The sequence below is a fragment of the Nocardiopsis halophila DSM 44494 genome (genome assembly GCF_000341245.1).
Taxonomy (GTDB): domain Bacteria; phylum Actinomycetota; class Actinomycetes; order Streptosporangiales; family Streptosporangiaceae; genus Nocardiopsis_A; species Nocardiopsis_A halophila.
This window is the reverse complement of sequence record NZ_ANAD01000081.1, coordinates 1-110,186: the sequence shown is the minus strand read 5'-3', so window position 1 is coordinate 110,186 and position 110,186 is coordinate 1. Positions and strand designations below refer to the sequence as shown.

105 protein-coding genes, 1 tRNA gene, 6 pseudogenes and 1 riboswitch are annotated in these 110,186 nt (G+C 72.5%); of the genes and pseudogenes, 48 read left to right on the top strand and 64 right to left on the bottom strand.

The annotated features are described in order from the left end of the window. Window positions 1-305: pseudogene (locus D450_RS0110980) on the bottom strand (ROK family protein); the annotation flags it as partial. An 86-nt stretch (window positions 306-391) separates the two neighbouring features. Next, on the bottom strand, window positions 392-1,189 hold the full coding sequence (locus D450_RS0110975; protein ID WP_017538714.1) for a hypothetical protein: 798 nt from the start codon (window positions 1,187-1,189) through the stop codon (window positions 392-394). A gap of 136 nt (window positions 1,190-1,325) precedes the next feature. On the opposite strand from D450_RS0110975, the gene D450_RS0110970 reads away from it, so the two are divergent. Continuing rightward, window positions 1,326-2,948: an MDR family MFS transporter gene (locus D450_RS0110970; RefSeq protein WP_017538713.1), complete on the top strand. Its 1,623-nt coding sequence runs from the start codon at window positions 1,326-1,328 to the stop codon at window positions 2,946-2,948. A 37-nt stretch (window positions 2,949-2,985) separates the two neighbouring features. Here the strand turns inward: D450_RS0110970 and D450_RS0110965 are convergent, their stop codons facing one another. Continuing rightward, on the bottom strand, window positions 2,986-4,269 hold the full coding sequence (locus D450_RS0110965) for a KamA family radical SAM protein (RefSeq protein ID WP_017538712.1): 1,284 nt from the start codon (window positions 4,267-4,269) through the stop codon (window positions 2,986-2,988). Between the two features lie 432 nt (window positions 4,270-4,701). On the opposite strand from D450_RS0110965, the gene plsX reads away from it, so the two are divergent. Genes plsX through argS form a run of 3 tightly spaced genes read left to right on the top strand, consistent with a single transcriptional unit; the run spans window position 4,702 to window position 8,869 of the window. After that, complete coding sequence (plsX, locus tag D450_RS0110960; protein ID WP_017538711.1) at window positions 4,702-5,805, top strand: phosphate acyltransferase PlsX; 1,104 nt, start codon at window positions 4,702-4,704, stop codon at window positions 5,803-5,805. Between the two features lie 25 nt (window positions 5,806-5,830). Beyond that, window positions 5,831-7,123: a hypothetical protein gene (locus tag D450_RS0110955; protein WP_017538710.1), complete on the top strand. Its 1,293-nt coding sequence runs from the start codon at window positions 5,831-5,833 to the stop codon at window positions 7,121-7,123. A gap of 9 nt (window positions 7,124-7,132) precedes the next feature. Further along, window positions 7,133-8,869: an arginine--tRNA ligase gene (gene argS, locus D450_RS0110950; RefSeq protein ID WP_017538709.1), complete on the top strand. Its 1,737-nt coding sequence runs from the start codon at window positions 7,133-7,135 to the stop codon at window positions 8,867-8,869. Between the two features lie 37 nt (window positions 8,870-8,906). Here argS and D450_RS31775 read toward each other — a convergent pair whose 3' ends face one another. Then, window positions 8,907-9,728 (bottom strand): hypothetical protein, encoded by an 822-nt coding sequence (locus tag D450_RS31775; protein ID WP_026128479.1) that lies wholly within the window; start codon window positions 9,726-9,728, stop codon window positions 8,907-8,909. A gap of 501 nt (window positions 9,729-10,229) precedes the next feature. On the opposite strand from D450_RS31775, the gene D450_RS0110940 reads away from it, so the two are divergent. Further along, complete coding sequence (locus D450_RS0110940) at window positions 10,230-10,862, top strand: YceI family protein (RefSeq protein ID WP_017538708.1); 633 nt, start codon at window positions 10,230-10,232, stop codon at window positions 10,860-10,862. 56 nt (window positions 10,863-10,918) lie between these two features. Here the strand turns inward: D450_RS0110940 and D450_RS0110935 are convergent, their stop codons facing one another. Further along, window positions 10,919-11,839: a ribokinase gene (locus D450_RS0110935; protein WP_083932602.1), complete on the bottom strand. Its 921-nt coding sequence runs from the start codon at window positions 11,837-11,839 to the stop codon at window positions 10,919-10,921. 24 nt (window positions 11,840-11,863) lie between these two features. Further along, window positions 11,864-12,652 (bottom strand): exodeoxyribonuclease III, encoded by a 789-nt coding sequence (locus D450_RS0110930; protein WP_193374739.1) that lies wholly within the window; start codon window positions 12,650-12,652, stop codon window positions 11,864-11,866. Between the two features lie 230 nt (window positions 12,653-12,882). On the opposite strand from D450_RS0110930, the gene D450_RS0110925 reads away from it, so the two are divergent. The 4 genes from D450_RS0110925 to D450_RS0110910 all read left to right on the top strand — a co-directional run bounded on the left by D450_RS0110925 (window position 12,883) and on the right by D450_RS0110910 (window position 18,277). Then, window positions 12,883-13,611: a response regulator transcription factor gene (locus D450_RS0110925; protein WP_017538705.1), complete on the top strand. Its 729-nt coding sequence runs from the start codon at window positions 12,883-12,885 to the stop codon at window positions 13,609-13,611. Further along, window positions 13,612-15,015 (top strand): sensor histidine kinase, encoded by a 1,404-nt coding sequence (locus D450_RS0110920; protein ID WP_017538704.1) that lies wholly within the window; start codon window positions 13,612-13,614, stop codon window positions 15,013-15,015. 77 nt (window positions 15,016-15,092) lie between these two features. Next, on the top strand, window positions 15,093-17,033 hold the full coding sequence (locus D450_RS0110915) for an acyl-CoA dehydrogenase family protein (RefSeq protein WP_017538703.1): 1,941 nt from the start codon (window positions 15,093-15,095) through the stop codon (window positions 17,031-17,033). A gap of 29 nt (window positions 17,034-17,062) precedes the next feature. Then, window positions 17,063-18,277, top strand: coding sequence for a winged helix-turn-helix domain-containing protein (locus tag D450_RS0110910; RefSeq protein WP_017538702.1), 1,215 nt, complete (start codon window positions 17,063-17,065; stop codon window positions 18,275-18,277). Here D450_RS0110910 and D450_RS0110905 read toward each other — a convergent pair. Continuing rightward, a complete protein-coding gene (locus D450_RS0110905) occupies window positions 18,261-19,403 on the bottom strand; it encodes an acetyl-CoA C-acetyltransferase (RefSeq protein ID WP_017538701.1) in 1,143 nt (380 codons plus the stop codon). The genes D450_RS0110910 and D450_RS0110905 overlap by 17 nt on opposite strands. Before the next feature lie 106 nt (window positions 19,404-19,509). Next, entirely contained in the window at window positions 19,510-21,564 is a 2,055-nt protein-coding gene (locus D450_RS0110900) for an MFS transporter (RefSeq protein WP_017538700.1), read from the bottom strand. Between the two features lie 157 nt (window positions 21,565-21,721). Here D450_RS0110900 and D450_RS0110895 point away from each other — a divergent pair, with 157 nt between their 5' ends. Next, window positions 21,722-22,864 carry an acyl-CoA dehydrogenase family protein gene (locus D450_RS0110895; RefSeq protein ID WP_017538699.1) on the top strand — a complete coding sequence of 381 codons (1,143 nt, stop codon included), beginning with the start codon at window positions 21,722-21,724 and terminating at the stop codon, window positions 22,862-22,864. A gap of 69 nt (window positions 22,865-22,933) precedes the next feature. Next, entirely contained in the window at window positions 22,934-23,101 is a 168-nt protein-coding gene (locus D450_RS33980) for a hypothetical protein (protein WP_017538698.1), read from the top strand. Between the two features lie 10 nt (window positions 23,102-23,111). On the opposite strand, the gene D450_RS0110885 is transcribed toward D450_RS33980, so the two are convergent. The 3 genes from D450_RS0110885 to pdxH all read right to left on the bottom strand — a co-directional run bounded on the left by D450_RS0110885 (window position 23,112) and on the right by pdxH (window position 27,066). Further along, window positions 23,112-25,376: an ATP-binding SpoIIE family protein phosphatase gene (locus D450_RS0110885; RefSeq protein ID WP_017538697.1), complete on the bottom strand. Its 2,265-nt coding sequence runs from the start codon at window positions 25,374-25,376 to the stop codon at window positions 23,112-23,114. A gap of 160 nt (window positions 25,377-25,536) precedes the next feature. After that, window positions 25,537-26,244, bottom strand: a complete 708-nt coding sequence (locus D450_RS0110880) for a metal-dependent transcriptional regulator (protein WP_017538696.1) — start codon at window positions 26,242-26,244, stop codon at window positions 25,537-25,539. A 159-nt stretch (window positions 26,245-26,403) separates the two neighbouring features. After that, window positions 26,404-27,066: a pyridoxamine 5'-phosphate oxidase gene (gene pdxH / locus D450_RS0110875; RefSeq protein ID WP_026128477.1), complete on the bottom strand. Its 663-nt coding sequence runs from the start codon at window positions 27,064-27,066 to the stop codon at window positions 26,404-26,406. Window positions 27,067-27,114: 48 nt separating this feature from the next. On the opposite strand from pdxH, the gene D450_RS0110870 reads away from it, so the two are divergent. The 3 genes from D450_RS0110870 (at window position 27,115) to D450_RS0110860 (ending at window position 30,549) form a co-directional block, all read left to right on the top strand. After that, the gene (locus tag D450_RS0110870; RefSeq protein WP_017538694.1) at window positions 27,115-28,230 is read left to right on the top strand and encodes a citrate synthase 2; all 1,116 of its coding nucleotides are present in this window, start codon (window positions 27,115-27,117) and stop codon (window positions 28,228-28,230) included. Between the two features lie 98 nt (window positions 28,231-28,328). Next, window positions 28,329-29,459 (top strand): phosphoserine transaminase, encoded by a 1,131-nt coding sequence (serC, locus tag D450_RS0110865; protein ID WP_017538693.1) that lies wholly within the window; start codon window positions 28,329-28,331, stop codon window positions 29,457-29,459. Window positions 29,460-29,553: 94 nt separating this feature from the next. After that, window positions 29,554-30,549: a glycerophosphodiester phosphodiesterase family protein gene (locus D450_RS0110860; protein WP_017538692.1), complete on the top strand. Its 996-nt coding sequence runs from the start codon at window positions 29,554-29,556 to the stop codon at window positions 30,547-30,549. Between the two features lie 9 nt (window positions 30,550-30,558). On the opposite strand, the gene D450_RS0110855 is transcribed toward D450_RS0110860, so the two are convergent. Further along, on the bottom strand, window positions 30,559-31,626 hold the full coding sequence (locus D450_RS0110855; RefSeq protein ID WP_017538691.1) for an esterase-like activity of phytase family protein: 1,068 nt from the start codon (window positions 31,624-31,626) through the stop codon (window positions 30,559-30,561). 117 nt (window positions 31,627-31,743) lie between these two features. On the opposite strand from D450_RS0110855, the gene D450_RS0110850 reads away from it, so the two are divergent. After that, window positions 31,744-32,475 (top strand): 3-keto-5-aminohexanoate cleavage protein, encoded by a 732-nt coding sequence (locus D450_RS0110850; RefSeq protein WP_017538690.1) that lies wholly within the window; start codon window positions 31,744-31,746, stop codon window positions 32,473-32,475. Window positions 32,476-32,559: 84 nt separating this feature from the next. Here D450_RS0110850 and thpR read toward each other — a convergent pair whose 3' ends face one another. The 4 genes from thpR to D450_RS0110825 all read right to left on the bottom strand — a co-directional run bounded on the left by thpR (window position 32,560) and on the right by D450_RS0110825 (window position 36,431). Further along, on the bottom strand, window positions 32,560-33,123 hold the full coding sequence (gene thpR / locus D450_RS0110840; RefSeq protein ID WP_017538688.1) for an RNA 2',3'-cyclic phosphodiesterase: 564 nt from the start codon (window positions 33,121-33,123) through the stop codon (window positions 32,560-32,562). Then, window positions 33,102-34,394 carry an MFS transporter gene (locus tag D450_RS0110835; RefSeq protein WP_017538687.1) on the bottom strand — a complete coding sequence of 431 codons (1,293 nt, stop codon included), beginning with the start codon at window positions 34,392-34,394 and terminating at the stop codon, window positions 33,102-33,104. The genes thpR and D450_RS0110835 overlap by 22 nt, the downstream gene beginning before the upstream one ends. Window positions 34,395-34,414: 20 nt before the next feature. Further along, window positions 34,415-34,867, bottom strand: coding sequence for a MarR family winged helix-turn-helix transcriptional regulator (locus D450_RS0110830; protein ID WP_017538686.1), 453 nt, complete (start codon window positions 34,865-34,867; stop codon window positions 34,415-34,417). 97 nt (window positions 34,868-34,964) lie between these two features. Continuing rightward, the gene (locus D450_RS0110825) at window positions 34,965-36,431 is read right to left on the bottom strand and encodes an NCS2 family permease (protein WP_017538685.1); all 1,467 of its coding nucleotides are present in this window, start codon (window positions 36,429-36,431) and stop codon (window positions 34,965-34,967) included. A 270-nt stretch (window positions 36,432-36,701) separates the two neighbouring features. On the opposite strand from D450_RS0110825, the gene D450_RS0110820 reads away from it, so the two are divergent. Both D450_RS0110820 and D450_RS0110815 read left to right on the top strand, forming a co-directional pair. Further along, complete coding sequence (locus tag D450_RS0110820) at window positions 36,702-36,962, top strand: DUF2530 domain-containing protein (RefSeq protein ID WP_017538684.1); 261 nt, start codon at window positions 36,702-36,704, stop codon at window positions 36,960-36,962. Continuing rightward, on the top strand, window positions 36,946-38,442 hold the full coding sequence (locus tag D450_RS0110815) for a DUF7059 domain-containing protein (protein WP_017538683.1): 1,497 nt from the start codon (window positions 36,946-36,948) through the stop codon (window positions 38,440-38,442). Before D450_RS0110820 ends, D450_RS0110815 begins: the two co-directional genes overlap by 17 nt. An 8-nt stretch (window positions 38,443-38,450) precedes the next feature. Here the strand turns inward: D450_RS0110815 and D450_RS0110810 are convergent, their stop codons facing one another. The 4 genes from D450_RS0110810 to D450_RS33015 all read right to left on the bottom strand — a co-directional run bounded on the left by D450_RS0110810 (window position 38,451) and on the right by D450_RS33015 (window position 44,302). Then, a complete protein-coding gene (locus D450_RS0110810; protein WP_017538682.1) occupies window positions 38,451-41,588 on the bottom strand; it encodes a sacsin N-terminal ATP-binding-like domain-containing protein in 3,138 nt (1,045 codons plus the stop codon). Window positions 41,589-41,676: 88 nt separating this feature from the next. Further along, the gene (locus tag D450_RS0110805; protein WP_193789658.1) at window positions 41,677-42,495 is read right to left on the bottom strand and encodes a DUF3027 domain-containing protein; all 819 of its coding nucleotides are present in this window, start codon (window positions 42,493-42,495) and stop codon (window positions 41,677-41,679) included. Between the two features lie 136 nt (window positions 42,496-42,631). Continuing rightward, window positions 42,632-43,015 (bottom strand): cold-shock protein, encoded by a 384-nt coding sequence (locus tag D450_RS0110800; protein WP_017538680.1) that lies wholly within the window; start codon window positions 43,013-43,015, stop codon window positions 42,632-42,634. Between the two features lie 423 nt (window positions 43,016-43,438). Then, a complete protein-coding gene (locus tag D450_RS33015; RefSeq protein WP_152520824.1) occupies window positions 43,439-44,302 on the bottom strand; it encodes a hypothetical protein in 864 nt (287 codons plus the stop codon). A 186-nt stretch (window positions 44,303-44,488) separates the two neighbouring features. On the opposite strand from D450_RS33015, the gene D450_RS0110790 reads away from it, so the two are divergent. The 4 genes from D450_RS0110790 (at window position 44,489) to D450_RS0110775 (ending at window position 46,369) form a co-directional block, all read left to right on the top strand. Then, complete coding sequence (locus tag D450_RS0110790) at window positions 44,489-44,812, top strand: hypothetical protein (protein WP_017538678.1); 324 nt, start codon at window positions 44,489-44,491, stop codon at window positions 44,810-44,812. A gap of 118 nt (window positions 44,813-44,930) precedes the next feature. Then, window positions 44,931-45,311 (top strand): CD225/dispanin family protein, encoded by a 381-nt coding sequence (locus D450_RS0110785; RefSeq protein ID WP_017538677.1) that lies wholly within the window; start codon window positions 44,931-44,933, stop codon window positions 45,309-45,311. 96 nt (window positions 45,312-45,407) lie between these two features. Beyond that, window positions 45,408-45,884 (top strand): hypothetical protein, encoded by a 477-nt coding sequence (locus tag D450_RS0110780; protein WP_017538676.1) that lies wholly within the window; start codon window positions 45,408-45,410, stop codon window positions 45,882-45,884. 47 nt (window positions 45,885-45,931) lie between these two features. Further along, entirely contained in the window at window positions 45,932-46,369 is a 438-nt protein-coding gene (locus D450_RS0110775) for a hypothetical protein (RefSeq protein ID WP_017538675.1), read from the top strand. A 27-nt stretch (window positions 46,370-46,396) separates the two neighbouring features. Here the strand turns inward: D450_RS0110775 and D450_RS0110770 are convergent, their stop codons facing one another. Continuing rightward, a complete protein-coding gene (locus tag D450_RS0110770) occupies window positions 46,397-46,633 on the bottom strand; it encodes a hypothetical protein (protein ID WP_017538674.1) in 237 nt (78 codons plus the stop codon). Between the two features lie 136 nt (window positions 46,634-46,769). Between D450_RS0110770 and D450_RS0110765 the strand changes: the two genes are divergently transcribed. Continuing rightward, window positions 46,770-47,726, top strand: coding sequence for a R2-like ligand-binding oxidase (locus D450_RS0110765; RefSeq protein WP_017538673.1), 957 nt, complete (start codon window positions 46,770-46,772; stop codon window positions 47,724-47,726). Window positions 47,727-47,751: 25 nt separating this feature from the next. Here the strand turns inward: D450_RS0110765 and D450_RS0110760 are convergent, their stop codons facing one another. Both D450_RS0110760 and D450_RS33975 read right to left on the bottom strand, forming a co-directional pair. Further along, window positions 47,752-48,342 carry a phospholipid scramblase-related protein gene (locus tag D450_RS0110760; protein ID WP_017538672.1) on the bottom strand — a complete coding sequence of 197 codons (591 nt, stop codon included), beginning with the start codon at window positions 48,340-48,342 and terminating at the stop codon, window positions 47,752-47,754. Between the two features lie 44 nt (window positions 48,343-48,386). Beyond that, window positions 48,387-48,548: a hypothetical protein gene (locus D450_RS33975; protein WP_017538671.1), complete on the bottom strand. Its 162-nt coding sequence runs from the start codon at window positions 48,546-48,548 to the stop codon at window positions 48,387-48,389. On the opposite strand from D450_RS33975, the pseudogene D450_RS32410 reads away from it, so the two are divergent. Further along, window positions 48,545-48,793: pseudogene (locus D450_RS32410) on the top strand (dihydrofolate reductase family protein); the annotation flags it as partial. The gene D450_RS33975 and the pseudogene D450_RS32410 sit on opposite strands and share 4 nt — an antisense overlap. 15 nt (window positions 48,794-48,808) lie before the next feature. Here D450_RS32410 and D450_RS0110745 read toward each other — a convergent pair. The 5 genes from D450_RS0110745 to thrC all read right to left on the bottom strand — a co-directional run bounded on the left by D450_RS0110745 (window position 48,809) and on the right by thrC (window position 53,873). Beyond that, entirely contained in the window at window positions 48,809-49,510 is a 702-nt protein-coding gene (locus D450_RS0110745) for a maleylpyruvate isomerase family mycothiol-dependent enzyme (RefSeq protein ID WP_017538669.1), read from the bottom strand. 13 nt (window positions 49,511-49,523) lie between these two features. After that, window positions 49,524-50,117: a septum formation family protein gene (locus D450_RS0110740; protein ID WP_017538668.1), complete on the bottom strand. Its 594-nt coding sequence runs from the start codon at window positions 50,115-50,117 to the stop codon at window positions 49,524-49,526. A gap of 218 nt (window positions 50,118-50,335) precedes the next feature. Next, complete coding sequence (groL, locus tag D450_RS0110735) at window positions 50,336-51,967, bottom strand: chaperonin GroEL (protein WP_017538667.1); 1,632 nt, start codon at window positions 51,965-51,967, stop codon at window positions 50,336-50,338. 296 nt (window positions 51,968-52,263) lie between these two features. Beyond that, window positions 52,264-52,539, bottom strand: coding sequence for a MoaD/ThiS family protein (locus D450_RS0110730; RefSeq protein WP_017538666.1), 276 nt, complete (start codon window positions 52,537-52,539; stop codon window positions 52,264-52,266). Window positions 52,540-52,601: 62 nt separating this feature from the next. Further along, the gene (gene thrC / locus D450_RS0110725) at window positions 52,602-53,873 is read right to left on the bottom strand and encodes a threonine synthase (protein WP_017538665.1); all 1,272 of its coding nucleotides are present in this window, start codon (window positions 53,871-53,873) and stop codon (window positions 52,602-52,604) included. A gap of 13 nt (window positions 53,874-53,886) precedes the next feature. Beyond that, window positions 53,887-54,029, bottom strand: a riboswitch (SAM riboswitch). A 225-nt stretch (window positions 54,030-54,254) separates the two neighbouring features. On the opposite strand from thrC, the gene D450_RS0110720 reads away from it, so the two are divergent. Then, window positions 54,255-55,691 (top strand): alpha,alpha-trehalose-phosphate synthase (UDP-forming), encoded by a 1,437-nt coding sequence (locus D450_RS0110720; protein WP_017538664.1) that lies wholly within the window; start codon window positions 54,255-54,257, stop codon window positions 55,689-55,691. Here D450_RS0110720 and D450_RS0110715 read toward each other — a convergent pair. Together D450_RS0110715 and D450_RS0110710 are read right to left on the bottom strand one after the other, a co-directional pair. Next, window positions 55,663-56,241: a GrpB family protein gene (locus tag D450_RS0110715; RefSeq protein ID WP_017538663.1), complete on the bottom strand. Its 579-nt coding sequence runs from the start codon at window positions 56,239-56,241 to the stop codon at window positions 55,663-55,665. The genes D450_RS0110720 and D450_RS0110715 overlap by 29 nt on opposite strands. Before the next feature lie 74 nt (window positions 56,242-56,315). After that, window positions 56,316-57,494 (bottom strand): S8 family serine peptidase, encoded by a 1,179-nt coding sequence (locus D450_RS0110710; RefSeq protein WP_017538662.1) that lies wholly within the window; start codon window positions 57,492-57,494, stop codon window positions 56,316-56,318. Window positions 57,495-57,729: 235 nt separating this feature from the next. Between D450_RS0110710 and D450_RS0110705 the strand changes: the two genes are divergently transcribed. Beyond that, the gene (locus tag D450_RS0110705; RefSeq protein WP_017538661.1) at window positions 57,730-58,026 is read left to right on the top strand and encodes a DUF3263 domain-containing protein; all 297 of its coding nucleotides are present in this window, start codon (window positions 57,730-57,732) and stop codon (window positions 58,024-58,026) included. Then, the gene (gene otsB / locus D450_RS0110700; protein ID WP_017538660.1) at window positions 58,023-58,835 is read left to right on the top strand and encodes a trehalose-phosphatase; all 813 of its coding nucleotides are present in this window, start codon (window positions 58,023-58,025) and stop codon (window positions 58,833-58,835) included. The genes D450_RS0110705 and otsB overlap by 4 nt, the downstream gene beginning before the upstream one ends. Before the next feature lie 7 nt (window positions 58,836-58,842). Here otsB and D450_RS0110695 read toward each other — a convergent pair whose 3' ends face one another. Further along, window positions 58,843-59,289: a DUF3592 domain-containing protein gene (locus D450_RS0110695; RefSeq protein ID WP_017538659.1), complete on the bottom strand. Its 447-nt coding sequence runs from the start codon at window positions 59,287-59,289 to the stop codon at window positions 58,843-58,845. Between the two features lie 4 nt (window positions 59,290-59,293). Then, entirely contained in the window at window positions 59,294-60,316 is a 1,023-nt protein-coding gene (locus D450_RS0110690; protein ID WP_017538658.1) for a serine hydrolase domain-containing protein, read from the bottom strand. Window positions 60,317-60,460: 144 nt separating this feature from the next. Here D450_RS0110690 and D450_RS0110685 point away from each other — a divergent pair, with 144 nt between their 5' ends. After that, window positions 60,461-61,792 (top strand): tetratricopeptide repeat protein, encoded by a 1,332-nt coding sequence (locus tag D450_RS0110685; protein ID WP_017538657.1) that lies wholly within the window; start codon window positions 60,461-60,463, stop codon window positions 61,790-61,792. A 59-nt stretch (window positions 61,793-61,851) separates the two neighbouring features. Here the strand turns inward: D450_RS0110685 and D450_RS29970 are convergent, their stop codons facing one another. Further along, complete coding sequence (locus D450_RS29970; RefSeq protein WP_152520823.1) at window positions 61,852-62,370, bottom strand: hypothetical protein; 519 nt, start codon at window positions 62,368-62,370, stop codon at window positions 61,852-61,854. Continuing rightward, window positions 62,367-62,786, bottom strand: a complete 420-nt coding sequence (locus tag D450_RS0110675; protein ID WP_017538655.1) for a hypothetical protein — start codon at window positions 62,784-62,786, stop codon at window positions 62,367-62,369. Before D450_RS0110675 ends, D450_RS29970 begins: the two co-directional genes overlap by 4 nt. A gap of 113 nt (window positions 62,787-62,899) precedes the next feature. Between D450_RS0110675 and D450_RS0110670 the strand changes: the two genes are divergently transcribed. Genes D450_RS0110670 through D450_RS29965 form a run of 3 tightly spaced genes read left to right on the top strand, consistent with a single transcriptional unit; the run spans window position 62,900 to window position 68,317 of the window. Beyond that, entirely contained in the window at window positions 62,900-66,853 is a 3,954-nt protein-coding gene (locus tag D450_RS0110670) for a type VII secretion protein EccC (protein WP_017538654.1), read from the top strand. Between the two features lie 28 nt (window positions 66,854-66,881). After that, the gene (locus D450_RS0110665; RefSeq protein ID WP_026128476.1) at window positions 66,882-67,271 is read left to right on the top strand and encodes a hypothetical protein; all 390 of its coding nucleotides are present in this window, start codon (window positions 66,882-66,884) and stop codon (window positions 67,269-67,271) included. Beyond that, entirely contained in the window at window positions 67,268-68,317 is a 1,050-nt protein-coding gene (locus tag D450_RS29965) for a DUF6177 family protein (RefSeq protein WP_051063570.1), read from the top strand. The genes D450_RS0110665 and D450_RS29965 overlap by 4 nt, the downstream gene beginning before the upstream one ends. Before the next feature lie 26 nt (window positions 68,318-68,343). Here the strand turns inward: D450_RS29965 and D450_RS32405 are convergent, their stop codons facing one another. From D450_RS32405 to D450_RS0110640, 3 genes are read right to left on the bottom strand one after another with little or no spacing between them, the layout of a single operon-like run. After that, window positions 68,344-69,228 (bottom strand): immunity 49 family protein, encoded by an 885-nt coding sequence (locus D450_RS32405; RefSeq protein WP_161631144.1) that lies wholly within the window; start codon window positions 69,226-69,228, stop codon window positions 68,344-68,346. 23 nt (window positions 69,229-69,251) lie between these two features. Next, the gene (locus D450_RS33325; protein ID WP_152520822.1) at window positions 69,252-72,161 is read right to left on the bottom strand and encodes a hypothetical protein; all 2,910 of its coding nucleotides are present in this window, start codon (window positions 72,159-72,161) and stop codon (window positions 69,252-69,254) included. A 17-nt stretch (window positions 72,162-72,178) separates the two neighbouring features. Further along, on the bottom strand, window positions 72,179-72,526 hold the full coding sequence (locus D450_RS0110640; protein WP_017538650.1) for a DUF6507 family protein: 348 nt from the start codon (window positions 72,524-72,526) through the stop codon (window positions 72,179-72,181). 567 nt (window positions 72,527-73,093) lie between these two features. Between D450_RS0110640 and D450_RS0110630 the strand changes: the two genes are divergently transcribed. The 5 genes and pseudogenes from D450_RS0110630 (at window position 73,094) to D450_RS0110605 (ending at window position 77,197) form a co-directional block, all read left to right on the top strand. Beyond that, window positions 73,094-73,423, top strand: a complete 330-nt coding sequence (locus tag D450_RS0110630; protein ID WP_017538648.1) for a WXG100 family type VII secretion target — start codon at window positions 73,094-73,096, stop codon at window positions 73,421-73,423. Between the two features lie 58 nt (window positions 73,424-73,481). Next, the gene (locus tag D450_RS0110625) at window positions 73,482-73,787 is read left to right on the top strand and encodes a pore-forming ESAT-6 family protein (protein WP_017538647.1); all 306 of its coding nucleotides are present in this window, start codon (window positions 73,482-73,484) and stop codon (window positions 73,785-73,787) included. Window positions 73,788-73,925: 138 nt separating this feature from the next. Further along, window positions 73,926-74,897 carry a TNT domain-containing protein gene (locus D450_RS0110620; protein ID WP_017538646.1) on the top strand — a complete coding sequence of 324 codons (972 nt, stop codon included), beginning with the start codon at window positions 73,926-73,928 and terminating at the stop codon, window positions 74,895-74,897. 48 nt (window positions 74,898-74,945) lie between these two features. Then, window positions 74,946-76,248: pseudogene (locus tag D450_RS29960) on the top strand (EsaB/YukD family protein). 25 nt (window positions 76,249-76,273) lie between these two features. Beyond that, window positions 76,274-77,197 carry a MinD/ParA family ATP-binding protein gene (locus D450_RS0110605; protein WP_017538643.1) on the top strand — a complete coding sequence of 308 codons (924 nt, stop codon included), beginning with the start codon at window positions 76,274-76,276 and terminating at the stop codon, window positions 77,195-77,197. Window positions 77,198-77,881: 684 nt separating this feature from the next. On the opposite strand, the gene D450_RS0110600 is transcribed toward D450_RS0110605, so the two are convergent. Together D450_RS0110600 and D450_RS0110595 are read right to left on the bottom strand one after the other, a co-directional pair. Then, window positions 77,882-79,453 (bottom strand): TROVE domain-containing protein, encoded by a 1,572-nt coding sequence (locus tag D450_RS0110600; RefSeq protein ID WP_017538642.1) that lies wholly within the window; start codon window positions 79,451-79,453, stop codon window positions 77,882-77,884. Window positions 79,454-79,563: 110 nt separating this feature from the next. Next, window positions 79,564-79,634, bottom strand: a tRNA-Leu gene (locus D450_RS0110595). 610 nt (window positions 79,635-80,244) lie between these two features. Here D450_RS0110595 and D450_RS0110590 point away from each other — a divergent pair. Next, the gene (locus tag D450_RS0110590; protein WP_017538641.1) at window positions 80,245-80,634 is read left to right on the top strand and encodes a hypothetical protein; all 390 of its coding nucleotides are present in this window, start codon (window positions 80,245-80,247) and stop codon (window positions 80,632-80,634) included. Window positions 80,635-80,646: 12 nt separating this feature from the next. Here D450_RS0110590 and D450_RS0110585 read toward each other — a convergent pair whose 3' ends face one another. Together D450_RS0110585 and D450_RS0110580 are read right to left on the bottom strand one after the other, a co-directional pair. Beyond that, window positions 80,647-81,165, bottom strand: a complete 519-nt coding sequence (locus tag D450_RS0110585; protein WP_017538640.1) for a GNAT family N-acetyltransferase — start codon at window positions 81,163-81,165, stop codon at window positions 80,647-80,649. A gap of 65 nt (window positions 81,166-81,230) precedes the next feature. Beyond that, on the bottom strand, window positions 81,231-81,698 hold the full coding sequence (locus tag D450_RS0110580) for a MarR family winged helix-turn-helix transcriptional regulator (RefSeq protein WP_017538639.1): 468 nt from the start codon (window positions 81,696-81,698) through the stop codon (window positions 81,231-81,233). Window positions 81,699-81,889: 191 nt separating this feature from the next. On the opposite strand from D450_RS0110580, the gene D450_RS0110575 reads away from it, so the two are divergent. Then, window positions 81,890-83,092 (top strand): MFS transporter, encoded by a 1,203-nt coding sequence (locus tag D450_RS0110575; RefSeq protein WP_017538638.1) that lies wholly within the window; start codon window positions 81,890-81,892, stop codon window positions 83,090-83,092. Here D450_RS0110575 and D450_RS29955 read toward each other — a convergent pair. The 3 genes from D450_RS29955 to D450_RS29950 all read right to left on the bottom strand — a co-directional run bounded on the left by D450_RS29955 (window position 83,043) and on the right by D450_RS29950 (window position 85,158). Continuing rightward, window positions 83,043-83,972, bottom strand: coding sequence for a glycerophosphodiester phosphodiesterase family protein (locus D450_RS29955; RefSeq protein ID WP_017538637.1), 930 nt, complete (start codon window positions 83,970-83,972; stop codon window positions 83,043-83,045). The genes D450_RS0110575 and D450_RS29955 overlap by 50 nt on opposite strands. 323 nt (window positions 83,973-84,295) lie before the next feature. Further along, on the bottom strand, window positions 84,296-84,568 hold the full coding sequence (locus tag D450_RS0110565; protein ID WP_017538636.1) for a hypothetical protein: 273 nt from the start codon (window positions 84,566-84,568) through the stop codon (window positions 84,296-84,298). After that, the gene (locus D450_RS29950; protein ID WP_152520821.1) at window positions 84,565-85,158 is read right to left on the bottom strand and encodes a hypothetical protein; all 594 of its coding nucleotides are present in this window, start codon (window positions 85,156-85,158) and stop codon (window positions 84,565-84,567) included. The genes D450_RS0110565 and D450_RS29950 overlap by 4 nt, the downstream gene beginning before the upstream one ends. Window positions 85,159-85,299: 141 nt before the next feature. On the opposite strand from D450_RS29950, the gene D450_RS0110555 reads away from it, so the two are divergent. The 5 genes from D450_RS0110555 to D450_RS0110540 all read left to right on the top strand — a co-directional run bounded on the left by D450_RS0110555 (window position 85,300) and on the right by D450_RS0110540 (window position 88,482). Next, a complete protein-coding gene (locus tag D450_RS0110555; protein ID WP_083932597.1) occupies window positions 85,300-86,163 on the top strand; it encodes a helix-turn-helix domain-containing protein in 864 nt (287 codons plus the stop codon). 10 nt (window positions 86,164-86,173) lie between these two features. After that, window positions 86,174-86,365, top strand: coding sequence for a DUF397 domain-containing protein (locus tag D450_RS32395; RefSeq protein WP_083932596.1), 192 nt, complete (start codon window positions 86,174-86,176; stop codon window positions 86,363-86,365). A gap of 65 nt (window positions 86,366-86,430) precedes the next feature. After that, entirely contained in the window at window positions 86,431-86,634 is a 204-nt protein-coding gene (locus D450_RS0110550) for a DUF397 domain-containing protein (protein ID WP_017538633.1), read from the top strand. Window positions 86,635-86,889: 255 nt separating this feature from the next. Then, a complete protein-coding gene (locus D450_RS0110545) occupies window positions 86,890-87,807 on the top strand; it encodes a hypothetical protein (RefSeq protein WP_017538632.1) in 918 nt (305 codons plus the stop codon). A 261-nt stretch (window positions 87,808-88,068) separates the two neighbouring features. Beyond that, entirely contained in the window at window positions 88,069-88,482 is a 414-nt protein-coding gene (locus tag D450_RS0110540) for a hypothetical protein (RefSeq protein ID WP_017538631.1), read from the top strand. A 19-nt stretch (window positions 88,483-88,501) separates the two neighbouring features. Here D450_RS0110540 and D450_RS0110535 read toward each other — a convergent pair whose 3' ends face one another. The 3 genes from D450_RS0110535 to D450_RS0110525 all read right to left on the bottom strand — a co-directional run bounded on the left by D450_RS0110535 (window position 88,502) and on the right by D450_RS0110525 (window position 92,517). Beyond that, window positions 88,502-90,091, bottom strand: coding sequence for an RDD family protein (locus tag D450_RS0110535; RefSeq protein WP_017538630.1), 1,590 nt, complete (start codon window positions 90,089-90,091; stop codon window positions 88,502-88,504). Between the two features lie 9 nt (window positions 90,092-90,100). Continuing rightward, the gene (locus D450_RS0110530; protein WP_017538629.1) at window positions 90,101-91,081 is read right to left on the bottom strand and encodes an ATP-binding protein; all 981 of its coding nucleotides are present in this window, start codon (window positions 91,079-91,081) and stop codon (window positions 90,101-90,103) included. A 428-nt stretch (window positions 91,082-91,509) separates the two neighbouring features. After that, the gene (locus tag D450_RS0110525; RefSeq protein WP_017538628.1) at window positions 91,510-92,517 is read right to left on the bottom strand and encodes a phosphatidylinositol-specific phospholipase C; all 1,008 of its coding nucleotides are present in this window, start codon (window positions 92,515-92,517) and stop codon (window positions 91,510-91,512) included. Window positions 92,518-92,654: 137 nt separating this feature from the next. On the opposite strand from D450_RS0110525, the gene D450_RS0110520 reads away from it, so the two are divergent. The 4 genes from D450_RS0110520 to D450_RS0110510 all read left to right on the top strand — a co-directional run bounded on the left by D450_RS0110520 (window position 92,655) and on the right by D450_RS0110510 (window position 95,288). Then, window positions 92,655-93,314, top strand: a complete 660-nt coding sequence (locus D450_RS0110520; protein ID WP_017538627.1) for an RDD family protein — start codon at window positions 92,655-92,657, stop codon at window positions 93,312-93,314. Between the two features lie 212 nt (window positions 93,315-93,526). Then, window positions 93,527-93,799 (top strand): class I SAM-dependent methyltransferase, encoded by a 273-nt coding sequence (locus D450_RS35420; protein ID WP_338037967.1) that lies wholly within the window; start codon window positions 93,527-93,529, stop codon window positions 93,797-93,799. A 35-nt stretch (window positions 93,800-93,834) separates the two neighbouring features. After that, window positions 93,835-94,143, top strand: coding sequence for a hypothetical protein (locus tag D450_RS35415; protein ID WP_338037966.1), 309 nt, complete (start codon window positions 93,835-93,837; stop codon window positions 94,141-94,143). A gap of 185 nt (window positions 94,144-94,328) precedes the next feature. Beyond that, window positions 94,329-95,288 carry an AraC family transcriptional regulator gene (locus D450_RS0110510; RefSeq protein WP_017538626.1) on the top strand — a complete coding sequence of 320 codons (960 nt, stop codon included), beginning with the start codon at window positions 94,329-94,331 and terminating at the stop codon, window positions 95,286-95,288. Window positions 95,289-95,402: 114 nt separating this feature from the next. On the opposite strand, the gene D450_RS0110505 is transcribed toward D450_RS0110510, so the two are convergent. From D450_RS0110505 to D450_RS35735, 14 genes and pseudogenes are all read right to left on the bottom strand, one after another. Beyond that, window positions 95,403-96,251 carry an NAD(P)H-binding protein gene (locus D450_RS0110505; protein ID WP_017538625.1) on the bottom strand — a complete coding sequence of 283 codons (849 nt, stop codon included), beginning with the start codon at window positions 96,249-96,251 and terminating at the stop codon, window positions 95,403-95,405. 314 nt (window positions 96,252-96,565) lie between these two features. Then, the gene (locus D450_RS0110500) at window positions 96,566-97,120 is read right to left on the bottom strand and encodes a DUF3180 domain-containing protein (protein WP_017538624.1); all 555 of its coding nucleotides are present in this window, start codon (window positions 97,118-97,120) and stop codon (window positions 96,566-96,568) included. Window positions 97,121-97,122: 2 nt separating this feature from the next. Next, on the bottom strand, window positions 97,123-97,653 hold the full coding sequence (gene folK / locus D450_RS0110495; RefSeq protein WP_017538623.1) for a 2-amino-4-hydroxy-6-hydroxymethyldihydropteridine diphosphokinase: 531 nt from the start codon (window positions 97,651-97,653) through the stop codon (window positions 97,123-97,125). Continuing rightward, a complete protein-coding gene (gene folB, locus D450_RS0110490; RefSeq protein ID WP_017538622.1) occupies window positions 97,650-98,039 on the bottom strand; it encodes a dihydroneopterin aldolase in 390 nt (129 codons plus the stop codon). Before folB ends, folK begins: the two co-directional genes overlap by 4 nt. Further along, entirely contained in the window at window positions 98,036-98,494 is a 459-nt protein-coding gene (locus tag D450_RS34275; protein ID WP_017556224.1) for a nuclear transport factor 2 family protein, read from the bottom strand. Before D450_RS34275 ends, folB begins: the two co-directional genes overlap by 4 nt. A 6-nt stretch (window positions 98,495-98,500) precedes the next feature. After that, window positions 98,501-99,406 (bottom strand): annotated as a pseudogene (gene folP, locus D450_RS29940) (dihydropteroate synthase); the annotation flags it as partial. Window positions 99,407-99,430: 24 nt separating this feature from the next. Further along, entirely contained in the window at window positions 99,431-100,048 is a 618-nt protein-coding gene (gene folE / locus D450_RS0110480) for a GTP cyclohydrolase I FolE (protein WP_017538620.1), read from the bottom strand. Beyond that, window positions 100,045-102,123: an ATP-dependent zinc metalloprotease FtsH gene (gene ftsH / locus D450_RS0110475; protein ID WP_026128475.1), complete on the bottom strand. Its 2,079-nt coding sequence runs from the start codon at window positions 102,121-102,123 to the stop codon at window positions 100,045-100,047. Before ftsH ends, folE begins: the two co-directional genes overlap by 4 nt. Before the next feature lie 233 nt (window positions 102,124-102,356). Beyond that, window positions 102,357-102,911, bottom strand: a complete 555-nt coding sequence (gene hpt, locus D450_RS0110470) for a hypoxanthine phosphoribosyltransferase (protein WP_017538618.1) — start codon at window positions 102,909-102,911, stop codon at window positions 102,357-102,359. Window positions 102,912-102,975: 64 nt separating this feature from the next. Continuing rightward, window positions 102,976-103,944, bottom strand: a complete 969-nt coding sequence (tilS, locus tag D450_RS0110465) for a tRNA lysidine(34) synthetase TilS (protein WP_017538617.1) — start codon at window positions 103,942-103,944, stop codon at window positions 102,976-102,978. Beyond that, window positions 103,941-105,032: a zinc-dependent metalloprotease gene (locus D450_RS0110460; protein ID WP_017538616.1), complete on the bottom strand. Its 1,092-nt coding sequence runs from the start codon at window positions 105,030-105,032 to the stop codon at window positions 103,941-103,943. The genes tilS and D450_RS0110460 overlap by 4 nt, the downstream gene beginning before the upstream one ends. Before the next feature lie 167 nt (window positions 105,033-105,199). Continuing rightward, on the bottom strand, window positions 105,200-105,922 hold the full coding sequence (gene dacB / locus D450_RS34595; protein WP_241483115.1) for a D-alanyl-D-alanine carboxypeptidase/D-alanyl-D-alanine endopeptidase: 723 nt from the start codon (window positions 105,920-105,922) through the stop codon (window positions 105,200-105,202). A 30-nt stretch (window positions 105,923-105,952) separates the two neighbouring features. Continuing rightward, a pseudogene (locus D450_RS35740) lies at window positions 105,953-106,009 on the bottom strand (hypothetical protein); the annotation flags it as partial. A 182-nt stretch (window positions 106,010-106,191) separates the two neighbouring features. Then, a pseudogene (locus tag D450_RS35735) lies at window positions 106,192-106,323 on the bottom strand (D-alanyl-D-alanine carboxypeptidase); the annotation flags it as partial. Window positions 106,324-106,625: 302 nt separating this feature from the next. Here D450_RS35735 and D450_RS0110450 point away from each other — a divergent pair. Further along, the gene (locus D450_RS0110450) at window positions 106,626-107,156 is read left to right on the top strand and encodes an inorganic diphosphatase (RefSeq protein ID WP_017538615.1); all 531 of its coding nucleotides are present in this window, start codon (window positions 106,626-106,628) and stop codon (window positions 107,154-107,156) included. A gap of 176 nt (window positions 107,157-107,332) precedes the next feature. On the opposite strand, the gene D450_RS0110445 is transcribed toward D450_RS0110450, so the two are convergent. Together D450_RS0110445 and D450_RS0110440 are read right to left on the bottom strand one after the other, a co-directional pair. Further along, the gene (locus D450_RS0110445; RefSeq protein WP_017538614.1) at window positions 107,333-107,926 is read right to left on the bottom strand and encodes an RNA polymerase sigma factor; all 594 of its coding nucleotides are present in this window, start codon (window positions 107,924-107,926) and stop codon (window positions 107,333-107,335) included. A gap of 75 nt (window positions 107,927-108,001) precedes the next feature. Continuing rightward, window positions 108,002-108,691: a hypothetical protein gene (locus tag D450_RS0110440; RefSeq protein WP_241483114.1), complete on the bottom strand. Its 690-nt coding sequence runs from the start codon at window positions 108,689-108,691 to the stop codon at window positions 108,002-108,004. Between the two features lie 436 nt (window positions 108,692-109,127). Here D450_RS0110440 and D450_RS0110435 point away from each other — a divergent pair, with 436 nt between their 5' ends. After that, window positions 109,128-109,679, top strand: a complete 552-nt coding sequence (locus tag D450_RS0110435) for a hypothetical protein (protein WP_017538612.1) — start codon at window positions 109,128-109,130, stop codon at window positions 109,677-109,679. Here the strand turns inward: D450_RS0110435 and D450_RS29930 are convergent. After that, window positions 109,669-110,082: a hypothetical protein gene (locus tag D450_RS29930; RefSeq protein ID WP_017538611.1), complete on the bottom strand. Its 414-nt coding sequence runs from the start codon at window positions 110,080-110,082 to the stop codon at window positions 109,669-109,671. The genes D450_RS0110435 and D450_RS29930 overlap by 11 nt on opposite strands. Window positions 110,083-110,186 lie beyond the last annotated feature (104 nt).

The following is a 110,186-nucleotide window of genomic DNA, read 5'->3' as shown; positions in this document are numbered from 1 at the left end:
CGGCTCCCCCCGCCACGACAGGTGCGGCGCGAACAGCACCGAGGAGCGGTTCCGGTCGACGAACCCCGCCGCGCCNNCCCCCCGCCCGCCGTGACCGGGTACCGGCGGCGCAGCCGCTCGACCACCTCGGCGATGGTGTCCTCGACCACCTTGGGGCTCTTGCTGCGCTCCGGGGTCTCCCCGCGTTCGCGGGCCAGCACCCGCCCCGCCGGGTTGACCACACCCGCGGCGACCTTGGTCCCGCCGATGTCGACACCGATGACGAGCCCGCGCCGACGCCCCCTGCTCCTGCCGGTGAGTGCCATGACCTGCCACCCTACCGCCGCCGCCCGCACACGGCGGCCATCGGTCGTGATGTGCACTTGTCAGGACAACAAGCGCTCCAATCGGCTCAGGTCGGCCGCCGTGCCGGGGCGGGACGGCGCGGCCCCCGGGGCTCGGGGACCGCGGGCGCCTCGGGCAGGTCGTGCCGTCCCGCGATGAACTCCTGGACCCGGATCTTGGCGCGGATCGCCGGGCGGCGCAGGCGCCGGTCGCGCGCCACCGCCGCGGCGAGCTTGGCCGAGCCCTCCGGGTAGCGCCGGCGCGCCCACGGCGACCCCGGGACCGCCAGCCGCACCGCCGCCACCACCGACAGCCCGGGCACGAACACCCCCGTCAGCCCGGTCCAGATCTTGCCCTTGAGCAGGCTCACCACCGACCCGGCCAGGTTCACCGCGGCCAGCACCGGCAGCGCGTCGCCGGCCACCCCGGCGCCGCTCCAGCCGAACGGCCGCAGCCCCGTCAGCAGCAGCCCGGTCAGCCCCACCGCGACGAAGACCGCGTCCACCGAGGCCCGCCCCCGCTCGGTCCAGTACACGTCGCGCAGGTGCAGGATCAGCGCGAACTCGTCGAGCACCAGCACCGCCCCCAGCCCGAAACAGGCCGCCGCGGCGACGATCGGCGCGCCCGCCCGCTCCTGCACCACCAGCAGCCCCAGGCCGCCGAGCAGCATCAGCCCGACCCCGAACACCACGTGGTGCACGTGGACCCCGCCCGCCCGGACATTGCCCGGCCACCACCGCACGCCCGCGCGGATCATCCGGACGCTGGCCCGGATCAGCAGGAACCCCGCCACGAACGCCACGAAGAAGGTGAACAGGGGCAGCCGCCCGGCGTCCACCACCGTCCCGTCGAACCAACCGGCCATGCGCCGACTCTCCCGATCTGCCGCGTCGCCGACCGATTATGCACGCCGCGGCGCCCGGCACGCCCGGTTCGGCGGAATCCGGCCGGGGAACACCGGGTCCGGCACATAGGATGACCGGGTCCGCAGGGAGGCGCGCATGCGATCGATCCGGGGGAACCCGTGGGCCATCCTCGCGGCCCTGTGCCTGGGGTTCTTCATGACCCTGCTGGACCTGACGATCGTCAACATCGCGATCCCGGACATGATCCGGCGCCTGGGGGCGGCCGCCGACGAGGTCCTGTGGGTCGTCAACGTCTACACGCTCGCCCTCGCGGTCCTGATCATCACGTCCGGGCGGCTGGGCGACCTGTTCGGCCAGCGCCGCCTCTTTCTGGTCGGGGTGGCCGCCTTCACCGGCGCCTCGGTGCTGTGCGGGCTGGCCCCGGGCGCCGGGTGGCTGATCGCGGCCCGCGCCCTGCAGGGGGTCGGGGCGGCGGTGATGATGCCGCAGACCATGGCGCTGCTGGTGCGGGTCTTCCCGCCGGAGCGGCGCGGCACCGCGATGGGGGTGTGGGGCGCCGTGGCGGGCCTGGCCACGGTCGCCGGGCCGACCCTCGGCGGGCTGCTGGTGACCGCCTTCGACTGGCGTTCCATCTTCTTCGTCAACATCCCCTTCGGCGCCCTGGCCCTGGTGCTGGGGGCCGTGCTCATCCCGCCCGACCCCCGGCCCGAGCACCGTCCGCGGTTCGACCCGGCCGGCGTGGCCCTGGCGACCGCCGCGCTGGGACTGCTCGCCTTCGCCCTGGTCGAGGGCGAGCGCTTTCGGTGGGGGACGGTCTACGGCCCGGTGAGCATCCCGCTGCTGTTCGCCCTGAGCGCGCTGCTGTTCGCCGCGCTGCTGGTGCAGCAGCGCGCCCGGCAGGGGCGCGACCCGCTGATCCCGTTCGGGCTGTTCGCCGACCGCAACTTCAGCCTGATGAGCCTGAGCGCGGCGCTGGTGTCGGTGGCGCTGATCGGCCACTCGCTGCTGTTCACCATCTACCTGCAGTCGGCGCTGGGGATGACCGCGCTCGCGGCCGGGCTGACGATGGCGCCGATGTCGGTGCTGTCCATGGTGGCCGCGCCCGTGGTGGGCCGCTGGGTGGACCGGCTCGGCGGGAAGTACCTGCTCATGGCCGGGTTCGCGGTGTTCGCCGGCGGGCTGGCGTGGCTGCTGCTGATCGCCCGCCCGGACTCGCCGTGGTGGGCGTTCGTGCTGCCGCTCGCCCTGATGGGGCTGGGGGTGGCGTCGGTGTTCGGGCCGATGAACTCGCTGGCGGTGTACCGGGTCGACCCGCGGATGGCCGGCGCCGCCTCCGGGGTGCTGAACACCGTCCGGCAGCTGGGCTCGGTGCTGGGCGGCGCCGTGGTGGGGGCGCTGATGCAGGCCTCGCTCGCGGAGAACACGGTGCGCGAGGCGCGGGAGGCGGCCCAGGACCTGCCGCCCGAGGCGCGGGGGCCGTTCGCCGAGGCGGTCGAGCCCGAGCACGGTGCCGGGGTGGAGCTGGGCGGGCCGGCCCCGTCGCAGCCCCCCGAGGGCCTGCCCGACGCGGTGGCCGGCCGCCTGTCCGAGCTGGCCGGGCAGGTCTTCTCCCAGGCCTTCACCGACACGTTCCGGGAGGTCGGCTGGGTGGCGGTGGCCGCGATGGCCGCGGGGCTGGCGGCCACCGCCTTCTCCCGCAACATGCACGGGCCCCGGTCCTCGCCCGTGCCGGCCGCGGGCCGGCGCACCGACGGCTAGGGCCCCGCCCGCGCGCGGCGGGCGGGGCGGGCGCGGGTCAGGCGCGGGCCTGGTCGACCAGCGCGGAGACGTCCTCGGGCGGGGCCTCCTCGTAGGGGAAGTGGGTCGCCCCCAGGGCGGGCTCCAGGTCGAAGAGCCAGGCCGCCTTCTCGTCGTACTTGGCGAAGAACGGCTTGCCCACCAGCTCGGGGTCGCGCGCCTGGATCAGGTGCAGCACGAACACCTTCTCCCCGGCGATCTCGGTGACGCCGTCCACGCACACCTTGCCCGGGGTGGCCGACATGGACGGGCCGCGCACGGTCCGCGCCAGGCCCGAGACGTTCTTGTAGGCGTTGCGGAAGATCTCGTAGGCCTCGGCCAGCGGGACCGCGAAGTAGTCCTGCGGGCCGGTGTCGCGCTCGACGAACATGTAATAGGGGACCATGTTCATCCGCAGCTGCATGCGCCACATGCGCTCCCACACGGCCGGGTCGTCGTTGATCGTGCGGATCAGCGGCGCCTGGGTGCGGATCACGGCCCCGGTGGCCTGGATGCGGCGCACCGCCTCGTGGACCAGCTCGGGCTCCAGCTCGTTGGGGTGGCTGAAGTGGGCCATGAAGGCCAGGTTCTTGCCCGACTCGGTGACCTTCTCGAACAGGCGCAGGGTGTCGTCGGCGTCCGGGTCGGTGACGAACCGCTGCGGCCAGTAGGCCAGCGCCTTGGTGCCGATCCGGATGGACTCGAGGGTCTCGACCTCCAGCAGCGGCTCGATGTACTTGGAGATCACCCCCTCGCCCATGATCATCGGGTCGCCGCCGGTGAACAGGACACTGGTGACCTGCGGGTTCTCCTTGAGGTAGCGGACCAGGTGGTCCACCTCGCCGGAGGCGAACTTCAGATCGGGCTCGCCCACGAACTGCGCCCACCGGAAGCAGTAGGTGCAGTAGGCGTGGCAGGTCTGCCCCTGCTTGGGGAAGAACAGCACCGTCTCGCGGTACTTGTGCTGCATGCCCTCCAACGGGTCCTGCCCGTCGACCTTGGGCACGTTGAGATCCATCTGGCCGGCCGGATGCGGGTTGAGCTTGGCCCGGATCTCGTTGGCCGCCTGGTTGATCTCCTTCCTCGGCGCGTCCTGGCGCAGAAGATCCGCCATCCGTGCGACGTCCTCGGCGGGCAGCATGTCCGCCTGGGGGAAGACGAGCCGGTAGATCGGATCGTCGGGGGCGGCGTCCCAGTCGATCAGCTCGTCGATGACGTAGCTGTTGACACGGAACGGCAGCACCGTGGCGACAGCGCGAACGGCGAGCCGCTCGTCCTCGCCGAGGCCGGCCCGCGCCGTCAACTCGTCCAGGTGCTTCGAGGTGTAGGCACGGAAGCGACGTCCCGCGGACGGGGACAGTGCCGCGTCTTGCGTCAAGCTCACGCGTCTCCCTTCAGGGTGCGGCAGGCGCGCCCCGCCGGCGGCAGGACAGGCCTGATCCGGGCGCCCCCGGCAGAGCGGGGGCGCCCGGCGAGATCACATACATGTGTGTTGTCGGGCCCGGAGTGGTCACCCTCCTGACCAGCCGACCGATATACCCGATCTTCGCTGATTCTTACCCACTTTCCGCAAATACCCTCCTGACCTCCGGTTCCTCCGGCCGCCCGGCACGCGCCCGCCGAGACGGCATAGCCTTGCCCGAGGAGCGGGCACACCCCCACCACGTGCGCGAAGACGTCGGCCCCGGGCGCGGCGGTCCACCGCCGGCCCCCGCGGAACAGTGAGGATCCACACGTGAACCAGACCCGGTCCGGAGCGGAGGGGACGGCCGCGGCGGCGCCGCGCGGCGGCCCGGTCATCGCCCTGGACGCCATGGGCGGCGACCACGGTCCCGCCGAGACGGTGGCCGGCGCGGTGGCCGCGGTGCGCGGGCACGGACTGCGGGTGGTGCTGGTGGGGCGGCTCTCCGAGCTCACCGCGCTGCTGGCCGAGCACGGTGCCACCGGCGAGGTCCCGGTGGTGCACGCCGAGGACACCCTGGCCATGAACGAGGGCGCCCTGGCCGGGTGGCGCCGCCCGCGCTCCAGCGTCGCGGTGGCCTGCAAGCTGATCCGCCAGGGGGACGCCTCGGCGCTGGTGTCGGCCGGGTCGACCGGGGGCGTGGTGGCCACCTCCACGGTCCGGCTGCGCACCCAGCCGGGGGTGCTGCGGGCGGCGCTGGCGGTGGTGCTGCCCACCCGCCCGCGCCCCACGGTGCTGCTGGACGCGGGCGCCAACGCCGACGCCAAGCCGGAGATGCTGGTGCAGTTCGCCCAGCTGGGCGCCGCCTACGCGCACACCGCCCACGGGGTGGCCGACCCCCGGGTGGGCATGCTGACGATCGGCGCCGAACCGGGCAAGGGCAACCGGCTGGCGCGCAAGACCTCCGAGCTGCTGGCGGCGACCGCCTCCGAGCCGCCCCGGCTGGACTACCGGGGCAACGTCGAGGGCCACGACCTGCTCGCCGGGCAGGTGGACGTGGTGGTCACCGACGGCTTCACCGGGAACGTGGCGCTGAAGACCGTGGAGGGGACCGTGCGGTTCGCCTTCGACGCCGTGCACGACGCCCTGACCTCGACCCGCCGCGCCCGCGCCGGGGCCCTGCTGCAGCGCAAGGCGCTGCGGGAGCTGCGCGAGAACCTGGACAGCGAGAGCACCGGCGGCGCGGTGCTGCTGGGGCTCAACGGCACGGTGGTCATCGCGCACGGCGCCAGCCGCGCCCGGGGCATCGAGCGCGCCTGCCTGCTCGCCGCCGACCTGGCCGCGGGCCGCATCGTCGACCAGATCCGCCGCCGCGTCTCCCCCTCGGGCCGGAGCGCGGGCTGGCTGCACCGCCTGGGCCACCCGGACGACCACTGAAGGACCGCCCCGTACCATCGGCCGCATGGCCGCCCCCCGCCTCCTCGCGCTCCTCACCGCGCTCGCCGTGACCGCCCTCGCGGTGCTCGGCGCGGTGCGCTCGCACTCCCCCTCCCCGCTGGAGCGGACCCCCGAGGAGGTCGCCGCCGACGCCGCGCCCCGGCTCGCGTTCCTGCGGTCCGCCCTGCGCGACGGCGCCGGAGCCGACATGCAGGCGCTCTTCCCCGAGGGGTACTTCTTCACCCACGCCCTCTACGGCCTCGCCCGGGCCGACACGGGCACCCTCGATGCGCGCCTGCGCGACGAGGCCCTGCGGGAGGCCCGGTGGGCGCTGGACCGGCTGGAGTCCCCCGAGGGGACCGCCGCCTTCCCCGCCGGCGCCGAACCCGCGTACGGCGTCTTCCACGCCGGATGGAGCACCTACCTGCGGGTGCGCATCGTCGAACTGGCCGGAGGCCCGGAGGCCGCCCCCGAGGAGGCCGGGCGCCTGGCCGAGGACACCGCCGAGCTCCGTTCCGCCTTCTCCGCCTCCCTCGACCGCGGCACCCCCTACCTGGAGGCCTATCCCGGGCAGGCCTGGCCGGTGGACAGCGTGGTCGCCGCGGCCGCCCTGGCCCGGGACGCCCGGGTGCGCGGAACCGACGGCCACGATTCCCTGCTGGCGGCCTGGAAGGAGGCCGCGGCCGCGCACACCGACCCCGCCACCGGCCTCATTCCGCACCGGGCCGACGCCGCCACCGGCGCACCGGCCGAAGGCGCCCGGGGCAGCTCACAGGCGCTCCTGCTCCGCTTCCTCCCCGACATCGACCCCGCGTGGGCGGCCCGCGACCGCGCGGCCTTCCAGGAGGCCTTCGCCTCCCCCGTCGCCCCGCTGCCCGGGGTGCGCGAGCACCCCCGCGGCGACGACTCCCCCGGCGACGTGGACTCCGGCCCCCTGGTCCTGGGGCTGTCGGCGTCGGCGAGCACGGTGGCCCTCGGCGACGCCGTGGTCTACGGCGACGCCGCCTCGGCCGCCGCCCTCACCGGCTTCGCCGAGGCGCTGGGACTGCCGGTCGCCGCCGGCGGGGAGCGCCGGTACCTCGGCGGCGCGCTCCCGGTCGGCGACGCGTTCCTCGTGTGGTCGCTCACGGCCCAGGGCACGCACCCGGACCCCCTCCCGCCGCCGGACGGCGCCTCGCCCTCCGCGCACGCGCCCCCGGCCTGGTGGCGGGCGCCCTGGTACGCCCTCGCCGGGCTCGTGACGGCCGCCGCGTGGTGGGTCGCCTGGATGGCGGCGCATCCGCGCAGGTCACGGAATCCAGGTGACGGCGGTCGGTAGGCTTGGCCCATGGCCGACCCGCAAGAGATCCTCGCGCGACGGGTCCAGTCCGCCCTCGGTGCCGCCTTCGGGCCCGAGTACGCCGACGCCGACCCCGTCATCCGCCCCTCCCAGTTCGCCGACTTCCAGGCCAACGCCGCGCTGGCGCTGGCCAAGCGACTGGGGCGAAAGCCGCGAGAGGTCGCGGCGCAGATCGTCGAGCACCTGGACTCCGACGACCTGTGCCGCGAGGTGGAGATCAGCGGCCCCGGCTTCGTGAACCTGACCCTGCGCGACGACTGGATCGCCGCCCAGGCCCGCGCCCTGCTCGACGACGCCCGGCTGGGCGTTCCGGTGCAGCGGCGGCAGAACATCCCGATCGACTACTCCGCGCCCAACGTCGCCAAGGAGATGCACGTCGGGCACCTGCGCACCACCGTGGTGGGGGACGCGCTGGCGCGCACCCTGGAGTTCCTCGGGCACAACGTCGTCCGGCAGAACCACGTCGGCGACTGGGGCACCCCCTTCGGGATGCTCATCGAGCACCTGCTCGACGTCGGCGAGGACTCGGCCGGGGCCGAGCTGCTCAAGAGCGACCCCAACGCCTTCTACCAGGCCGCCAAGGGCAAGTTCGACGGCTCGGAGGAGTTCGCCGAGCGCGCCCGCAAGCGGGTGGTGTCCCTGCAGGCCGGGGACGAGGGGACGCTGCAGATCTGGCGCGACCTCATCGAGCTGTCCAAGGCCTACTTCAACCGGGTCTACTCCACGCTGGAGGTCACCCTCACCGACGCCGACCTCGCCGGCGAGAGCATGTACAACGACATGCTCGAAGAGGTCTGCCAGGAGCTGGAGGACCAGGGCCTGGCGGTGATGAGCGACGGCGCCCTGTGCGTGTTCCTCGACGGCTACACCGGCCGCGAGGGCAGGCCGGTGCCGCTGATCATCCGCAAGAGCGACGGCGGCTACGGGTACGCCACCACCGACCTGGCCACCATCCGCTACCGCGCCCGGGAGCTCGAGGCCGACCGCGTGCTCTACGTCGTCGGCGCCCCGCAGAACCTGCACTTCCGGATGGTGTGGGAGACCGCCCGCAAGGCCGGGTGGGTGCCCGAGGGCACCGAGCCGGTCCATGTGCAGATCGGCAACGTCCTGGGGTCCGACGGCAAGATCCTGCGCACCCGCAGCGGCAAGCCGATCCGGCTGATGGAGCTGCTGGACGAGGCGGTCGAGCGCGCCTCCGCCGTGGTCGAGCAGAACCGCCCCGACCTGGACGCCGACACCCGCGCGCACATCGCGCGCGAGGTGGGCATCGGAGCGGTCAAGTACGCCGACCTGTCGGTCTCGCACGACACCGAGTACGTCTTCGACTTCGACCGGATGCTGGCGCTCACCGGCAACACCGGCCCCTATCTGCAGTACGCCCAGGCGCGGCTGCGCTCCATCTTCCGCAAGGGCGGGGTGGCGCCGGAGGAGGCCGCGTCGGGGGCCATCGCCATCGGCGAGAAGGCCGAGCGGGACCTGGCGCTGCGCCTGCTGGGCTTCGGCCCGACGGTGGCGCTGGTCGGCGACGAGCTGGAGCCGCACCGGCTGTGCGGGTACCTGTTCGACCTGGCCCAGGAGCTGACGACGTTCTACGAGCACTGCCCGGTGCTCACCGCCGACACCGAGGAGCGGCGCGCCTCCCGCCTCGCCCTGTGCGCGGCCGCGCTCCGGATCCTGGTGCAGGGCCTGGAGCTGCTGGGCGTCCGCGCCCCGGAGCAGATGTAGGCGCGGCCCCGGCCCGGGCGGCGGGCCGACACCACCGTCAGTGGAAATCCGTCATGTAGGGGCCGCCCGGTTCGGGGGACTCGGACGGCTCCGGGCCGGGGTCCGGCTCCTCCGGCCCCCCTGTGGGCCCGGGGCCGGTCGGCCGCGGGTCGGGGCTCTCCTGGCCGGGCGGGGTGGACGGCGGCTCCGGCTCCCGCGTGGGACGCTCCGGGCGCTGGTCCTCACGGCCGTCCTCGCGGCCGTCCCGTTCCCGGTCCCCCTCGCCGCCGCCGGAGGAACCGGGCCGCCCGGTGCCCGAGGTCGCGGGCGCGTCCCCGGGCTCGGCCCTCCCGGTGACACCGGACTCCGCATCGGCCGAGGCGTTCGGGCCCTCGCCGCGGCCGGATCCGGACGGCGTGCCGCTCCCGCCTCCGGTGGTCTCGGCGCCCGGCAGACCGGTGGGGGCCGGGGGAACGTCCACGCCGACCTCCTGCCGGGCCTTGGACAGCCCCGCCCCGACCGCGGCGAACGCGCCGACCGCCAGCACCCCGGCCACCGCGCCCGCCGCGATCTTCCGGTTGCGCGACCGGCGCCGCTCGATGCGGCGGCGCTCGGAGCGCGACAGCGGCGCTTCGGCGCCGTCCCCGGGGACCTCGACCACATCGACGGGTTCGACGACCTCGGTCGCCCCGGCGGCGAACCCGCCGGGCCGCTCTTCGGCAGGGACGCGGGGTGTGAAGACCGTCTCACGGTCGGAGGAGCGGCCGGACCTGGACGGCGCGCCGCCGAGGGGCACGGTGTAAGCGAAGCCGTCCCCGGCGGACGCCGTGCGCTCGTTGCGCTCTTCGTGCTCGGGTGGCCTGGTGGGGTCTGGGTCCATGGGGATCACGCGCTCCGGAACGGGGAGGGCCGGCGGCGCCGGCTCGGTAGGGCGCCGGTGGGGAGGGCGCGCCAGAAGGAACTGTAAAGAACCGCTCGCGCTCTGCGATACCCGCCCCATGTCGCCCACCCGCCCCCAGATCCCCCCAACCCCCGTGTCAAGGGACGTTCGGGAACGATGGCCGCCCACGCATGTGACGAAAGCGACGCCCCGGCCTCGTCCGCCAGCGGTGCCACTCCCCTCTCGCCCGGCGCCCCCTCGTCGTTGGGCTCGGGACGTAGGGCCCTTACCGGCGAACTCGGGGCCCATCTGAGATCGACACGGATCCGGCCCGTTAGGACGCCGACGTCCCAGCACTCAAGCCGCCGCCCGGGACCGGTTCCGGCCGTCGCGGTCGTGACCTGCTGATTCGCGGGCATCCTGACCAGTGTGCCGGTCGCCACCCGGCTACGGGGTTTAGCCTGGAAAGCGACAAAACAGTGTCAATAGGGGGAATCAGACATGGTGCACGATCACGGGGCCGGACCGCCGCCCGACGCGCGGCCGCCGCAGCCGGAGCCGGGGACCTGGTACGTCGACCCCGCGCACTCCTGCATCATCTTCGTCGCGCGCTACCTGGGCTTCGGCCGGGTGCAGGGCACCTTCGGCGACGCCTGGGGAACCGTCGACGTCGCCGAGGACCCGCTCGCCTCCAAGGTCGACGCCACGGTGCGCACCGACAGCCTCAGCACCGGCGTCCGGGCCCGCGACGCCCACCTGCGCTCCCCCGACCTGCTCGACACCGAGGCCTACCCGGAGATGCGCTTCACCTCCACCGCGCTGGAGGCCCGCGGGCGCGGCCGCAACGCCTTCCGGATGTACGGCGACCTGACGGTGCACGGCACCACACGGCCGCTGGAGCTGGACTGCCAGTGGGGCGGCGAGGCCCCCGACCTGCAGGACCCCGAGGGCGTGCACGCGCACTTCTTCGCCGCCAACGGCTCCATCGCGCTGTCGGACTTCGGCATCGCCGACGTCGGCCCGTCCCCGTGGGGCGCCCGCGTCATCGGCGACACCGTCGACATCGTCCTGGAGGTGCGGCTGCAGAGCGCCGACCCGACCGAATGGCTGCGCCAGATCGGCCACCTGCAGTAGGAACCACCGGGCCCCGGGACGGCCCGACGACCGTCCCGCGGACCCGGCCGCGTGCTCTACCCGGCCAGCAGGGCCTCGATCTCGGTGCGGTGGGGCATCGACGTGCTGGCGCCCTGGCGCTGCACCGACAGCGCCGCCGCCGCGGCCCCGAACTCCATGCTCTCCTCGGCGCCCCGCCCCTCGGCGCGGGCCACCGCGAAGGCGCCGCAGAAGGTGTCCCCGGCGGCGGTGGTGTCCACCGCCTCCACCGGCCGGGAGGGCACGTGCACCGGCTCGCCGCCGCGCTCGCCGTGCAGCGACCCGTCGCCGCCCAGCGTGACCACCGCCTCGGGCACCCGCCGCAGCAGCGCCTCCAGCGCCCGGTGCGGGTCCTGCTCGCCGGTGACCGCCGCCGCCTCGTGCTGGTTGGGCACCAGCAGGTCGACCAGGTCCAGCAGCTCGTCGGGCAGCTCCCGGGCCGGCGCCGGGGTGAGCACGGTGCGCACCCCGGCCTCGCGGGCGGCGCGGGCCGCGGCGACCACGCCCTCCGTCGGCAGCTCCAGCTGCAGCAGCAGCGCGTCGCACCCGGCGAGCATCCGCCGCTCGGCGCCGGTCAGGCCGGTCATCGCCCCGTTGGCGCCGGGGACCACGATGATGGAGTTGGCCCCGTCGCCCTCGACCACGATGTGCGCCACCCCGGAGGAGCCGGGAACGGTGCGCAGCTCGGAGGCGTCCACCCCCGAATCCACCAGGGCACTGCGCATCTGCGTGCCGAACGCGTCCTCGCCCACGGCGCCGAGGAAGGCCACGTCCCCTCCGGCCCGCGCCGCGGCGATCGCCTGGTTGCCGCCCTTGCCGCCGGGAACCTGGCGGAACTCGGTGCCCGCCACGGTCTCCCCGCTGGCCGGCCGCACCGGCACGTAGGCGACCAGGTCCATGTTGATGCTGCCGTAGACCGCGATGCGCGGGACGGCTCTGGATGCCGATGTCGATGTCACGGAGCCGACTCTACCCAGGTCCGGTCAGTCGACCTCGACGATGACCGGCGCATGGTCGGAGGCGCCCTTGCCCTTGCGCTCCTCCCGGTCGACCCGCGCCCCCGAGACCCGCTCGGCCAGCGCGGGCGAGGCGAGGACGAAGTCGATCCGCATCCCCTTCTTCTTGGGGAAGGACAGGCCCTGGTAGTCCCAGAAGGTGTAGACGCCGGGGCCGGGCGTGTAGGCGCGGGCCGTGTCGGTGAAGCCGGCCTGCTCCAGGGCCGCGAAGGCCGCACGCTCCTTGTCGGTGACGTGCGTCTTGCCCTCGAACTCGGCCATGTCCCACACGTCGTCGTCCTGCGGGGCGATGTTGAAGTCCCCGCACAGGGCGATCTGGGCCCGGGGGTCCTCCGCCAGCCGCGCCGCGCCCTCCGCGCGCAGCGCCTCCAGCCAGCGCAGCTTGTAGTCGTAGTGCGGGTCGTCGATCTCCCGCCCGTTGGGCACGTACAGGCTCCACACCCGCACGCCGCCGCACTCCGCGGAGAGCGCCCGCGCCTCGACCTGCTCGGGGTCGCCCCATCCGGGCTGGTCGGGGAAGGAGGTGCGCACGTCCTCCAGTCCGACACGGGAGGCGATGGCGACCCCGTTCCACTGGGAGAGGCCGAAGTGGGCCACCTCGTACCCGGCCTCGGTGAAGACCCCGACCGGGAACTGGTCGTCCCGGCACTTGGTCTCCTGGACGGCGACCACGTCGACGTCGCTGCGCTCCAGCCAGGCCGCGACCCGGTCCTTGCGGGCCCTCATGCTGTTGACGTTCCACGTTGCTATACGCACGGCGACCAGCCTAGTGCTCGGGGGCGACATGGCCGGATGCGGCAGAACGGCCCGGCGGGCGTGTGTCGGGGAGGACAAGGCGCCGCGGCGCTGCCATAGTGCGGGCAGCGGGCGGGTCCGGTGCGGCCGTCCTCCGCACCGGCCCCGCCCGCTGCGCACCGGCGCCGCACCGCGCCTGGGGCATCATGGAGGGCCGGACCCGAACCCGTGCGGCCACCGAGGTAGCAGCCATGACCGACGACTCCCCCGACCAGCGCATCCTCGTCATCGACGACGAGCCGAACATCCGGGACCTGGTCCGCGCCGCCCTGCAGTTCCACGGGTTCACCGTCGACGACGCCGAGGACGGCCAGAGCGGGCTCGCGGCGGCCCGCGGCGCCCGCCCCGACCTGATCCTGCTGGACGTGCTGCTGCCGGACATCAGCGGCTTCGAGGTCTGCCGCAAGCTCCGCGAGGACGGCGACGACGTGCCGGTGATCTACCTGACCGCGCGGGACACCCCCGCCGACACCGTCACCGGGCTCACCCTGGGCGGCGACGACTACGTCACCAAGCCCTTCTCGGTGGAGGCGCTGGTCGCCCGGATCCGCGCCCTGCTGCGCCGCGCCCGCCGCGACCCGGCGGGGGCCGGGGCCGCCGTGCGCGACCAGGGCGGCCTCCTGCGCTACGCCGACCTGGTGCTGGACGACCGCAAGTGGAGCGTGGAGCGCGCCGGGGTGCCGGTGGAGCTCTCGCCCACCGAGTTCCGGCTGCTGGCCTACCTGGTGAACAACGCCGGGCAGGTGGTCACCCGGCGTCAGCTGCTGGAGAACGTCTGGGGCTGGGACTACGCCGGCCAGTCGCAGATCGTGGAGACCTACGTCAGCTACCTGCGCCGCAAGCTCGACCCGCTGGGGCCGCCGCTGATCCGCACCCGCCGGGGCGTGGGCTACGTGCTGCAGTCCCCGGACGGCTCCTAGATGGCCCCGGGGCGGCTGCGCTTCCGGCTGCTGGTCGGCCTGCTCGCGGTCACCGCCGCCGGGCTGCTGGTCACCTGCGTGGTCGGGTTCGTGACCCTGCGCGGCTACATCACCGACCGGATCGACGACCAGGTGGTGCTGGCGGCCGAGCGGGCCATGGCGCGGCTGGACAACGACACCCCTCCGGTGGGCGTGGAGGCGCCCAGCCCCTCCCCCTACCTGGTGGTGCTGGTGGACCGGGGAACCGGCCGGGTCAACCAGGTCTACGGCGACCTCGAGCGCGACGACGTGGTGCTGGCGCGGCTGGAAGAGGTGCCGGTGCGCGAACTGCGCCGGCTGGGCGCGACCGAGGAGATCGTCGACCTGGACGGGCGCGAGTCCTCGGTCCCGCCCTACCGGGCCACGGTGCGCCAGCGCGCGGACGGGCTGATGGTCACCGCGGTGCCCACCAACGAGCGCGAGGAGTACCCCTGGAACCTCGTGCTGACGCAGCTGGTCACGGCGGTTCTGCTGCTGGGCGGGCTGCTGCTGGCCGGGCGGTGGCTGATCGGGCGCGGCCTGGACCCGCTGGACCGGATAGCCACCACCGCCGACCGCATCTCCACCGGCTCGGACCTGTCGGCGCGGATGCCGGTGGCCGAGGGCGGCAGCGAGGTGGGGCGGCTGGCGTCGGCGATCAACACCATGCTGGGGCGGCTGGAGCGGGCCTTCGCCGCCCAGCGCGCCTCCGAGGAGCGGGTGCGGGCCTTCGCCGCCGACGCCTCGCACGAGCTGCGCACCCCGCTGACCACCATCCGCGGCTACGCCGAACTGGGCCGCCAGGGCGCCATCCCCGAGCAGGAGCTGTCCGGGGCGATGCGGCGCATCGAGGACGAGGCCGAGCGGATGGGCACCCTGGTCGCCGAGCTGCTGGAGCTGGCCCGGCTGGACCGCACCGGCGCGCTCCACCTGGACGGGGCCGACCTGGTCCGGGTGGTCGGCGACATGGTGGAGGACCACCGGGTGGTGCACCCGGAGCGGCCGGTGGTCCTGCGGGCGCCGGACGCGCTGGAGTGCCGGGTGGACGAGGCCCGGTTCCGCCGGGTGGTGGCCAACCTGCTGGCCAATGCGGCCGAGCACACCCCCGAGGGCACCCCGGTCGAGGTGCGGCTGAGCGCGTCCGGGCCGTACGCGGCGCTGCGGGTGCGCGACGAGGGGCCGGGGATGGGCACCGCGGACCTGGACCGGGCCTTCGACCGGTTCCACCGGGGGACCCGGTCGCCGGGGGGCGGCAGCGGGCTGGGGCTGTCCATCGTGGCGGCGATCGCCGCCGCGCACGGCGGGGACGCGGGCATCGAGTCGGAGCGGGGCGCCGGGACGGCGGTCACCGTCCGGTTCCCCTTCGCCCCCGAGGAGCCGGGGTGAGGCGTGGTCGCCCCTACCCGCGGGTAGAGGTGTGATGGAGGCCATACCCCGTATCCACCGGTGAGGTGATCCCCACGATGACCACGGTCAACGGCCGCCCGTCGGCGGCGGGCGCGGACGAACGGGAGGCGCGGGCGGTCGCCGAGGCCGCGCGGGAGAGCGAGTGGCGCCTGCCCAGCTTCGGCAAGGAGCTCTACCTGGGCCGGTTCCGGCTCGACCTCATCCACCCCTACCCCCGTCCGGACGCCGGGGCCGAGGAGGAGGGCGAGCGGTTCCTCGCCCGGCTGCGCGACTTCTGCGCCACCATCGACGCCCAGCGCATCGAGCGCGAGGAGCGCATCCCCGACGAGGTGGTGCGCGGCCTGAAGGAGCTGGGCGCGCTCGGCATGAAGATCCCCCGCGCCTATGGCGGGCTCGGCCTGGGCCAGGTGCACTACAACCGCGCGCTGACCCTGGTGGGCTCGGTCAGCCCGGCGATCGGCGCGCTGCTCTCGGCCCACCAGTCCATCGGCGTGCCCCAGCCGGTGAAGATGTTCGGCACCGAGGAGCAGAAGCAGGCCTTCCTGCCCCGTTGCGCCACCACCGACATCAGCGCCTTCCTGCTCACCGAGCCGGACGTGGGCAGCGACCCGGCGCGGCTGCACGCCACCGCCGTCCCCACCGAGGACGGGGCGGCCTACCTGCTCGACGGGGTCAAGCTGTGGACCACCAACGGGGTGGTCGCCGACCTGCTGGTGGTGATGGCCCGGGTGCCCGAGGGCGAGGGGCACCGCGGCGGCGTCAGCGCGTTCGTCGTCGAGGGCGACTCCCCGGGCATCACCGTGGAGCGGCGCAACCGGTTCATGGGGCTGCGCGGCATCGAGAACGGCGTGACCCGCTTCCACCGGGTGCGCGTCCCGGCCGAGAACCTGATCGGCGGCGAGGGCAAGGGCCTCAAGATCGCCCTGTCCACGCTGAACACCGGGCGGCTGTCGCTCCCGGCCATGTGCGTGGGCGCCGGCAAGTGGTGCACCCGCATCGCGCGGGAGTGGGCGCGCGAGCGCGTGCAGTGGGGGCGCCCGGTGGGGCGCCACGAGGAGGTGTCCAAGAAGGTCGCCTTCATCGCCGCCACCACCTACGCGATGGAGGCGATGCTGGAGCTGGCCGGCCAGATGGCCGACGACCGGCGCAAGGACATCCGGATCGAGGCGGCCATCGCCAAGCTGTGGGCCTCCGAGCGCGCCTGGGAGATCGCCGACGAGCTGGTGCAGGTCCGCGGCGGCCGCGGCTACGAGACCGCCGACTCGCTGGCGGCCCGCGGCGAGCGGGGCGTACCCGCCGAGCAGCTGCTGCGGGACCTGCGGATCAACCGCATCTTCGAGGGCTCCACCGAGATCATGCACCTGCTCATCGCCCGCGAGGCGGTGGACGCGCACCTGTCGGTGGCCGGCGACCTGATCGACCCGGACGCCGACCCGCAGGCCAAGGCGCGGGCCCTGGCCAAGGCGGGCGGGTTCTACGCGTCCTGGCTGCCGTCGCTGGTGGTCGGGCAGGGGCAGCGCCCGGGGTCCTACGCGGAGTTCGGCCCGCTGGCCGGGCACCTGCGCTTCGTGGAGCGGGCCTCGCGGCGGATGGCGCGCTCGACCTTCTACGGCATGTCCCGCTGGCAGGGCGGAATGGAGACCCGCCAGGCGTTCCTGGCGCGGATCGTGGACATCGGCGCCGAGCTGTTCGCGATGAGCGCGGCGGTGGTGCGCGCCCGCCACGAGCACGAGACGGGGCCCGACGGGCGCGGCACGGCCGGGATGGAGCTGGCCGACGCCTTCTGCCGCCAGTCCCGGCTGCGGGTGGAGCGGCACTTCGCCGCCCTGTGGGACAACTCCGACGACACCGACGGCAAGCTGGCCCGCCGCCTCATGGAGGACCGCTACACCTGGCTGGAGGAGGGCGTCCTCGACCCGTCGGTCCCCGGGCCGATGATCGGCCCGTCCGAGCCGGGCCCCTCCCAGGCCGAGGACCAGCACCGCACGATGGGCTGACGGCCGGGGTCGGGTGTACGTTAGCACTCATGTACGAAACGCCCCCTGCGCCGCACCCCCGGCGCGGTTCGACCATCTCCACGGCACAGGCCCGGCGCATCGCGCTCGCCGCGCAGGGGTTCGCCGACCGGCGGCCCTCCGGGGCGCCCACCCTGCGGCACGTGCAGCGGGTCGTGGACCGGGTGGGCGTCGTCCAGATCGACAGCGTGAACGTGCTCTCCCGCAGCCACTACCTGCCGTTCTTCTCCCGGCTGGGCCCCTACGACCGGGCCCTGCCCGACCGGGCCGCCTCCCGCCGCGGGGGCCGCCGCCTCGTGGAGTACTGGGCGCACGAGGCCAGCCTGGTCCCGCCGACGACCCACCGGCTGCTGCGCTGGCGGATGGCGCGGGCCCGGGACGAGGCGTGGGGCGGCATGCGCGAGGTCGCCCGGGACCACGGCGACCTCGTCAAGGCCGTCCGGGAGGAGGTCGAGCGCGCGGGGCCGGCCACCTCCCGCGAGATCGAGGCCGCCCTGGAGCACGACGCACCGCGCGCCAAGGAGCACTGGGGGTGGAACTGGTCCCTGGTCAAGCGCGCGCTGGAGTACCTGTTCTGGTCCGGCGAGGTCACCGCCGACGGCCGGACCGCGCAGTTCGAGCGCCGCTACGACCTGCCCTCCCGGGTCCTGCCGGCCGAGGTGCACGCGGCCCCCGACCCCGACCCGGAGGAGGCCCGCCGCGAACTGGTGCGCATCGCCGCCCGCGCCCACGGTGTGGCCACCGAGCGCTGCCTGCGCGACTACTTCCGCCTCAACGCCGCCCAGGGCCGGGCCGCCGTGGCCGACCTGGCCGACTCCGGCGAACTGGTCCCCGTCCGGGTGGAGGGCTGGGGCTCCCCCGCCTACCTGCACCGCGACGCCCGGGTGCCGCGGCGGATCGGGGCCCGCGCCCTGCTGAGCCCCTTCGACTCCCTGGTCTGGGAGCGGGACCGCACCGAGGCCCTGTTCGGCTTCCGCTACCGGCTGGAGATCTACGTCCCCGCCGCGAAGCGGGTGCACGGCTACTACGTCCTGCCGTTCCTGCTGGGCGACCGCCTGGTGGCCCGGGTCGACCTGAAGGCCGACCGGGCCGCCGGGCGGCTGGTGGCGCGCCGCACCACGCTGGAGCCGGACGCTCCCGAGGAGACGTCAGCGGCCCTCCAGGCCGAGCTGGAGTCGATGGCCGGCTGGCTCGGCCTGGAGGAGGGGGTCACACACGCTCGATGACGGTGACGTTGGCCTGTCCGCCGCCCTCGCACATGGTCTGCAGCCCGTAGCGGCCGCCCGAGCGGCGCAGCTCGTGCACCAGCTTGGTCATCAGCACCGCGCCGGTGGCGCCCAGCGGGTGCCCCAGCGCGATCGCGCCGCCGTTGGGGTTCACCGTGGCCATGTCGGCGCCCAGCTCGCGGGCCCAGGCCAGCGGCACCGGGGCGAAGGCCTCGTTGATCTCGGTGACGTCGATGTCGCCGATGGACAGGCCCGCCTTCTCCAGCGCCAGGCGGGTGGCCGGGATCGGCGCGGTGAGCATGTAGACCGGGTCGTCGCCGAGCAGGGACAGCTGCACGATGCGCGCCAGCGGGGTCAGGCCGTGCCGCTCCACCGCCTGCTCCGAGGCGATCAGTACCGCGCCGGCGCCGACCGAGATCTGGCTGGCCACCGCCGCGGTCAGCTCCCACCCCTCGCGCAGCGGGTCCAGGCCGGCCATCTTCTCCAGCGTGGTGTCCGGGCGCACGCCCTCGTCGCGCCCGACCCCGGCCAGGGGCGCGGTCTCGTCGTCGAAGCGCCCGGCCTCCAGGGCGGCGGCCGCGCGCCGGTGGCTCTGCAGCGCGAACTCCTCCAGCTCGGCGCGCTTGAAGCCCCACTTCTCGCACATCAGCTGGGCGCCGCGGAACTGGGAGATCTCCTGGTCCCCGTAGCGCCCGGTCCAGCCGTCGCCGAACAGCGGCAGCCCCTGGTCCAGGGCGAACTTGACGCTGGCACCCATGGGGACCATGCCCATGTTCTCCACGCCGGAGGCGACCACCAGGTCCTGCGTGCCGGACATGACGCCCTGCGCGGCGAAGTGGATCGCCTGCTGGGAGGAGCCGCACTGGCGGTCGATGGTCACCCCGGCGACGGTCTCGGGCAGCCCGGCCGAGAGCCAGGCGGTGCGCGCCAGGTCGAGCGACTGCGGGCCGACCTGGCTGACGCAGCCCATGACCACGTCTTCGACGGCCCCGGGGTCGGCGCCGGTGCGCTCCATGAGCTCCTTGAGCACGTGGGCGCCCAGGTCCGCCGGGTGCACCCCGGCGAGCGCGCCCTTCTTGGTACCGACGGGGGTTCGGACGGCCCCGACGATGTATGCCTCGGCCATGCTGTCCTCCAGGGGGTCGCGGCCGACTCGGACGGTTCTAACCGAACCATATTCGGTTTCCCTCTCCGCGCCCACCACCGGGGTCGCCGTCGCGGCCCGCAGGGCCCTACAGCGGCCGGCGGTCGGGCTCCTGACCGGCGAGGCCGGCGTCCTCCTCGTCGCCGAGCGTGCTGCGGGCCAGCCGGTGCAGTTCGGCCGCCAGTTCCGGGTCGGCGTCCGGGCCGAAGCCGCGCACCAGCGCGCGCAGCGCCTCCTCCTGGGCGTCGAACAGGCGCCGGGCGGCGTCCCGGCCGCGCCCGGTGAGGCGCCAGGCCTCCGCGTCCTCCCCCGCCTCCACCAGGCCCGCCGTCTCCAGCTCGTCGCGCAGGCCCCGCGCCGGGGACGCCTCCCCGCCCGACAGCTCCTCCAGCTCGCCGGGCGCCATCGGCCCGGTCTCGGCCAGGTGGGTCAGCACCCAGCAGGACCCTGGCGACAGGTCCAGGTGGGCGGCCTCGGCCAGCCGGGCGTACATGGCGCGCGCCCCTTCCACCCCGCAGGCCCGGTAGACCGCCCGCTCGGCCGCCCCGAGCACGCCCCGGTCGGGCCCCTCGGCGCGCACCGGGGCCAGCGCCTCGTCCAGTTCGGGCGGGTCCAGGGTGGTGCGCAGCGGCACCTGGCGCAGGAACAGCGCCAGCACGAACGCGGCCGCCGCCACCGGGACCGCGTACAGGAAGACCGTGTCCACCGAGTCGGCGTAGGCCGCCAGCACCGCATCGCGCACGGCCGCCGGGGCCTCCCGGAGCCGCTGCGGGTCGGACTCCAGCACCGAGGGGTCGAACCCCGGCGGCACCGGCACGCCCCGCAGCCGCTCGGCGATGTTCCCGCCGAGCTGGGAGGCGAACACCGCGCCGAACGCCGCCGCGCCGAAGGAGCCGCCGATGGACCGGAAGAAGGTGGCCGCCGAGGTGGCCGCGCCCAGGTCGCGCTGGGCGGCGGCGTTCTGCACCGCCAGCACCACCACCTGCATGGTCAGCCCCAGGCCGGCGCCGAGCAGGAACAGGTAGGCGGCCATCACCCCGAAGGGGGTGTCCGGGCGCAGGGTCGACAGCAGGTACAGCGCCGCCGCGACCAGCGCGGTGCCCACCACCGGGTAGATCTTGTAGTGCCCGGTGCGGGTGACCAGCTGCCCGCTGCCGATCGAGCACAGGAGCATCCCCGCCACCATCGGCAGCAGGTGCAGGCCCGACTCGGTGGGCGTGTAGCCGTGCACGATCTGCAGGAACAGCGGCAGGTAGGTCATCGCGCCCAGCATCGCGAAGCCGACCGCGAAGCTCACCAGCCCGCCGACGACCACCACCGGGCTGCGGAACAGCCCCAGCGGCAGCACCGGGTCGGCGGCGCGGCGGGCGCTGAACCACCAGGCGGTGCCGCCCGCCAGCGCCGCCGCGATCAGCGCCAGGATCGGCCACGAGGTCCAGTCGTAGGTGGTCCCGCCCCAGGAGGTCACCAGCACCAGGCAGACCGCCACCAGGGCGACCAGGGCGATGCCGGCGTAGTCCACCCGGACCGTGGGCCGCCCGCCGCCCCGGGGCAGCGCCGCCACCAGGGCGACCAGCGCCACCGCCGCCAGCGGGAGGTTGACGTAGAACACCCACCGCCACGACAGGTGGTCCACGATGAACCCGCCGATGAGCGGCCCGGCCACGCTGGTCACCCCGAACACCGCGCCGAAGAACCCCATGTAGCGGCCGCGGCGGCGCGGCGGGACCACGTCGCCGATGACCGACTGGGCCAGCACCATCAGCCCGCCCCCGCCGATGCCCTGCACCGCGCGGAAGAGCACGAGCTGCACGAAGGTCTGCGCGGTGCCGCACAGCGCCGAGCCGAGCAGGAACACCCCCAGGCAGGTGATCAGCACCCATTTGCGCCCCAGCAGGTCGCCCAGCTTGCCCCAGAGCGGCGTGGTGGCGGTGACCGCCAGCAGGTAGGCGGTGACCATCCAGGAGATGTGGCTCAGCCCGCCCAGCTCCGAGGCGATCACCGGCAGGGCGGTGGCGACGATCGTCTGGTCGAGCGCGGCCAGCGCCACCGCCAGCAGCAGGGCCGTCAGGATGACGGCCAGCCGGGGCGCGCCCTCGCCCTGGCGGCCGCGGGTGCGCGACGGAGCCTCGTGCCTGCCCATGCCCCAAGGCTGGGACGGCGGCACCGGCGGCGCACGCTGCCGCTCCGCCGTCCCGCCGGACTTTACGGTGCCTTGGGCCGGACCCGGCGCTGTAAAACCGAATCCGATTCGGTTACCGTGGTGCCATCCGGCCACCGCCCTGAGGAGGAGCACGCCCATGCAGAGGGAGATCTTCGAGGAGGAGCACGACCTCTTCCGCGAGTCGGTCGCCGCATTCCTGGCCCGCGAGGTGGTCCCGCACCACGACCGGTGGGAGAAGGACGGCATCGTCCCCCGCGAGGTGTGGACCGCCGCGGGCAAGGTGGGGCTGCTCGGCCTGGGGGTGCCCGAGGAGTACGGCGGCAGCGGGGTGAAGGACTACCGGTTCAACGCGGTCGTCTCCGAGGAGATCTGCCGCGCCCACGCCAGCGGCCTGGGCTTCACCCTGCAGAACGACGTGATGGCCCCCTACCTGGTGGAGCTGACCACCGAGGAGCAGAGGCGGCGCTGGCTGCCCGGGTTCAGCAGCGGCGAGCTGATCACCGCGATCGCCATGACCGAGCCGGGCGCCGGCAGCGACCTGCAGGGCGTGCGCACCACCGCGGTCCGCGACGGCGACGACTACGTGCTCAACGGCCAGAAGACGTTCATCACCAACGGCATCAACGCCGACCTGGTCGTGGTGGTGGCCCGCACCGACCCCGACGCCGGGGCGCACGGCATCTCGCTGCTGGCCGTCGAGCGCGGCATGCCCGGCTTCGAGCGCGGCCGCAACCTCGACAAGATCGGGCTCAAGGCCCAGGACACCGCCGAGCTGAGCTTCACCGACGTGCGGGTGCCCGCCGCCAACCTGCTCGGCGAGGAGGGCCAGGGCTTCGTCCACCTCATGGAGCGCCTGCCCCAGGAGCGGCTGTCCATCGCGGTGGCCTCCACCGCCGGGGCCGAGCAGATGCTGGCCGCCACCATCGCGTACTGCAAGGAGCGCACCGCCTTCGGGCGGCCCATCTCGCGCTTCCAGAACACCCGGTTCCTGCTGGCCGAGCTGGCCACCGAGGTGGACCTGGCCCGCACCTACGTGGACCGCGCGATCACCCTGCTCAACCGGGGCGAGCTGACCGTGGAGGACGCCGCCAAGGCCAAGTGGTGGTGCTCGGAGTTGGCCAACAAGGTGATGGACCGGTGCCTGCAGCTGCACGGCGGGTACGGGTACATGATGGAATACCCCGTGGCGAAGGCCTGGCAGGACGCCCGGATCCAGTCGATCTTCGGCGGCACGACCGAGATCATGAAGGAGATCGTGGGCCGGTCGCTGGGCCTGTGACTCCGGGGGCGCCGCCGGGGGCCGACCGCCCCCGGTGCGCACCACCCCCCTAGGGAAGGGATCGGCGGCATGACCGGTGCATGGGACGGCCTGATCGTCCTCGGCCTTCTCGTCCTCCTCCTGGTGATCGGCGTGCGCAGGCTGCGCCCCAGGATGCACATCCCCTGGACCACCGGGGGGATCGTGCTGTTCTTCGTATTCCTGGTCCTGCTGCTGTGGGCCTGGTCCTGGCGCTGAGCGGGGGCGCCTACTCGGCCTTCATCGGGATCTCGAACCAGACCGCCTTGCCGGTCGGCGTGGGGCGCGAGCCCCAGCGGGAGGCGAGCTGGTCGACGAGGTAGAGCCCGCGGCCGCCCTCGTCGTCGGCGCCCGCGCTGCGGATCCGGGGCAGGCGCAGGTCGTTGTCGAAGCCCTCCACCCACACCGAGGCGGCGCCGCGCCGCAGGCGCAGCCAGAAGGTGCTCTCCGGCTCCTCGGGCTCCTCCTCGGCCAGCTCCTCCAGCAGGTCCGACCAGTCCTCGGAGAAGTCCTCGACCGCCCCGTCGGCGCCGCCCCCGCCCGGCGCGGCCGCCTCCACCGAGGAGGAGTCGCGCACCCCTTCGGAGGTGAACTCGCGGCGCACCGGGTGCGGGGCGGCGTGGATGACCACGTTGGTGACGATCTCGGAGACCAGCAGGCAGGCCAGCTCGGCCTGGCCCGCGTCCATGCCCCATTCGGCGAAGGTGGAGGCGGCCAGGTGCCGCGCCTGGGCCACGGTGGGCGCCTCGGCCCGGTACCGCTCCTCGCGCAGCGCGAGCTCCTCGGGGTGGGTGCGAACCACCAGCAGCGCCGCGTCGTCGTCGCTCTCCCCGGGGACCGCGGCCAGCGCGGTGTCGGCGATCCGCTCCACGTCCCGGTCGGCCACCCGGCGCACCCGGTCGCGCAGCCGCTCCAGGGAGCGGCGGGGGTCGGCCTGCCCGCCCACCGGACGGCGGTCGACCAGCCCGTCGGTGTAGAGCAGCAGCGCCGCACCGGGCGGCAGGGTCACGTCGGCCTGGTGGTAGACGGCCTCGTCGTAGGGGACGCCGCGGGCCTTTCCGCCCAGCAGCGAGTCGGTGACCTCCAGCGCCAGCTCGCCGACCTCGCCCGCGGCGATGAGCAGCGGCGACTGGTGGCCGGCGTTGGCGTAGGACAGCCGGCGCGACCAGGCGTCGTAGACCATGTACAGGCAGCTGACGCTGGGCACCCAGGTGCCGCCCCGGCCGTCCGGGCGGCCCAGTCTGCGCACCCACTCGTCCAGCTCGCGCAGGATGTCCGCGGGCTCGCGGTCGGCCTGGGCGAAGGCGCGCAGCGCGGCGCGCAGCTGGCCCATCACCGCCGCGGCGTGCGGGCCGCGCCCCTCCACGTCGCCCACGACGATGCCCACCCGGCCCGCCGACAGCGGCACCACGTCGTAGAAGTCCCCGCCGACCTGGGTCTGGATACCGTGCCCGTGCGCCTCCAGCGGCTTGGCCGGCACGTAGCGGTGGGCGATGGAGAGCCCGTCGAAGGGCGGGAAGGAGGCGGGCAGCAGGCTGTTCTGGAAGGCCAGCGCGGTGCTGCGCTCCTCCTCGAAGAGCCGGGCGTTGTCGATGGCCAGCGCCACCCGGGAGGCGAGGGCCCCCACCAGGTCGCAGTCGAAGCCGTCGTAGGCGGCCTTGTCCCGGGGGGTGAGCCGGGACAGCGCCAGGGTGAGCACGCCCAGCAGCTCACCGCGGGCGCGCAGCGGCGCCGCCACCGCCGAGGCCACCCCCACCTGGTCGGCGACCCGGGCCGAGCGCTCGTCCACCATCCCGGGCGGGTGGCGCAGGTCCCCGACGGCCACCGTCTCCAGACGGCGCATGGCCCGGGCGGCGAAGTGCCGCTCGGCATAGCGCACCTCCTGCCCGACGTCGGGCCAGGTGCCGGGGGGAGGGGACCAGCCCTCGGCGTGCACCGAGACCCGGCGCACCAGCCGGTCGTGGTCGTAGAGGTCGATGAAGCAGTGGTCGGCGAACTGGGGGACGAGGGTCTCGGCGACGGCCTTCAGCGCGCTGTCGAACTGCAGCGACCCGGCCAGCCGGGCGCCGATCCGCTCCAGCAGCCCGTACTGCTCCTCCACCCGGCCGCTGCGCATCGCCTCGTAGGCGAAGATCGCCATGCCCTCGACGGCGCCGTCGGCGTCGCACATCGGCACCGCCTGGGCGCGTACGTGCATCCAGGCGGCGTCGGCGCGCACCACGGCGAAGGTGCCCTCCCAGGTCTGCCCGCGCAGCACCTGGCGGGCGAGCTGGGAGGCGCGCTCGCGGTCGGCCTCGTGCACCCCGATGTCGAGCAGGGAGGAGCCGATCGGGTCGGCGCGGCCGGTGAATCCGAACAGCCGGCGGGCATAGCCGTTCCAGTAGCGCAGGTGGCTGAAGCGGTCGGCCACGATGACGGCGATCTGCGCCTGCTCGACGACCGTCTCCCCGGTGATCGCGCTGTCGTCGTAAAAGGCTTCCCCCCACCGCTTCATTCAGCCGCCACCTTGCCGTCAAGGATCCGCACCATGCCGACCCGCGCGTCCTCCGGATCGCCCCCGCTTTCGCCCGAGCATAGCCCCACAGGGCGAAAATCCGCAGAGCAACGCGACATTTCGGGGACAGGGGCGCCCCGGTCGCCGCGCGGGGGCACGGTCAGTGCTTGGCGACGAAGACGTGGCCGGCGACCTCCCGTGACAGCTCACTGGCGGTGCCGTCGCCGGGCGCGGGGAGCACCCGCACGCCGTCCTCGGTGGCGGTCAGGCGGACCTCGCCGCCGGGGCGCACCCCGGCGTCCTTCAACTCCCGCATGACCTCGGTGTCGGTCTGCAGGTGCTCGCTGATCCGGCGCACGGTGACGCTGGTCTCGGCCCCGTTGGCGATCTCGGTCATGGGGGCGATGGACTCGTCGGAGAAGGGCTCGGGCGCGTAGTCGGCCAGGCCCAGCTCGTCCAGGCCCGGGATGGGGTTGCCGTGCGGGCACACCGACGGGGCGTTGAGCAGGCCGACCAGGCGCTCCTCGACCGCCTCGGAGATGACGTGCTCCCAGCGGCACGCCTCCACGTGCACGTCCTCCCAGGCCAGGCCGATCACGTCGACCAGGAGGCGCTCGGCCAGGCGGTGCTTGCGCATGACGTGCATGGCCAGCCGGCGGCCCTCGTCCGTCATCACCAGGTGCCGGTCGTTCTCCACGCGCAGGAGGCCGTCGCGCTCCATGCGCGCCACCGTCTGGCTCACGGTGGGGCCGCTCTGGTGCAGACGCTCCGCGATGCGCGCGCGGAGCGGGACGATGCCCTCCTCTTCCAGTTCGAAGATGGTACGCAGGTACATCTCCGTGGTGTCGATGAGCCCGTGTGCGGTCAACGCTCTCCTCCCCTCGGTCGGCCGTTGAGAGCCGGCCGCCGCAGGACTCTCAACACCGTTCGGCGGCGACGGATTCCCCGCACCGAGCGGAGTCGAACTGCCTGCCGATGGCCTCCATCATAGCGTCCGGAAAGGAACCGGTTCCGGGCCTCGGCGCCCTCACGGCGAGAGCCGGTCGATGCTCCAGCGGCCGTCCTGCCCCTGGCCCGTGCGAAGGTAGCGGAACCGGTCGTGCATGCGGTCGGTCCCTCCCTGCCAGAACTCGGCCTCTTCGGGGACGAGCCGGTAGCCGCCCCAGTAGTCGGGGCGCGGCACCTCCTCCTCCCCCTCCCAGACCGCCGCCCAATGGGCATACCGCTCTTCCAGCAGGGAACGGTCGCTGACAGGGGAGGACTGATGCGCACTCGCCCACGCACCGATCTGGGACCCCCGGGGACGCGAACGGAAGTAGACGTCGTTCTCTGCGTCCCCGAGCGGTTCCACGCGCCCCATGAAGGACACCTGGCGACGGATCGCGTGCCAGGGGAAGAGCAGCGCCGCGCGCGGCTCCCGCTCCAGCGCGCGCGCCTTGCGCGAGCGGCGGTTGGTGAAGAAGCGCAGCCCCGACGCGTCGAACCCTTTCAGCAGCACGGTGCGCGAGCGCGGTGCCCCGCCGGGGTCGACCGTGCTCAGCACCATCGCGTTGGGCTCGGCCAGTCCGGCCTCCGCGGCCTGAGAGAACCACAGGTCGAACAGGTCCATCGGACGTCCCGGCAGACCGGAGCGGCCCAGCGGTTCACCGGAATAGGGTTCGCGCAGTTCAGCAGGGTCACAATGGTTCACGATCGTGCATCCTCCACGGTTCGCCCGTCGAGCGCAAAGGATGGCGCCATGCCCGAGTTCACGCCCGGACTCGAAGGAGTCACGGCCTTCCGGACCGAGATCGCCGAGCCGGACAAGGACGGCGGGGCCCTGCGCTACCGCGGGGTCGACATCGAACAGCTCGTGGGGCGGGTGACCTACGGCCGCGTCTGGGGGCTGCTGGTCGACGACGCCCTGGACCCGGGCCTGCCCTCGGCCGACCCGCTGCCCCCGCCGGTGGACACCGGCGACGTGCGGGTGGACGTGCAGGCCGGCCTGGCCGCCTTCGCCCCCGCGATGGGGCTGCGGCCGCTTCTGGACACCGACCCGGCCCAGGCGCGCGAGGACGTGGCGCGGGTGGGCGCCACGGCTCTGTCGGTGATCGCCGACGCCGCCCGCGCCGGCTCGGGCGAGCGCACCCGGGTCCCCGACGCGCGCGTCGCCGAGGGCGCCACCGCGGTGGAGCGGTTCATGATCCGGCTGCGCGGCGACCCCGACCCCGACCACGTGCGGGCGGTGGACGCCTACTGGACCTCGGCGGCCGAGCACGGGATGAACGCCTCCACCTTCACCGCCCGGGTGATCGCCTCCACCGGGGCCGACGTGGCCGCGGCGGTGTCCGGGGCGGTGGGGGCGATGTCGGGGCCCCTGCACGGCGGCGCCCCGGCCCGGGTGCTGCACATGCTGGACGAGACCGAGCGGGTCGGCGACGCCCGCACCTACGTGCGCCGGGCCCTGGACCGCGGCGACCGGCTGATGGGGTTCGGGCACCGGGTCTACCGGGCCGAGGACCCGCGCGCCCGGGTGCTCCGGCGCACCGCCCGCGAGCTGGGCGCGGCCCGCTACGAGGCGGCGGCCGCGCTGGAGGAGGCGGCCCTGGCCGAACTGGCCGAGCGCAAGCCGGACCGGGTGCTGGCCACCAACGTGGAGTACTGGGCGGCGGTCGTGCTCGACGTCGCCCGGGTCCCCGCCGACCTGTTCACCCCGATGTTCACCGCCGCCCGGGTCGCCGGGTGGTCGGCGCACATCCTGGAGCAGCGCCTCACCGGCCGGCTGGTGCGGCCGAGCGCGGAGTACACCGGGCCGCCTCCGCGCCCGCTGGAGGACGTCGCGGGCGCGGAGGCGGCGCTCGCCCAGGGGGTCTGAGAGGGGCGGCGACGAACACCGGTTCACATCCGCCGGTCAGAGCGCGGATTTCCCGAGGCGCACCCCTCACCTGCGGCGCGATCGGCCCGCCCACTACCATGACCCGGGTGAGCGACATTCAGATCCCCGCGAACCTGCTGCCCACAGACGGACGATTCGGGTGCGGCCCCTCGAAGGTCCGCCCCGAGCAACTGAAGGCCCTCGCCGATTCCGGATCCGCCTACTTCGGCACTTCGCACCGGCAGAAGCCGGTCAAGTCGCTCGTCGGGCGGGTGCGGAGCGGACTGGCGTCGCTGTTCTCCCTGCCCGAGGGGTACGAGGTGGTGGTCGGCAACGGCGGCACCACCGCGTTCTGGGACATCGCCGCGCACGGCCTGATCCGCGAGCGCTCCCAGCACCTGAACTTCGGGGAGTTCTCCTCGAAGTTCGCCAAGGTCGCCCAGGGCGCCCCCTGGCTGGGCGAGCCCACCGTCATCACCACCGACCCCGGCACGCACGGCGAGGCCCGCGCCGAGGAGGGCGTGGACGCCTACGCGCTCACCCACAACGAGACCTCCACCGGCGTGGCCGCCCCGATCCGCCGCCCGGACGGCGCCGACGCCGACTCCCTGGTGCTGGTCGACGCCACCAGCGGCGCCGGCGGCCTGCCGGTCGACATCGCCCAGACCGACGTCTACTACTTCGCCCCGCAGAAGTGCTTCGCCGCCGACGGCGGGCTGTGGGTCGCGATCATGTCCCCCAAGGCGCTGGAGCGCGCCGCCGCGATCGCCGACTCGGGGCGCTACATCCCGACGTTCCTCTCGCTCACCACCGCGATCGACAACTCCCGCAAGGACCAGACCTACAACACCCCCGCGGTGGGCACGCTGCTGCTCTTCGCCGAGCAGATCGAGTGGATCAACGCCCGGGGCGGGCTGGACTGGGCGGTCTCCCGCACCGCCGAGTCCTCCCAGGCCCTCTACACCTGGGCGGAGAAGACCTCCTACACCAGCCCGTTCGTCACCGACCCGGCGCAGCGCTCGCAGGTGGTGGGCACCATCGACTTCGACGAGTCGGTGGACGCCGCCAAGGTCGCCGCGGCGCTGCGGGCCAACGGCGTCGTGGACACCGAGCCCTACCGCAAGCTCGGCCGCAACCAGCTGCGCATCGGCATGTTCCCGGCGGTGGAGCCGGCCGACGTGCAGGCGCTGACCTCCTGCATCGAGCACGTGGTCGGCGAGTTGGCCTAGGCTCTGCGGACCCGGTAGACATGGGGGTCGGCCCGTCCGGGGCCGGCCCCCCTTCGTTTCCCTGACAAGCCCCAGGCCGGGAGTGGATCGCCCAGTGCGCAGGAACAAGCGGCAGCCCGACACGCTGATCGTCTCCCACCGCGGCGCGCCGGGGCACCGGCCCGAGCACACCCTGGCCTCCTACCGGCTGGGGGCGCGGCACGGCGGCGACTTCATCGAGACGGACCTGGTGGCCACCGCCGACGGGGTGCTGGTGGCCCGGCACGAGCCGGAGATCGGCGGCACCACCGACGTGGCGGACCGCCCCGAGTTCGCCGACCGGCGCACCACCCGCACGGTGGACGGGGCCGAGCACACCGGCTGGTTCGTGCAGGACTTCTCCCTGGCCGAGCTCAAGACGCTGCGCGCCACCGAGCGCATCCCCGGCGTGCGGCCGGAGAACGCCTCCTACGACGGCGAGTTCGCCGTCCCCACACTGGAGGAGATCATCGCGCTGGCCAAGGAGCTCACCGCGGAGCTGGGCCGGCCGATCGGGATCTACCCCGAGACCAAGAGCCCGGCCTACCACGAGGCCGCCGGGCTGGAGCTGGAGCCGCCGCTGGCCGAGGCGCTGCGCGCGCACGGCCTGGCCGGCCCGGAGCCGGAGGTCCCGGTCTTCCTGCAGTCCTTCGAGAGCGGCAGCCTGAAGAAGCTGGCCGGCCTGGAGGTCCCGCTGGTCTTCCTCATGGAGGACGCCGAGCCCTGGCGGGCCTACACCGACGAGGCCGGCCTGGCCGAGGCGGCGTCCTTCGCGCACGCCATCGGCCCGGAGAAGAACATGGTGGTGGCCCGAGAGGAGGACGGCTCGCTCGGGGAGCCGACCGGCCTGGTGGAGGCCGCGCACGAGGCCGGGCTGCTGGTGCACCCCTACACCTTCCGCAGCGAGAACCACTTCCTCCCGGCGGACCTGCGCTCGGAGGGCTCCGAGCGCGACTACGGCTCCTTCGCCGCCGAGTACGCGGCGTTCTTCGCCGCAGGCGTGGACGGGGTGTTCACCGACTTCTCCCGGCACGCCTTCCTGGCCCGCGAGATCCACGCCGACCAGGGCTGAGCCGCGTGTTCAGGTTCTGCGGACCAGGAGGACGATTCCGGCGATGACCGCGGCGGCCACGCCGGCGCCGCCGAGGATGAACGTCAGCGCTCCGGGGGCCGTGTCGGCGGTGGCGCCGTCGGCCTCCGAGGACGCGTCCCCGGACGGGGAGCTCTCGGCATCGTCGGCGCTCGGTCCGCCCGCCCCGCGCATGTGGCCGGGCACGGGCACCTCCCAGACGGGGCTCTCCAGGCCTTCGGTCCCGACCAGGACCGACTCCCCGTCGGGCGTGAAGGTCAGCGACTCGCCCTGTTCGGACTCGGGCAGCCCGATCCGCCCCACGCTCTTTCCCGGCACGCCCTCTGAGGCGTCGTAGAACGTCACGCCCCAGTAGGTGCGAATGGCATAGTGCGACCCGTCCGGGGCGAAGGCCGCGTCGGTGGCGTACAGCGGCGCCGAGTCCACGCGCTCCAAGCTGTCGGTGCCGTCGGGGTCGAGCTCCTCCGGGGCGGCGTACAGTCCTCCGGCGACCTCCTTGCTCACCACGTACAGGCGGCCGTCGCGCGGGTCGATCATCATGCCCTCGGCGTTGCGGCCGCCGTCGGCGTAGGTGAAGGTGAACGCCTCGGCCTCGACGGTCGCGTCGGCCAGGTCCTCGGGCTCGGGGAAGCGGTAGACCCGGATGCTGGGCCATCCGCCCTCGAAGTTGTCGCCGATGTCGCCGATGTGCACGGCGGACCGCCCGTCCGGGCCCTCGGAGACCGCCACCGCCTCCCAGTCGCGCAGCTCCACGCCCTCCCCGGTCAGGGTCAGGACGGCCTGTGTGCTCCCCTGGCCGTCCACGGCGAAGACCTCGGGCGCGTAGTCCCCGCTGTCGTTGTGCGTCCAGTACACGTCCTCGTGGGCGGCCGAGGCGGCGAGCCCGCTGGACTCGGCGATGCGGGGGTCCTGGATCCGGAAGCGGACCTGCGCGCCCCCCGGCACCGCGGACGGGTCGGGGGACGGCTCGGCCGCCGCGGGCGGGGCGGCGGGGACGGCGGCGGCCCCGGCCGCCGCGGTGAGCAGGGCGCAGGCCGCGGCGGCGGCGCGGTGGTGCATGCCGCCATCCTGCCATCACCGCCGCGGCGCATCCCGTGAGCACCCCGGGTGAGGACGGGTCCGGTTGCGGGCATGTTCCGCGTACCACCGTCGCCTCCGCCGGAGAGGAAGGCCCCCATGAGGATCATCGCCTGCCTGAACGGCGACCGCAGGCCCGGCGCGCACCCGGCGCTGCCGGTCTCGGCCGAGCAGATCGCCCTGGACGCCGCGGCCGCGGTGGCCGCCGGGGCCGACGAGGTGCACGTCCACCCCAGGGACGGCTCCGGGGGCGGGGCCCTAGAGCCGCAGGTGCTCTCCCCGATGCTGGAGCGGCTGCACGCCGCCGTGCCGGGCGTGCCGGTGAGCGTGACCACCGCGCTGAGCGCCGAACCGGACCCCTGGCGCCGCTACGACCTGGTGCAGCGCTGGGGCTCGCTGCCGGACTCGGCGACGGTGAACCTGCACGAGCCGGGCGCGGTAGAGGTGGCGCGGATGCTGGTGGACCGCAGGGTGCGGGTGGAGGCCGGGGTGGCGGACGTCGACGCGGCCCGGCTGCTGGCGGCGATCGGGATGGCCGCGGAGTTCGGCCGGGTGCTGGTGGCGCCGCAGGACACCGACCCGGACCGGGCGCTGGCCGAGGCCGAGCGCATCGAGGCGGTGCTGGACCGGGCGGGGATCGGCCTGCCGCGCCTGCTGCACGGGGTCGGGGAGGCGGCCTGGCCCGTGCTGGAGGCGGCGGCCGAGGCCGGGCACGACGTGCGCATCGGGCTGGAGGACACGCTGCGGGGACCGGACGGCGGGGAGGCGGCCGGCAACGCGGCGCTGGTGCAGGCGGCGGCGGAGCGGGTCAGCTCACGAGCGCGCCGATGACGACGATCAGCATGATCGCCGCGAGGATCGTCGGCAGCAGCCAGCGCTGCTTTCTGTTGTTGGTCAGCATGCTCATGGCACTCCTCAGCCTAGCGCCCAGGTCGCGGCGGTCCGGTACCGGCGCCCGCGGTCCCGGGGGCGGCTCTCCACCAGGTGCACCTCGCCAGCTTCCCAGAACGGCGTGGCCAGGGCGCCCAGGGCGGTCCGCAGCGCCGACAGGTGCGCGGGACGGCGGCTGCGGGCCAGGGTGAGATGCGGCACGAAGGGGCGGCGCTCGACCCGCACCCCGCCCGTGCGCGCCGCCCGGCGCAGGCCGGCGGCGGGCCCGGCGAGCGGGGAGGCGGTGTGCTCGCCCTGCACGCCCGCCCACAGCACGGTCGCGGCGGTGTCGTCCCCGGGGAAGGTCCCGGCCCCGCGCAGCGAGACCCGTTCGGGGCCGTGGCGGGCCAGCTCGTCGGTGAAGGCCTGCTCCAGGGCGGGCAGCCGCCCGGGGGCGGTCTCCCCGAGGAACAGCAAGGTGATGTGCCGGTCCTCGCGCCGCGTCCACCGCAGTCCCGGGGCGGGATGCTCGCCCAGGGCCTCGCGGACGGCCTCTTCGGCCGCGTCCAGCACGTGCTCCGGAGGGGTCACCGCGATGAACAGGCGCATGTCGCCACCCTGTCAGCCGTGGGCCCCACAGGGGCACGGGTGACCGCGACGAACGGGCTCCGGCCGCTCAGCCGCACACGGGCCTTCAGACGGCGGGCCAGCAGCACCCCGACCACGGCGGTGACCACCAGGGTGACGGCGCCGCCGGTCGCCAGGCTCACCCGCGGGCCGAGCGTGTCGGCCAGCACCCCCACGATGGGCGCTCCGATCGGGGCCATGCCGAGGAAGACCAGCATGTACATGCTCATCACCCGCCCGCGCAGCTGCGGGTCGACGCTGAGCTGGAAGAACGCGTTCTGGGTGGCGGTGAAGGTGAGGAAGGCGATCCCCATCGGCAGCAGCGCCAGCGTGAACCAGGCATAGCCGGGCGCCAGCGCGGCCACCACCTCCGTGGCGCCGAAGAAGAACGCGCCGATCAGCACGGTGCGCAGCCGCGGCCGCTCCCGCCGGGCCGACAGCAGCGCCCCGGCCAGCGCGCCCACAGCCAGCGCCGCCGCGGAGACGCCGAACGCGGCCGCCCCCGCGGTGAAGACGTTGTTGGTCATCAGCGCGATCTGGTTCTGCACGTTCGACCCGAACATCTGCAGGAAGGCGGTCATCACCAGCAGCAGCACCAGGTCCGGGCGCCCGGCCACGTAGCGCAGCCCCTCCCGGGTCTGGCCCTTGGAGCGGGGGGCGGGTTCGGTGGTCTCCAGCTCCGACGGGCGCATCATCCACAGCCCGGTGAGCACGGCCAGGAAGGAGAGCGCGTTGATGAGGAAGACCGGGCCGCTGCCGACGGCGGCGATGAGCACCCCTGCCACGGCGGGGCCGACCACGCGCCCCAGCTGGAAGCTGGCGCTGTTCAGGGCGATGGCGTTGGGCAGGTCGCGCTTGCCCACCATCTCCACCACGAAGGTCTGCCGGGCCGGGTTGTCCAGCACGGTGATCAGTCCGAGCCCAAGGGCGAAGACGTAGACGTGCCAGACCTGGGCCGCCCCGGCGGTGGCGAGCACACCCAGCCCCAGGGCGAGCACGCCCATGGCGGCCTGGGTGGCGATGAGCAGCCGCCGCTTGCCCGCCCGGTCGACCACGGTCCCGCCCCACAGGCCCAGCAGCAGCATGGGCAGGAACTGCAGGGCGGTGGTGACGCCCAGGGCGATGCCGCTGCCGCCGCTGAGCTGGAGCACCAGCCAGTCCTGGGCGATGCGCTGCATCCAGGTGCCGGTGTTGGAGACGACCTGGCCGGCCGCGAAGAGCCGGTAGTTGCGCACCGCCAGGGACCGGAACATCGCCGGCCCGCGGCGTCCGGCTAACTCCGGCTCAGCCGGTCCAGGATCTCCGCCGCCTCCCGCAGCACCTGTCTCTCGTGGGGCTCCAGCTCGCCCAGCCTCCGGGCCAGCCACTCCTCCCGGCGCCGCGTGTCCTGACGGACCAGGGCGCGGCCCTGGTCCGTCAGGTCCACCAGCTGCTGGCGCCGGTCCTGGGGGTGCGGTTCCCGGCGCACCAGGCCGCGCTCCTCCAGCGCGCTGATGATCCGGGTCATCGACGGCGGCTGGACCTTCTCGTGGTCGGCCAGGGCCCGCGGGGTCATCCGGCCCTGCCGGGCGAGCGCGAACAGGACGGCCCCCTGTCCGAGGGACAGCGAGGTGTCCGGGCGCTGCGCCCGCAGCCGCCGGGCCAGCCGCCCCACGGCCACGCGCAGGTCGGCCTCCAGGCCGGGTGTCTGATCGTCCATCCGCTCGGAGGGGTCGGGGTTCGTCATCAGCGGGACTCATTACTCTTGCTAACGAAATCGCGCGCCCGTGTCTTCCCTTCGGGCGGACAGGGCACCCTACCCCCACGGCGCCCCGCCACCGGCCCTACAGCCCGAGCAGCGCCTCGATCGGCCCCAGGCAGAAGAAGACCAGGAAGGCCGCGGAGACCACCCACAGCAGCGGGTGCACCTCTCGCGCGCGCCCCTGCACCGTGCGGATGAAGGTGTAGGCGATGAACCCGAACCCGATGCCGTTGGTGATCGAGTAGGTGAAGGGCATCGTCGCGATGGTGAGGAACGCCGGGACGCCGATCCCCAGGTCGGAGAAGTCGATCTTGGTGACCTGGGTCATCATCATGAAGCCGACGATGATGAGCACCGGGGTGGCGGCCTCGAAGGGCACCAGCTCCACCAGCGGGGCGAACAGCGTGGCGGCCAGGAACAGCAGGCCGGTCACGACCGGGGCGATGCCCGTCCGGGCTCCCTCGCCCACGCCCGCCGAGGACTCGGCGAAGACGGTGTTGACCGAGGCCGAGGCGCCGCCGCCGGCGACCGTGCCCAGCGCGTCCACCACGAGCACCTCGCGGGCGCGCGGGACGTTGCCGTCCTCGTCGAGCATCCCGGCCTGCCCGCCGACGCCGACCATGGTGCCCATGGTGTCGAAGAAGTCGGCCAGCAGCAGGGTGAAGACGAGCAGGATCACCAGCACCGCGCCGACATCGGCGAAGCCGCCGAACAGGTTGAACTGCCCCACCAGGCTGAAGTCGGGCACCGAGAGCACGTCGCCGAGCGAGGACGGCACCGCGGGCGCGGTCAGCGACCACCCCTCGGGCCGGGCCGTGGTCTCCACGACGATCGCCACCGCGGTCGCCACGGCGATCCCGATGAGCATGGCGCCCTTGACCCGGCGCACCATCAGGGCGATGGTCAGCGCCAGGCCCAGCACGAACACCGTGATCGGCCACCCGGAGAGCGCGCCGTCGCCCAGCTGAACCGGGACGGTGCTGTTCGCGGCGTCGGGCACGCGGGTGATGAACCCGGCGTTCACGAAGCCGACGAAGGCCAGGAACATGCCCACGCCGACCGCGATCGCCGTCTTCAGCCCGGCGGGGATGGCGCGGAAGACGGCGGTGCGGAAGCCGGTGAGCACCAGCACCAGCAGCACGATGCCTTCCAGCACCACCAGGCCCATGGCGTCGGCCCAGGTCATCTGGGGGGCGAGCGAGTAGGCCACGATCACGTTCAGCCCCATGCCGGCCGCCACCGCGAACGGGTAGCGGCTGACCACGCCCATGAGGATGGAGATCACGCCGCCGACCAGCGCGGTGGTAGCGGCGACCCGGGCGATGCCCAGCTCGTCGCCGGCCGCGTCGGGCGCGGTCCCGATGATCAGCGGGTTGAGCACGATGATGTAGGCCATCGCGAAGAAGGTGGCCAGTCCGCCGCGGATCTCCCGGGCGAAGGTGGACCCGCGCGCGCTGACCTCGAAGTAGCGGTCGATGCGGCCGCGGAGGCCGCCGGGGGCGGTGGGGCTGTCTGCGGCGGAGGGCGCCGGGGGTGGTGGTGCGTTCACTCGCTCGACCTTGGCATGTCGGGGATGGCTCCTGGGTTGCCTGACGGAATCAGATTAGTTGCATATTCACACGAATGCGGACATCTTAGACGAGTAGGATTCGTAGGAATCTCCAAGCCCGCCGCAGCCGCACGGGTTCGGGAACCGCCGCTGTGACCCGTCTCTCCCCTTCCCGTGCGGGGCCGCCCGGCGGCCGCCGGGAACCCGGCCCCTTCCCCGGTGTCCTAGCCTGGAGGCGTGCGCACACCCCGACGCCCGGACCCCGAGGTCATGGAGAGCGACTACCGCGTCCCGACCGCGCTGGGGACGCTGGCCTGGACGGTCGCGCTCGTCGTGCTGCTCGTCCGCGGCGAGGGCCTCGCGGACGGCGAGCGGTGGTGGATCTGGGTCTGCGCCGCGGGCATCGCCCTGGGGGTGTTCGGCTTCTTCTACGTCCCCTACCTGCTGGGCAGGCGGGAGGCCGCCGAGCGCCGCCGCGACGGGGAACGTGCGAGCGGCTCTGAGGCGACCGATAATGGGCCCCGTGCCTGAATCGCTCCGCCCCTTCCCGCGCCGGCTCGCCGACCGGCTCCGGCGCATCCTGATCGACGCCGACTACACCGTCTCCGGTGTGCGCGACCGGCTCGGCGGCACCGCCGCCCGGGCCCTGGCCCGCGAGCAGCTGGTGCCCGCGCTGCGCGCCACCGGCGGCGAAGAGGGCCTGGGACTGCTGCTGCGCCTGTGGTGGCTCCAGGAGCCCATCGCCGACAAGGCCGCGCGCGCCCTGCTCCCGGTCGACGAACTCGCCGAGCACGGCCTGCTCTCGGCCGCAGGCGGCGAGGTGCGCGCGCGGGTCCACCTGGGGCCGTGGGAACTGGAGGACGGCCGTCCCGGCTATGTCGTCAGCGACCCGACGGTCCGCCCCGGACAGGGCGTGCCCCGCCCCGACCACGTGGTGGGCGCGGGCGGCGCCTCCTCCACCCTCTCCAAGCTCATCGTGGACGGCCCGTTCGAGCGTGCGCTGGACCTGGGGACCGGGTGCGGCGTCCAGGCGCTCCACCTCTCCTCCCGCGCCGGCGAGGTGGTCGGCACCGACCTCAACCCCCGTGCGCTGCACCTGGCCGAGATCAGCTGCGCCCTGTCGGGCGTGGACAACGCGGCCATGCGGCGGGGGTCGCTGTACGAGCCCGTCGAAGGCGAGCGCTTCGGGCTGATCGTCTCCAACCCGCCCTTCGTCATCACGCCCGACCCGGCCCGCTACACCTACCGCGAGTCCGACATGGGCGGGGACGCGCTCTGCGCCGAGCTGGTGCGCCGCGCCCCCGAGCACCTGACCGACGGGGGCTGGTGCCAGCTCCTGGGCAACTGGCTGCACGTGGAGGGGGAGGACTGGCGCGACCGGGTCGGCGGCTGGGTCGCCGGGACGGGCTGCTCGGGCTGGGTGGTCCAGCGCGACGTGCAGGACCCCGCCGAGTACGTGGAGCTGTGGCTGCGCGACTCCTGCGAGCACGGCGGCCCCGAGTACACCCGCCGCTACGACGCCTGGCTGGACTACTTCGAGCGCGAGGGCGTCAAGGGGGTCGGCTTCGGCTGGATCTGCCTGCGCAACGACGGCGCCCAGGACGCGGCGGTGCGGGTGGAGGAGCTGCGCCACGAGATCGAGCAGCCGGTCGGCCCGTACCTGCCCGGCGTGGTGGACGGGGCGATGACCGCCCACCGCCTCACCGACGCGGCGCTGCTCTCGGCGCACGTGGCCCTGGCGCCCGGCGTCGTGGAGGAGCGCATCGGGGTGCCGGGGGCGCCGGACCCGCAGCGCATCGTCCTCCGCCAGGAGAACGGGCTGCACCGCGCCGCCCAGGTCGGCACGGTGGAGGCGGCCCTGGCCGGGGTGTGCGACGGGACGATGCCCGTCGGCCCGCTGCTGGACGCCATCGCCCAGCTCACCGAACAGGACGCGGCCCAGGTCCGCAAGGACGCCCCGGACGTGCTGCGCTCCCTGATCGCCGAGGGCTTCTTCCGGGTCGCCCGGTAGGCGGGCCCCTACTCCAGGTCGGCCTCGGCCAGGAGGAACGGGGCGCGGTCCGGGTCCCGCAGGACCGCGGCGACCAGGTGGCGCCGGGCCCAGGTGCCCGCGGACCAGCACAGGGCCCGCGCCAGGCCGTCGGGGGTGGACGCGTGCACCACCCCGTCGGCCACGCGCCACTCGGTCTCCGCGCCGTCCACCGTCAGCGTGTCGTGGTGCACGTAGGTGAGCGCACCGGCGGGGGCGAAGAGCAGGACCTCGTCGGGCACCGGGCGCACCCGGCCCGAGGACTCCACGCGGCCCTCGACCGCCTCCGAGAGCAGCGACAGGTCGAGCACGTCCGCCAGCGCCTCGGCCTGCTCGGCCGGGGCGAGCAGCAGCGGCCGCCCCTGCGCCAGCGGCAGCAGGTCGGGGGCGTCGACCACCAGGGCGTCCTCGGCGTCGGCCACCACGATCGCACCGCCGTCGACCGCCCGCACCCGCTCCGGGGGCACCACGCGCTCGGCCGGCACCCCGGCCAGCGCCGCCCAGATCCGGCGCAGCGCCGCATGCTCCACGTGCCGCTCCGGGTCGGCCAGCCGCTCCAGCAGGTCGTCCGGGCCGTCCGGGTCGGCCAGCAGCTCCTCCAGGGACGCGCGCACGCCCACCGCCCGGGCCAGCTCCGTGTCGATCCCCTCGGGCGCCTGCTCGTACAGCCCCTCCAGCACCGGGTCGGCGCCGGGCAGACGCAGGTCGCCGGGTCGGGAGCCGCCGATGAGCGCGCCGGTCCGCAGCCACCAGGCGGTGTAGGACGGGACGTCGGCGGCGCGCCCGCCCTCCAGCAGCAGCCGGGCGGGCTCGGTGACGGCACGGCGCGCCGACGAGTGGGCGATCAGTTCCAGCGCGCGCTCCCACCGGTCCGAGCGCACGAACTCCAGGTCGGCCACGGCGGTCAGCTCGGGCACGGTCGGCGGCAGGTCCTCCTCGCCCGCGCGCCGCACGGCCTCCTCGGCCCACTCCTCCAGCCCGTCCACCGGCAGGTCGTCCAGGGAGTCCTCCAGCGCCTCGCCCAGGGTGACGTCGTGGGCGCGCAGCACCGCGAAGCCGTCCAGGCAGCCCGCCGCCGCCAGCACCGCGCGGCCGTGCCGCTCCACCAGGTCCGGCGCGACCACCCCGAACGGCGCGTCGGCGGCGAGCACCTCCCGCAGCGGGCTGTCCGGAAGCAGCAGCTCCCCGGCGACCGAGTACCCGCCCTCGTCGTCGCGGAGCGCCAGCTCCGCGAGCCAGGGCCGCCCCCGGTCCGGGCCGCTCCCCGGGCCGACCGCCGCGACCAGCGCCAGCACGGGCCCGCTCACCGCCTCGGGGTCGTCGGCGTCCAGCGAGCCGCCGACCGCGGCCCGCACCGACGGGTCGTCCAGCACCGCCTGCGCACCGGCCTCCACCGCGCCGAGCCGCACCAGCAGCTCCTCGGCGGCCTCCGGGTGCACGATCCGAACCCCCAGCGGCGCCAGCACCGCCGGATCCAGCACGCCCGCCCCGAAGGACTCCCCGACCGGGAGCAGCAGCCCGCGCGGCCCGCGGACCAGGCGGCCGTCGGCCAGCGGCACCGGCAGCGCCCCCAGCTCGTCCAGGTCGGTGCCGCGGGCGGCCGAGGCGCGCAGCGCCCGGTACAGCCCCGCCCACCAGGACGGCTCGGCCTCCCGGTCGCCCAGCAGGTCGGCGAGTTCGGCGGGGCCGACCCGGCGCACCCGCAGCTGCGCCAGGGCGGGGTGGCCCGGGTCGGCCCCGGCGCCCAGCGCGGTGGGCAGCACGTCGGCGAGCACCTCGGCGACCTGCGGGCCGGGCTCGACCAGCACCGCGTCGATCGGGCGCACCGGGCGCCCGCGCACGGTGCGCAGGAACGGCGCCTCCTGCAGCGGCTTGGCCGCCGCCGCGCGGAAGCGCCCGTCGAAGGACCCGTGGCCCAGCGAGGGCAGCGGCACCAGGTCGAGCGCGGCGCGCGGCTCCAGCCGGGCCAGCAGGTCGGCGTAGGCCTCGGCGGCCTCGCCCACCAGCGCCTCGGCCGCGGGGCCCTCGGCGATCCGCCGCCGGTCGGGGCTCAGCGGGAAGGAGCCGATCAGCAGCGCGGGCAGGGCCAGCTCGGCGTCGCCGGGGGTGGGTGCGTGCACCACGCGCGCAACGCCGTCGGGCAGGCCGGCCGAGCCGTCCTCTCCGACCGCGGTGGCCCAGGTGAGCGTCCACTCCAGGCGGGAGCGCTCCTCGGTGGGGCGGTCGGCCAGCAGGGCGGGCTCGAAGCGCCCGGTGCGGGTGACGGTGCGCCAGCGGGTGGTGCGCTCGGCGCCGCCCTCCTCGGCGGAGGTGGTCACCACGTCGACGGCGCCGCCGTCCGCAGCGTCTTCCGCGGCCCGGTCCCCGGTGTCCGGGGCCGCGCGCCTGCTCAGCACGCGGGCCGGGCGGCCCTCGGACTCCACCCGCACCTCACTCAGCGCGGGCAGGGCCAGCAGCAGGGCCTCACCGGTCTCCTCCAGGAGCTCGGCGACCCGCCGCCGGGTGTCGGCGTCGCGCAGGAGCAGGGTGACGGCGGTGGTGTACCCCTCCGGCACGGCCCCCTGGCCCGCGGCCGGGTCGGCGGGGAAGGGCAGGCGCAGCAGCGGCAGGTCGCCGCCGCGCCGCTCCAGCTCTTCGGCCAGTCCGGGGTCGGCGCGCCCGGGCCCGATGAGGCCGGTGCGCACCTCCTCCCGGGCGAGCGCGCGCGACCAGCGCACCGCCCCGTCCGCCGATGCGGCGGTGACCTCGTCCGACAGGGCCGCGACGGCGGAGAATCCGACGCCGAACCGGCCCACCGCCCCGTGCCCCTCGCCGCCCCTCTTGGCGGAGGCGCGCAGCGTGGACATCGACTCCACGCCGTCGGCGGTCAGCGGCGCACCGGTGTTGGCGGCGGTGAGCACGTCACCGCTCAGGCGCAGCAGCAGGCGTCCCGGAACGCCCGCGCGCGCAGCGGCGTCGGCGGCGTTCTGGGCCAGCTCGACGACCGCGCGGTCCCGGTACCCGCCGAGCGCGTGGTCCTCCTCGGCGTTGGCGTCCTCCCGGAAGCGCGCGGGCGCGGCCGCCCATCCGTCGAGCACGCGGCGCCGCAGCTCCGAGGTGCCGAACGGGTCGGTCTGCTTGGCGGCCATGGGGGCTCCTCCCGAGTGGGTGCGGGACTACCGTACGCGACGGCGGGAGGGGCGTCGGAGGGGTTTTCGGCCGTGCCGTCCGGCCCGGTCAGCCCTCGGTGGAGACCAGTTCCAACTCGCTGGTGTCGTCGAAGACGATGTGGTCGTATCCGAGCTCGTCGATGACGGGCACGGGGGACGGCTCGCTGCGCACCGCCTCCCGGACGGCCTCGGAGTGCGCCCCGCAGCCGTGGTCGTAGGAGACCACCCGGCCGTCGTCGGGGGCGAACTCGTTGGCGCACACGCCGAACATCCGGCGCAGGCCGCCGGCGAGCGGGGTCATGAAGCCGCAGGTGGAACAGGTGGCCGGGGCGGCGGCGGCGATCGCGCTGCGCGGGCCGGCCTCGCCCTCGTACCAGCGCTCGGCGGCGGCGTCGCGGCCCTCCCGGGACAGCACGCGCGGCCGGCCCAGCCCCATCTCCCAGGGGGCGGTCCGGTCGTCGGCCTCCTCCTCCAGGGCGTCGGCGGGTGCGTAGGCGAAGCCGGGCTCCAACCGGTCGTCGTCGGCGGAGGTGGGCAGCAGGTCGCCCACGCCCAGGTCGCCCGGGCGCAGCCGCTCCTTCCACGGAACCCACTGCGGCGCCAGCAGCGCCTCGGGGCCCGGGAGCAGCACCGCCTCGTTGACGGTGACGACCTTGGCGCGCGCCGCGCGCACGACGGTCACGGCGTAGTGCCAACCCGGGTAGGCGGCGTCGCGGCACTCGAACAGGTGGGTGACCAGGCGGTCGCCCTCCACGTGCGCGGACAGGTGATCGCCAACCCACTCCGGACGGGAGATCTCGACGGCGGCGCTCCGCGCGAGGTCGACCGCCTCGATGCATGCCTTGTCTGGTGCGGGGTTACGACGGCTAGGGCTCACACTCCCCATCTTCGCCGATGGGAACCACCGCCGAGTCCACGACACCGACTCGATAGACGACCGTTACGTCGGATTGGGGAGGTACGGGGGATTCTCCGCCGCCCCCGCAGGCGATCTGTGGCGGGGACCACACCGCGGCGCTCGCTCAGGCCTCCAGGTCGTCGGCGACCACGCGCAGCACTTGGGCGATCTTGGCCGCCTCCTTGCGGTCGGGGTGCTTGCCCCGGCGGTAGGTCGAGGAGACGCCGTCCAGGAGCTTGATGAGGTCCTCGGTGATGACGACCATCTCGTCGGGCTTCTTGCGCATCGCCTTGGCCACCGAGCGCGGCGCGTCGAGCAGCTTGACCTGCAGCGCCTGGGCGCCCTTGCGCCCTTCGACCACCCCGAACTCCACCCGCTGGCCGGAGCGCAGGGACGTGGTCCCCGCCGGCAGCGCCGAGGAGTGCACGAAGACCTCGCCGCCGTCGTCACGGGTGAGGAAGCCGAATCCCTTGTCGCCGTCGTACCACTTGACCTTGCCGGTGGGCACGTGTGACCTCACGCTCTCGCCGTCGGACCCTAAGGGGCGAGGCCGGGGAATCCGCCGCGAATGGGGGCGAATGTCCGCTCGGCCTCTCGGATCCATCTTTCCATAGGGGGCTTTCCAGGCTAATGCTCGACGAACACGCCGAGCGAGGGGCCGAAGGCCACATGTTCCCCGAAATGCCGATAAACCCCGAGGGCCGTAACCGGCCATCCCCGCGCATGCGAGAGGCCCGGACGCGGATCTCCGGGCCTCTCCTTTGACGTCCGCCCCCGTCGCCGCTGGTTGCGGAGTTTCGGGACGGGACCCGGCGGGACCGGGGCGGGCGTCAATCCCCCTGCGCCCCCGGCCGGTGACCGGCGCCGAACCCGGTGGCGCACCGTCATGATTACCCGCGCCGCGAGCCCGCAACGCGTCGAAAACCCCTGGTCAAGCAGGATATTCCGGAGGATTTAACGGCCGATGACCCGAGGCGGGCGCGACCGCGGCGATCCGGACCACCAGGTACACCGCGCAGGCCGCCGCGGCCAGCCGCAGCCCGACCACCCCGGTCGAGGTGAGCGACTCCAGGACGATCTGGTCGATGTAGGGCGCCTCCCCCTGCCAGAACGCCATGGCCACCAGGGTGGCCGCCGGCGGCGCCCCCGCGAGGACCCACTTGTCGCGGCGCGTCCAGACCTTGCTCAGCACCACCATCGCGCCCCCGATGATCCACAGGAACGCCGCCTCGGCCGCGAGGGCGCCGGCCGCGTACAGCAGCAGGACCAGCAGCTCGGAGGGGTGGTCACGGAAGGCCGCCGCAGTGGCCGACCAGCGCCGGAGGAGGCGGCGGCCGGCGCCCCTGCCGTCCCCCTGCGCCGCGATCCGGGTGGTCGGGGTGATGGGACCGCCGCTCTCCGGGCGCACCGACACCGCCCGCGCGCCCCGGGCGCCCAGCCAGCCGGGGTCCGGCCCGCCCCGCCACGGCGGCGGTGTGCGCTTGCGCAGGACCGAGCGGCCGGGATCGGCCCGCTCCCCGCCGTCGGCTCCGTCCCCGTCCTCTCCGTCGCCGTCCTCCGGTCCGCGCTCGGCGTCGAGCTCGGCGCGCACCAAATCGTCCGGGTCGCCGAAGGACTCCAGGACCCGCCGCACCTCCTCGGCGGTGCGGGCCCCCGAGGCGCGGCGGGCCTCCTCCACCCGGCGGCGCACGTCGGCCAGGAAGGAGGCGCGCCGCCGTGAGGGGACCGCTCCGTAGGCGGCGTCCCCCACCCGCGACAGGAAGTCCAACACAAGGCGGTCGGGCTGCTCGCTCATGGACACATGGTGCACCGCCCGGAACGCCCGCGCCGCCCGGTCCCGGCCATCGGATTGCGGATGGGCACCGCATCCACGACTCGGTGACCGAAAGTGGCCACGCGGTCGCCCTCCGAGAGGTATAGATGGAGGCCGCCGCCCGCACCCCGGTGCGGCACCACCACCAGCGACAGCGAGAGGCAGAGCATGCGCGCACGCCGAACGGCGGCCCTGGCCGCCGCCCTGGCCGGGCTGCTGGCGACCGCGGCCCCCGCGGCCGCGGACGGCGGCCCCGGCACCCTGGACCTGTACTCGGGCCCGGGACTGGGCCACACCACCCTGGAGGGCGGCGGCTGCCACACCTTCCCCGACAAGCGGATGGTGAACCTGGCCGACTCCGAACCCGCCGCCGACTACGTCTTCCACCCCGGCCCGGACTGCACCGGAACCCCCGTGGGGAGCGGCCGTGACGACTCCCAGTGGATCCCGCCGCTGTGGGGGGTGCGCTCGGTCGACGTGCGTTTCGGCTGACCCCGGTCGGGGACGCGGCACCGGGGGCGCGGCGCCCGCATGGCCCGCCGGGAGCCGCTGCGGCTAGGCTGCAGACGCTCCCGACGCCTGAGAGGCCAGAGAGGATCGCCCGGCCGCCATGAGCGAACCCCAGCTGCCGCCCGGTGCCGCGTCCCCCCGCGACGACCACGGCCCCCCGGCCGAGCGGGCCGCCGCCTCCCCCGCGGACGCCCCGCGGACCGGTGGCGCGTCCAGCTCCACCATGGCGCTCATCCTGCACGCCCTGACCTTCCTGTGCTGCGCCAACTGGATCTTCGGGATCGTCGGCATCGTGTTCGCCGTGCGCGCCGCCCACATGCGCGACCGCGGCCGGCCGGAGCAGGCCGAGACCCTCACCCGGTACTCCTGGTACTGCCTGGGCGCGGCCGCGGTCATGTTCGTCGTGATGTCCGTGCTGACGCTCTGGCTCTTCACCCAGGCCGGGTCCTGGGTCCAGGACGCCGTGCCGGTGGGGTACTGACGCCCGGCCGGAACCCGTGGGCGCCCGACCGCGTCGTGGTTATCGTGGGGGGAACGGCCGCCCACCGACGGCGCCGCGGGGGAGGGGGAACCGACCGTGCACGGACACCGCTCGGCCATCGAGCGCTTCTGGGAGGACTCCGGGCCGAACCCGTCCCCCGTGTACAGCGCGCCCGCCACGCACGACGCGCCACCGGTGCCGCAGGCACCGCCCGCCTCCATCCCTCCACCGCCGCAGCACCGGCCGGGCCCCGCGGCCGCCCCCTTCGCCCCACCGCACGCGCCGCCCGCCGGGCCGCCTCCGCGGACCGGGGCCGCCGCGGCCGCGCTGCTGTGCGCCGTGCTGACCCTGGCCTTCCCCGCCCTGGGGGTACTCGCCGGGCTGCCGGTGCTGGCGGTGCTCTCCAACATCCCCGGCCTGGTCTTCGGGGCCCTGGCCGTGGCCAACCGGCACGACCCCGAGGCGGTCGAGCGCAACATCGCCCGCACCTGGGCCTGCACGCTGGGCTACCTGCTGCTGATCGCGCTCGTCCTGCTGGCCATCGCCGCGCTGATCACCGCGCTCACGCCCTGACCGCCCCGGCCGACCACCGACGACCCGAACCGCGAGAGAGGCATCCCATGAGCGCACCCTGGCCCGGCCAGGAGAACGACCCGAACCGCCGGCCCGGCGGGTACGGTCCCCCTCCCGGCTACCCGACCGGAGGGCAGCCGCAGTACCCCTACGGGCAGCAGCCGGCGGGCCCGCCTCCGCCCGCACCCTACGGCGTGCCGATGGAGAACCCGGAGATCGAGCCTTTGCGGGGCGGGGCCATCGCCGCCCTGGTGACCAGCGCGATCAGCCTGATGCTGTGCGGCTCGCTCGGCGGGATCATCGGCATCGTCTTCGGCATCCTGGCCCTGGTGGAGAAGCAGGACGCGGACAAGGTCCGGCGCTTCACCAAGTACTCCTGGATCGCCACCATCGTCGGCATCGTCCTGATGGTGCTGCTGTTCGCGGCGATCCTGATCCTGCCGTTCGTGATCGCGGCGTTCACCGTTCCGGCCGGGGCGTACTGACCGGCGCCCCCGGAGGGGTCGCGCCCCTCACAGCGAGGGCAGCGCCCCCATCAGCAGCGTTCCCCCGGCGATCGCCCAGGCCAGCAGGGCGTAGACGAGGGTGCGCGAGCGCAGGGCCGCGTCGACGCGCATGGCGGGGGTCGCGAACGCGGCCACCATCAGGATCATCGCGAGCATCGCGGGGATCGTGGAGGCGATGGCGAAGATCGTCATCTGGTGCGCGCACTCCGCGTAGCCCGGCGCCCCGGGGTCGCCACAGAACACGTCGTCTCCTGGTCCGAAGGTCGGGTGCCCCAGCACCGTACCGCTCCCGGCGGGGAAATACCGCCGGGAGCGCTTTACACCGCACCGCGTTGCGTCGAATCATGAGGGGGCACCCCGACCCGAGGAGGTACCCCCCATGGCCGACCCGTCCGGGCGCACCGGCTTCCGCTCCATCGGCGGAGGCGGTCTGAACTGGGACTCCTTCCCGCTCCGGCTCTTCACCAAGGGCAACGCCAAGTTCTGGGACCCCGCCGCCGTGGACCTGACCCGGGACGCCGAGGACTGGAAGTCGCTGAGCACCGAGGCCCAGGAGCGGATCCTGCGGCTGTGCGCGCAGTTCGCCGCCGGGGAGGAGGCGGTGACCGAGGACATCCAGCCCTTCGTGCGCGCCATGGCCGCCGAGGGGCGGCTGGGCGACGAGATGTACCTGACCCAGTTCGCCTTCGAGGAGGCCAAGCACGTCCAGGCCTTCCGGCTGTGGCTGGACGCCCTGGGCGTCACCCACGACCTGCACGCCCACGTCGACCGCAACGAGGGCTACCGCGCGCTCTTCTACGAGGAGCTCCCGGCCTCGCTCAACGCGCTGCTGGAGGACCCGAGCCCGCACAACCAGGTGCGCGCCTCGGTCACCTACAACCACGTCATCGAGGGCGCCCTGGCCCTGACCGGCTACTACGCCTGGAACCACATCTGCACGGTGCGCGGCATCTTCCCCGGCATGCGGGAGATCATCCGCCGCATCGGCGACGACGAGCGCCGCCACATGGCCTGGGGCACGTTCACCTGCCGCCGGCACGTCGCCGCCGACGACGCGCTGTGGCCGGTGGTCACCGAGCGGCTGGAGGAGCTGATGCCGCACCTGAAGGCCACCGTCGAGCGCGACGACGAGCCCATGACCGGTGAGGAGCAGCAGTACCAGCTTCCGCAGGGGGAGCTGCTCGGCTACGCCACCGACCGGGCCCTGCGGCGGCTGGGGGCGATCGAGACCGCGCGCGGGGTCCCGGTGGCCCGCATCGACCTGGACGCCTCCCCCGAGGACCTGGAGGAGCGCTTCGGGGAGGAGGACCGCCAGGCCATGTCCCGCCTGGCCTGAGGGGCCGACCCGCGTGCGGTCCGGGTCAGCGCTTGCCCTCCAGCAGCACCAGGTCGATCGCGATGCCCGAGGCCACGGCCAGGGTCTTCAGCGGGTCGGGCAGGTTCGGGTAGCGCTGCCAGACCTGGTAGCTGTCGGCGGCGGTGAAGAACTCTCCGAAGCTGGGGAAGTTGCGGTCGACCCGCCCGACCTCGTGCTCGTGGTTGTCGGTGATCTGGAACTCGAACGCGCCGAAGTTGCCCTTGACCGCGCCCACCGGCTGCTTCCAGGCGTCGAGCAGCCGGAAGCTCGCCTTGAACAGCTTGAAGTCCTGGTCGATGTAGCCGATCGGCCTGCCGTCGGGGTAGGCGATGGTGGTCGTTGCGGTGAACATCGCCCAGGACTTCTCGATGTACAGGCGCGGGTGCCCCCAGGCGTCGTTCACCATCAGCTTGCGCGCGAACCCGGCCGTGTTGTCCGCGATGAAGCGCAGGGCCTTCATCCCGCCGTCCAGCCCGACTTCGTGGATGTGCGCCACCGGCCGCCCGTGCGCGTCGTAGCAGTAGTACTCCGACTCGTCGATGAGGAAGCGCTTCGGCTGCTTCACCACGATCGGCACTGTGTTGAAGAGGTCCACGAGCGCTTTCGACGCGCGCGCGGGCGCCACGGTTCCCACGCCCCTCAGGCGCCGTCCACGCCGTCCGCTCCGCCCCCGCCACCGGACAGGATCCGGTGCACGAGGGCGCCGATGAGCGCGTCCGGGTCCCCTTCTCCGTCGAGCACGCCGGGCAGCGTGAGCTGCTCGACCACCAGACCGGTCATCGCCTGGTGGAGCAGGACCACTGGAGGCGGTCCGCGAACTCAAGCGGGAGGAGGGCGGGCTGGGCGTCTGCCTGGTCAGCGGCCCGACGCTGGCCGGGGCGCTGCTGCCGGAGATCGACGCGGTCTTCCTCAAGCGGTACCCGGTGGTGGCGGGCGCAGGGCTGCCCCTGTTCGCGGGGGCGGGGTTCGCCCCCGCCGCGTTCACCCCGGTCGAGAGCCACCGCTTCGACGGCGGCGCCGACTACACCCTCTACCGGCGCGCCTGAGTCCGGCCGCCCCTCTCAGGCCAGGGGCGGGGGAACGGGCAGCGCTTCGAAACCGACGCGCTCCCCGTCGCGGGTCACGGTCAGGCCGTCCGGACCGGAGCGGCCCGACAGCCAGGCCAGCAGGGCCGCCCCGGGCCCCTCGGCGCGCAGCGCCGCGGGCCCCGAGCCGATGGTGCCCGCCCCGGCGATCTCCACCGCCGGCAGGTCCGCGCCGGCGAGCCGCCCGACCAGGGACTCCAGCTCGCGGGAGACGAAGCCCTCCGGCCAGTGCCCGGGGGTGTAGCCCGCGTCCAGGTCGACGTGGTGGTACTCCAGCTCCCGGTACCGCATCCCGAGCAGCTCCGCGGCGGAGAACACGGCGCCCGACCGGTGCCGCACCTCGAAGGCCCACGCCTCCTCCGGCATCGCGGCCACCGCCGCGGCCAGCCGGTCGGCCGACGAGCGCAGGTCCGCGGCCTGTTCGGGGGCGGGGCGGGGGGCGCCGGCCGCGATGTCGGCGTCACGGGCCTCCTCGCTGCGGTACATGGGGGCCTCCCGGCCCTCCCGCGCCGCCTCCAGTACGCCCGCCACGGCGTCGGCGTTGCGGGCCACATGGGTCAGCACGTGGCCGCGCGTCCAGCCCGGGAGCAGGGAGGGGACGGCCACCTCCTCGGGGGTCAGCCGTTCGGCCGTGCGCACCAGGCGCCCGGTGGCCGCGTCGATCTCGCGCATGTCCATGCCGGAAGCCTACTCAGGCCCCGGCGCCCCTGAGGGTTCCGGTCGTCTGCGCGCCCGGCTCGAAGACGACGCAGGAGATGTCCCGGTCCAGGTCCTCGAAGGCGCCCCGGGTGGGCGTGTAGAAGCTGAACTCGTAGTCCGTCTGCTGATCGAAGGGCACGCCGATGAAGGATGCGAACTCCTCCTGGCAGAACTCCTGCGCCTCGTCCAGGATGCCCTGCTCGCCGGGCCACTCCGGCTCCGAGGAGACGGTGGCGGCGTAGACCTCCGAGTCGTGCGGCTGCGCGCAGTCGACCTTGGGGACCTCGGAGACCTCGCCCTCGAGGGTCTCGTCGTTGAGGCAGTCGCCGACGGAGATGTCGAAGGCGGCGACGTCCTCCTCCTCGGCGGGCGGCGGCGAGGACGCGGGCGCGTCCTCCTCCGGCTCCTCTGCGGGGGCCGCGGACTCCGGCGGGGCCGTGTCGCTCCCCTGCTCGCGAGCGGCCCGGTCGGCCGCCTCCTCCAGATTGGCCAGGATCGTGCCGCACCCGGAGGCGGTCAGGGCCGCACCGGCGAGCGCCAGCGCGGCGACGGTCCGCTGGGCGGCCGGAGCGAATCGGACGGGCATGGGGGAACTCCAAATCGGTGATCGGCGGGGCGGCGCCCGAGGGGGCCGGCGAGGGGCGCCGTCCGCTCCGACGCCGTTCACGGGGCCCCGGTTCCCCGGTATCGGCCGCCGATTCGCCCCGTGCCTCCAGGACATGCGAAAGGGCGGCCCCCGGTGGCCGGGGACCGCCCTCGTCGTCGCAGGCTGTTCGCCGCGTACCCGGAAGGCCGGGACGGGGACTAGAAGTCCATGCCGCCCATGCCGCCCGTCGGGTCGCCGCCGCCGGCGGCCTGCTTCTCCGGCTTCTCGGCGATGACGGCCTCGGTGGTCAGGAACAGGCCGGCGATGGAGGCCGCGTTCTGCAGAGCCGAGCGGGTGACCTTGGTCGGGTCGATGACGCCGTCCTTGAACAGGTCGGTGTACTCCCCGGTGGCGGCGTTCAGGCCGACGCCGGCTTCCAGGTTCTTCACCTTCTCCGCGACGACCCCGCCCTCGAGGCCGGAGTTGATCGCGATCTGCTTCAGCGGGGCCTCGATGGCGCGGCGGACGATGTCGGCGCCGATCGCCTCGTCGCCGGACAGGTCCAGCTTCTCGAAGGCCGGGACGCCCGCCTGCAGCAGGGCGACACCGCCGCCGGGCAGGATGCCCTCCTCGACGGCCGCCTTGGCGTTGCGGACGGCGTCCTCGATGCGGTGCTTGCGCTCCTTGAGCTCCACCTCGGTGGCGGCGCCGGCCTTGATGACCGCGACACCGCCGGCCAGGCGGGCCAGGCGCTCCTGCAGCTTCTCGCGGTCGTAGTCGGAGTCGGTGCGCTCGATCTCGCCGCGGATCTCGTTGACCCGGCCCTGGATCGCGGTGGCGTCACCGGAGCCGTCCACGATGGTGGTCTCGTCCTTGGTGACGACGACCTTGCGGGCGCGGCCGAGCATCTCCAGCTCGGTGTTCTCCAGCTTCAGGCCCACCTCTTCGGTGATGACCTGGCCGCCGGTGAGCACCGCGATGTCGCTGAGCTGGGCCTTGCGGCGGTCGCCGAAGCCGGGGGCCTTGACGGCGACCGACTTGAAGGTGCCGCGGATCTTGTTGACGATGAGCGTCTGCAGGGCGGCGCTCTCGACGTCCTCGGCGATCACCATCAGCGGCTTGCCCGCCTGGAGGACCTTCTCGACGACCGGAAGGAACTCGTTGTTGTTGGAGATCTTGGAGTTGACGATCAGGATGTAGGGGTCCTCGAGGACCGTCTCCATCCGCTCCAGGTCGGTGGCGAAGTAGGGCGAGATGTAGCCCTTGTCGAAGCGCATGCCCTCGGCGAGCTCGAGCTCCAGACCGAAGGTCTGGCCCTCCTCGACCGTGATGACGCCTTCCTTGCCGACCTTGTCCATCGCCTCGGCGATGACCTCGCCGATCTGGGCGTCGCCGGCGGAGATGGAGGCGGTGGAGGCGATCTGCTCCTTGGTCTCCACGTCCTTGGAGAGCTTGGCCAGCTCCTCGCTGATGCGGGAGACGGCGGACTCGATGCCGCGCTTGAGGCCGATCGGGTTGGCGCCCGCGGCGACGTTGCGCAGGCCCTCGCTCACCATGGCCTGGGCCAGGACGGTGGCGGTGGTGGTGCCGTCACCCGCGACGTCGTCGGTCTTCTTGGCGACCTCCTTGACGAGCTCGGCGCCGATCTTCTCGTACGACTCCTCGAGCTCGATCTCCTTGGCGATGGAGACGCCGTCGTTGGTGATCGTGGGGGCGCCCCACTTCTTCTCCAGAACGACGTTGCGGCCCTTCGGGCCGAGCGTGACCTTCACGGCGTCAGCGAGCGTGTTCATGCCGCGCTCAAGGCCGCGACGGGCTTCCTCGTCGAACGCGATCAGTTTGGCTGCCATAGACTTCCTGTCCTCCCGGGACGGGCTGATACGCGAAGGGAACGAGCCGACGCCCGCGACGGACGACCGCGGTCCGCCGGCTGTCCGGCCGCCGGCGCCCGCGGCCTCATCGTCTCGATCCTGGTTAGCACTCACTCGATCGGAGTGCTAACGATCCCCTTTTTAGCACTCCCCCATGGCGAGTGCAAACGGCCCCGGAGAAGGTTCCTCTCCTGATGACCCGCAGGTCAAACAGCACATGAACGGGCCGCGCCCGGCAGTGCCGGACGCGGCCCGTGCGCAGTCGACCGGTCGGGTCAGCCCCCGGCCACCGCCGGGATGATGGAGACCTCGACGCCGTCCTTGGTGGCGGTGTCCAGGCCCTCCGCGAAGCGCACGTCCTCGTCCCCCACATAGACGTTGACGAAGCGGCGGATCTTCCCGGCGTCGTCCAGGATGCGGGCGCGGATGCCCGGGTGGTTGGCGTCCAGGTCGGCCAGGACCTCCTTCAGGGTCGCGCCCTCGGCGGTGACCTGGGAGGCGTCCTGGGTGTAGGTGCGCAGGATGGTGGGGACGCGAACGCTCACGCTCATGGTGCGGGTACTCCTCGGGTGTCGGTGGTGCGGCGGTTCTCGGGGCGGCGGGTCCGGCCGGGTCAGGCCAGCCCGGCCTCGCGGAACGCGCCCAGGGAGGGCTTGATGGTGGCGGTGACGCCGGCGTCCACCGCGTTCAGGGTCTTCAGGCCGTCGCCGGTGTTCAGCACGACCGTCTCCTTGGCCGGGTCGACCGCGCCCTCGGCCAGCAGCTTGCGCAGTACACCGGTGGTCACGCCGCCGGCCGTCTCGGCGAAGACCCCCTCGGTGCGCGCCAGCAGGGAGATCGCCTCGACGACCTCGGCGTCGCCGACGTGGCCGACCGCGCCGCCGGTGCGCCGGCACACGTCCAGCACGTAGGGGCCGTCCGCCGGGTTGCCGATCGCCAGCGACTTGGCGATGGTGTCCGGCTTGACCGGCTGGATGACGTCGTGGCCCTCCTCGTAGGCCCGGGCGACCGGGGAGCAGCCGGTGGCCTGGGCGCCGAACACCTTGTAGGGGCGGTCCTCCACCAGGCCCAGCGCGATGAGCTCGCGGAAGCCCTTGTCGATCTTGGTGAGCTGGGAGCCCGAGGCGATGGGCACCACGATCTGCTCCGGCAGGCGCCAGCCCAGCTGCTCGGCGATCTCGTAGGCCAGCGTCTTGGAGCCCTCGGCGTAGTAGGGCCTCAGGTTGACGTTGACGAAGCCCCAGCCCTCGCCGGCCGGGTCGCCGATCAGCTCCGAGCAGAAGCGGTTCACGTCGTCGTAGGTGCCGTCGAGGGCCACCAGGCGGCCGCCGTAGACCGCGGCCATGACGACCTTGCCCTCCTCCAGGCCGGCCGGGATGAACACGCAGGACTCGAAGCCGGCGCGCGCGGCGGCCGCGCCCACGGCCCCGGCCAGGTTGCCGGTGGAGGAGCAGGACAGGGTGGTGAAGCCGAAGTTGCGGGCGGCCTCGACGGCCATGGCCACCACGCGGTCCTTGAAGGAGTGCGTGGGGTTGCCGGAGTCGTCCTTGACGTGCAGCGCCTCCATCCCCAGCTCGGAGGCGAGGCGGTCGGCGCGCACCAGCGGCGTCAGGCCGGGGTTCATGTTGGGCAGCTCGGCCACGCGCGCGGGGACGGGCAGCAGGGGGGCGTAGCGCCAGACGTTGTTCGGGCCGGCCGCGATCCGCTCGCGGGTGACCTCGCCGAAGTCGTAGGCGACCTCGAGGGGGCCGAAACAGAACTCACAGGCGAAGCGGGGGCCGAGCTCGTAGCGCTCGCCGCACTCACGGCAGGACAGGGCGGCTGCGGGGCCGAAGGGGCGGGCGGCGGTGCCGGCGGTCGCGGCTTCCGGGGCGCTGATCGCCATCGCGAGGCATCTCCTCTCATCTTTCCTGGCGACCGATCTGGCCCCAGGCCGGAGTTGGCACCTGCCCCGGCCGCCTCGCGGTTTTCACGAGCGCATTGAGCCGGGATGGTTGCCGGGGCTTCGCAGGGCCGGTCCCTCCACCCCTCTGGATGAGCGATATTCGGTTGTGGTCACACTGTTGTCGACGGATTCGGTTGGGAATCCGCTCATGACTGTAACGGACCTTCCGCCCGGTTTTCCATCCATGGTGACCCGGATAACACTCATGGCGCACGCCACACCCCTGTCGGCCTCCCGAGGCCTGCAGCGGGTTTGCGCTCCTGCGCGCACGGCGACACCTACAACACCCCGAACCGGCTTTCCCGAGAGGTGAACGTTCAGGTGGACAAGGCACAGATCCTCGTCGCGTCCAACAGAGGACCGGTGTCCTACTCGGTCGACGATGCCGGAGCGCTCTCGCACCGGCGCGGGGGCGGAGGGCTGGTCTCCGGTCTGAGCGCCGCGGCCGAGCAGGGCGACACCCTGTGGGTGTGCGCCGCTCTCTCCGGCGCCGACCGCACGGCCGCATCGCAGGCCCCCGACGGCCGTATCGACCGCACCACCGACCTGGGCGGCCTCCGGGTCAAGATGATCGACATCCCCCAGGACGTCTTCGACAACGCCTACACCGGCATCGCGAACTCCACCCTGTGGTTCGTCCAGCACATGCTCTACGAGACGCCGTCGAAGCCCGCCTTCGACGCCGGGTTCCAGGAGCGCTGGGAGGACTACCGGTCCTACAACGCGGCCTTCGCCGAGGCGCTGCTGACCGGCGCGGCGGACGGAGCGCGCGTCGCCGTGCAGGACTACCACCTGGCCCTGCTGCCCCGGATGCTCCGGGGGCGCCGCCCCGACCTGCGCATCGCGCACTTCTCCCACACGCCCTGGGCGCCGCCCGAGTACTTCCGCATGCTGCCCACCGGGGTTCGCCGCGAACTGCTGGAGGGGATGCTGGGCGCCGACCACCTCGGCTTCCTCAGCCCGCGCTGGGCCGACGCCTTCCTGCGCTGCTGCGCCGAGTTCCTGCGGGCCGAGGTCGACCGGGGACGGCGCACCATCGAGTACGGCGGCCGGATCATCTCGGTGGGCGTGCACGCCCTGGGCGCCGACACCGAAGGGCTGCAGCGCCGCGCGGCCGAGCCGGACGTGGCCGAGCGCGCCGAGGCGCTGCGCGAGCGGGTCGGCGACCGCCGCCTCATCGTCCGGGTCGACCGCACCGAGCTGTCCAAGAACATCGTGCGCGGCCTGGAGGCCTACCGGGAGCTGCTGCGCACCCGCCCGGAGTGGCACGGGCGGGTGACGCACCTGGCGTTCGCCTACCCCAGCCGGACCGACGTGCCCGAGTACCGCGAGTACACCGAGCAGGTCCGGATGCTGGCCAAGGAGATCGCCGACGAGTTCGGCACCGCCGACTGGACGCCGCTGGTGCTGGAGGTTCAGGACGACTTCCCGCGCTCGCTGGCGGCCTTCTCCATGGCCGACGTCCTGGTGGTCAACCCGATCCGCGACGGGATGAACCTGGTGGCCAAGGAGGGGCCGGTGCTGTCCCGGGACGGCTGCGCGCTGGTGCTGTCGTCCGAGGCGGGCGCCGCCGACGAGCTGGCCGACGACGCCCTGACGGTCAACCCCTACGACGTGAGCGAGACGGCCGAGGCGATGCACCGGGCCCTGACGATGCCGGCCGAGGAGCGCAGCGCGCGCTGCTCCCGCCTGGTGGAGCGGGCGTCCGCGCTGCCGCCCGCGCGCTGGTTCAGCGACCAGCTCCGGGCGCTCGGCTGAGGATCTCCTCGATCACCCCGGTCTTGGCCTCGGAGTAGTCCTGGACGCTGTCCCGGAACCGCTCGGCGAGCTCGCGCTTGGTGCGCTCGTAGAGGCCGCGGTCCCCCGCGTCGGCGCGGAGCCGGTCGCGCAGGGCCAGCATGCGCCGCGGTTCCGCGCCGTCGGCGAAGACGTGCAGGTTCATGGTGACGCCGGGGCCCTTGAAGACCCGGTGGTCGTGGAAGTCCGGCTCGGCGAAGTGCAGGGTGTAGCCCGCCTTCTCCAGCGCGGGGCGGTAGGCGTCCTCCTCGGCGGGGTCGCCTACCAGCAGCAGCACGTCGACACAGGGTTTGGCCGCCAGGCCGGGCACGGCGGTGGAACCGACGTGCTCGACGGCCAAGACGGCATCGCCCAGGGTCTCGCGGACCCGCTCGGCCTCGCGCTGGAACAGGTACGGCCACTTGGGGTCGTACTCGGTCAGGACCACGCGCTCTTCCGAACGGTCGAAGTGGCTGCCCCGCGCCTCACCGCGCACAGGCAGCCGTTCGGGGGATTCACTGGTGGGGGACATGGGGGGAGTCTCATGACCTGCGCCGCGCACGTCAACCCGGCCTCTCTTCAGGACACCCGGGCCGACCCGCCCCGCTACTTACGGCGACGGCCGGAACCCTTGCGGCGGCGGCCCGACGGGCGGGCGGCACCCTCGCGGCCGGGCCGGTCCTCCGGTTCGCGCTCGGGCAGCCCGTAAGGGTTCTTGGCGTTGCGGCGCATCACCAGCACGAGGACGACCAGCAGCGCCAGCACCAGCGCGCCCCCGGCCGCCCACAGCGTCCAGGCGGGGACCGGGAGTCCGTCGTCCTCGGCGACCAGGTCCTCGTTGTACAGCGGGATGTCCTCGGCGGCGCCCTCTGCCTGCTCCAGGGCGGCCGGCGCGTTCACCACGCCGCCCTGCGCGGAGCCGGTCAGCGCCTCGGCCGCCTGGTCCGGCAGGAGCTGCGGGTGCTCCGCGCGGACCAGCGCGGCGGTGCCCGCGGCGAACCCGGCCGCGATACCGGAGCCGGAGGCCTGCTCGTAGCCGCCGCCGGGGGCGGGGGCCTCCACGTCCTCACCCGGGGCGTACACGTCGATCGCCCCGGCGTCCTGGGACGGCGAGGCCTGGGACGGGGAGAGGTCGCGGCCCACCGGGCCGACGGTGAGCGCGCCATCGGAGGCCGAAGCCGCCTCGGCCGCAGGGTCGCCCGCCGGGAGCAGCACCAGCGTGCCCTCATGCGCGGCATAGGCGACCGCCTCGGCGACGCCTTCCAGGTCCTGGCCCCCGGCGACACCGTCGGCGACGGCGACCACCTGCGCGCCCTCGTCGGCCGCGTACCGGATGCCGCTCTCCAGGGCGTCGCCGTCCCCGGCCGCGCCGCCCTCGGGCGCCACCCGCACCGAGAGCACCCGCGCGTCGGGCGCCACGCCCTGGAACCGGGCGGTGTGCTCGACGCCGTAGCCGGTCGCCGCGGCCACACCGGCGATCGCGGTGGACGCCCCCTCGGCCCCGCCGTCGGCGCCGGAGAAGTCGGTGCCCTCGGTCACCCCGTCGCCCAGGTTCGGGTTGTCGGCGTCGACGCCGGTGCCGACCACGGCGACCGTGGCGCCGCCGCCCCGGCCGCCCCCGTCCTCGTCCTGGACCGCCGGCCAGGCGTCGCGGGCGCCCACGGCCTCCAGCCCCCACTGGTCGATGAGCGCGTCGCCCCACGCGGACGGCGCGGACGGCGCGGCCACCGCGCCGGCGGCCAGCAGCAGCGCGCACAGTCCGGAGCCGGCGTGGCTGGTGCGCATGGAGTGTCCCCCCGTGACGTTTCCGGTTGTGAGGCCTGCGCGGCGCTGTGCCGCCGAAGCGCTGGTCAGGGCCGCGTGCACGGGCAATTCTGCCAGCTTCGCACGTGTATGCGAACGCGGCGGCCACCCGGTAAGGGGCTGCTTACCCCACGGGCCGAACCTGCGCGGTCCCCTGCGCCGTCCCCGGGGCGAGTCGCTACGATGTTTCGCGCCGATCCCGAAGAGGAGACGTGCAATGCCAGAAATCCGGGAACAACCCGACCCCTCAACCGAAGGCGCGCCGGGCCTCGCCGAGCGCGACCGGCGCATCCTCGCCTTCGAGAGCCAGTGGTGGAAGCTCGAAGGCTCCAAGGAGCAGGCGATCCGCGACGAGTTCGGCTTCTCCCCCACCCGCTACTACCAGCTGCTCAACGGCCTGGTGGACCGCCCCGAGGCGCTCGCCTTCGACCCCATGACGGTCAAGCGGGTGCGCCGCCTGCGCGCCGACCGGCGCCGCCAGCGCACCGCCCGCCGCCTCGGCATCCACCTGTGAGGCCGTTCCCCGGCCCGTGCACCGCCGACGGCGCGGCCGCGCTGAGCGCGATCGCCGAACGTCCCTCGGCGGCACTGCTCGCCTTCGACTTCGACGGGACCCTGGCCCCGATCGTGCCCGACCCCCGCGACGCGCGGCCGCATCCGCGCGCCCTCGCCGCGCTGCGCGCCCTGGCCCCGCGCGCGGGCGGCGTCGCCGTGGTGACCGGGCGGCCCGCGGCCACCGCCGTGGAGTACGGCGGCCTGGACGCCCTGCCCGGCGCCGTGGTGCTCGGCCACTACGGCCTGGAGCGCTGGGAGGGCGGGCGGCTCACCTCGCCCGGCGAGGTGCGCGGCCTGGACGAGGCGCGCGCCGGGGTCCCGGCGCTGCTCGCGGAGCTGGGCCCGCTCGCCGAGGGGGTGCACGTCGAGGACAAGGGCAAGGCCCTCGCGGTGCACACCCGCCGCGCGGCCCGGCCCGACGCGGCCCTGGAGGCGCTGCGCGAACCGCTGCGCCTGCTGGCCGAACGCGCGGGGCTGGCGGTGGAGCCGGGGCGCATGGTGATCGAGCTGCGGCCCCCGGGCATGGACAAGGGGGCGGCGCTGACCGCCCTGGTCGAGGAGAGGCGGCCCGGGGCGCTGCTGTTCGCCGGGGACGACCTGGGCGACCTGCCCGCGTTCGCGGCCGTGCGCAGTCTGCGCGGCCGGGGCGTCGCCGGCGTCGCGGTGTGCAGCGGCTCCGCGGAGCAGACCGCCCTGGCCGAGCAGGCGGACCTGGTGGTCGACGGGCCCGGCGGCATCGCCGACCTGTTGGAGTCCCTGCTCCCCTGAGGCCGGGCTATCCCAGGTAGGCCGGCAGGCCGAGCAGGAGGGCGCCCAGCAGCAGCACCGTCCCCACCCCCAGGAACAGCAGGGCGCCGAGGACCTGGGACCAGGCCTCGATGATCTCGGCCCGCTCGGGCCGGTCCGGGTCGTAGGCGACGGTGACCTGCCGCCCGGTGCGCATGAGGTTGGTGGTGACGCGGATCCTCTGCACCGCCTCGACGTCGCGGCCGTCCAGGGTGCGGAAGGAGAAGCGCGCCGCGCTGCTGCTCGTGGCGCTGAGGTTCCCCTCGCCCGCGCGCAGGTGCACCAGGGTCCGCCGCCCGCCGACGACGCCCGGGACGCGCACGCCCGTGCGCCGCACCCGCAGGACGTCGGAGAGCAGCCAGGCGCCCAGGACGGCGAAGAAGAGCGGGAACAGGACCATGAAGAGCGCGCCGATGACGGACCCGACTCCGCCCATTCCCTCACTCCCCGAAGCAGGCGCGGACCGCGGCGCGGAGGTCGTCCAGGCCGGTCCGGCGCCGGCCGAAGTGCACCGCGTTGGTCAGCAGCCCCACGTAGCGGCCGGTGTCGGGCTGCAGGAACATGCTAGTGCCGGTGAACCCGTGGTGGTAGACCACCCCGTCGTCGCCCACGAGCCAGCCCAGGCCCCGGGCGACCCCGTCGGCGACCCGCACGGCGGGCCGCCAGCTCTGCCGCACGTAGTGCGGCGGGAGCAGCGACCCCTCCTCCCCTGAGGCGCTGCGCAGCAGCTCGCGGGCGAAGGCGCCCAGGTCGATCGCGGTACTGAAGACCCCGGCGTGCCCGGCGACGCCGCCCATCAGCGCGGCGGCCTCGTCGTGCACCACGCCCCAGACCGGCGCCGTGCCGGGGATCCGGCACTCGGTGGGCGCCACGGCCGGTGAGCGCGGCAGCGGGCCGTAGGTCGTGGCGGTCATGCCGGCCGCGCTCCAGTAGGTGGACAGGGCCAGGTCCAGCGGGGTGTCCAGGAGCCGTTCCAGGATCAGACCCAGCAGGATGAACCCGCGGTCGATATAGCGGTATCCCTCCTCCTCCAAGGGCTCGGCCAGGATCGACTCCACGAGGTCCCTGTCGGTGCCGACGTAGCACTCCAGCCACGCGACCGGGTTCAGCCGGGACGTGTGCGTCAGGACCTGCCGTGCGGTGACCTCCCCTCCGGCGTAGGGGCCGCCGGACACATAGCGCCCCAGGGGCGTGTCCAGTGACAGGATCCCCTCCGCGACCGCGGTCCCCACCAGCGGCCAGGTGGCCATGATCTTGGTCAGGCTGGCGACGTCGTAGAGGACGTCCGGGGCGGCCTGCACATCGTCCCCGCCCTCGGTGACGCCGCCGACGGCGACGAACTCCCACATGCTCCCCGTACCGACCACCGCCGCGCCGCCGGGCAGCCACCCGGCGTCGACCATCACCTTCAGTACTCCCCGGATGTCGGCTCCGGTCTCGGCCACCCAGTCGCCGTCGCGCATAGGACCCCCTTGTACCCACTCCCCCGGTCAGGCGATACCCCCTGGCGGGACGCCCCTCACCCCGCGAGGGCACCGAATCCGTCCCTGACCTGGACCGAAACCACGAAGGAAACCGTTTTCGCCACTTTCCGGCAGACTGGCGCAATGGACCGCAGCTCTCCCCCCACCCCCGACTCCGCCTCGGCCGCCCAGAGCTACTCCGAGGCCGTACGGATCTTCCGCGAAGGCCGCCCTGCAGAGGCCGAGCCCTACATCCGCAAGGCGGTGGAACTCGACCCCGACCGAACGCTCTACAGGACCAACCTCGGCAAGGTCCTCATGAACCAGAACCGCTACGAGGAGGCGCTGCCCTGGCTCCAGGAGGCGGCGGCATCGGGCGACTCGGAGGCGATGGGCTATACGGGCGAGTGCCTGAACCGCCTCAAGCGCTTCGAAGAGGGCGAGGGGTTCCTCCGCCGGGCGAAGGAGCTCGGCGCCCCTGATCGGAACTTCTCGTTCTTCCTGGGCAAGTCCCTGTACGGGCAGAGGCGCTTCGAGGAGGCCCTGCCCTGGTTCCAGGAGGCGTCCACCTCGGGCGACCTCGAAGCGATGCGCATGGCCGGCACCGCCCTCGACAAGCTGGAGCGGCTCGAAGAGGCCGAGCAGTGGTACTTCCCGGCGGCGCAGGCGGGCGACACCACGGCGATGGTGTACCTGAGCGCACTCAAAGTGGACCTCGGGCACTTGGAGGAGGCCCTCGACTGGGCCCAGCGCGCGGCGCGGTCGGGCAACCCGGAGGGCAACACCAACGCGGGGATGATCCTGGTCAAGCTCAAGCGCTACAGGGAGGCGCACGACTGGCTGCGGCCCGCCGCCGACGCCGGCACCCCCACGGCGGCCTACAACCTCGGACTGGTGCTCGAAGACAAGCTGGGCCTTCCCGAACAGGCCGAGCACTACTTCCGTGTCTCCGCCGAGGGCGGATACGACCGGGGGATGTCGGCCTACGGGGAGGCCCTGGTCCGCAAGGGGCTCTTCCGGGAGGCGAAGCCGTGGCTGGAGAAGGCGGTCAAGCAGGGGTGGCCCCGGGCGGGCGTGGCGCTCGGCGAGGCGCTGATCGCCCTCGGCGAGGGGGACATGGCCGAGAACTGGTTGGAATGGTCCTGGGGCAAGGGCCGCAAGCGCGCGGCGCTGGTCCTCGGTCGGTACCTCTCGGACGAGGGCCGGTTCCTCGAGGCGGAGCACTGGTTGAACCGCGCCCGTGAGGCGGGCCTCTCCAATGCGGAGGCGGGCCTCGGGATCGCCCTACTGAAGCAGGACAAGCCGGACGAAGCACTTCCCTTGCTGCGTAACGCCGCCAAGCACGCCGACTGGGAGGCCATGCGCCACCTGGTCCTGACCCTCCGCCAGCGAGGCGAGGCGGACGAGGCCGACCACTGGTACGGCCTGCTCCCACCCGAGCACAAGGCCGCCGTCGACGACTCGCGGCTCGGCTGAGGTCCTCGGTCGGGCCGGGCGGTGCCTCCTCGGGGGCGGTGGGATCGCCGCTCTCTTTCCTACGAGCCTTCGCCCGGTCCGGCCGGACCGACGACCACCACCGGCTCGGTACCGAGGTGGTCGAGGAGCGTCCCCTTCCGGATCGCCGCACCCCCGAGATCGATCATCCCGGTCGGGTCCAGGGAGAACGCCCCACCGCACTCGTACATCGCGGTGAGCGGCGCGAACAGGTGGGGCAGATCAGGGAGCGGAGCGCCGGAGCCGAGAGCGGCCTCGAAGGTCACCGACCACAGGCAGGTCTTCACCACCTGGGGCGGCAGCTCCCGCCCGATGAGCTCGCTCTCAAGGCGCAGGAGCACGTCCGCGTCCACGACGACCCCGGGGGCGGCGATACCCGCCGCGTCCAGGAACGGCCAGCGGCCCGCCTGGAGGGCCCTCCGCCACAGGGCCGCACGCCTCAGGTACTCGCGCATCAGGCCGACCCTGGACGTGGCCGACTCCGGCCGGACGCTCCAGTCGATCGCCAGGAGCCTGTCGACCTGAGCGCGCGCGGCACGCTGCCCGGGGGCCGCCTTCACGGGAGGAACCACCCAGGGGTCCATTCGGCTTCACGCGGGAAGCGCCGCTCCTCCGCAGCGATCAGCTCCCGCGCAGGCGGCGACTCGAAGTAGGGCGGCTCGAGCTCGTGGTCGAAGGAGACGTCGAACCTCCCGTCGGAGACCGTGAGGTCGAGCGAGAACCATGTCCCCCGCCCCTCCCGGTACATGCCGCGCCGGAGCTTCTGCAGGTTCAACTGGGCGAGCGGCGGCACCTTCACCGTCAGGCGCTCCCCGTCCTCCATCTCGGCGTACGCCCGGACCTCCTCGGCATACCCCAGACCGCCGCACACCAGCCGGACGGACGCGGCCCCCTCAGGGGCACCCTCGACGAGCTCCCGAGCGGTCTCCACAAGGAGCTCACGCTCCCCTTCCGGACCGAGTTCCCAAGCGGACATGGCTTCCTCTCTCTACAAGGCAAGGGGACTGTGTCCCGTAGGATCCGCTGCGTCAAGGGATGTTCACACCGCGGTAGGACAAAAGCGGTCAGCCCGTTTCGAGAGGAGCGCCGGTGACGACCCGCATCGTGCACCGCCCGGCCAGGACCGTGCACCCGCCCGCTCCCGAGGAGCCGCGCGAGGTCGAGGCGCCCCCGACGCTGCCCGACGGCAACGCCCAGCAGAGCCCGCTGATGACCATCCTGCCGATGGTCGGCATGATGGCGTCGCTGACCATCATGATGGTGATGCGCAACCCTGCGTTCATCGTCTTCGGCGCCGTGATCCTCGTGGTGGCCCTCCTCGCGGCCCTGGGCATGTTCTTCTCCCGCCGGGGCCAGGCCGGGCGCCAGCGGCGGCACCAGCGCGAGCTGTACCTCGAATACCTGGAGGAGCTGCGGGACGAGCTGAGCGCCGCCGAGCGCGACGCACGCGCCAAGGCCCGGCTCCTCGCGCCCCCGCCCGAGGCCCTCTACGACATCGTCCGCGACCCCGCGCGCTTGTGGGAGCGGCGGCGCAGGGACCGCGACTTCCTCCGCGTGCGCCTGGGATCCGGCGAGGTGCCCGCTCGTCCCCTCCGGCTGGCCGACCGGGGCAGCGCCCTGACGCCCACCGACCCGTTCATGGCCTCCGAGGCCTCGGCGGTCATCCGGCGCTTCGAGAGCGCACCGGACATGCCCCTGTCGGTCCCGCTCGACCGGGCGGGCAACGTCAGCATCATCGGTGAACGCGAGGACTGCCTGCGGGTCGTCCGCGCCCTGCTCGCCCAGGTGTGCGTCTTCCACGCCCCTGAGGACCTCGCCCTCGCCGCCGCCTATCCCGCCGACCGGGCCGACGACTGGGAGTGGCTCAAGTGGCTCCCGCACGCCTCCGAGGGCGACACCCGGCTCATCGCCCAGGACCCGTCGGGGCTCGGTGCCCTGCTCGCCGACGAGCTCCGGTCGCGCACCGACCTCGCCGGGGAGATCCGGCGCGGCATGGGGCGCAAGGAGGCCTACGCGGCCATGCGGCGGCTGCTCGTCGTGCACGACACCCACGGCGGGGTCGCCCGCGACCTGGCGCGCCCCGACGACGCGATCGCCCCGGCGGCGCTCGGCGCCACCGTGCTGCACCTGGTCGAGCGGCAGGTGGACGAGCCGGGGGACGTGTCCCTGCGGATCACCGTCGACGGCCGCGAGGCCACCGTCGCGGACCTGCGCCCGGACGACCCGACGGCCGCCGCCGGCACCGCCGACGACGTCGCCCCCGACCTCCTCGGCGGCCTGATCCGGATGCTGACGCCGCTGCGCCTGTCGGCCGAGGCCGCCGAGGAGGCCGAAGCGGACGCCGGGTCCGTCGACTTCACCGGCGCGCTGGGCGTTCCCGATCCGGGCGCGATGGACATCCCCAGGCTGTGGGCGTCCCGGAGCGAGCGCGCCTTCCTGCGGGTGCCGATCGGCTTCGACGGCATGGGGCAGCCGCTGGTGCTCGACCTCAAGGAGGCGGCGCAGCTGGGCATGGGGCCGCACGGGCTCTGCGTCGGGGCGACCGGTTCCGGCAAGAGCGAGCTGCTGCGCACGCTCGTCCTGGCGCTGGCGTCCACGCACTCGCCGGACGACCTGTCCATGGTGCTGGTCGACTACAAGGGCGGGGCGACGTTCGCGCCCTTCGAGGAGCTGCCGCACGTCGCCGGCATCATGACCAACCTGGAGGACGACACCGCGCTGATCGAGCGCGCGTACGCGAGCCTGTCCGGCGAGGTGCAGCGGCGCCAGCAGGTGCTGAAGGACGCGGGGAACGTGGCGGGGATCGGCGACTACGCGTTCCTGCGCTCGAAGGACCCGTCGCTGCCGCCGCTGCCGCACCTGTTCGTCATCATCGACGAGTTCGGCGAGCTGCTGACCGCGCGCCCGGACTTCATCGAGCTGTTCCTTTCCATCGGGCGGATCGGCCGGAGCATCGGCGTGCACTTGCTGCTGTCCAGCCAGCGCATCGAAGGCGGAAAGCTGCGGGGCCTGGACACCTACCTCTCCTATCGCCTGGGGCTGCGCACGTTCTCCGAGGAGGAGAGCCGCACGGTCCTCGACACTCCGGACGCCTTCCACCTGCCCGCGCTCCCGGGCTTCGGCTACCTAAAGGTGGACACGACCGTCTACCAGCGCTTCAAGGCGGGCTATGTCTCCGGCCCCTTCAAGGGCACGCTCGCCTCGGCCAGGGAGGACACGGAGACGAAACCGACCGTCAAGCCCTTCGGCGCCTACAACGCCGAGACCTCCACCGGGCCCGAGCCCGGGGAGGACGGCCCGGTCATGCCGGAGCGCTCGACCGGGCCTTCGCTGCTCGACGTCATGGTCGGCCAGCTTTCACACCACGGCTCACCGGTGCGCGGCGTGTGGCTTCCCCCGCTCCCCGCGGCGACGCCGTTGGACGCGCTCTCAGGCGCTCCCGCACCCGGCCCTGAGGGGCTCAAGCTCCCCGGCGCGCGCGAGCAGATGCAGCCGCCCATCGGCCTCTTGGACGACCCGTCCAAGCAGTGGCAGGGGGAGTGGAGCCTGGACCTCACGGCCGCCGGCGGGCACGTAGCCGTCATCGGCGGGCCCCAGACGGGCAAGACGACCCTGCTGCGCACACTGGTGACGTCCCTGGCGCTCACCCATACGCCCGCGCAGGCGGCGGTGTACTGCCTCGACCTGGTCGGGGGCGGGCTCCAGGCCCTGTCCGAGCTGCCCCACGTGGGCGGGGTGGCCGGCCGCCTCGACCGTGAGCGCGTCCGGCGCACCGTGGAAGAGGTGCGGGGCATGATGGAGCACCGGGCCGAGGTGTTCCGGGAGCGCGGGATCGACTCGGTGGAGCGGTTCCGCCGCATGCACGCCCGGGGCGAGGTGCCCGAGATCCCCGTCGCGGACGTCGTGCTGGTCGTCGACGGGTTCGGGACGATCCGCAAGGACTTCGAGGAGCTGGACGAGCAGGTGACCGAGCTCCTGCAGCGCGGGGGCGGGTACGGCGTCCACATCGTCGCGGCGGTGCTGCGGTGGAACGACGTGCGGATGGCGGTGCAGTCGACGTTCGGCCAGCGGGTCGAGCTGAGGTTGAACGACCCGACGGATTCCACGGTCGACCGGAAGCTGGCAGAGACGTTCCCGGCGGAGACCCCGGGGCGGGCGCTGACCGACGGCAAACTGTTCGGGCAGGTGGCGCTGCCGAGGATCGACGGTCGGAAGGACGCCTCCGACCTCGGCGAGGCGGTCGAGAAGACGGCCCGCGAGGTCGCGGGGGCGTGGACCGGGCCGGCGGCCCCGCAGGTGCGCGTGCTCCCCTCACTGCTCCACACGACGGAGCTTCCCTCCGCGTCGCAGTTCCCGAGCACGGTCCCCATCGGCCTGGACGAGAAGCACCTGTCGCCCGTCGGACTGGACCTGTTCAACGACGACCAGAACCTGCTGGTGCTGGGCGACGGAGAGTGCGGGAAGACGAACCTGCTGCGCCTCATTGCCGAGGGCCTCACCGAGCGCTTCACGTCCGAGGAGCTGGTCTTCGCGGTGATGGACCCGAGGCGCACCCTCAAGAACGTGGTGCCGGAGCCCTACATGGGCGGCTACGCGAGCAACGCCCGCGTCTGCGCGGGGCTCGCCGGCGGGGTCGCCAAGGAACTGGAGGAGCGCCTGCCCGACGACGCCGACCTGGACGCGGAGTCCGGCCCTAAGGGACCGAGGATCATCGTCCTGGTGGACGACTACGACCTCCTCACCACCGCCGGCCAGAAGCCGCTGGCACCGTTCGTCCCGTTCGTCTCCAACGGCAGGGACATCGGCCTCCACTTCGTCGTGGCCCGCAGGGTCGCAGGCGCGGCGAGGGGGATGTACGACCCGCTGATCCAGTCCATGCGCGAGATCGGCACCAGCGCACTGCTGTTGTCCGGCGACAGGGGCGAGGGCCAGATCTTCCCGAGGATCTACGCCCAGGCCCAGCCCGCAGGCCGAGGCAAATGGATCCGGCGGGGGAAGTCCCCGCAGTTGATGCAGACGGCGCTGCGCGCCCAGGACCAGTGACACCGGTTCCCGACGAGGAAGCCAGTCCATGAGCTACGACGTCATCACACTCTTGCCCAAGCGTCCGGAGAACCGCGACATCCTGGGCGCCATCAGCGACATCGACCCGAAGCTGCGCCTGCGCACACGACGCGGCGGAACCATCGTCGAGATCGCAGACCAGAAGGGCCGTTCCCTTGTGGCGATCGAGCCCACGCAGCAGGTGGACGTCCTGCACGAGGCCGAACGCCTCCTGCAGCCCGGCATCACGGAGGCTCTCCCAACTCCGTTCTGGTGGGTTGAGACGCGCACCAGGGCCGATGGCGAGTGGTCGCTCTCCGACGAATTCGCCGAGGGGCTCGTCCGACGGTTGGGAGGCGTCATCTGGCGTTCCCATACTCCCTCGGAGGCCACCGACCAGACGGGAGAGTCCCAGTGACCGACCTCATGACCGAGCTCGTCGCCAATTTCGAGAACGACGCCCCAGAGCACCATCCGGCCGTGGACAGGAGAGCCGAAAAAGCCGTTCTCATCGAGATGGAGCGTCCGCTCGTCCCCCTGACGTCCTGGATCGCGGATGCCGTCGCGGTGTTCGGGATGCAGGGCCACGCCGTCCAGGTGATGACACCGTCCTCGGCCCGCCTGACACATCCACTTTGGGCCCTGCTCTCCGGCCCCGGAGCACGTTGGGTCGTGACGGACCCGGACCGCGGCCACTTCGACGGGGTGAACGGGCTCCCGCTGGAATGGGACGGGACGCACGGCTTCATCCCCAAGCAGCACTCCAACGGCACGACCACTGTCTCAGGCTTCCTGGATGCTCCCTCGTCGAGCAGTACGCATGTCCTCCTCGAACTGACCGTCCAACATGCGGTCAGCGAGGACCTCGTGCTCGGAGGGGCCGCCGAGACCGTGGCGAACACCCTGGCGGGAACGAACCCGGCCGGGTGGAGTACGAACGAACCTGCCGCAGCTTCTTGGGACCGGTCGGCATTGACCAAGCTGTGCAAGAAGCGGGCTCCACGCCCCTCACGCCTGTTCGTGGCCGGCCCTCACAATGCTCGGCGCCCGTTCGTCGGCTCCCTCAACGTCCGCCGCACTCGGGAAGCCGTGATTGAGACACTATCCCTGGCCATCGCGCTCCAGCCACACGAGGACGTCCCTCACGACGAGCTGATGCACACGGTGGAACTCCTCACGGCCGAACGGTTGATCCGGACACTCGTGGTCAAAACCGTCCCAGGGCGCACGGACCTCACCTATGAACCGCGCTGGCATGGGATACCCATCCCGTTCGGGATGGCCATCGGCCATGCCCCCGTTCAGGAGGTCGGGCTAGAGCACGCCCTGTCGGCCCCCGTTCCGGGATTCAGGCTGGGCCCCGAAGATCGCCCGACCGTCTGGTATCCCCTGAACGTGACCGAGGCAGAGGGACGATCCAATTCTCTGCAGGACCTGCTCCAGCACCTCGCGCCGACTTCCTAACCGAACTCACCGACTGTGGACCTCCTCTAGGTTTCAAATTCACCAAACCAGGTTCCCTCAACTATATGACGCGGGAGATAGTCGGATTCGACTTCCACCCAGACTTCCGAGTCGTCTTCACCGGCATCGTGAGCCATACACGCCAGTGCAATCATTGGAAGTGGAATCACTCCCTCCAACTTCCCCGCAGGGTCCCCACCTGAGTGATAGGATCTCCACAATTCCAATGAACGCGCCAGCTGTTCATTGAACTCCGATATCCGCTTTTCCGCAAATAGACGCAGAAGATTCATCGGTGGAAAAACGAGTTTGTTCAGGGTGTCGGCATCTCCAAAAGTAGCGACACCAGGCTCGGATTGCTCGATAGCAAGCAGGAGCTCCCTCACGAACTCGGGATCGCCTTTAACATAGCGCTGAAGCGCAGCCACCCAGTGGTAGATGTACGAATTATACTCAGTCCCCTCGATGGCAGCTGCCTGGCGAAGACCGTCAAGGGGAACATCAGAAAGGTACTCCAACCTCCTCTGCTCGCGGCATGCAATCGCGAGATGGAAGGCTGTGAGCCAATGCGCGGCATCGTTGAAGTATTGGAGATTGGCACTCGTAAATTCATGCCTTTCATGGCCTATTCGCATGGACACAGAATGCCCAGGATCCCCGTTGCACACCTCGAACATCGCACTGTGGACCTGCAACGCAATAACCCATGACTCCCAGGTGTCCACCTTGCGAACCGATGGGTCGACGATGGTGTTGACGAGAAGCCGCTCCCATGACCTGTTCGCTAGAATGCCAAAATGAACCGCTTTCCTCTGAGCAGCGGGAATCGCCTCAACGGTGAGCCGCTCCAGCTTCTTCACCCTGGACACATAATCCCGCTCCGGAAGTTCATGTCGCTCGATGTAAACCATCTTACCCCCCATTTTTCGCACCCTTAGTTACTCTTACTGAGATCGAACTGCTCCATAGTGTATCCACCATAGTGCCCCCGTCCGGCACTTTCATTACCAGCTCCCACGGCATACGGGTCACCCTTGACCAGGACATAATCAAGAGTTTCATTGAGTATCGCATTTTCCAATTCGTCGGCCATACTCTGCTCAGGCTCCCCCCTGCCTCTCATTTGAGCCAGAATATCATTGAAGTAGGAGTGGGTGCCTTGGGAGACGCGCCTCAACTCACCTCCCCGCTTGATTGTCCTCTCGCCAAGTTGCGTGTCCGAGCTACTCTTCGCTTCTACGACAACAAACCCCCCATCTTTCTTTCTCCAGATTTGGTCGAATTGCGAATTTCCGTTGCTTGGGGCAGTCTCTGGCGTGGGAATAGGTTCTGCATCGGCAAGTTCATCTCCGTATCGTTCTCGAACCGCCTGTTTTGCAGCGAGTTCCCCGAACTCCTCACTGGCCTCCACCATCTCACGGTGCTCCTGCTTATACTTTTGACGTGCCTCCTGAACTTCGGAGTGTTCATTCTTTGTTCCCGCCCCGTCAGGATGCTCATCGAGCTTATTCCTTAGCTCCTTAAGGGCTTCCTGATCGGCTTCAATAGCCTTTGCACGCGCATCCGCCTTCGCGTCGAGCTCTTCAAGCATCCGAGAATCACCAACCGACCCTCTGAAACCGACCCGATGGCCGCCATCGATGAAAAAATGCGGCTTCGGCTTCGCAATGGAGTCACGCGAGACCCATGGATCACTATCGCTGGCTCGCGTCAAACTCGGAAGCTGGTTTCCATATCCATCCTTCCAGGAAACATCCAGGCGATAACCATTCTTCCTGTAATGACGCTCGAACCACCCCGGGTCGGAATTTGCTCTATCAACATAGTAATCGTGTGCGACTCTGGGGTCACTCAGATCGTTTTCTTGGTTTCCTTCCGAGCCATTCCCATACCCTGACGAACCGCTTCCACGGCCTGGACCGCCAGTTCCCCCGGCCGCGCTAGCGCTTTCTCTGTCCCCGCCTGTAGTCGGACCATCCCCATTATTCACACCGCTTGTAAACCGGCTCGCTCCGCCATTATCCAACGGGGTACTGGCGCTCACATCATCGGGAGCACCTGTATCACTATGCTGGTTCTCGGGCAGTTCGTCACCACTTGCAGCGACCGAGGCTTTCTCCCGCTCCGCCTGCTCGAAGAGCTCTTGGACTTCCGTGTCGAATTTCCTCTGTTCCTCCTCGTATTGCTTCCATGCCTCGGCCATGTCTCCGTCATTCTCTTTAATGAGCCGCTGGAAGCGCTCGACATCCCCGACTGCAACCGTGTCGCCGCTCGATTCCCCCAAGGTCTCACGGTCATAGGATTCCTGGGCAGAGTGCTCTTCGAGCTGCTCTCCTGGTGACTGATCGGGGGACACGTCCTCGCCGCTGCGTGCCGCGCCTTCTGTTTCCGCTGCGGGTTCGGAATGCGAAGCGTCGGACTGCTGGGGATCGGATTGACGTTCGGTGGCGCTGTGCGAGTCATCTGTCGCCCCGTTGCCGTCAACATTCGAAGAGTCCGGGGCACTCTCGTTTTTATCGGGTACCGGGTTCTGTGGGGAGTGCTCCTGGGAGGATGGCGTCTCTTCCGGGTCTTGGCGCCCTGATTCCGAGCGGTCGCCCCAATCTCCACCCCACCATTCGGAGCTCTCTCCGTTAGTTTCCGCCTCGTAGGAGTAGTCGGACCCGTTCCCCTGACTCCCCGAAGGTGCTGCGGAACCATTTTCCGTACCACCCTGGTGGTGAAAATGGTTCTGCTGATTTCCCGTCTGCTCGGGGGCTCCGTTTCCAGAGAACTCCGGGCCTCCGAAACGCGGCATCCGGACCTGGCGTATACCGGTCAGGGCCGATTGGGCACCACGTACGGCGCCCCCGGCACCAAGGACGGCCGCACCGACGTTGACAAGCGTCGTGCCGACACTATATGCCGGACGCTCGCCGAATTCGTCCGCAGCAACGAATCCCTTGAACATCCCTTCCCATGCTGGATCGGAAACCTTATCCCCGACATGCTCCCATTCGCCGAAGACACTCCACTCGGTACCGTAGACTTTCTGATAACCAAAGAGCGCGAAAGTCCCCTGCGCCTGTTCATCTGCGACACTTTTCGCATGCGCCCATCCTTCACTCCAGCTATCATTAAATAACCACCCCTCTTCCGAGTTGTAAATGCCGGTCATATCAGCAAAGGTCGGCAGCGGGGCAAGCACGGTGTACTCAAAGGCAGCGCTACCCACCCCCTTGACAAAATCGACGAACCAGTTCTCGTCTTTGGCTACTTCTCCGCCCCACGGCATCTGCGCGTCACTGGGGATCTCTTCCATCCCATACGCCTCATAGCCGGACGGGAGGTACTCTCCATTGTCACCGACGAAGGTAGTGCCCTCCGGGAAGAGCGCGGTAATCTTATTCGCACACTCGCGTTCCGCCTCTTGATATGCGAGGACCTTGTCGTTGATGCGCGACGTCAGATCGTTGTTATCCTCCCGCTTGTCATCGTCGTCAGCCCAATCTTCATCCCCCTCGATCGATTCGAGGAACAGTCGCCCTTCATCTTGAAGCGCCAGGAGGTCACTCTTAAGCCCTTCAGCCTTGTCCGCGAACTCGATCAGCGCGTCGGCGACCGTGGTCGCCAGGTCTTTGAACTCATCCCCCTTCTCCGGGACCATGTCGATCTTCTCGATGAGGTCGCCGGACTCCGGCGCCGAGTATGAATCGTGAAGCCCCTGCCAAGACCCTTGGATCTCATGTCCGGCGCTCGCAATATCCGCCACAACGCTCTTCAGCTCGTCTGCCGCACTGCGAAGCTCCTCAGCCGCGACCCCCGGAATCGGAATCGCATCAGGATTGACCAGACCCTCTGTCAAAGCCGACTCCTCCTTCTTTAAATGCAGAACCCGTCCAGATCGGCATGGCCTGCCTGCTCCTGGGCCCGTGCCGCCATCTCTGTGTCGCCGTCCAGATAGGCCGCAACCGCATCACTGCAACCAGTGACACATGATGCGCCGCGCGCCACCATCGCCTGCAGGATAGGCCCGCAGTTCTCTCCGAATTCCCCGAGCGCCTTTGTAATGGGGTAACTCGAAGCGCACTGCTCGGCGTAAGTAATCTTCTCTCCGACCGTCGTAGAATCTCCGACGAGACCACCGGTTCCGTCCTCACCACCGACCTTCGAGCCCACATAGCTCAATGTGGCGAAGACAGATTCCGCATCGATGTCCCACCCGCTCATCGCTCTCCTCGCATCTGCCGAGTGCTCCGGCGGCGGAGGCTACGCCTCGTGCCTGCTCTGAAAACGCCGTGCTTCGAAGCTCTGCGGAATCCTCTGAGCCCGCTGACCGGAATCGGCCGTGCTCTCCTGCCGGGCGTCAAGGGCGGCGGCGAGTCTCGCCAATGAGGGGCCGATCTGCTGACCAGATGCTTTGACCTGCGATGTCATCGTGTCCAATGCCACTTGCAGCCCTCGAGGCGCGTCCTGGTCCGAGGTGGTCGAGTCATCAGTGGCGTCTACGGATTCCGCAGGGTCCCCGTCACCTCGTTCCCAGACCGGATCCGGCTCCGGTACCGGCTCCACCAGCTCAAACTTCATCCCAGTACTCCCCGTTGCCGCCTGGACGCGGCGGATGCTCCTGACTGTCCCGTGGGGCGCATTATGCCTATGCTTGACCACGAAAGGTGAGGGCTTCCCTACGCGATGGGGGATGTCCGAAACCGTCTGCAACCGTTGGGGCACTCGGTGCGTCCAAGCCGGTTGGTCCCGTCAGGTGCGATAGAGACGAACTGGGGAGCGAGCGAACAGATGTCACGTTGGGACGTCGGCGATCAGACGCTGACCACGCTGGCCAACCGGACCTCCACCTCCGGTGACGAGCTCAGCGGGCTCATCCAGCAGCTGATCTCCGCTGCCGAGCCCCTGGCCGGGAAGTTCAACGGTGCCGGCAAGGCCGCCTTCGACTCCTTCAAGGCCCGCTCGGAGCAGATCACCGCGGACCTGAACGCCGGGCTCGGCTCCATCAACGAGGGCCAGCGCGGGATGGACAGTGCGTTCCGCACCGGGTCGCAGACCATGGCCGACGACGCCGGACGGAACATGTCCACGGCCAACTTCGACGCCGCCAAGTTCAAGTAAGCGCCCCCGGCCCCGAACACGATCAGCGGCCCCGACCCCGGCTTAGGAGCACCACCGCATGAGCGGCAACGGACGCAACAGCTACGACATGGGCGCCTCCGCCGAGGCGCAGGGCAACATCCACGCCGTGATGAGCCGTCTCGAGCAGATCATCGGCGACCGCGACACCGACGTCTCCAACGCGATGGCCGACTTCGAGGCCACCGGCGTCTCCGACGAGTACAGCGCCAAAGAGCTCAAGTGGCACAACGCCGCCAACGAGGTCCGCGAGATCATCCGGCTCGTGCGCACCACCCTGGAAGAGAACGACGGCACCGCGCAGAACGCCCTCAGCCGCGCGAACTCCGCCGTCCAGTCCATCTAAGGCCCCTACGGCGTCCGTCCTCAGGCGCCGCAGGGGCGGGGCCCGCGCTCGTCCCCTCCGGATCGTCTCTGTCACGGCCTTCCGCTACGGTGCGGGAGGCCGTCCTGCTCGTAGAGAAGAACAGAAGGAACTCCCCTCGTGGCGCGCGACTACGACAGCCAACTCCTGGAGTCCATCGCGGTGCGCCGCAAGCGGCTCCGGGAGGCCGTCGTCTTCGGCCCGCACCGCAGCAGGCGCCGCCTCGACGAGCACATCACCAAGCTGGTCGCTGGCCTGGTCCTGACCGCCGTCGGCTGCGCCGGGTCGGTCGGCTGGTCCTACCTGCAGAGCCACCTGGAGTCGCAGGAGGAGGAACAGGCCCAGGCCGAGGCCGGTCCCCCCGCGGTCGGATCCGCCCCCTTCCCCGCCGACTGGGTCGGCAGCGAGGTCTCCTTCGACATGCTCCGCACCGAGCTGGACGACGCCGGCGTCCCCGCGGACATGTACGTCCTGCCGGGCGACGAACGCCCCGACCCCGGCGAGGTCGACTCCTACTTCCTCTTCACCCAAGAAGAGGAGGGATACATCTCCGCAGGAATCGTCGAATACGAGCAGGGGCGCACCGGCCTGGAGTTCACCTCCGAGGACGAGGCCGCGCGCTGGCTCTTCCAAGAGCTGGTGATCCTCGATTCCGCCCCGCGGCCCCTCTCAGGGCAGGAGCGGCAGGAGGCTCGGGAGCTCGACGACCAGCTGCTCACCTCCGCTGAAGAGAGCCTGTCCGGCGGAGGGGAGTCTGCGAAGGTCACCTTGGAGCGGGGACAGCTCGTCGACGCCTACGGGCACGAGAGCGGATCGCTCCTGTTCCCCGACGGCCTTGCGTTCGAGGAGCGCGGGCTGCCGGAGTTCGTCCGGGCCGCCGAAGGTTCCGAGGCCTACCACCGATACCGTGTCACCTACCCGTTCCAGGTCTCAGCGTCGCACTCTCCGCGCTCGGAGGACGGCCCCGGCGGCGGGCTCCGCTTCCGGATCGACCCCGGCGGCTTCACCGAACCGCCCGAACTGCCGAGCATCCGCTGGCTCCTCCGCAACGGCTACTTGGAGCGCGTCGAGGCCGCAGACGTGCCGGACTGACGCCGTCCGCCCCCGCCCGACCGATGACGACAGTGGAGAAGGACCGCGATGACCACGTGGAGCCGCGTGACGCTCGTGGGCGAGCGCCGCAGGGTCGACGCCGTCCTGCCGGCCGACGAGCCGATCGGCGCGCTCATGCCGGACGTCCTGCGCATGCTGGGCGACGCCCCCGACGGCCCCGCCCTGCCCCGGCACCTCAGCACGGTCGGCGGTGACCTCCTCGAAGGCGGGACTTCACTGGCGGAACGCGGCATCTCCGACGGCGCCGTCCTGCGCCTCATCCGGTCCGACGACCCGGTGCCTGCCCCGATCGTCCATGAAGTCCCCGAGGCGGTGGGGAGCGCCCTAGAAGAGCACCCTTCCTATTGGTCGCCGACGGCCGCGAGGTGGACGGCGACGGTCGCGGTCGTCGCCCTCTTCAGCGGCACGGGGCTCCTCTTCCAGAGCGCGCTTCCCGATGGTGCCGCCGTCGCAGCGGCCGCCGTCATGGCCGGGCTGCTGCTCGGGGCGGGGGCGATCCTGGGCCCTGCATGGAAGGAGTCCCTGGGCACGGCCTTGACGCTCAGCGGCGCCCCGCTGGGCATGCTCGCGTCGTGGGCCGGAGCGAACCACTTCGGCCTCCCCGGATGGGCCGGGTGGGCGCTCCCCGCCGTCGTCGCCTCGCTGGTCCTGCTGCTGCTGGGTCTGACGTCGCGTCTCGGGCGCGGAGGGATCGTCGGCGGCACCGCCGCGCTGGGCCTGTCCCTGCTGTGGATCGGCTGCTTCGCGTTCGGTCTGGACTTCGCCGAGGCGTCCGCCCTGGAGGCGGTCGCGTGTGTCGTCGCCGTGAACGTCGTGCTCCGCGCCGCCCTCGCTTTCTCCGGCCTGACGGTGCTCGACGACCGCCGCACCGGCGGCGAGGAGGTCGCCCGCGAGGACGTCCGGACGACGCTGGCCGGGGCCCACCGGAGCATGGCCGTCACGGTCGCCGCGGTCGGCGTGAGCGCCGGGGCGGCCGGCTACGGCCTGGCGACCGACCCGTCCCCCTGGACCATGGTGCNTCGCCAGCCGCTCGCGGATGTTCCCCCTCGTCACGGAGAAGGCGCCGCTGCTCGCGGCCGCCGTCGCGGCCGTGATCGCCCTCGCCGCCGCACTGACCGCGGCCGTGCCGTGGGCGCCGCTGCCGGGGCTGGCGCTGCTCCTGGCCGCCCTGGTCATCCCGGTCGTCGTGCTGGCCGCCGAGCCCGCCGAGCACACGCGCGCCATGCTCCGCCGCAACGCCGGCCGCCTCGAAGCGGTGGCCGTGGTCGTCTGCGTCCCGGTCGCTATCGGGGCGCTCGGCACCTATGAACGCCTGCTGGCCACGTTCTGAGCGGGGTTCGAGGAAGGAGGCAGCCGTGAACACCCGAACCGACGCCCGGTCCGACTCGGATCGCCGGCCCGTCACCCGGCCGGGCCGCCATGGCGACCCGCTGCTCCGCCGCATCGGCCGGGGGCTGGCGCTGCCGTTCCTCCCTTCGGACCACACGCGCGGCTTCCTTGAGACCGGCGAGGCCCTGCAGCGGGCCATCACCACGGGCCGGAGGATCGTGGTGACCCGCCCGCGCGCGGGCGCGGACGAGGCCACGGTGACGGCGCTGCTCGCGTCGGTCTTCGCGCACTACCGCCACGACCGGGTGCTGACGCTGGACATCACGCCCGGGTCGAACTCCCTGGCGCGCAGGCTGGGCGTGACGCCGTCGTCCTCGCTCGGTGAGGTCGCCCGGAAGCGCGTCTCCGCCTCTTCCTTCGAGGAGCTGGCGCCGCACCTGGCCCACGTGCGGGACCGGCTGTGGATGCTTCCGGCCGTGCACAGCGGCCCTGAGGCGACCTCGCTCGACGCCGGCGCCTTCCAGGAGACGCTCCTTCCCATCACGCGCTACTTCGGGGTCACGCTCATCGACCGCGGTGCCGACGTCTTCGACGGGTTCAACCGGGCCGCCCAGGCGAGCGCCCACGCGCATGTGCTCGTGGCCCCGGCCACGGCCCAGGGCGCCGCCGACATCGGCCGGGGGTTCGACTGGATGACGACTCAGGGGGACGCGTCCCTGCCGAAGCGGATCGTCGTGGTCCTGGTGGAGCAGTCCCCCGACGAGGACCCGCGCTTCGATCACGAGGGCGCCGCCGAGGTGCTGCGCAAGAGCGGGGCCGAGGTCGTGCGCGTCGGCTACGACAGACACCTCGCCTACACGGACGGTCTGGAGCCCCGCCGCCTCTCCGCGTCCACGCATGCGGCGGCGACCCGGATCGCCCTTGAGGCACTGAAGAGGGCCGCACGATGACGAACACTCCCCCGCCGGGGAACCCCGGACCGCCCCAGAACGGGAACCCGTCCGGGCCTCAGCGTCCTCAGCAGCGACCACCTGGGCCGCCCGGGCCCGCGGGCACGCAGCCGCCGAGAAGGCCGGAGGCGCGGCCCCAGGAGGCCCCGGCTCAGCAGCCGCTCCGCCCACCACAGGGGCACGGCCGACCACCTGCACCGCCACCGAGTGCCGCCGGAGGCCCGCCTGGAGGCACGACGGATCCGACTCCCGCGCGACCTACGGTCGTCGCCGGCTCGGATGCCGCGCGCGCTTTCCTCGAAGGCCCAAGCGGCCCCCAGCCCCCTGCCGACGATGAGAAGGCCGACTGGAAGAAGGAGAAGCGGGAGCGGAAGGCAAGGCGGGGAGCCGACCCGAAGCCGAAGAAGCCCAAGGCCAAGAAGGAGCCCAAGGAACGGGCCACCGAACCGCCCGCTCAGGAGAACGCCGTCCCGTCCCCGAGTCGCGGCCCCGCAGGCGTGGCAGGGGGATATGAGGAGCAGCTGACCGCCCTGGCCGAACTCCCGTCCAACCGCCTCGCCCGAAGCGCGGTGCGCACCTTCCGGAAGGTCACGAAGAGAACGGGCTGAGGCGGGCCGAGTACACCCGTCGCATTCGCGGGGGGGGGCATCGGCCGCCCCGAAAGACGGGGCGGCCTTCACCGGATCAGCGGCTCTCCCACGGCCAATTCGCAGTCCGGCCCGCCTCGATCAGGGGGATCATCCGGAAGGCCGCGTCGCTGAGCCCCCCGAAGACGTGCCGGTTGTGCTCGCCCGAAGGGCCGTGGCCGTGCTCGTAGCCGGCGAGGTTCCAGGTGTACACCGGAACGGACTCCGGCACCTGCCGGGTCGGCTCTTCTCCCCGGTACCCGCCCCACGCCTGCTCGTCGGTGACGATGACGACCCGGTCGTGGCCGCGGAAGTGCGACCGCACCGCAGCGGCGGTGTCGGTGCCGCCCATGTCGCCGAACCGCTCCGTGACACGCAGCAGCGCCGCACCGGGCTCCAGGCGCACCTGCCGGGACTCGGTGCCGAACTCCACCAGGTCGGCGTCCGCGCACCGCATCGCCAGCGCCGCGCCGAACACCGCCGCGGCGTCCGCGCGGTTCAGGTCGGACCTGGCGGACAGGGGAGCCCGCATCGAGACGGACCGGTCCACGAGGACGAGGGTGCTCCCCTCCAGCCGGGGCACGTTGGCCAGTGAGGCCTGCAGCGCCTTCTCCAGGGCCTGGCCCCATCGCAGGGACGGGGCGGCCCGGAATGCGGACAGGAACCGCATGGGCAGCTGGCGGGAGCGCTTCACCCGAACGGGGTCGGCGAGCGTGTCGGCGACCTGCTCGGCGACCGCGTCGCTCACTCCGGCCCGGTCGAAGTTGCGGAGGTTGCGCAGCAGCGCCATGTACACCATGGAGGGGATGAGCGCCTCCCACAGCCGGGCCTTGTCGACCCTGTCACCGGCCAGCGACAGCGCCGTCTCCCACGTCATTCCGGCCTTGCGCAGCTCCTCGGCGTCCATCAGCGCCATCGGGTCGGCACCGGCCCGGTCGCGCAGCTCGGCATTGCGGACCAGGACGTCCAGACGCTCGGGGATCGGAGCATCCGGACGGTGGCGCCGGTCGATGGCGTACTTGAACAGCTCTCCCATCCAGGGCGCACCGAGCGCCGGGGGCGGGTGTACGAGCTCCAGCACGTCGCCGAAGCGGAAGCCGCGGCTGTCGGTGTCGTACTTCAGCAGGGTCCGCTCGTTGTACACGCGGGGAACCGCGTCGGCGATGCCGCGCTTGACGGGCTTGGGGATGGCGCGCCCGAAGTGGGACGTCCAATAGGCCAGTGCCTCTCCGGGCTCGTCGGCGCGCATCAGGGCCGCATCGACCATCTGGCGGGAGTGGCCGTGGGCGCCCGCGTCCACGCGCGCCTTGGCCCCCTCCAGAGCGGCCACGAGCGCGGCCGAGCGCATGTTCCCCTCCTTGCGCAGCCACCGGACCATGCCGGTCAGCCACTGGGGGTCCTCGACGGCGACCTTATGGACCAGGCCGCGGAAGCGCGCGTCGCGGCCGCCGGCCGCTTCGTAGAAGGTGTTCTCGCCGACCATGTTGGTCACGGCCAGCAGGAACAGCTCGGACCGGGCGTCACGCGCGTATCCGGGGGCGCCCTCATGGGTGCGCCCGGACGGGGCCTGCTCGGAGGTGACGGGGCCACGGCCGGAGGGGCGACTTTCGGGCCGATTGAACTTGGCCATGGTCGGGGACTCCTTCTGTACCGGGAGGAGTCACGAACCAGAAGGGTGCACCCGAGATCAAGGTCGACGGCGGGCACAAAAGCGCTCTACCTATTGAGCTACACCGGCGGTGCCGGTGACAGGACTCGAACCTGCGACCTCTCGATTCTCAGTCGAAGTAACCGCCGTCTGCGCACCGGGCGCACCCCTCTGTCTCCGCTCCTCCCGAGATCACTGGCGGCGACGGTCTTCCCCGCTGAGAAGCGAGTTGACAGGCCATGGCGAGCCCGCGTGATTTCACACCAGAAGTATCCGTCGCCTTCACACCGGGAGTGCGTGGAACACGCTACCGACGTGTTCCGTGATGGGACCAATGGTTTTTCCTGATCGCCTTGCACCCCGTCTCGGCGCTCGGTGACACATGTCGCCCCGGCCGGAAGTGGCCCCTTCACCCGGATCCGGTCAGGCGGCTGTGCGAGTGACGGGGCGGTGACGGTAAGTTCGTGCGTCGGTCATCGGACCCCCATCATTGTTAGGACACCATGAATCCCTATCCTCCTGGCCAGGCTCCCTCGGGCGGGCAGCAGGGGTCGCAGTATGGAGCACATCCTCCTGTGCAACCGCAGGCGGGACCGCCTCACGGGCCGCCTGGGCATCCTTATCCCGGGCCCTACCAGAACCCCGGGGGACTTTCCCAGGCCGCCCAGGCCGCTCCGGCGCCTCCTTACGGTGCCGGCTATCAGGCTCCCCCGCCCGGGGCGTATCCGTACGGGCCCTATGTCCAGCCCTATACGAAGGCCAGGCCGGGCTCTGTGACCACGCTCAGGGTCTTCATCTTCATCTTTGCGGGCTTCTCGACCCTCTTCACCCTGATCTTCACGGGACTGGTGGTCACAGGGTTCTTCGCCGCCGATCCTGATGAGGAGGGGTTCCTGGTCCTCTTCGGGGTGCTCGCCATCGTCTTCGCCGTCATGAGCACCTGGCAGTTCTTCCTCGGCGCGAAGGCGGCGACCCCCAAGCTGTGGGTGATGTGGGCCACTATCCTGACCTACAGCCTGACCGCTCTCGTCGGAGTCCTCAGCTTCCTGTCGAACCTGGCCGCCGATACCGGGAATCAGCCGGCCCTCTTCCCGCTCATGGTCTCCATCGCCATGATCGCCGGAGCCGGAGCCAACAAGTCCTACTACTCCGGCAGGCACTGATAAACCCGGTGTCTACACCGCCTCCGGGTTGAGCGCCTGGAAGAGGACGTGGTCCTGCCATTCGCCGGCGATCTTCAGGTAGTGCGGTGCGACCCCGAACGGGGTGAATCCGTTGCGCCGCAGTACGCGCTGGGAGCCGGTGTTGTGCGGCAGGGTCTCGGCCTGGAGGCGGTGCAGGTCCAAGGGGCCGAAGGCGTACCGCTTGACCTCGGCGACCGCGGCCGTCGCCAGCCCCCTGCCGTTGTGGCTCTTGGAGACCCAGTAGCCGATGGCCGCGGACTGGAACGCCCCGCGGATGATGCCGTTGATGTTGATCCGGCCGACCACCGACCCGTCGTCGGCCAGGATCGCGAACGGGGCCCCGGCCCCCGACGTGTAGGCCCTCAGGGCCTCCTCGATCTGTTCGCGCTGCCCCTCGGGTGTGAAGTAGCGATCGTCCCTGAGGGCGTCCCACGGCCGCATGAACTCTCGGTTCTCCGTCAGGCACTCGGCCAGGGCCGGGGCGTCCTCAGGGGTGAGGAGTCGCGTCACTCTTCTCATGGGGGATGATCCTCTCTCAGTCCGCTCCCCCGGGAGATGCGCCCCTCGGCCTCCTGTCAGATTCCGGTGCGGTGCGTGCGCAGGGCGTGCACAAGAGGCGCCAGCTCGGGATTCTTCTCGGCCGCGTCCAGGACCTCTTCAAGGGCCGATTCGTTGGTCGGCCTGGCCTCGGCCAGGAGCGACCGCCCCTTGTCGGTGATCGCCGTGTAGATCCCGCGCCTGTCGTTCGGGCAGATCACCCGTTCCAGTAGTCCTCGGTCCTCCAAGCGGTTGACGAGGCGGGTCGTCGCGCTCTGGCTCAGCACGACCGCCTCCGACACCTCGTTCATCCGCATCTTCGACCCGCTCCGGTCGCTCAGCGCCGCCATGACCGAGAACTCGCGCACGCTCAGCCCGTGGCCGGCCTGGAGGGCCTTCTCGACATGCGTCTCGATGGTCCCGTGCAGGAGCGACAGCGCGCACCACCCCTGCGCGAGTCCTGCCCCGCCGCTCCTCGGGGCCTCTTCCATGGCGTCGGTGCCCATCGCCTGCCTCCTGCGCGCTCACTGCCCGCCCCCAGGGTAGCTCCGCCTGCAACTGACCGCGTGGGGGCAGAAGAGGCGTAAGCATATAATGCGCGTGGGCATATAGCCCGCGCTTGCAAATAGTCCGCGCGTGCATCTAATGTCGGCGCATGCCTTCTTCACACCGCCCTCGCACCGGAGGGACGGCGGCCATGCCGCTCGCCCTCTGGGCGCTCGCCATCGGCGCCTTCGGGATCGGGACCACCGAGTTCGTGGTCACCGGCCTCCTGCCCGGGATCGCCGCCGAGTTCGGGGTCTCCGTCTCCACCGCCGGCCACATGGCCACCGTCTACGCCACCGGCGTCTTCCTCGGCGCCCCCGTCACCACCGCCCTGGGGACGCGCTTCGGCCGCAAGCCGATGCTCGCCGCCCTGATGGTCCTGTTCGTGGTGGGCAACCTGCTCACCGCCCTGGCCCCCACGTTCGGCCTGCTCCTGGCCGGCCGTGTCGTCGCCTCGCTCACCCACGGCGCGTTCTTCGGCATCGGCGCCGTGGTCGCCGCCGACCTGGTCGCCCCGCAGCGGAAAGCCGCCGCGATCGCGTTCATGTTCACCGGCCTCACCCTGGCCAACGTGGTCGGCGTGCCCTCCGGGACGTTCCTCGGCCAGCACCTGGGCTGGCGGGCCACCTTCGGCGCCATCGCCCTGCTCGGCGTCGTCGGCCTCGCGGGCGTACTCGCCCTGATCCCCCGGATCCCGCGCCCTCAGGGCGCCCGACTGATGCCCGAGATCGCCGCCCTGCGCAGCCCGCAGGTCGTGCTCGCCATGGCGATGACCGTCCTGGGCTTCGGGGGCGTGTTCGTGTCGATCACTTACATCGCCCCCATGCTCACCGAGGTGGCGGGCTTCAGCCCCTCCAGCGTCACCTGGGTCCTGATCGCGTTCGGCGTCGGAATGGTGGTCGGCAACACCGTCGGCGGCCGTCTGGCGGACAAGGCCCTGATGCCGCTGCTGTTCACATCGCTCACCGCGCTGAGCCTCACCCTCTTCGGGTTCACCTGGGGCGCGCACAGCATGGCGGCCTCGGTCGTGTTCGTGTTCCTGATCGGCGTCTTCGGCTTCGCGACCGTGCCGCCCCTGCAGAAGCGCGTCATGGACAAGGCCTCAGGCGCCCCGACCCTGGCTTCCGCCGTCAACATCGGCTTCTTCAACCTGGGCAACGCCATCGGCGCCTGGCTCGGCGGATTCGTCATCGACCTGGGGTTCGGCTACACGTCCCCCAACTGGGCCGGCGCCCTGCTGCCGGCGAGCGCGCTCGTGCTCGCCGCCGTCTCGGCGCGCATGGACCGCGCCGAGGCCGCCGGGGTCACGGGCGGGGCCGGGGCCGCGGTCCCGGATACCGCTTCGGCAGCTTGAAGCCCCGGTCCGCCATGACCTCCCGCAGCCGGTCCGGGTAGTCGGTGATCAGCCCGTCCACGCCGTCGTCGATGAGCTTGTGCATGGTCGCCTCGTCGTCCACGGTCCACGGGATCACCTCGATGCCGCGCCCATGCGCCCGCTCCACCATCTCCTCGGTCACGTAGGGCTCGTAGTCCGGGTCGTCCACCGTCCCGTCCTGCGGGAACCCGTGCACCGGGGAGAAGGCGTCCGCGCCGAAGGAGTCGACGGCGGCGACGGGGTCCCCGCCGAAGTCGTCGATGTCGATCCCGCCCAGCCACGGGGAGGCCCCCGGCTCCCCCGTCTCAAGGAAGTCATGGTTGGTGAGCGCAACGAGCGGCAGGCGCGGCTCGACCTCGTGCATGCGCATCAGCGCGCCCCAGTCGAAGCTCTGGATCGTCACCTGGCGGAGCATGCGGGCCGACCGCACCTCGGAGGCGACCACCTGGACGAACTCCTCCCGGGGTGCGGTCTCCTCCGGGGCGCCCGCCTCGACCTTGGTCTCGACGTTGAGCTTGACCTTGTAGGCCCGGTAGCGGTGCACGAGGTCGAAGACCTCGCTCAGCAGCGGCATCCGTGCGCCCGGAACAGCGCGCTGGTCCGGGAACCGCGGGAGCGTCTGGGAGCCGCAGTCGAGCGTCCTCACCTGCTCCAGGGTCAGGTCCTTGATGTAGCGCCCGACGTACGGGTAGAGGGGATCGTCCGGGTAGGCGGGTCCGGTGTCCAGGCACTTGGCGGCGCTGATCTGCCGGTCGTGCGTGACGACCGCCTCCCCGTCCTTGGTGATCTGCACGTCGAGCTCCAGCGTGGTCACGCCGAGCCGAAGGGCGTTCTCGAAGGCGGGCAGGGTGCTCTCCACGACGAGCCCCAGGCCGCCGCGGTGGGCCTGGAGGTCGAAATGGCGGTGGGAGGCAGGAGCGGCATGGGCCGCGGCGGGGACGGAGAGGGCCGCCGCCGACNNNGGGGGGGGGGGGGCCCCCCGCCGACACGAAGGCGGTCGCGGCCGCGAGGAGGCGTGGGTACATGGGGCACATGTTCGGCGGGGCGCGCGACCGACGCATGGGCCTTCGGTGAAGGGGGACTGAAGTCCCGGCGACCGCCCGCGGGGCCCTCCTTCGGGGAGGGCCCCGCTCTGGGCTGTGGTGGGCGGGGTCTGTCGGGATCTGTCGGAGTCGGGCGGGGTCACGGGCTCGCTCGGCGCATGAGGGTCCGGGCGATGCGGGCCGCGCAGGCCAGGTGCTGGACGTAGTCGTGCTGGACGTCGCGGTCCGGCGCGCTGCGGTCGAGCACGATCTCGGTGGTCGGGGAGAGCGTGAGGGTGATCCGCTCGCCGTTCTCCTCGATGCGGATCTGGTCCGGGCTGAGCCGGGACAGGGTGCGGTGCCCACCGGAATCGGGAGCAGGGTCGGATCCGGGGGCGGGCTCGGGGCCGGAGCCGGACGGGCGGGCGGTCATCGCGGCCCTCCCGAAAGTCCGGCGGGGCCGGTGGGCAGGGCCGGCTTCGGGGCGAGCAGGTCGCCGGGCGGGCGGGGCCGGCCGGAGGGCAGGGCCGGACCGTTCACCGCGCCCACAGCCGGAGCGCCGGTCACAGCGGTGGCAGCGGTTGCGCGGGCGGGCGCGGCCTTGGGTCCGGAGGCCGGGGCGGGCAGGTAGTTGCGGGCGTGGCCGGGCGGGGTGAACTCGCTCAGGGCGAAGTCCAGGGCCTCGATGTCGGTGGCGGCCAGGGTGGTGTCGTCCTCAGCGCGGTGGTGGGCCTGGTAGGGGGCGCGGTCGGCGGGCTCGTAGGTCAGGCGCCACAGGGCGCGGTGGCGCACGGCGGCCTCGCAGAACCGGGCGTAGTCCGGGACGGCGAGCGGGGCGGTGTAGGGGCGCGGGCGCGCGTGCCGGGGCCGGTGCACCGGGGCCGGCGGCGTCGGCACACGCGGGGGCGGGGTGTAGCGCCGGGCCTGAGCGACGGCCGCTTCCAGACGCGCGACCTGGCAGGGCTTTCCCCGACGGCCGATCAGCGCAAAGAGCGCAACGAGAGCACGGTAGATGACGGACATGGGACGACTCCCTCGTATGGGCCGCCGAAGCGACCAGAAGGTTACCGTTGACCTCACACAGTAATCGCAAACTGCGATTTTGGGGAGCGTTGACAGCAAACTCTTTCAAGTTGAGCTGTAGGCCAGCGCTACCATCGGGACATGCCACGCCTCCCGACTCCAAGCCCCACGGTGCGCAAGCGGCGACTCGCGGCCGAGCTGCGACGACTCCGCGAACAGGCGAACATGACCGGCCAAGCTGCCGCGAAGGAGCTGGGGTGGCAACACAGCAAGCTCACACGGATCGAGAAGGCTGATCAGGGCGTCAGACTGGACGACCTTGAACAGCTGATGGACTTGTACTCCGTGCACGACGGCTCACTGCGCGACGGTCTCCTCCAGCTTGCACGCGACGCCAAGCAACGCGGCTGGTGGGCCGATTATCGCGATGTCTTCAGCCCCGGCGCACTGCCCGATTTCGAGGCAGAGGCGTCAACCATCAGGTGCTTCGAAGCACAGGTAGTCCCTGGCCTCTTCCAGACGCCGCGCTACATCGAAGCGATCTTCCGTGGTGGGGCAGCACACGCCCCTGAGGTGATCCAGCGGCATGTGCAGGCCCGGCTCGAACGACAGCGAATAATCGAAGGCGTCCACCCCGCGAAGGTAGACGCAGTGATCGATGAAGGTGCGCTTCGGCGCCTCGTCGGCGGGCCCGACGTCATGTCCGAACAGCTACAGCACCTTCTCAACCTCGCACCACGCCCCAACATCGACATTCGCGTGCTGCCGTTCAGCGCGGGCGCTCATGCTGCTGTGCTCGGTTCGTTCATCATCCTGGAGTTCGAGGATCCCCTGGACCCGGCTCTCGCCTTTACCGAGGGTGTAGGAACTAGACTTATCGTCGAAGAAGCGCACCAACTGGACAGATACACCGAGGTATACGGTCACCTGCTGGGGGCTGCGCTGCGCCCCGACCCTTCGATCGAGTTCATCCAGAAGCTGATGGAAGAGACCGTCCAGACCTAGAGAGTCCCAAGTGGTACCCGTGGAGACACTGCACTTCCGCAAGTCCAGTTACAGCGGCAACGCCGAAGCATGCGTCGAAGTGGCTACCGCGCCAGCGACCACGGCCGTCCGAGACAGTAAGCACCCCGACCAGGGTCATCTCTCCTTCATGAGTGCAGAGTGGCACGCCTTCCTAGCAGGAACCAGACGCGACCAGCTCTGATGGGGTCTGCTTGGAGAAGATCGTCCGCCTCGAGTGGACGCGTTGAAGCGCGAGGGTTCCTAACCATGCCTCCGCTGCCCACATCCAACGATCTCGTCTTCAAGAAGAGCAGCTACAGCAGCTCACACGGCCAGAACTGCGTCGAGGTCGCCGACCTCCCTCAAGCGAGCGCGGTCCGCGACAGCAAGCACCGAGAGGCCGGCCACCTCATGTTCGCTGTCGCCGAGTGGCACGCCTTCCTCGAAGGCATCAAACATGATCGGCTCTAACGGCTTCCAGGAAGCATGACGCCTCGCAGAGCCTCGCCCCGACGGGTCCCACCGCCGGGGCTTCTGCGTCTCAGGGGTGTCCGACACCAGGCCTAAGGCACTGACGATCTGCGCGCGTCCACCCCCCTGTAGCAACGAACCCGCAGGTCACCGTCCTATGCGGGAGACGAGTCACCCATTTTCCGTTACCGAACACCTACTCCCTGTATTATCCCGAGCCTCTCGGTTTCCCCTCACCACTTCTCGGGACCTCCCATGGACGACGACCGTGCCGCCCATCCCCCTGAAGACCGTCCCGCGCCCCGGAAGCAGCAGAACCACGGCTCGCACAACGACGGCAACCTCATTCAGGCGGGCGACATCTACGGCGACGTCTACTTAGCGCCGCCCAAGGCCCGGCGGACACCGCGCAGACGCCTGGTCACCGCGATCGTGATCGGGCTGGCCCTCCTCACCGCGAGCACGGCCGCCGCCCTCACCGCCGTCCGGCTCGCCCCTCGACTGCACTGGTCGGGCGAAGGAACCACGGCCGACGCCGGTCCCGCCGGGCCCTCCGGGGAGGCCGAACCGTCGCCCGCCCCATCGGCCGGCGCCGACGCGTCCGCGGATGCGTCCCCCGAGGCCTCCCCCGATCAGGCCGACGAAGGCGAGCCCTCCGCCGAACTTCCCCCGGATGCCATGGAGAACACCACCGCCGCGGCCGGCGAGGTCGACGCCTCCATCACCGCGTGCAGCTCCCCCCGGACGATCGGCCACGTGGACTGGTGGACCTGCATCCGCGACGCCGACACGCACCTCGAACACTTCGTCCGCCTGGAGAACGGCGGCGACGGCGCGATCGAACTCAAGGCCCGCCTTGAGCGCCACAACGCCGGCGACGGCTTCACCGACTGCCCCGACGGCTGGTCGGCGGACGCGGGGCTCCCGTTGACCGTCCCCGCCGGAACCCCCGTGGAGACGGCCGCCGGCTGCACCTCCCAGAAGGCCGCCTACGCCTTCCAGACGCTCGCCCAGGTCGCCCTCCCGGACGCCGTCTGGGGCTACCGGGGGATGTCACCGACGCTCCATCTCAACGACGAGGGGAAGACCACCTTCGGGGCGCGAGCGGTCGCCGGTCGGCCGCATCCGGTCGCGAGGCCGCCCCACGGCCGCGGAGTCGGCGACCACAGATAGATTCGGACCGGCCACGTTCCAGATCCGCCGTTGCCGGAAGTACTGCCAGAAAGGGACGAGCACGTGCAGCCCCCTCCCCCGCACCAGCCGCCCGGCGGCGGCTATGAGCCGCTCCACCCCGGAGGCGGACACGCGCCCCCGCCGCCGCCCGGGTACGCCCCTCCCCCTCCCCCTGGGTACGGGCTGCCTCCCGGTGTCCAGTACGGCCCCGGATACGCGCCTCCCGGAAACCCCTACGCGTCCTCGTACGGCCATCCGCCGATGAAGAAGCGCCCCGGGGCGGTGACGGCGATCCGGGTGTTCGTGTTCATCAGCGCGGGATTCGCCTATCTGATCGGCCTGATCCTCACCGGCATGGCGGCCGGGGCCCTGCTCTCGCCGGACGTCGCCGCCGACCTCGACATGGAGGGGTCCGCGCGCGGGCTCGTGTTGGGCTTCGGGCTGGTGATCGTGACGATCGGCGGGCTCATGACCTGGTTGGGCGTCAGAGCGGGGCGCCCCGGCAAGGGCATCATGTGGACCATCGTGGTCCTCTACTCGATCTCGGCCTTCTTCAACCTGATCACCCTCAGCCTCGTCGGGTTCGGGGTGGCGGTCCTCATCATCGTGCTCGCCGTGAGCGGGAACGGCCGGGCCTTCTACGAAGGCCGCTGGGGCCCCTGGTACCACTCCTAGGCCGGGGAGGCGCCGCGGACTATGCCCGCACCACCCAGGTCCCGGCCATCTGGTCCTTGAGCGACCGGAAGTAGGGCCTGTCCTTGAGCAGGAACGCCGCATCGACCGCGAGCCCGAGGCCCAGGACGGCCCCGAAGCCGAGCGCCAGCCCCGTCCGGACCGCCGCCGCCCTCCTCGTCGGCGGCTCCGCCGTCTCCGGGTCCACGACCCGGATGCCCGCCGCCCACTTGCCGAGGGTCTGCCCCGTGCGGGCCGTCGGCAGCCAGAAGTAGCCGACCGGCGTCGCCAGGACCCCGAGGACGACGAGGGTCGAACCGGTGTACAGGGCGGCGGCCCCCTGCGGGATCGGGGTCAGCTGCACCGCGATCACCAGGCAGGTCGCCAGCACCAGGTAGACCAGCAGGCACGCCAGGGCGACCAGGACCCCGTCGAGCACCAGCGCCCAGAGGCGCCGGACCGGCGGCGCCGGGAGCGGGGCCTGGTCCGGCCGGCCCCAGCCGGGCACGGGCTCGGCCCCGCCTTCGGAGAACGCGTCCCCGTCCACGGTGCGCGCCAGGACGATCTCGCACGCCAGCGCCCCGATGAACACCAGCAGCGGCACGCCGGACCAGGACGGCGGCGTCCACCCGATCGCCGACGCGGACACCGGCACCAGCGCGAAGGCGACCGCCCACGGCACGCCCGCCCGGCGCCTGAGGAGGGACCTCCGGAACTCCACGGGGATCCGCCCCAGGTAGGCGAAGGCCCCCGCGGTCAGCGCCGTGGCGATCCCCGCGACCACGGTCCGCGTCCAGAAGAGTGCGGAGGAGTCGGACTCCCCCGACGACGGATCGAAGGCGATCAGCGCCATCACCGCCGAGATGGCGGCGATCACGACCGAGGCCGCCACCACGGCGCGGGTGGTCTTGCGGCAGAGGACGTAGGCGAAGCGGACCACCCGGGAGTCCCCGGGCTCCAAGGCGAGGACGGCCCGCAGGGAGCGGAGGGCCCGGATCCTCCGGTGGCGTTTGAGGTCGATCTCGGCGAGGTTGCGCAGGGCCTGGGTCCGGTCCGGGTTCAGCCGGAGCGCTTCGCGGAAGTGGGGGACCGCGGACGCGTCGTCCCCCAGCCATCGCAGGAGGACGCCGCACTGCACCTGCACCCAGGGGTCCTCCGGGGCCAGCTCGACCGCGCGCTGGAGCGCGGCACGGGCCTGCGCGGGGAAGTGGCCGGAGTTCGGGAAGCGTTTGCGCCAGCAGTCCGCGAGGGAGGAGGCGACGATGATGTGCCCGCGCACGGAATCGGGGTCGATCCTGAGGACGGCCGCCCCCGCCGCATACGCCTCGAAGGCCCTCCCGGCGTCCCTGATCGAGAACCCCAGGCGGACGTAGGCCTCCTGGTTGTCCCCGTTCAGGGCGATCGCCCTCTGGGCGGATTCGATGGCCTCCTGGTGGGCGCCCAGGTTCGCCTGGGCCCACGCCCTGAGCGTCCAGAGGGCGTCCGATTCAGGATGGGAGGCCAGGCCCCGCTCGGTGAGCTTCAGCGCCTCCTCGGGCTTGCCCATGTCCAGGCGCATATCGGCCTGGCGCAGCAGTTCGCCGAGGCCGGTTCCCGGGTCGGTGACGGACATCGGCCGCGGTCACCTGCGCGAACGGTTGCTGCGGATGTACGCGGCGAGCTCGTCGTAGGCACCGTCCGCCGACCCGAACTCGACCATGTTCCGCGCGGTCTCCATCCACGGACCTGTGGACGGGCGCAACTCGCCGAGCACGGCGCGGAAGTCGTCCATGACGATCGGCCGCACCCTGCCCGCGCGGGCCGACTCCAGCAGCGCGCGCTCGGCCGCGCTCTCCACCAGGTGGCTGATGTCCGCGCCGGAGAACCCGTCCGTGTGCTTGGCGATCTTCCGGGCGTCGATGTCCGAGGAAGGCCGCTCCTTCAGCTCCATCCCGACGATCGACGCGCGCGCTTCGGCGTCCGGCGGGGGCACGAAGAGCATGCGGTCCAGGCGGCCGGGACGCTTGAGGGCACTGTCGATGTCCCACGGGTGGTTGGTGGCGGCCAGGAAGAAGACGCCCTCGTTGTCGTCCTCCACCGAGTCCAGTTCCGTCAGCAGCTGGGTGACGACCGGGCGCAGCCAGGACGCCATGTTGCCGCGCCGCCCGCCCATGGCGTCGAGCTCGTCCATGAACACCACGCAGGGGCTGTACTGCCGCGCCTGGCGGAAGAGCGCCTGGACGTTGCGCGAGCTCTTGCCGTCGAGGATGTCGGCGACCGACACGTAGAGGAAGCGCGCCCCCATCTCGCCGGCGATGGCGCGGGCGATGTAGGTCTTCCCGCACCCCGGAGGCCCGTAGAGCAGGAGGCCGCCCCGCAGGCTCTTGGAGAACGCCTTGCGCAGCTCCTCATTGCGCATCGGCATCAGGAAGGCCGCGTTGATCCGCTCCTTGACCTTCTCCATCCCGGCCACGTCGGCGAGGGTGATCTTCTCGCGCTCGGTCGGGAAGTCGTCGTCGTCCAAGGGGTCGGGGACCTCCGGGTCCCACGCCCCCGGTCGCGCCGCCCCCGTGCCGCGCGCCTTGCCGGCTCCGTCGGCTCCGTCGGCTCCGTCGTCGCGCACGAGGGTCGCCGTGCCGCCGCCCTCGGAGAACCNCCCCCCCCCCCCCCCCCCCCGCCGGCTCGGGCCCCACCTCGGCGGGCGGTTCCGGGATGGGGGCGGGTTCCGGGGCGGGTTCCGGCGCGGCAGGCGCCGCGGGCGCGGCCGGGGTGCCCAGTGCCCTGCCCATCAGCGCCTTCGCCTTCTCCGAGGCCGGGTCCTGCTGGAGCGCGGTGGCGATGTGCGGGATCGCCGCCGCCGTGTCGCCCCCGTCGAGGAGGAGCTCGGCCAAGTGCAGGCGCAGGACGGGATCGGAGGGCGTCGCCTCCACCACTGCGGAGATGCTGGCGACGAGCTGCTCGCGGGACGAGTCCACGGGTGACCTCTCGAAGGGGGCGGGGGCCGTATGGCGGAGGAAGTCTACCGGCGGGAGAGCGCCCCGATTCAGGCGGTCACGACCGCTGTGCCGCCACCGTCCGGTTGTGGCCGATGACCGCGCCGATGAGCTCCTGGTCGGGGAAGTCCGCCATCACCACCCCCGTGCGCGGAAGCGTCCCCTCGGCCGCGCTCCGGCTCAGGTAGGGCCGCGCATGGTCGTTCACACCGCGGAAGCCCGGGCCGCCGGTCGCCACCTCCCGCGGGTTGGCCCACGGCGCACCCGATCCGCTGAGGTGGTTGATGTACAGCGTCTCCGGGGCCCCGTCGGCGGTCCTCTCGAAGTGGCTCCGCGCCTTCTCCCACTTGTCCGGGATGTCGAAGAGCGTCGGCACCCGGTAGTCGTCCTGGATGTCGGTGGATGCGCCGCCCCAGCGGATCCCGTACCCCTTTCCGGCGTCGAAGTCCTGCAGGATGACGATCTTGCCGCGCACCTCCCCCAGGTCGGGGACGCGCTCGCCCCCTGAGGGGCGCCACAGGTGCTCGGCCAGGAGCGGGGCCGTCTCCGGGTCCGACTCGATGTAGTGGTCCAGGGTCTCTTCGTAGGTGCGGGTGTTCTCCTCCTCGGTGTGCTCCTTCTTCAGGCGCATGAGCACCGTCTCGGTCGGATGCTCACTCAGGAACACCGCCGTGTCGGTCACCACGTCGGTGAAGTTGAGGTGCAGGTACTCGGCGCCGTGGTGGATGGGGAAGGCATCGCGGTAGTGCCGCGTTCGGACGTCGAGCGCGCGCACGCCCGACTCCAGTTGCCGGCTCAGCTCCATGTCCTGGGTACGGCTCCACACCGTCCCGGTCCAGGCCCCCGTGTCGTGCGTGCCGGGAACCGACAGGGAGGCGAGCGAGGCGCCGTCGGGCAGCCCGGCCATCCAGTCGGCGGTCGACGCCTCGGCCGCCCCCGCGGCACCGCTCTCGACCGGGGCGCCTCGGGCCTCGGCGGTCGCAGGCGGGATCAGGAGGGCGGCGGTGAGGGAGGCGGTGACGGAGGTGACGAGTAGGGTCCTCAGACCGATACGCGTGAAAGGCATGGGGGAGCGCCCTCCGGGCCCGGTGTCGGAAAAGAGCACGGTGAGCCTGCCACAGACGCGTGGGGGCCGTAAGGCCCAAATGCGACAATGGCGGGACCCCCGTCCCATGACTCCTCAAGAAGAGAGCGACCCTGCTCATGGAACCTTCTCCCCAGCAGCCGCAACCCCCCTATGGGCAGCAGCCCTACCCGGGCCAGCAGTACCCGCAGCAGCCCGGGTACGGACAGCAGGGCTATGGCCAGCAGGGGTACGGCTACCAGGGCTACGGCCAGAACCACTACCAGCAGGGCGGCTACTACCAGCAGGGGTACGTGTACCCCGGGCAGGAGACGCTGCCGCCCGGGACCGTCGCCGCCGACAAGGGCAAGCGCATCGCCGCGGCCATCATCGACGGTCTCGTCGTGGGGCTCGTCGCGATGGCGATCATGTTCGTGATCGGCATTCTCCCCATGATCGCCATGGGCGCCTCCGCGGAGGCCAACGGCGGGGACCCGCCCGGCATCCTCATCGCTCTGGGCATCATCGGGATGCTCGTCGGATACGCCCAGATGTTCTTCACGCCGTTCGTCTACAAGGCGCTGGCCGAGTCCAAGCGCGGCGCCACCATCGGCAAGCGCGCCATGAGGCTCCGCGTCATCGACCTGCAGACGCTCGGCAACCCCCAGAAGGGCAAGTCCTTCCTGCGGGCGCTGATCTACTTCCTGCTGGGCTGGATCAGCTGCCTGTGGATCCTGTTCGACCCGCGCGAGCAGGCGCTGCACGACAAGGCCGGCAACACGGCGGTCATCGCCGCATAGCCCGCGCCGCCCCCCGTCGATCCAGGGCGGGCCCGCGCTCTCGAGCACGGGCCCGGCCTGGTCCCGCACCCTCCCCGGCGGGCGCCCCGGACACCGCCTGAAGGTTTGCCGGTCCGGCAACGGGCTTTGCCCGTGAACCGCCTTTGAGGGCACATTCGTGACACGGTGGCCGACGGCCGCCGGTGGACGAAGCGCGCGGGAAGGGCGGGGCCATGGACGCACAGTCCTGGGACGACAGGTACAGCAGCGAGGAGAGGCTCTTCAGCGGCAACCCCAACGGGGTGCTCGTCGCCGAGGTGGAGGGCCTCGCCCCAGGGCGGGCGCTCGACCTCGGGTGCGGCGAGGGCGCCGACGCGGTGTGGCTGGCCGAGCGCGGCTGGCACGTCGCCGCCGTCGACATCTCCCAGGTGGCCCTGGACCGNCGGAGGCGCCCGCCACGACCGGCGGTCTCGGCGACCGGATCGCCTGGACCCGAGCGGACCTGACCGCCGAGCCGCCGCCTCCCGGCCCGTTCGACCTGGTGTCGGCCCAGTACTTCCCGCTCCCCAAGGAGGAGGGGCACGCCGCGCTCAAGGCCCTGCTGGCCGCGGTGGCGCCCGGCGGCACGCTGCTGTACGTCGGGCACCACATCGGGGACCTGGGGCCGCAGCAGTGGCGCGAGGTCGACCCGACCGACTACTACTGGCCCGCCGACGTGGCCGGGGTGCTGAAGGCGATGCCCGACGGCGAGTGGACGGTCGTGACCGACGAGGTCCGGTCGCGCCCCTCCGTCCCCGAAGGCGCCCACCACACCCGGGACACCGTCCTGCGGGCGCGACGCGAGCGGTAGGCCATGGGCCCTCGCGCCTGGACACCGGCAGGGGCCGGGGCACGCTCCGCGAACTCCGGCGTCCGGTGGCCGTTCAGCCCGGATTCTTCCGGTTCGGCCACGGGCAGACGACGGCTGCCTGTGGGCCTGCTCCTCGTGTCCGAGGCCCCGGGAACCACGAACCGGCCCCGCCGTAGGGTTGCGCCATGGACGTGTTCGACGATCTCCTGCGGGGCGTGCACGGGCAGGGCGCGGTGTTCGGGCGCTCGGCGCTGAGGCCGCCGTGGTCGCTTCGCTTCAGGTCGGGAAGGCGCCGTACCGACGGCGCCTTCCTGACCCTGTGCATCCCGATGCGCGGGTCCGCGTGGATCGTGCCGCATGAGGGGGAGGCGCGCAGGGTCTCAGAGGGTGAGGCGGCGGTGGTCCAAGGGCCGGAGCCGTTCACGCTCACCGACGATCCGAACGCCGACCGATCCGCCGTGCGGCGGGACGTGTACTGCCTCGGGGACGGCGAAGCGGGCCCCGGCGCGGAGGACGGCCTCGACGCGCAGACGGTGGTCCTCGCCGCGGCCTATGACGTTCGGGAGCAGGTTCCCCGCCGGTTGTTGCAGGCGCTTCCGGCGGTTCTGGTCGTGCCGGACGAGAACGAGGAGTGCGCGGCCCTGCGGGGCTACCTGGAGACGCAGCTGGTGTGCGGCAGGCCGGGGCGACAGATCGTACTGGACCGGCTGCTGGACTGGCTGCTGGTGTGCACGCTGCGGGACTGGTTCGACCTTCCGGAGGCGGCGCCGCCCCGGTGGTACCGCGCGCTGGGCGACGAGGTCGTGGGGCCGGCCCTGAGGGCGATGCACGGGGACCCGGCGCACGCGTGGACGACGGCGTCGCTGGCGGCGCGCGGGGGCACGTCGCGGTCGACGTTCGCCAAGCGCTTCACCGACGTGGTCGGCGAGGGGCCGATGGCGTACCTGACGGGCTGGAGGATGACCCTGGCGGCGGACCTGCTGCGCCGCCCGGAGATGACGGTGGCGGCGGTGGCGCGCCGGGTGGGGTACGCGGACGCGTTCGGCTTCAGTGCCGCCTTCAAGCGCGTCCAAGGGGTGAGCCCCACCGCCTACCGCCGTTCCCCCGTAGAGGAGCCGGAGGAGACGGTCACCCCTGCCGGATGACGCGGCTCCGGCCTCGCCTCACGCCGCGCCTCCACCCCGGGCGAGCGCGCGCCCGGTCTTCCGCAGACCGGGCGCGCTGTGTCGCCATGTGAGCAGCCGTCGGGCGGCCGAAGGTCAGTCCTTCCAAGCGCCCGCCGCGGCCGCCGTGTCGGCGAAGTCCGCGAAGTCCCGGGGCCTGCGCCCCAGCGCGCGCTCCACCCCGTCGGCGATCACGGCGTCCCGGCCGGTGCGGATCGGGGTCAGGGCGTTCACCCACATGCGCGCTTCCTCGGTGGAGAGGCCCCACTGCGCCATGCGGCCGATGAACTCCTCCTCGCCGCCGTCCCGGTGGCGCACCGCTCGGCCGGCCGCACGGGAGATCTCCCCCAGCGCCTCGGCGACGGTCAGCGCGCGCGGGCCGGACAGCTCGTAGACCCGGCCGTCGTGCCCCTCCCCGGTCAGGGCGGCGACCGCGACGTCGGCGATGTCGTCCACGTCGATGAAGGCCGAACGGCCGTCCCCGACCGGAAGCGACAGCTCCCCCGACAGCACCCCGTCGCGGAACGCCCCCTCACTGAAGTTCTGCGCGAACCAGGAGGGCCGCAGCACGGTCCAGGCGACCCCCGACTCCCGGACCGCCCGCTCCCCCTCCAGGTGGACCCTGGAGATGACCGTGTCGGGGCCGTAGTGTCCGGGCACGTCCACGCCGCGCGCCGACAGCAGCACCAGGCGGCGCACCCCGGCGGCCACGGCCCGTTCCACCAGCGCCGGCGTTTGCGGGGGAGGCGCGTCGAGCGGGGTGATGTACACGGAGCCGACTCCGTCGAGCGCGGGGCCCCAGGTCGCAGGGTCCTCCCAGTCGAAGTGCACGTCGCCCCTGCGCGACGCCGTCCGCACGGGAACCCCCCGGTCCCGGAGCCGGGAGGCGACGCGCTTGCCGACGGTGCCGGTGCCACCGATGACGAGAACCGTTCGTTGAGTCATGCGTTCATCGTGTCGCCGCACGCCCCGCGTTCCCATGCGCACGCGTTCCGTCCCCATATGCGTCCGTCCAGGCACGGTCTGCGGAACGCCCGGAGATGTCCACACCCTGTGGACAGATCACCCCGTCAGACGGGGCCGACGGCGGGAGCCACGCTCAGGGCGGACCATGCGCTCGTCCCCGGGCGCGGGAGGACTGACCGGAGGGCCGCTCCGGAGCCCACGGGCACGGCGGCCTTGGACACGTCGCGCCGTGAACGGGAGCATGGAAGGGGCCGACGGCGAGGGACGGCGGACCGGAAACAGGACCTGCCGCCTTACGCCGCCCCCGGTTCGCCCTCCGCGTCGTCGTCGGGGACCCTGCAGGACCACTCCAGGAAGACCGCCGCCGCGAAGAGGACGACGCCCGCGCCCATCGTGGCCAGGGACGTGTAGAAGTCCTCCGTAGGCAGCGGGGTGTTCAGGCGGCCCGCCAGGTACACCGCCGCGCCGCCGAACGCCCCGACGGCCACCGATGCGAACAGCGCGCTCGCCTTGGCCAGGGCCACCAGCCGTGCGGCGCTCAGGGCCTCGATGGGTTCGGTCCCCGGCTCGCGGCGGATCCGACGGCGCGTGTGGTGGCCCGTGATCGCCTCGCCCACCGCCAGCAGCAGCAGGGTCGGCACCGCCGTCCACGGCAGAGGCGGAAGCGTGCTGTAGAAGGCGTTCACCAACGCATAGCCGACCAGGGCCGAGGCCACGGCCACGGCGAGCGGCACCCGCCACCCGATCGGATGCAGGCGCCCCTCCTCGTCCGGGCCGCCGGCCCCCCGGCCGGGGCGGCCGGGCCGCGACGGCTCGTCACCGTCCCAGTCCTGGTCGTCGCGGGACACCCTCAGCCCTCCCGTCCCGGCAGGGCCAGGTGCAGGTCCCCCCGGCGGTCCGCCTCCTGGCCGGCCACGGCCGCCAGCAGGTCCGCCACCGGGCCGTGCCCCGGCAGCACCGCTCCGGGATCGGCGTCGAGCCACGGGCGCAGCACGAAGGCGCGCTCGTGGGCCCGCGGATGCGGCAGGGTCAGCTCCGGATCGCCGGAGACCTCCTCCCCCAGCGCGATGATGTCCACGTCCAGGGTGCGCGGCCCCCACCGCACCTCCCGCACCCGGTGGAAGCGCTTCTCCACCTCCTGGGTGCGGGCCAGCAGCTCGCGCGGGGCCAGCGTGCACGCGGCGACGAGCACCGCGTTCAGGTAGGCCCCCTGTTCCGGGCCTCCGACCGGCGCCGTCTCGTACACCGGCGAGACGGCGACCGGCGTCAGCCCCGGCGCGGCCTGCGGCCCCAGCAGCGCGTCCACGGCCCCCTGGAGGGTCGCCATGCGGTCGCCCATGTTGGAGCCCAGGGCCAGCACCGCCGGGCGCTCCGCGCTCACGGCCGCCCCCTGACCACGGTCACCGAGACGTCCTCGAACTCGTGCGGGATGGGGGCCGACGGCTTGTGCACGGTGATCTGCGCACGCCGCACCGGCCCCTCCTCCAGGCACACCCGGGCCAGCCGCTCGGCCAGCGCCTCCAGCAGGTTCACCGGCTCACCGGCGACCACCTCCACCAGGCCCGAGGCGAGCTCCCCGTAGTGCACGGTGTCGGCGACGTCGTCGGTGGCCGCCGCGGTGCTCACGTCCACGTCGAGCACCGCGTCCACCACGAAGTACTGGCCCTGCCTGCGCTCCTCGGGGAACACCCCGTGGTAGCCGTAGGCCCGCAGCCCCCGCAGGGCGATCCGGTCGCCCTTGATGTCCATGCTCAGGTCCGGGCTCATTCGGCGGGTGCGCCTCCCTGCTCGCCTTCCTCCTCCTCGTCCGGCATCACCGGCGAGGCGTGGTGCGACCACAGCCGCCACCCCTGGGCGGTGTGCACGAACATGTTGGTGGTCACCACCTGGCCGCCCGCGACGAACCCGGGGCTGCCGTCCTCGGCGGTGAGCACGTTCTCCTCGCACGTCACCATGGCCACGTCGCCGCTGACCCCGATGTGGGTGTCGGTGAGCACGTACTGGATGTAGGGAACGTTGGCCATGATCAGCGCCCAGGCGCGGAGGATCTCCGCGCGGCCGCGCAGCAGCGGCCACCCCGGGTTGACGCACACCAGGTCGGGGGCCTCGTCCTCCTCGGCCCAGACCCGGTGCATGGCGTCGATGTCGCCGTTCTCGATGGCGCCGTAGAACTGCGCGTTGGCCTCGGCCACGCGCTCCATGACCTCCTGGCGGGACCTCACCGGNCCCCCGCCGCGGCCGACCGGCTCGCCGCGGCCCTGGTCGTCCAGGAGGGCGCCGCCGGTGCGCCAGGCGGCCTGCACCCGCACGGCGTCGGCGCTGGGCCGCACGTCGTGCACGCGCACGCACCAGGCTCCGGCTGCGGCCGAGAGCACGGTCAGGGCCAGGGTGGCGTCGTCGGACTCGGAGAACGGGCGGTCGTTGCCGTCGGCGTCGGACAGGAGCCTGCCGAGGAAGCGTTTGCGTGAGCCGGCGATCAGCAATGGGCGTCCCAGATCGTCGAAGCGGTCGAGGTGCGCGAGGAGCTGCCAGTTGTGGGCCTGTTCGGGCTTCTTGGCGAAGCCCAGCCCCGGGTCGAGCACGAGCTGCGCGGGGTCCACGCCCTCGTCGGCCATCGCCTCCATGCGGGTCCGCAGTTCCTGGTGGACCTCGGTGACGACGTCGGTGTAGACCGCGCGCCGCTGCATGTCGTGGCTGTGGCCGCGCCAGTGCATCAGGACGTAGGCCACGCCCGTCTTGGCGACCAGCCGGGCCATGGACGGGTCGGCCAGGCCCCCGCTGACGTCGTTGACCAGCCGGGCGCCCGCCTGCACGGTGTGGTCGGCGACCTGCGCGCGCATGGTGTCGACGCTGACCGCCACCCCCTGCCGGGCGAGTTCCCGCACGACGGGCACGACCCGCCGCAGCTCCTCCTCCAGCGAGACCCGCGGGGCCCCCGGGCGGGTGGACTCGCCGCCGACGTCGACGATGTCGGCCCCCTCCTCGGCCAGCCGCAGGCCGTGCTCGACGGCGCGGCCGTGGTCGAACCACCGCCCGCCGTCGGAGAAGGAGTCGGGGGTCACGTTGACGACCCCCATCACCAGGCAGCGCTCCCGCCGGGGCAGCCCCGGGAGCTCACATCGCGTCGACGCCATGCCCTCACCCTACGAGAAGCGGGCTCAGCGGTGGCCCAGGATCAGACTCATCGCCTCGGCCCGTGTGCGATCGCGGTTCCGGAAGTCGCCGCGCACCGCGGAGGTGACGGTCTTCGCCCCGGGCTTGCGCACGCCGCGCATGGTCATGCACAGGTGCTCGGCCTCGATCACGACGATCACCCCGCGCGGGTCCAGGTACTCCATCACCGCGTCGGCCACCTGGGTGGTGAGCCGCTCCTGCACCTGGGGCCGGCGCGCGTACACGTCGACCAGCCGGGCCAGCTTGGACAGCCCGGTGATCTGCCCCTTGGAGTTGGGGATGTAGCCCACGTGGGCGCTGCCGTAGAAGGGGACCAGGTGGTGCTCGCACGTCGAGTACAGCTCGATGTCCTTGACCAGCACCATCTCCTCGTGCTGGGCCTCGAACACGGTGGTGAGCACGTCCCCGGGCCGCTGGTGCAGCCCGGAGAACTGCTCGGCGTAGGCGCGGGCGACCCGGGACGGGGTCTCCTGCAGCCCGTCCCGGTCGGGGTCCTCGCCGATGGCGAGCAGGATCTCCCGGACGGCCTTCTCGATCCTCGCCTGGTCGATGCCCGCCTCGGGGCCCGCTTCCGGCCCGGCGGCCTCCTGGGGCAGGGTCACTCCCGGTCCCCTCTCTGCTCACCGCCGTCGGCCGGGGCCTCGCCCGAGCCGTCGCGCGCGTCCCCGCGGTCGGCGCCGTGCCCGTCGCCGTGCGCCTCACCGCCGGTGTAGCCGACCTGGCCGTTGCCGGACACCAGGTCCTCGACGTCCTTGGGGCCGAGCAGGGCCAGCTCCTTGGAGGTCTTGACCGGCGGGCGGCCCGACGGCTGGCGCTTGCCGTAGCCGGTGAACGACCCGCGCGAGGGGCGCTTGTTCACCGGGGCGAAGATCCGCAGGACCTCCTCCTTGGACAGGGTCTCCTTGTCGAGCAGGTGCAGCACCAGGTCGTCCAGGACGTCGCGGTACTCGTCGAGCACCTCGAAGGCCTCGTCGTGCGCGGACTCGATGAGGCGGCGCACCTCCTCGTCGATGAGGGAGGCGATCTCCTCGGAGTACTCGCGGGCGTGCGACATCTCGCGGCCCAGGAACGGCTCGGTGTTGCCGGAGCCGAACTTGCGGGCGCCCAGCCGCTCGCTCATCCCGTACTCGGTGACCATGTTGCGCGCCAGCGAGGTGGCCTTGTCGATGTCGTTGGCGGCGCCGGTGGTGGGCTCGTGGAACACGAGCTCCTCGGCGGCGCGCCCGCCGAGCATCATGGCCAGCTGGTCCATCATCTCCGAGCGCGAGGTGAGGAACTTGTCCTCGGTCGGCAGGGACATGGTGTAGCCCAGCGCGCGGCCGCGCGGCAGGATGGTGATCTTGTGCACCGGGTCGGCGTTGGGCAGCGCGTGGCCCACCAGGGCATGGCCGCCCTCGTGGTAGGCGATGACCTTCTTCTCCGCGTCGCTCATCACCCGGGTCTTGCGCTCGGGGCCGGCCATGACGCGGTCGATGGCCTCCTCCAGGGTGGCCATGTCGATGGTGTCCCTGCCGGCGCGGGCCGAGAGCAGGGCGCCCTCGTTGACCACGTTCTGCAGGTCGGCACCGGTCATCCCGGGGGTGCGGCGGGCGACCACGTCCATGTCGACGTCGTCGGCCATGGGCTTGCCCTTGGCGTGCACCTTGAGGATGCCCTTGCGGCCCTCCATGTCCGGCCGGTCCACGACGATCTGCCGGTCGAAGCGGCCCGGGCGCAGCAGCGCCGGGTCGAGGATGTCCGGGCGGTTGGTGGCGGCGATGAGGATGACGCCGGTCTTGACGTCGAAGCCGTCCATCTCCACCAGCATCTGGTTGAGGGTCTGCTCCCGCTCGTCGTGGCCGCCGCCCATGCCGGCGCCGCGGTGGCGGCCCACGGCGTCGATCTCGTCGACGAAGATGATCGCCGGGGCGTTCGCCTTGGCCTGCTCGAACAGGTCGCGCACCCGGGAGGCGCCGACGCCGACGAACATCTCGACGAAGTCGGAGCCGGAGATGGAGTAGAACGGCACCCCGGCCTCGCCGGCCACGGCGCGGGCCAGCAGGGTCTTACCGGTGCCGGGCGGGCCGAAGAGCAGCACGCCCTTGGGGATCTTGGCGCCCATCGACTGGAACTTGGCGGGGGTCTGCAGGAACTCCTTGATCTCCTGCAGCTCCTCGATCGCCTCGTCCGCCCCGGCGACGTCGGCGAAGGTGCTCTTGGGCGTGTCCTTGCTGATCAGCTTGGCCTTGGACTTGCCGAAGTTCATCACCCGCGAGCCGCCGCCCTGCATCTGGTTCATGATGAACAGGAAGATGGCGATGATGATGACCAGCGGCAGGAAGCTGAAGAGCAGCCCGGTCCAGATGCTCTCCTGGGGCACCTCGACGTCGTAGGAGTCGAGGCTGCCCTCCTGTTCCAGCTCGGCGAACCGGTCGGCGATCTGCCGCCCCTGGTCGCCGACCCAGTAGGCCTCGTAGACCTTGCCGTCGTCGGTGGTGATCTCGACCCGCTGCTCTTTGTCGACGAGCTTGGCGTTGTCGATGTCGCCGCTCTCGATGAGCTGCAGCACCGTCGAGGTGTCCTTCTTCTCCGGACCGGAGCCGCCGCCCAGGCCGGTGAAGTTGAAGACGGCGAAGAGTATGACGCCGATGGCCAGAATGTACAGCCACGGCCCGCGGTACAAACGCTTGAGATTCATCTATACGGAACCCCGCTGGGTCCGTCCCTCCTGACCAGGCGGCCTCTGCCCCGACACGGCGTAAGGGCACCGGGTCGGAAACGGGACCTATCGGACACGTAATTCCCAATATCTATGCCGGGATGATCGACGGTACACCCCGCCCGTGATCCACCGCACGGCTGCGACGCGCCGTCATGAGCGCAACGCCTGCGCTCCCCGAGATGTTCCCGGGCCCCCCGGCCCGCACCCCGCTAGCCTTCGTAGACGTGCGGGGCGAGCGTGCCGATGAAGGGCAGGTTGCGGTACTTCTCGGCATAGTCGAGCCCGTAGCCGACGATGAACTCGTTCGGCAGGTCGAACCCGATGTACTTGACGTCCAGGTCGACGTCGAAGGCGAGCGGCTTGCGGACCATGGTGCACACCTCCACCGAGGCCGGCCCGCGCGAGCGCAGGTTGCCCACCAGCCACGACAGCGTCAGCCCCGAGTCGATGACGTCCTCGACGATGAGGACGTTGCGCCCGGAGATGTCGACGTCGAGGTCCATCAGGATGCGGACCACCCCCGAGGAGGTGGTCCCGGCCCCGTAGGAGGAGACCGCCATCCAGTCCATCTCCGCCTCGTGCGAGAGCTCACGCGCCAGGTCGGCCATGACCATCACGGCGCCCTTCAGCACCCCGACGAGCAGCAGGTCCTTGCCGGCGTAGTCGGCGTCGATCTCGGACGCCAGCCCCTTCAGCCGCGCCTTGATCTCCTCTTCGGTGACCAGCACCTTCTCCAGTGCGTCACCCATGTCCTTGGCGTCCACGCTCGTACGTCCTCGCTGCTCGGATCGCGGTCCTTCGGAACGCAACCAGGATAAACGGGTGAAGTCATCCGAACTCCAAGGCGCCGCCCCCGCGCCGGGCGCTGAGGCCCCCGGGCAGGTCGACACGGGCCTGACCGCGCCAGTCGGAGACCAGGCGGTCGACCTCGGCCACGTGCCGCGCGGTCAGCGCGCCGGCGGGGCTGCCCGCCGCCAGGGCGGCGCGCCGCAGCACCCGCGTGCGCACCGCGCGCGGCAGGCGCTCCAGGGCGCGCACGTCCAGGCGGCCGCCGCCCAGGTCGGCCGCGCGCGCGGCGTCGGCGGCCCAGTCGTCCAGCGCGTCGGCGTCGTCGCGGAGCAGGTCGGCGGTGCGTGCGAGCGCCGGCGCGATGCCGGGGCCGATCTCCTTCTCCAGCGCCGGCAGCGCGGCGTGGCGGACGCGCGCGCGGGCGAAGGCCGGATCGGCGTTGTGCGGATCCTCCCAGTGCTCCAGCCCCATGGCGGCGCACGCCTGGCGCACCCGCGCGCGCTCCATGCCCAGGAACGGGCGCGCATAGCGGCCGGAACGCGGGGCCATGCCGGACAGGGAGCGCGCGCCCGACCCCCGGGCCAGCCCCAGGAGAACGGTCTCCGCCTGGTCGTCCGCCGTATGGCCGAGCAGACCGGCCGCCGCGCCCGTGCGATCGGCGGCGGCGTCCAGAGCCGTATAACGCGCGTCCCGCGCGGCCCCCTCGGGCCCGCCGGAGCTCCCCACCCGGACGGCGGCGACCTCCACGGGGTCCAGGCCCAGGCCGCGCATGGCGGCGGCGACCGTCTCGGCCCGTGCACCGGAACCGCCCTGAAGCCCGTGGTCGACGGTCACCCCTCCGGCACGCAGACCCATGCGCGGCGCGGCGAACGCCGCGGCCCCGGCCAGCGCCAGGGAGTCCGCCCCTCCGCTGCAGGCCACGAGTACGAGCGCACCCTCCTCCAGCCCGGCCAGGGCGCGGCGGACCGCGCGGCGGGCCTCGGCGACCGCGGGGGGCGGCCCGCTCACTCCTCCCGCGCCGGGGCGCCCGGCTCGGCGACGCGCGCGATCCAGGACTCGGGGTCGCGGATCTCGGCCATGGTGGGCAGCGTCTCGGGCGACCGCCACACCTTGTTGAACTCCTCCATGCCGACCTGGGCGACGACCTTGCGCACGAAGACCGCGCCCTCCTCGTACTGCTTCATCTTCAGGTCGAGGCCGAGCAGCTGGCGGATGACGCGGTCGATGCGGTTGGCGCCCTCGCGGCGGCGCTGGAAGCGGCGGCGGATCTCGGCCACGGAGGGCACCACCTCGGGCCCGACCGCGTCCATCACGTAGTCGCCGTGGCCCTCGGCCAGCGTCATGACCGCGGTGATGCGGTCCATCACCTCGCCCTGGGCCTCGTTCTGGAAGGCCTGGATGAGGCTGCCCTCACCGCCCCGGACGACCTCGGCCACCGCCTCGGCGGCGGCGCGCAGGCGGTCGAGGAAGGCGGCCGCGTCCATGTCCGAGGACAGCAGCAGGTCCTGCATCTGCTCCTGGACGTACCCGCGCAGCCAGGGGGTGGAGCTGAACTGCATGCGGTGGGTCTCCTCATGCAGGCAGACCCACAGCCGGAAGTCGCGCGGGTCCACGTCCAGCTCCCGCTCGGCCTGGACGATGTTGGGCGCCACCAGGGTCAGCCGGCCTGCGGGCGCGTTGCCGTCCGGGTCGGGCGGCAGGAAGAGCTCGTACTGGCCGAGCACCCGCCCGGCCAGGTAGGCGAGCACGGCGCCGAGCTGGGCCCCGGTGACCCGGGAGCCCACGGCGGTGCTCAGGGCGCCGGCCGTGCCGGCTCCGGAGGCCAGGCGCTCGGCGCCGACCCGCTCCAGCATGGGTTCCAGTACGCTGCGGAACCCTTCGACGTTGGCCCGGATCCATCCCGGGCGGTCGACGATGACCGCCGGTCCGGCCGGTTCCAGGGGGTCCATGCCGGTGAACTCGCGCACGTGTCCGCGGGCCTCCTCGGACAGCTCCCGGAGCTGGGAGACGGCCTGGCGCGCGTCGGCGATGTCCACCTGGGGGCCGGGGCGCACGAGGCGGATCCCGGTGTTGACGGCTACGTCCCAGTCGATCACAGTCACGCCCTCACCGTACCCGCGGGGGCCCGGGCCAAGGGGGTGCGCGCCGATTTTCCGGGTTTCCTCAGGGTCGTCCCCTCAGGCCCTCTACGGGGAGAGGGGGGAAGGGCGGGGCGCGGAGGGACGGACGGGCACCTCAGGGGCGCACGGGCACGGGGTGCGCGTCAGGAGCACCCGCAGGTGGCGACGGTCGACGCCAGGAGGTCCAGGTTCGACGCCAAGGCCGAGTCCCCGTCCGCCATGAAGGCGAACACGAGCAGCCGGCCGTCCGCGTCGTAGATCGTCCCCGCCAGGGTGCTCACCCCGCTCAGCGTTCCGGTCTTGGCGCGCACCACGCCCGCCCCCTGCTCGGACCGGCTCGACGGGCCGTAGCGACCCGCGAGGGTGCCGCTGAAGTTGCCGGTCGGCAGGCCGCTGAGGGTGAAGCCCAGGTCGGGCCGGTCGGGGTCGGCGGCGGCCAGCAGCATCTCCACCAGGGCGTGCGGCGAGATGCGGTTGTCCACCGACAGGCCGCTGGCGTCGGAGAGCCGCACCCCGTCGACGCCGAGGCGCTCCAGCACCGCGGTCATGGCGCGGGCACCGCCCTCGAACGAGGCGTCCTCCCCCTCGGCGAGGGCCACCTGGCGGGCCAGCGCCTCGGCGATGTTGTTCTCGCTCTGCAGCAGCATCTGCTCCACCAGCGCCGAGACGGGCGGGGAGGAGACCGAGGCCGCGGGGTCGGCGCCGTCGGGGGCGGTGGCCGGGTCCGGCCCCCCGCGCACCTCGACGCCCTCGTCGCGCAGCCGGTCGGCGAAGGCCTCGGCTGCCGTCCGCGGCGGGTCGTCGACCCGGTCGCCGTACTTCTCGCCGGCGTCCTCGCGGCCGCCGTCGATCATCAGCGCGTGCACCGGGGCGACGCTGCCCTCCCAGACGTAGTTGTCCTTCCAGCCGGGACCGGTGGCCGAGCCGGGGTAGAGGGAGTCGTCGTAGCCCAGGTCGACCGCGTCGACGCCCTGGTCCTCCAGGGCACGCGCGGTGCGCTCGGCCAGGAGCGCGAGGGTGGCCGGGCGCGGGTAGGCTCCGGGGTCGGCGTCCGTNCCCCCACCCCCAGCCGCTCGCCGTCCAGGACCGCCTCGGTGGCGATGCGCGCGTCGGGGCCGGGCGAATCCAGCACGGTGAGCGCGGTGGCGATCTTGGTGGTGGAGGCGGGGACCGCGCCGCGGTCGCCGTCCCGGTCGTAGAGCTCCTGCGCACTGGCGGCGTCCGCGACATAAGCGGAGAGTCCCTCACCCACCCCCGAGTCGGACATGGGATCATCGAGGTGGTCCGCCAGGCGGCCGGGGTCGACCGCGTCGGCGCCGGGCAGGTGGGCGGCCGTCTCCTGCTGTGCGTGCGCGACAGGATAGGGCACCGCGGGCAGGGGGCGCGACGCGATCAGATCCGCCGCGGCGAAGCCCGCCACCAGCACGAATATGTTGAGCATGGCCATGGCCAGGAGCACTCTGGACCGCACCGTCCGCACCCCGCACACCTGCCTTCCTCCTGGCACCGCCGCCGTATGACCGCCGCTACAGACAAGCGACACTAGTCGTAAGGGAAGCCGAGAACAGCATGAAATTCGACGTCACCATCGAGATCCCCAAGGGTGAGCGCAACAAGTATGAGATGGATCACGAGACGGGTCGAATCCGTCTCGACCGCATGCTGTTCACCTCTACGAGTTACCCCGCCGACTACGGTTTCATCGAGGGGACGCTGGGCGATGACGGCGACCCGCTGGACGCCCTGGTCCTGCTGAAGCAGCCGACCTTTCCCGGCTGCCTGATCCGCTGCCGCGTGGTGGGCATGTTCCGGATGCGCGACGAGGCCGGGGGCGACGACAAGCTGCTGTGCGTGCCGGCCACGGACCCGCGCATGGAGCACATCCGTGACATTCACCACGTCAACGAGTACGAGCGCCTGGAGATCGAGCACTTCTTCACGGTCTACAAGGACCTGGAGCCGGGCAAGTCGGTCGAGGGCGCGACGTGGGTCGGGCGCCACGAGGCCGAGCAGGAGGTCATCTCCTCGGTGACGCGCGCCGAGGAGAAGGGCGCCCACGGGGACCGCTCGCACATCGAGCTCGAAGACGAGGCTTCCTGAGCGGACCGCCCGAGGAGCCCGTCGAGGGGCCCATGCGCCGAGCGCACGGGCCCCTGCCGCTTTTCCGGGGCCGTCGGGTCGCGGACGGACCGGCCCCGGTGACCCGGGGCGGCCGCCGCGGGGGGCGGAGCGCGGGGTCACAGGGCGGAGTCGGGTCGGGGGTCGGAGGGGCGGCGTCACCGGGGGAGCGCCATCGAGGGCACCCCCATCCAGGCGGGAACGCGCTCGGGCTCGGTGCGGGCGACGACGTAGACCGCCAGCACCATCAGCAGGACCGCGCACACGGCCACGGTCAGGCCCGGCAGAACGGCGCGCGCCCGTCGGCGCCTGCGCCGGGAGGGCGGCACGGGGAACCCGTCGTCGTCGAAGGCGTCGGCACGGTCGGCCACGTGGGCGCGGTGCCCGTCCAGGCCCGGCCCCAGGACACCGCTGAGCACCCGCAGGCGCAGGCCCGGCGGCGGGTCCTCGGGCGGGTCCCCCGGGTACGGCGGGGTCTGGGGCGCGCCCGGCCGCCGGTGGTGCTCGCACTCGGCCAGCGCAACGGCCAGCAGCCATTCGCGCAGCCGCCCGGCGTCGGCGAGCCGGTGGACGTGGGCCCCGGCGACGATGAAGGTGTCGCGCAGGGCCGCCTGGGCGGAGTCGTGGTCGCGCAGCAGGGCCCGGCAGGCCCGGTACAGCTCCTCTCCGTAGGCATCGAAGAGCCGGGCGTAGGCGCGGGAGGCGCACGGTCGTCTGGATCTCAGGGCGAGGGCAAGGTCCCGGTCCATCATGTGACCTGAATGTACGGTCCGGGCGCCCTATTGAGGAGGCTTTCGACGAAAAACGCCACGAAGGCCTGATTTCCGCTACTTTCCCGCACCCTCCGGACGGTCCCGCCTCCGCACCGCGTGCACCGGACGCCACAGTCGCCGTGCCTCGGCGGCGACGGCATCGGCGTCGACCTCTTCTGCGCCGCACACGCCCGCCGAGTCCTCTGTCCCCTCCGGTTCCTGTTCCTGCCCGTACTCCAGGGCCTCCCGCTCGATGATGAAGCGCAGCGCCGCGCGCGGACGCGCCAGCACCGCACCGCCGGCGCGCATCACCGGCTCCGGCAGCCGCCCCGAGACCAGCAGCACCGGCACCACCTCCGGCGCGCCCAGGTCACGGGCGGCCCGGGCCGCGGCCGCGGCGTGCCGCTCCACCACCCGTTCGGCCGGGCGCCCGCCGATCGTCCACGCCCCGCCGCCGCGCGCCACCGCGTTGCGGCGGTGCCGCGCCTCGAGCAGGTAGACCCCTCCGGTCCCGGCCGCCAGCACCCGCCCGACGGGGTCGGCCACCAGGCGGTAGCCGCGGCGCCGCAGGCCGCGCAGCACCCGGCCGCGGGCCCAGGCCGGGCCGAGCAGCGGCGCGGCGGCCCCGGTGATCAGGTAGCTGAGCGCGGTGAGGCCGGCCACGAGCAGCCCGGCCCGCCACCCCAGGAACCCCGCGCCCATGACCCCGGCCGCGGCCGTGATCGCCGCCCGGACCAGGAGGCGGGCCAACGATCCGTCCGCCAACGGACACCGCACCTTTCGGTCGCCTCGCGTCTGCCCCCTCGCACGTACCGCCTCGCGGGGCCTCTCATGCCACCACCGGACCCCCCGGCACCGCAATGGATTCGGCCGAAATCCCCGTGACGCACGCGACACGCCGGATCCGCCGGATCGCTTGACAGCGTTCCCGCAGGTTGGTCTCCTTGTGCGCATGCATCCGCGTACCCAGGCGACCCGACCGGTCATGGCCCGCCAGGCCCGTGAGGCCTCCCGCCGTGCGGCCGCCGTCGTGTGTCCGTCGCCGTGTACGCGCTCCTCGTGTCGCTGAGCGCACCCTTTTTCGCGAGCTGAACGCCGCTCCTTCGCCGAGCGCCGCGTCTCCCGGCTGCCGTCCGCAGCCCGCGCCGCTGCTCCGCAGCGCCTCTCCGCACGTCTTCGCACGACCGAGGATCCGACTCCGGTGTCGAACTCCACCGCTTCCGCACTCGCCGTACCCGAATCGACGCGTTCCGCCACCGACCGCCGACGCTCCGATGCCGTCCGCCCGGACGGCATCGGCGACATCGTCGACGCGGGGCGCCGCTCCGCCTATCCGCACCTGGCGTCCTCCCGTTCGACCGCCACGCCGGGCCGCCTGGCCGCCGCCGCCTCGGCGGCCGCGGCGGCGCTGTCCCGCCCTTCCCTGTGGCCGCGGCGCCGCGGGCGATGGCAGCCGGCACCGCGCCCGGCCCGGCGCCACGCCGCCGGGCGGATGAAGGTGAGCGCGCTGACCCTGGACCCGAACGGTTTCGCCGTGCTCCCCGGGCCCGAGGAGGGCTCCCCGGAGGCCGCGGGCACTGTGCTGCGCCTGGTCGCGGGGCGTGCCCACCTGGTCTCCACCTCGCCGGACGGGCGGATGCGCGCCCTGCGCGAGGTTCCCGTCGGCCGCACCCTGGCCCTGGGCTCCGGCGGCGGGCGGTGGCTGGTCAACACCGGTCCGGACGAGGCCGTCGTGGTGCGGGTCAGCGGCTGACCTCCCCGTCGTCGCCACTGCTCACGTTCCCGCCGTCCCCGCCTGAGGAGGCCTGCGCACGCAGCGCGGCGTCCACGGCCTCGACCTGGCGCAGCAGCGCGGCGGTGCGCTTGCCCTCCTCGAAGTAGGCGTTCATGACCTGGTCCAGGGCGTGCGGCTGCAGGTGGTCGCGCAGTTCGACACGGGCCGTGCGGTAGCCGCGCCGCGCGCCTTCGAGGCAGGACTCGACGTGGATCCGCGCCAGCCGTGACAGGGCGACAGGGTGCCGCCGCAAGACCCCGTGCAACCGGTAGTCGGCGGGCACCTGGTCGAACAGCCACACCACGGCGGTCTGCCCGAACGACTCGGCGCCGGGCGGGTGCACACTCGCCGGCCAATCCGCGGGAAGCTGCTGGTCGGACATACCTCCAGCATACCCGGCAGGTGCGAACACGTGTTCGATGGGTCGTACGTTGCTCTGGTGTTGCGCAGGGGAGAGCCGTCGGAGAAGCGGCGAGCGAGGAAGAC

Coding starts and splice junctions, on each gene's coding strand:
- D450_RS0110975 (WP_017538714.1), bottom strand. CDS start 1,189: ATGGCCGGTTGGTTCGACGGGACGGTGGTGGACGCCGGGCGGCTGCCC.
- D450_RS0110970 (WP_017538713.1), top strand. CDS start 1,326: ATGCGATCGATCCGGGGGAACCCGTGGGCCATCCTCGCGGCCCTGTGC.
- D450_RS0110955 (WP_017538710.1), top strand. CDS start 5,831: ATGGCCGCCCCCCGCCTCCTCGCGCTCCTCACCGCGCTCGCCGTGACC.
- argS (WP_017538709.1), top strand. CDS start 7,133: ATGGCCGACCCGCAAGAGATCCTCGCGCGACGGGTCCAGTCCGCCCTC.
- D450_RS31775 (WP_026128479.1), bottom strand. CDS start 9,728: ATGGACCCAGACCCCACCAGGCCACCCGAGCACGAAGAGCGCAACGAG.
- D450_RS0110940 (WP_017538708.1), top strand. CDS start 10,230: ATGGTGCACGATCACGGGGCCGGACCGCCGCCCGACGCGCGGCCGCCG.
- D450_RS0110925 (WP_017538705.1), top strand. CDS start 12,883: ATGACCGACGACTCCCCCGACCAGCGCATCCTCGTCATCGACGACGAG.
- D450_RS0110920 (WP_017538704.1), top strand. CDS start 13,612: ATGGCCCCGGGGCGGCTGCGCTTCCGGCTGCTGGTCGGCCTGCTCGCG.
- D450_RS0110915 (WP_017538703.1), top strand. CDS start 15,093: ATGACCACGGTCAACGGCCGCCCGTCGGCGGCGGGCGCGGACGAACGG.
- D450_RS0110910 (WP_017538702.1), top strand. CDS start 17,063: ATGTACGAAACGCCCCCTGCGCCGCACCCCCGGCGCGGTTCGACCATC.
- D450_RS0110905 (WP_017538701.1), bottom strand. CDS start 19,403: ATGGCCGAGGCATACATCGTCGGGGCCGTCCGAACCCCCGTCGGTACC.
- D450_RS0110900 (WP_017538700.1), bottom strand. CDS start 21,564: ATGGGCAGGCACGAGGCTCCGTCGCGCACCCGCGGCCGCCAGGGCGAG.
- D450_RS0110895 (WP_017538699.1), top strand. CDS start 21,722: ATGCAGAGGGAGATCTTCGAGGAGGAGCACGACCTCTTCCGCGAGTCG.
- D450_RS33980 (WP_017538698.1), top strand. CDS start 22,934: ATGACCGGTGCATGGGACGGCCTGATCGTCCTCGGCCTTCTCGTCCTC.
- D450_RS0110885 (WP_017538697.1), bottom strand. CDS start 25,376: ATGAAGCGGTGGGGGGAAGCCTTTTACGACGACAGCGCGATCACCGGG.
- D450_RS0110870 (WP_017538694.1), top strand. CDS start 27,115: ATGCCCGAGTTCACGCCCGGACTCGAAGGAGTCACGGCCTTCCGGACC.
- serC (WP_017538693.1), top strand. CDS start 28,329: ATGACCCGGGTGAGCGACATTCAGATCCCCGCGAACCTGCTGCCCACA.
- D450_RS0110855 (WP_017538691.1), bottom strand. CDS start 31,626: ATGCACCACCGCGCCGCCGCCGCGGCCTGCGCCCTGCTCACCGCGGCG.
- D450_RS0110850 (WP_017538690.1), top strand. CDS start 31,744: ATGAGGATCATCGCCTGCCTGAACGGCGACCGCAGGCCCGGCGCGCAC.
- thpR (WP_017538688.1), bottom strand. CDS start 33,123: ATGCGCCTGTTCATCGCGGTGACCCCTCCGGAGCACGTGCTGGACGCG.
- D450_RS0110835 (WP_017538687.1), bottom strand. CDS start 34,394: ATGTTCCGGTCCCTGGCGGTGCGCAACTACCGGCTCTTCGCGGCCGGC.
- D450_RS0110830 (WP_017538686.1), bottom strand. CDS start 34,867: ATGACGAACCCCGACCCCTCCGAGCGGATGGACGATCAGACACCCGGC.
- D450_RS0110820 (WP_017538684.1), top strand. CDS start 36,702: ATGGAGAGCGACTACCGCGTCCCGACCGCGCTGGGGACGCTGGCCTGG.
- D450_RS0110815 (WP_017538683.1), top strand. CDS start 36,946: ATGGGCCCCGTGCCTGAATCGCTCCGCCCCTTCCCGCGCCGGCTCGCC.
- D450_RS0110810 (WP_017538682.1), bottom strand. CDS start 41,588: ATGGCCGCCAAGCAGACCGACCCGTTCGGCACCTCGGAGCTGCGGCGC.
- D450_RS0110805 (WP_193789658.1), bottom strand. CDS start 42,495: ATGGGGAGTGTGAGCCCTAGCCGTCGTAACCCCGCACCAGACAAGGCA.
- D450_RS33015 (WP_152520824.1), bottom strand. CDS start 44,302: ATGAGCGAGCAGCCCGACCGCCTTGTGTTGGACTTCCTGTCGCGGGTG.
- D450_RS0110790 (WP_017538678.1), top strand. CDS start 44,489: ATGCGCGCACGCCGAACGGCGGCCCTGGCCGCCGCCCTGGCCGGGCTG.
- D450_RS0110785 (WP_017538677.1), top strand. CDS start 44,931: ATGAGCGAACCCCAGCTGCCGCCCGGTGCCGCGTCCCCCCGCGACGAC.
- D450_RS0110775 (WP_017538675.1), top strand. CDS start 45,932: ATGAGCGCACCCTGGCCCGGCCAGGAGAACGACCCGAACCGCCGGCCC.
- D450_RS0110765 (WP_017538673.1), top strand. CDS start 46,770: ATGGCCGACCCGTCCGGGCGCACCGGCTTCCGCTCCATCGGCGGAGGC.
- D450_RS0110745 (WP_017538669.1), bottom strand. CDS start 49,510: ATGGACATGCGCGAGATCGACGCGGCCACCGGGCGCCTGGTGCGCACG.
- D450_RS0110740 (WP_017538668.1), bottom strand. CDS start 50,117: ATGCCCGTCCGATTCGCTCCGGCCGCCCAGCGGACCGTCGCCGCGCTG.
- groL (WP_017538667.1), bottom strand. CDS start 51,967: ATGGCAGCCAAACTGATCGCGTTCGACGAGGAAGCCCGTCGCGGCCTT.
- D450_RS0110730 (WP_017538666.1), bottom strand. CDS start 52,539: ATGAGCGTGAGCGTTCGCGTCCCCACCATCCTGCGCACCTACACCCAG.
- thrC (WP_017538665.1), bottom strand. CDS start 53,873: ATGGCGATCAGCGCCCCGGAAGCCGCGACCGCCGGCACCGCCGCCCGC.
- D450_RS0110715 (WP_017538663.1), bottom strand. CDS start 56,241: ATGTCCCCCACCAGTGAATCCCCCGAACGGCTGCCTGTGCGCGGTGAG.
- D450_RS0110710 (WP_017538662.1), bottom strand. CDS start 57,494: ATGCGCACCAGCCACGCCGGCTCCGGACTGTGCGCGCTGCTGCTGGCC.
- D450_RS0110705 (WP_017538661.1), top strand. CDS start 57,730: ATGCCAGAAATCCGGGAACAACCCGACCCCTCAACCGAAGGCGCGCCG.
- D450_RS0110695 (WP_017538659.1), bottom strand. CDS start 59,289: ATGGGCGGAGTCGGGTCCGTCATCGGCGCGCTCTTCATGGTCCTGTTC.
- D450_RS0110690 (WP_017538658.1), bottom strand. CDS start 60,316: ATGCGCGACGGCGACTGGGTGGCCGAGACCGGAGCCGACATCCGGGGA.
- D450_RS0110685 (WP_017538657.1), top strand. CDS start 60,461: ATGGACCGCAGCTCTCCCCCCACCCCCGACTCCGCCTCGGCCGCCCAG.
- D450_RS0110675 (WP_017538655.1), bottom strand. CDS start 62,786: ATGTCCGCTTGGGAACTCGGTCCGGAAGGGGAGCGTGAGCTCCTTGTG.
- D450_RS0110665 (WP_026128476.1), top strand. CDS start 66,882: ATGAGCTACGACGTCATCACACTCTTGCCCAAGCGTCCGGAGAACCGC.
- D450_RS32405 (WP_161631144.1), bottom strand. CDS start 69,228: ATGGTTTACATCGAGCGACATGAACTTCCGGAGCGGGATTATGTGTCC.
- D450_RS0110640 (WP_017538650.1), bottom strand. CDS start 72,526: ATGAGCGGGTGGGACATCGATGCGGAATCTGTCTTCGCCACATTGAGC.
- D450_RS0110630 (WP_017538648.1), top strand. CDS start 73,094: ATGTCACGTTGGGACGTCGGCGATCAGACGCTGACCACGCTGGCCAAC.
- D450_RS0110625 (WP_017538647.1), top strand. CDS start 73,482: ATGAGCGGCAACGGACGCAACAGCTACGACATGGGCGCCTCCGCCGAG.
- D450_RS0110600 (WP_017538642.1), bottom strand. CDS start 79,453: ATGGCCAAGTTCAATCGGCCCGAAAGTCGCCCCTCCGGCCGTGGCCCC.
- D450_RS0110580 (WP_017538639.1), bottom strand. CDS start 81,698: ATGGGCACCGACGCCATGGAAGAGGCCCCGAGGAGCGGCGGGGCAGGA.
- D450_RS0110575 (WP_017538638.1), top strand. CDS start 81,890: ATGCCGCTCGCCCTCTGGGCGCTCGCCATCGGCGCCTTCGGGATCGGG.
- D450_RS0110565 (WP_017538636.1), bottom strand. CDS start 84,568: ATGACCGCCCGCCCGTCCGGCTCCGGCCCCGAGCCCGCCCCCGGATCC.
- D450_RS29950 (WP_152520821.1), bottom strand. CDS start 85,158: ATGTCCGTCATCTACCGTGCTCTCGTTGCGCTCTTTGCGCTGATCGGC.
- D450_RS0110555 (WP_083932597.1), top strand. CDS start 85,300: ATGCCACGCCTCCCGACTCCAAGCCCCACGGTGCGCAAGCGGCGACTC.
- D450_RS0110550 (WP_017538633.1), top strand. CDS start 86,431: ATGCCTCCGCTGCCCACATCCAACGATCTCGTCTTCAAGAAGAGCAGC.
- D450_RS0110545 (WP_017538632.1), top strand. CDS start 86,890: ATGGACGACGACCGTGCCGCCCATCCCCCTGAAGACCGTCCCGCGCCC.
- D450_RS0110540 (WP_017538631.1), top strand. CDS start 88,069: ATGAAGAAGCGCCCCGGGGCGGTGACGGCGATCCGGGTGTTCGTGTTC.
- D450_RS0110535 (WP_017538630.1), bottom strand. CDS start 90,091: ATGTCCGTCACCGACCCGGGAACCGGCCTCGGCGAACTGCTGCGCCAG.
- D450_RS0110525 (WP_017538628.1), bottom strand. CDS start 92,517: ATGCCTTTCACGCGTATCGGTCTGAGGACCCTACTCGTCACCTCCGTC.
- D450_RS0110520 (WP_017538627.1), top strand. CDS start 92,655: ATGGAACCTTCTCCCCAGCAGCCGCAACCCCCCTATGGGCAGCAGCCC.
- D450_RS0110510 (WP_017538626.1), top strand. CDS start 94,329: ATGGACGTGTTCGACGATCTCCTGCGGGGCGTGCACGGGCAGGGCGCG.
- D450_RS0110505 (WP_017538625.1), bottom strand. CDS start 96,251: ATGACTCAACGAACGGTTCTCGTCATCGGTGGCACCGGCACCGTCGGC.
- folB (WP_017538622.1), bottom strand. CDS start 98,039: ATGAGCCCGGACCTGAGCATGGACATCAAGGGCGACCGGATCGCCCTG.
- ftsH (WP_026128475.1), bottom strand. CDS start 102,123: ATGAATCTCAAGCGTTTGTACCGCGGGCCGTGGCTGTACATTCTGGCC.
- D450_RS0110450 (WP_017538615.1), top strand. CDS start 106,626: ATGAAATTCGACGTCACCATCGAGATCCCCAAGGGTGAGCGCAACAAG.
- D450_RS0110445 (WP_017538614.1), bottom strand. CDS start 107,926: ATGATGGACCGGGACCTTGCCCTCGCCCTGAGATCCAGACGACCGTGC.
- D450_RS29930 (WP_017538611.1), bottom strand. CDS start 110,082: ATGTCCGACCAGCAGCTTCCCGCGGATTGGCCGGCGAGTGTGCACCCG.